Consider the following 112377-nt stretch of genomic DNA (forward strand, 5'->3'; position numbering starts at 1 on the left):
AGCCGGGCAAGATCGGCGGCCTGGCCTTTCATCTCGGCCCCTATGTGGTGGGCCCCTTCTCCGAGGGCGCCTATCACGTGGTGGTGCCCGCTCGCGACCTGGCGCCGTTGCTCACCCCCGCCTGGCGCAAGCGCTTCGGCGGCAATCCGGTCATGCCCTTCAGGGTCGAGGACCCCGCCGGCGGCATGGGCCACTTCGCCCTTCTCGACACCCCGGAGCCGGGCGCCAGCACCCGCTCCCCGCTGCAGCTGACAGGCGAGCTTCCCGATTACTTCTACCGCAATGGCAAAGTGGCCCTTGCCGTTCTCGGCGATGATGGTCGCGTCATCGCCAAGGGCGACGTCTCCGTTGACCGTCGCCGACGGCCCAGCGGCACGGCCTATGGCATGCTTCCCTTTCGCGGCAGCATCGCCCTGCCCGCCGGTGCCACGGGCAAGGTGACGGTCAGGCTCGGCACCCTGCCCAAGACCGCAATCTCCTTCCCGCTCATCGTCACCGGCTCCTGACGCTGGCCGCCGACGGCGCATCCTGGCGGATCCCTGAGGGGAACTCCGCCCGCGTGCCGGCGTTAGCTCAGCACCTGAACAGCATTTAAGGAGGCCCCATGGCGGCCACACAGAAGGAGGACCGTCGCGTCCTCGACGCCGCGGAGCTCGAACTCGTCGAGCAGACGCGCCGCACCGATATCGGCAATCTGGGGGATGACGACCTCGCCGGTCTGATCACGCAGCTTCGCGGCCGCCGCGACTGGGCGCGCTCGGTGTCGAGCCAGCGCCGGATCGAGTTCCGCACCAAGGGCCGCGGCAGCCAGGACAGTCACGGCGACGAGGAGAGCCGCCGCAAGCTATCGGCCTTCAGCCGGGCCCTCAGCCGCGCCAATCGCGAACGCAGCCGCCGCTCGGAACGCGCCGCCAAGCAGTCTGCGCCCGCCGCAGCCTCGACGGCAGCAGAGGCCAAGCCGCGTCCGGCCAAACGCACCCGGTCGGCCCCACGCGCCGCCGAAGCGGCCACCTGACGCCCGCGGTCAGTCGACCAGTCCCGCAAACTGCACCGCCCTTTGCAGGTCCTCGGGCCGGTTGACGTTGAAGAAGGGGTCGATCGGTGTCGTCTCCCAGTCTGCGACGACGTAATCGAAGCTCTGAAGCCAGTCCTGCACCCTGCGCAGACCCCGCTGCAGGACCGCTTCCCGCAAGTTCTCGCGCAGTGAGACATCCCACAGGCCGACGGTCGGATGCAGTCGCGCACCCGATCGTGCGATCGCCATGGGCGCTCCGGCGCTCTGCATTTGCTCGGCGAGCCTCGACACCAGATCCCGGGGAAGGAACGGGCAGTCCCCGGAAACACTGGCCACCTGAGGCATCTCCGGGTGATGCGCCGCTGCCCAGTCGAGCCCGGCCAGCAGCCCCGCCAGCGGTCCGGCAAATCCCGGCACGCTGTCGGCAGCGATCGGCAGCGCGAACGCGGAGAACCGCGCGGGGTCACCATTGGCATTCACAACGACCCCGGCACATTGCGGCGCGAGCCGCGCGATCACCCGTTCGAGCAGGCTCCGTCCGCCGATCGCGAGGAGCCCTTTGTCACCGCCGCCCATTCGCTGCGAGCGTCCCCCCGCCAGCACCACGCCGATCGTGTCTGCGCGCCCACCTGTCTTCATCGCCCGCCTGGCTTGACCCTGTCGCCGAAACTGTCCAGATACCATTTTTCGCGCGGGGTGGCATGCGGCTCATCGGATTGGCAGGCTGGAGTGGCGCCGGCAAGACGACCCTCATCGCCCGCATCATCCCGCATTTCCGCGCCCGGGGCCTGCGCATCTCCACCCTGAAGCATGCCCATCACGAGTTCGATCTCGACATCCCCGGCAAGGACAGCTGGCGCCATCGCCAAGCCGGTGCGACGGAGGTCATCATCTCCTCCGCCCGTCGCTGGGCTCAGATCCACGAGCTGCGCGATGCGCCCGAGCCCGCCCTGCCGGAACTTCTCGCACGCCTGTCGCCGGTGGATCTGGTGATCGTGGAGGGCTTCAAGTTTTCCGCCCACGCCAAGGTCGAGGTTCATCGGACTGCGAATGGTCGACCCTTCCTTTACCCCGACGATCCCCATATTCTGGGGCTGGTGACGGATGTCGTTCCCCAGGACGCGCCCCCCTGCGCCGCTCTCGATGATGTGGATGCGATCGCCGATCTCCTGCTCAAATCCGCTCAGCCTCTCGCCGCCTTGAAATCATGACCGAGTCAAAGCTCGACCTCATCGGCCTGAAATGCCCTCTCCCGGTCCTCAAGACCCGCAAGGCGCTCCGGGCCCTGCCCTCGGGATCGCGTCTTGAGGTCACCTGCACGGATCCTCTTGCCTCGATCGACATCCCCAATTTCGTCCGGGAAAGCGGCGATCATCTCCTCTCTTCCGAGAGGAACGGGGATCTTTGGGTCTTTCTCATCGAGCGGGGATGATGAACATGAGCGGAACGAACCCGGAAAGCCGCCGTTATTCACTCGCCCCCCGCGAACTCATGACTGGAGCGCGTCCATGAAGTCCCGGATCCTAACCTCCCTCTTTGCAGTCTTCATTCTCGCCACACCCGCCTCTGCCGATATGGACGACAAGGAGTTTGTTGCCCGCGCCATCGAGATCAATCTGGCGGAAATCTCCCTCGGCAAGCTGTCCCTGGAGAAATCCAAGGACGAGAAGGTGCGCGCCTATGGCGAAATGATGATCTCGGCGCACAGCGCGGCCAACAAGCAGGCCGAGAACTTCGCCAAGGTCCTCAGCCTGACGCCGCCCACGCAGCCCGCGGAGAAGGATCAGACGACCGCCGAGGCGCTCGCCGCCCTCACCGGCCATGAGTTCGACGCGAAGTTCCTTGAAGTGATGATTAAGGGCCACGAGGAGGCCATCGCACTTTATGCGGACCAGGCAGATGGCGGTGACGAGATCGCCAAATTCGCCAAGGACACGCTGCCCGAGCTTGAGGACCATCTGAAGCAGGCGCAGGCCATTCGCGGCTGACGCCGTCGAGTGAATTCAGTGGAGCGTCCGGACCGCTTCCGCCGCGGCCTCTCCATGCGCGAGCTCCTCGATGCCCCGCACATTGTCGCGCCCTGACGACTTGGCCGCATAGAGACAGCTGTCCGCGGCCATGTAGAGCTGCGGAAGATTCGGATTGCCGCTCCCCTGGGCGACGCCGATGCTGATGGTCACCGGCTGCCCCTCATAGCGCACCCGGGCAGCGATCGCGTGGCGGATCTTTTCCGCCACCTGCATGGCCTGGGCATAGGGCCTCGTGGTGAGGACCGCAAACTCGTCGCCGCCGACCCGGAACAGCTGCTCCGTGCGATCCGTCTCCTCGCGCATCACCTCCGCCACCAGCATCAAGACCTTGTCTCCCACGGCATGTCCGTACTGGTCGTTGATGCGCTTGAAATGGTCGATATCGATGATGAGCAGGCAGAGATGGGAGCGCCGCTTTTGCGCCGTAGCGGTGGCCTCGCGGCCCAGTTCCTCGAAGCGTCCCCTGTGCAGCAGCCCCGTGAGGCCGTCGACGGCCGATTTCAGCACCAGGGATTCATATCGCTCCCGGTAGGTCAGCATTTGAAACAGATCGTTGAGCGGCGGCTCTGCGGTCAGGGCCATGCGTTCGAAGCGATGGAGATAGGCGACGAGCAGGATGCTGAAGACCACGCTGGCGCCCATCTTCGCGACCCACCCTCCGAGGAAGACCTCGACGGGCGCTCCATACAGATAATGCAGCGCCAGATAGAATCCGGCTTGGTCGAAGGTCAGGACCAGGCTGGAGGCGATCATCACCCGCGGCAGCAGATGCTGGCCCAGCCATTGTCCGAGTTTTTCATAGAGCATGATGATGGCGATCGCGTCGATGAACAGGAGCATGGTGCCCCACACCATCAACAATCCGACCTCGTCGATGAACGCCATGTCCGGCAGGCGTCCGTCATTGACCGCGACCACCTCGTGCTGCCGGAGGATCATCACCAGCGCGACCAGCAGGAAATTGCCGACCAGAAGGCCATAGATCGGCTGGCGCACCGTGACGGCATCCTCCCTGATATAGAGCAGGAGCAGCATCACCAGCTTGCCCGAGAACAGGATGGTCGATCCCGGCGAGATCACTCCGAAGGGCAGCGCGATGTAGAAGACGCTGGCCAGATAATTCTCCAGGAAGTGCATCACCCCGAGCGCACAGACGAAGAGCCCGATGCCGGTGCGTCGCCGCAGGCGGAACAGGGCTGCCATGACCGCGAAATAAAGCAGCGCCTGCGCCAGCAGCAGGAAGCAATTCATCAACGTCAGTGACGAACTCATCTCCGAGGTCAGCCCCTTTCTCGAATGTCTTGATGATTCAGCCAGGCCGGGTGTGCACCGCGGCCGTCAAAGATGCTGCTTATAATCGAAGTCGCCGTCGCTCAGCAGCCAGAATTCGGAAATTTTGCCGTCCCTCAGGTGATAGAAATAGATCACCTCCGTCGAAAACCGCGTTTTCGTGGCCGAGAGCAGGCATTCGAAGACGAAGCGGATGGCGAACTTGTCCGCTTCCGCCACGATGTCGCGGATGTCGTAGCTGGATTCCAGGAAGTTCGGCACGTCCCATTGCAGCCGATTGCCTACATCCTCGAAGCTCAGGGTCTGCTGCCGATGATGGCCGATCATGTCGCGATGGTAGAACCGGTCCATCGCGGTGTGGTCGTAAGGGATCCACACCTCGCGCATCAATCGTTCGGCGAACTCCCGCGTCTGTTCCGCACCCATCCTAACCCCTCTCCCACAAACGGATCACAGGGACGGACCCTCGCCGTCCCTCACCATCTTCCCGGCCACAAGACAGCACAAGGCCGATGCCGGCCCGGGATCGTCTGACAGGCCTCCGCCCAGCCCGCTCGCTCCTGCCCCCGAGCGGGTTGATGGTCAGGCGCGGCTGATCTCCTCGAGATACCAGTTGATGTAGCGCAGCTCGTTCTGCTCCATGGGTGCGATCGGCCCGGGCGTGAAGTAATGCGAGCGCACGCCCCGGGCGGTGTGTTCGATGATCTTCTTGTCTTCCTCCGTCGTCACCTTCCACAGCCAGGTGAGCTTGTCGAGGTCGTAGTCCTCGCCCTCGACCGCATCGCCGCGCACGAGCCAGATCAGCTCCATTTCGCAGCTGTCCGTCGTCTTCGGGATGAAGCGATAGATCATGCCGTGATCGGGGTAGCAGACGAGGAAGCTCGTGCCGCCGAGATGAACGGAGGTGACCCCGCCGTCGAATTGCGTGAAGCGCCCCATCAGCGGCGCGACCGGTGAGCCGTCCTGGCTGCCGCTGGAGACGCCGTCATAGAGCGCATAGCGGAAGGTGTGGATGGCCTCGTGGCCGCCCACCGAATTGCGCCAATTGTCGCCGCTGATGATCTCGATCCCGAGGGCGCAGGTGCGCTGCTCCATCGCCTCGTTCAGCTTGGCGATCATCTCCAGCGGCTGCTCCAGGGCATGGGTCAGGGAATATTCCGGATGCGCCGGTCCGCAATGATAGCATTCGACGTAATTTTCGACCGCCAGCTTCCAATTGGCGTCGATCTTGTAGCTTTCCCGATGCGCCACCCGCGCCTCGCCCCAGCCATACTGGCCGCAGCTGGCCCGCAGGGCCTGGGCGATGGGTTCGAAATCGAGCGGCGTCTCGGCGAAGGACAGGAAGATGAGGCCTTCCGCCACCCGCACAGTCAGCATCTTCAGGCCATGCGCCGAGCGGTCGAAATCCTTCGGCATCAGCCGGGCGGCTTTCAGGCTGCCGTCATTGCCGTAGGTCCAGGCGTGATAGGGGCAGACGAAGGACCGCGCATTGCCTTTGGGCTTCGTGCAGACCTCGGCGCCGCGATGCCGGCAGACATTCAGCATCGCGCGGATGACGCCGTCCTGGCCGCGGCTCAGGATGATCGCTTCGTTCTCGATGTGGAACAGCTCGAAATCGCCGGGCTTGGGGATGATGGCCTCATGCCCGAGACAGTGCCAGTGCCGGCGGAACACCCGCTCCATGTCCCGCTCGAAGATCGCCGGATCCATGTAGAAGGCGCGTGCCAGCCCATGGCCGGGCCGATGGGCGCCGACCAAGAGATCGATGCCGTCGCCGGTCTCTGTCGTCTGGGGAAAGGCAACCACACTCATTGGGTCACTCCAGGCTTGCTCTGGTATGGAATAGAAGAACCCGAGCAGAATGTGCAAGGCGCGAAATCGCGCGGATGGCATCACGCTGCATCGACGGTCACGCTGCAATCTAGCGCGAAATCACCGGCACTTCCATCTCGCCTGGGCCCGGGTCCTTGCGACACGATCGCAAGGCCGATGCGGCCCTCTCTCCGCCCCTTTTTCTGCATGTGTGGCAAATGCCACCGCCGAGCCTCCTGGAACGTCCGACCGTGACCACCGGCACCTGTCACTTCGGAGGTCACCAATGTCGGGCATCAGCGGGTTTCTCGGCTACGGGCCGGCCCAGATCGTTGCGGCCTATCTCATCATCCTCATCGTCCCCGGTCCGATCATGATTGCCATCGGCTGCCTGGCCTCCCTCCACGGCTTCAGGGCCGCCCTGCCCTTCATCATCGGCATCAGCCTGGGGACCGTGAGCTTGGCGGTCTCTGTCGCTCTGTTCACCACCCACGCAGCCGCATGGGTGCCGGCCTATATGTTGTACTTCCTCGCCACCGCGGCCCTGCTGTGGACCGCCGTCCGGCTGCTGCGCTCCGCAGCGCCGGGGGATCTCGCCGAGTGCAGCGAGGGCTCGCCCCGGGCTCTCTTATCCGCCGGAATGGTGATCTCCATCTCCGATCCCCTGACCATCGCCTTCATGTCGGCGGCCTTTGTCGGCCCCTATGCAGGCCACGGCACCGACGGGACCAGCATCCTGGTCTTCGCCCTGCTGTTCGGCATTCCCGAAATCCTCTGGCATGTCACCGCGGCCCTGGGGCTCTCGCGGCCCTCCATCCGCCGGGTGGCGGTGCGGGCCCACGCTGCCCTGAAAGCCACGGCCGCCGGCATCCTCAGCCTCGCTGCCGTCTCCTGCGCCGCCCGCGGCCTGGGCTGGGCCTGACCATCATCATGTGGGTGCAACGGAACGACTCCACCACATCCTGCGTTGTCGCGGCATGATCAATGACCGAGATTGAGCATGAACCCGGAAAAGCCGATCCTCATCGTCGAGGACGAGATCTTCGTCGCCTTGGACATCGAGCGGATTCTCTGCGAACAGGGCTACAGCGTGGCAGCCATTGCCGCAGACCGCAATGAGGCCTTGGCCGCGGTGGATCATGCCGAGCTCGCCTTCGTTGACATCAATCTCCGCGACGGGATGACCGGGCCCGAGATCGCCGCCGATCTGGCGCGCAAGGGCGTCAAGGTCATCTATGTGACCGCCAATCCGGCCCAGATCGACCCACCCGCCGAGACGGCCATCGGCTTCATTCGCAAGCCCTTCTCGGACCAGAGCATTCTCGCCGCCGCGGCCCTCGGCTATGGCCGCATCGACCACGCCCGCGCGGCGGAAGCCGACGTCACGGTCTTCGGCCCCTAGGTCGCGTCGCCGATCACCCGGCGGCCGCGATCCGCAGCGATGTCTTGGGGATGGCAAGCGTCGCCTCCAGGCCGCTGGGCAGCCAGCTCCGCTCCAGTGACCCTCCAAGCTGGCTCTTCCCGCTGAGCTCCAGCAAACGGCTGCCGAAGCCGCGATAGTCGGGTGACACGGCAAGCTCCGGTCCCCCCAATTCGCGCCAGGTCAGGCGGACCGTGTCATCGTCATCCTCGACAGCGATCTCGATCGTCCCCTCGAGGCGGGACAATGCGCCATATTTGGCGGCATTGGTCGCCAATTCGTGGAAGAACAGGGCAAACGGCGTCGCCGACCGGTCGTCGATCTCGGGATCATAGCCGCGGATGGTGATCCTGGCCTTCTCTGTGTCCTGATAGGGCTGCAGGATCTGCTCCAGCAGCCGGTGCAGGCTGGTCTGCTGCGCCGCGGGCCGTGAGGCCGCGCTGTGTGGCCGCACGAAATCATGGGCGCGGCTGAGCGCCATGATCCGCAGCCTCAGATCATCCGCCACCGGTTTGATCGGCGGATGGGCCTGGGCTGTGAACGTGATGAGGCCGCTGATCACCGAGAAGATATTCTTGATCCTGTGGCTGAGCTCCTGGGAGATGATCTCCCTTTGCTCGAGCAGCAGCCGGTGCTCGTGGATGTCGGTGCAGGTCCCGAACCAGCGCGTGATGTCCCCGGTCGCATCCCGCATCGGCAGGGCCCGCCCCAGCACCCAGCGATAGACGCCGGAATGGTGGCGCAGGCGGTACTCGATCTCATAGGGCTCGCCCGTTTCCAGGGAACGCTTCCAGATGGTCCAGGCCCGGTCCTGGTCGTCGGCATGGAACATGCCGTTCCACCCTTCGCCATCGGTCGTCCCCTCCACCATGCCGGTGAACGCATACCAGCGGGCATTGTAGTAATCGTGATAGCCGTCCGGGAGCGTCGACCACACCATCTGCGGCATGGTGTCGGCAAGGATGCGAAACCGCTGCTCGCTCTCCGACAGGGCAAGCGCCACGTTCCGCTGCGCGCTGGTATGGCGCTTGGCCGTCCGCCGCGCATGCAGGCGCAGCATGACGTTCTCCGCCAGCAGGGTGAGCCCCTGGCGCTGCAGGGCGGTCAGTCCCTCCCGGGGCGATGTGTCGATGACGCAGAGCGATCCGAGCGGGATCCCCTCCTCCGAGACCAGAGGCACGCCGGCATAGAAGCGGATATGCGGGGCGCCGGTCACCAGGATGTTGTCGGTAAACCGCTCATCCCGCCGCGCATCGGGAATGACCATGATCTCCGGGCCGCTCATGGCGTGCACGCAGAAGGACACTTCCCGCGAGGTCTCCCGCGCCTCCAGCCCCAGCTTCCCCGGAAACACCTGCTGGTGCTCCTTGACCAGGGACACGAGCGAGATCGGCGTTCCGCACAGGGCTGCGGCATGGGCGGCGATGTCGTCGAGGCCGTCGTCCTCCGTCAAGCCCTCGACATCGTGTTCCGCAAGCGTGGCAAGACGATCCCGCTCGCAGACCCCGACAACCGCTCTCACCATGCATGGAAACTCACTGTTGCACGCAACGTCTGGGCGTTGAGCCCTATCGCGTGTTCGCCCGTACAGCAACAAACGTAGAACATGGGAATTCGCTCCCTCCGCCCCCACCGCCGACGGTGATTTCCTTGTGACCGCCGCGATCGCCGCGATCGGCTGCGTGCAATGACGAGGACGTGAAATCGACAATCCCACCGCCCTTTGGCATGGTGCGGGGCACGACTAAGTCGTCTGGGCTGCACCCTTGCCCGGTGCAGCGAGAAGGAAAACTGCCCATGATCCGTCGCGATCTCCTGTCGCTGGCCTTCGCTCTCTTGGCCGCGTTCTTGCCGGCGCCCGGCTTTGCGGCGGGACCCGATGACGCCGCCTGGCAGGCGTTGTCCGCTGATGGCATCGTCCTCTTTCGCCACGCCACCGCCCCCGGCATCGGCGATCCCCCGGGCATGTCCCTCGAGGACTGTTCGACCCAGCGCAATCTGAGCGAGGCGGGACGCGCCCAGGCCCGGCAGATCGGGGCGCGGTTTCGAGACCGCGGCGTCGCACCCGGCGCAGTCCTCACCTCCCGATGGTGCCGGGCCAGGGAGACGGCCGACCTCGCTTTCCCGGGACGGGCCAAGGTTGAGCCTGCCTTCGACTCCTTCTTTGGCAACCAGCAGTCCCGCGAGGCCCAGACCCGGGCGGCGCGCGCGCTGCTCTTGGCCTGGCGCGGCCCGGGCGTCTTGTTCGTCAGCACCCATCAGGTGAACATCACCGCCTTGACGGGTCGCGTCCCGTCCTCCGGCGAGGGGATCGTGCTCAAGCCCGAGGGCGACGAGCTCGTGATCCTCGGCAGCCTCAAGCCCTAGACCGGCTGCACGCCTGAGGCGCCTGTCCGGCACCGGCTCATGTCGGGACGGGTCGCGACGGCAGGAGAATGCTGAATGCGGCCAGGGTGATCAGGAACAGGCCCGCATAATCCATCGGCGTGGGGCGCTCGCCCAGGATCAGCATGGCGCTGGCGACGCCGATCGCCGGCACCAGCAGCGTTCCGAGGCTGGCCAGCCCGAGCGGCAGGCGCGGCAGGATCGTGAACCACAGCACATAGGCGAGGATGAGCGCCACCACGACGTGATAGGCCAGCGCCAGGAGGGTGCTCTCGGCAAGCGGGTGATAGACGGGAACGCCTTCGAACAGCAGCATGCCTCCAATGGCGAAGGCGGCGCCGGTGAGCAGCTGCCAGGTGGCGATGGTGAGCGGCGCCGCGGCGACGGCCCACTTCTTCGTCACGACGCTGCCCAGGGCCCAGGAGATGCCGGCACACAGCGCAAACAGGAGCCCGATGCTGAAGCCGCCCGAGGCGACGAGCGGCGAGGACAGTGCCGCCAGCCCCGCCACACCCAGCCCGACCCCGACCAGCCGCTGCCAGCTCAGGGGCTCGGCAAGAAAGATCCGGGCGAAGATGACCGCCCAGACCGGCATGGTGAAGGTGACGATCACGGCCCGCGACGTCGGCGCCAAGAGCTGGGCATAGGCGAGGAACAGGTTGAAGCCGGCGATGGTCAGCAGGCCCGCAAGCAGGAGCGGCGCGATCTCGCGGCGCGAGACGGAGAGCCTGTCGCCGCGGATGAGCGCCGTCACCGCCAGGGCGAGCCCCGCCAGGGTCAGGGCGATGGCGCGGAAGGTCCAGGGCGAGATCTCGTTGAGCACGATCTTCACCGCCGGCCAATTCAGCCCCCAGAAGACGGCCAGGATCAGCACGCCGGCCAGATGCAGGGGCCGGGCGGAAGGTGTGGACAGTTTCATGGTTGGAAGCGGGCTCCGATTTCGGCGGCTGCTTCCAGCATCGCCTTGAGGTGACGCGGCTCGCCATTCTCGATCGGCAGCCGCGGTGACAGCGTCGTGATGCTGATGCTGGCGATGAAGCGGCCACTCCGATCGAAGACCGGAACGCCGAGTCCGGCGAGACCCACGATATAATCGTCGACGGCGAGTTCCCAGCCGCGGTCGCGGATCACGCGGGCGTCGGCCTCCAGAATGGCCGGGTCGGTTCGGGAGAAGATCGTGTGCTTGGGCAAGACGCCGCGCAGGACCCTGCCCCGCTCCTCCTCGCTGAGATAGGCGAGGATGACCCGCGGGCCCCCCGCGCAGTTCGGCGCAATCAGGGTGCCGATCGCCGACCATTGGGCCTCGATCTGCAGGTCGCGTGCTTTGACCCGGTCGAGGCAGAGCGCCTGCCCGCCGAAGCAGGACCACAAGAAGGCGTTCGCGCCGGTGAGTTCGGTGAGTCGGGCGAGTACCGGCTCGGCGACGTCGCGCAGCTCGCGGCCGTAATCCACCGCCGGGACCAGCGTCAGCAGCGCCGGGGCCAGCGCATAAGTCTGCGTGATCTCATCATAATGGACGAACTGCAGGACGCAGAGCGTATGCAGCAGCCGGCGCGCCGTGCTCTTGTCGAGCTGCGTCTGGCGGGACAGGTCTGCGAGGGAAAGATGGGTCTGGCCGGGCGTAAAGGCCCGCAGGAGCCGGGCGGCGCGCTCCACTGAGCGGACGAGCGGCACGCCGGGCGGAGACGTCGTCCCCCTCTCGGACCGCGTTCCCATGTCGGTTCTGAATCTGTCGAGTGCCTGTGTCATTGCGTGATACAGAGTGCCACGTCTTGACACGCTGTAAAGAGCTTTCATAGGCTGGCCTCTGAGGGCTCACAGGGAGCTGTGCTGCAGGGACCGGTCGCGCACCCGAAAAGGTCGCCGCCGCAGGAGGGGAAGAGGGAATGGCGCTTGCTCCGGATCTGCGTCGCGCGATCATCGACTCCGTCGCACACGGATTTGCCGAACAGCTTTCCTTCACGCAGAAGCTGGTGTCTTTCCCCTCGGTCCGGGGCGCCGAGCACACGGTCCAGGATTTCACGTTCCGGGAGCTGCAAAGGCGCGGTTACGCCATGGACCGTTTCCCCATGGACCGCGCGGCGATCGAGCACCATCCCGGCGGATCGCCGTGGTCGGAGGAGCATTCGCGCGCGCCGATCGTCGTGGGCATTCACCATCCCCGGACGGAAACAGGCCGTTCGCTGATCCTCCAGTCGCACCTGGATGTGGTTCCGACCGGGCCGGAGGCCATGTGGCAGCATTCGCCCTATGGCGGCGAGATCGTCGGCGACTGGATGTTCGGCCGCGGCTCCGCCGACATGAAGGCCGGCGCGGCGGCGAACATCTTTGCCCTGGATGCGCTCCGCCGCATCGGGCTGCAGCCGGCCGCCACCCTTTATGTGCAGTCGGTGGTGGAGGAGGAATCGACCGGCAATGGCGCGCTCATGACCCATCTGCGCGGCTACAAGGCCGATGCGGTGCTGATCCCCGAGCCGGAGGATGAGAAGCTCGTCCGCGCCAATGCCGGCGTGATCTGGTTCCAGGTGGAGCTGCGCGGTCTGCCGGTGCATGTGCGCGAGATGGGCGCCGGCGCCAATGCCATTGATGCCGCCTATCGCGTCATCGGCGAATTGCGCAAGCTGGAGCAGGCATGGAACGACCGCAAGGTCGACCACGAGCACTTCCAAAACGATCCGCACCCCATCAATTTGAACATCGGCAAGATCGAGGGCGGCGACTGGGCCTCCTCGGTTCCCTGCTGGTGCCGCATCGATTGCCGCATCGCCATCTATCCGGGCGTGGATGCAGCTGCCGCGGCGCGCGAGATCAGCACGCGTGTTGCGGATTTCGCCCGGCACGATCCGTTCCTGTCCAACATGCCGCCCCAGGTCACCGTCAATGGTTTCCACACCGAGGGCTATGTGCTCGCGCCCGGCTCGGCGGCGGAACGGGTCTTGGGCGAGGCCCATGAGGCCGCCACGGGCACGCCGCTCGAGACCCTGGTCACGCCGGCCTATCTCGATACCCGCGTCTATGCGCTCTACGACCGAATTCCAGCCTTGTGTTACGGGCCGGTTTCCCGGAACATCCACGGATTCGATGAATGCGTGAGCATTTCGTCGGTGAAGCGGATCACGGCCGCCATGGCGCTGTTCATCGCCGAATGGTGTGGCACCGAGCCTCTGGCGGAGGCAGTGGCGGTAGACTGAAGCACCGATCGCCAAACTCAATTTTAAAATCAGAACAGGGGAGTTATTCGATGAGCCTCAGACGTCACCTGAAACGTTTCTCGGTTGCGGCGACGCTCTCCGCCGCGGCATTCGCATCGGCCGGCGCAGTCTCGGCCGCCGATCTGACCATTGGCGTTATCGGTCCGCTGAGCGGGCCCGCCGCCAATTCCGGCATTTCCATGCGCCAGGCCTATGAGGCGGCGGCAGCCCAGGCCAACAAGGACGGCGGCATCGAGGTCGATGGCGAAAAGCGCGAGGTCAAGCTGATCTTCGAGGACAGTGCATCGCGCCCGGAGGTGGGGGTAAGCGCCGCGCAGAAGCTTCTCACCCGCGACAATGTCGACGTCCTGGTCGGCGACACCATCGCCAGTTCCGTGACGCTGGCGATCATGGAGGTGGCCCCGAGCTTCGGCAAGTTCATGATGAGCGGCCAGCCGGTCTCGATCGAGATCGCCAAGAAGATTCAAGCCGACCAGGAGCGCTTTGCGAACTTCTGGAAGTCGAGCTTCAACAGCGATGCCTATGCCGCGACTCTGTATGGGACGGTGGATGATCTGATCAAGCAGGGCAGCTTCAAGCCCGCGGGCAAGAAGATCGCCTTCGTCGTCGAGGACACCGACTACGGCAAGTCCAATGTCGAATATACCGAGCCCCTGTTCAAGGAGGGCGGCTGGACGGTCTCATCGAGCGAAACGGTGCCGCTCGGCCACGCCGATTTCTATCCCCAGCTGTCGAAGCTGCGCGGCGACGAGCCCGACGTGCTGATTTCGATCTTCACCTCCGTCAATTCCGGGATCGCGCTCGTCAAGCAGATCAAGGAACAGGGGCTGAAGTCCTTGCACCTTGCGGTCTACTATCCGATCCGCCCCGAATTCTTGACGGGAGCCGGCGCTGCGGCCAACGGCCTTCTCTGGACGCCGCTCTTCTTCGATCCCAAGAACAACCCGAAGCACAAGGAGTTCGCGGCGACCTTCAAGGAATTGAGTGGGGTCAACGGCAATGGCGACCACGCTCAGGGCTATTGCCAGATGACCATGCTGCTCAACAACATCAAGACGGCGGGATCCATCGAGCCCGCGAAGATCTCCGAAGCCTTCGCCAAGACCGACTCCCCTTGCGTGATCGCCCGCTATGTCTATGACACGGCCAACCACACGCCCAAGGTCGGAGCCGAATTCCTGCCGGTGCCCATGGCCCAGATCCAGGACGGCGTCAGCTACGTGATCTGGCCTGAGTCCACCGCGACCGCCAAGTTCAAGCCGGTCGAATAGTCCGCTGCCGCGCGCCCGAGTTCCAGTGACCTCGGGCGCCTCTCGCGCCGTTCCCGGCTCGGGCGCCTCGCGCGCCTTTCCCGACGGTCTCTTCGCTCGATCGCCCATCGGAGCCTCGAACCCATGCCGAACGTTGCGCCCGATCCCCTCCTGAAGGTCGAAGGCATCACCATGTCCTTCGGCGGCATCGTGGCGATCGACGACCTCTCGCTGACCGTGGCGCCCGGGGAGATCCTCTCCCTGATGGGCCCGAACGGCGCGGGCAAGACCACGACCTTCCATGTGATCGCCGGAGTGCATGCGCCCGATGCCGGCAGGATCATCTTTGACGGCCAGGACATCACCCGGGTCAAGCCGGATGGTCGCTGCCGCGCCGGCCTGGCCCGCACCTTCCAGATCACGCAGCCCTTCCAGGAACTCACGGTGGAAGAGAACGTCATGGTCGGGGCGCTCGCCCATAACGGCTCCATGGCGGAGGCCCGGAAGGATGCCCGCCGCTATGTGGACATGGTGGGGCTTGCGGATCGGGCGGATGTTCTGGCCAAGGGGCTGAGCACCGGCCAGCGCAAGCGCCTCGAAATGGCGCGCGCCATGGCGACCCGGCCGAAGCTGCTGCTGCTGGACGAGGTGACCGGCGGAGTGGATCAGAAAAGCATTCCCGGCCTCATCGAGCTCGTGCAGCGTCTGCGCGGCGAGGGGCTGACCCTGGTCATCATCGAGCACAATATGCGGGTGATCAACGAACTGGCCGATCGCGCGATCTTCATGAATCGGGGCGTCCGCATGGCCGAGGGAACGCCTGCGGAGATCGCGCGCCATCCTGAGGTGATCGAGCTCTATCTCGGGGAGGCGACCGAGCATGGCTGAGGCCCCGATGCTTCAGGTCGAAGACCTGAACGTCCTCTATGGCGACTACCAGGTGCTCTGGGACGTGTCCCTCACCGCCGCGAAGGATGAGGTCGTCGCCATTCTCGGGCCGAACGGCTCCGGCAAGAGCACCGTGCTGAAGGCCATCATGGGGCTGTCGCCGATCCGCTCCGGCAGGGTGATCTTCGAGGGCCAGGATCTCACCAAGGTGCCGACCCACGAGATGGTTGGCTTCGGCATTTCCATGGTGCTGGAGCGCCGCCGGCTGTTCGGCGACATGACCGTGCGCGAGAACGTGCTGCTCGGCGCCTATCACCGCAGCGTCAACAAGGACACCCGCAGCCGGCTGGAATGGGTGGAGAGCCTGTTTCCGGTCCTGTCCGAGCGGCGCGATCAGATCGCGGGCAAGATGAGCGGCGGCGAGCAGCAGATGGTGGCGATCGCCCGCAGCCTCATGTCGCGCCCGCGCCTGCTTCTGATGGACGAGCCCTATCTCGGCCTGGCGCCGCGGATCGTGAAGCAGATCGCCGAGATCATGCGCCGCATCAATCAGGAGGGGATCGCCGTCGTCTTCAACGAGCAGAATGTGCAGCTCTCCTTCGGCGTCTCCCATCGCGGCTATCTGCTCGAGGGGGGCCGGGTGGTGCTGTCCGGCACCGGCGACGAGATGATCCATTCCGACGTGATCCGCCGTGTCTATCTCGGCGCCTGAGACCGTGAAACAAGGGAGAGACCAGTGAATTACGCGATCTTCCTTGAGCAGATCATCAATGGCCTGATCATCGGCTCGATGTATGCCCTGATCGGCAGCGGCATCGCCTTGATCTACGGTACCATGCGGGTCTTGAACCTCGCCCATGGCGAGTTCTACATGCTGGGCGGCTATTTCGTCTTCTTCCTGGTGGTGACCTATGGCGTGCCCTCCTATCTCGCCATCCCCATCGCGATCTTCGCGACCTTCATCCTGGGCGCGCTCATCCAGCGGCTGACCATTCACTACCTCCTGCCGCGGGAGGGATGGGCCTTCTCCACCATTGCCGCGACCCTGGGGCTCTCCATCTTCCTGCAGAACGCAGCGCTGCTCCTGTTCGGCGAACAGTTCCAAAGCGTGCCCTATTACCTCTCCGGCATCGTCGAATTCGCCGGCATCCGTCTGCCGGTGCAGCGTCTGCTCATCTTCGGCGTGGCGCTGCTGACCATTGCGATCATGACCTATGTGCTGAAGCGGACGCGGCTGGGCTGGGCCATTCGAGCGACGTCGCAGGACCGCGATGCCGCAGCGGTGGTGGGCATCCCGGCCCAGCGGATCTATCTGATCACCTTCGGGATCGCCGCCGCTCTCGGCGCCATCGCCGCCGCCATGCTGGCACCCATCTATGCGATCAACCCGTGGAGCGGCATGCCGATCCTGCTCAAGGGCTTCGTGGTCGTCATTCTCGGCGGCCTCGGCAGCTTTCCCGGCGCGATCGCGGGCGGCCTGATCCTTGGGGTGGTGGAAGCGGTTGGCGTACAGCTCACCTCGTCGGAATGGCGCGACGTGATCGCCTTCACCTTGATGATCGGCGTGATCTGGTGGCGGCCCTGGGGCCTGTTCGGAAAGAAACCCTCGTGATGGCCCGCATGTCCGCCCTGCCCCAGTCGCCTGACCGGAGACGCGCATGTTTCAACCGCTGAAGCCGCACCAATGGGCGCTCATGGCGGCCGTCATCCTGGTCATGATGGTGATCCCCATGATCACGCGCGACAGCTATCTGCTGCATGTGCTGATCCTGGCCATGATCTTCGGCATCTTCGCCTCGGCCTGGAACCTGGTCACCGGTTTTGCCGGCCTGAAGACCTTCGGGCACCATGCATTCTTCGGGATCGGCGCCTATGCCTCCGCCCTCATCAGCATCAATGCGGGGTTGAGCCCCTGGATCACCATCTGGATCGCAGCACTCGCCGCGACGATCGCGGGACTGTTCATCGGTCTGCCGATCCTGCGCATCAAATCCATGCCGCATGTGGCGATCGTCACCCTGGGCTTTGCCGAGATCGTGCGCATCGTCATCTCGAACCTGCAATCGATCACCCGCGGCGAACTCGGCCTGTGGGGCATCCCGGCATTCACGGACTTCACCCTGCCGGGCATCGGCAAGGTCGTGTTCACTCCCGCCGACAAGCTGCCCTATTATTATCTCGTGCTGGTGCTGCTGATCGCCTCCGTCGTGGTCGTCACCCTGCTGATGCGCTCGAAGACCGGCCTCTCCATGGTGGCCATGCGCGATGCCGAGGATGCGGCCGAGAGCCTGGGGGTCAATCTCACGAAGCAGAAGCTGCTCGTGTTCGGGGTCAGCGCCTTCCTGGTGGGTCTCGCCGGTGCCTTCTATGCCCATTACATCGGCATCCTCACCCCCTCGGCCGCCGTCGGCATCGACCTCATGATCCTCATCATCGCCATGGTGCTGGTGGGCGGTCTGGGCACCCTGAGCGGCCCCTTGATCGGCGCCCTGATCTTGACCGTGACCATCGAACTGCTGCGGGATCTCGATAATTACCGGCTGCTGGTCTATGGCGCGATCATCATCCTGATCGTGATGTTCCTCCCCAAGGGCCTCGCGACGCTGGGACCCCTGGTCGCCAAACGGTTCACCTCACGCTCACAGTGACTGCGAAAGGAGCAGGCATGCTCGATACGGATGTAACCAGGGCCATCACCGGCGCCGTCGATGCAGCCTTTGACGACCAGGTCCGCTTCACCCAGGACATGGTCCGCATCCCCTCGCTGCGGGGCCAGGAGCATACGATGCAGGATTTCATGGCCGATGCCATGGCCCGCCGCGGCTTTGCTGTGGACCAGTGGCGCATCGATGTGGAGGACATCAAGGACCTGCCGGGCTTTGCCCCGGTGGCCGTCTCCTATGAGAACGCCTTCAACGTGGTGGGCACCTACCGGCCGAAGACCCGAAAAGGCCGTTCCCTGATCTTCAACGGCCATGTCGACGTGGTGCCGACGGGCCCCTGGGCGCGGTGGACGACCCCGCCATTCGAGCCGCGCATCGACGGCAAGTGGATGTATGGCAGGGGGGCCGGCGACATGAAGGCCGGCCTTGCCGCCACCTTATTTGCCTATGATGCGGTGCGCAGCGCTGGCTTTATGCCCACGGCCCCGATTCATTTCCAGTCCGTGGTCGAGGAGGAGTGCACCGGCAACGGCACCTTGGCCTGCCTGCAACGCGGCTATCGCGCCGATTGCGCCTTCGTCCCCGAGCCGCTGGAGCCCAAGCTCATGCGGGCGGAGGTCGGGCTGATCTGGTTCCGCGTGCATGTGGATGGCGATCCCCAGCACGCCTCCGCCGGCTTCAGCACGGTCGGCGCCAGTGCGATCGAGAAGGCCCTGATGCTGTGGCCCCACATCAAGGCGCTCGAGGATGTCTGGAACGCCCGCAAGCTGGACCATCCCGTCTACAAGGACCATCCCCATCCGATCCGCGTCAATCTGGGCGAGATCTCCGGCGGCGAATGGACCTCCAGCGTGCCGGCGACGGCCACCTTGAACGTGCGCGTGGGCGTGTTGCCGGGCGTGAAGCTCGCCGATATCAGGGCCGAGATCGAGGCCTGCATCCGCAAGGCGGCCCTGAGCGATCCCTATCTGTCGAACACTCCGCCGCGCATCGACTATCACGGCCACATGGCGGAAGGCTATGTCTTGGCCAATGCCCAGCAGCCGGAGGCGGTGCTCGCCGACAGCCATTCGGCCGTGTTCAACGCGAAGCTGGAGGAGGTCGTGACCTCCGCGGCCACCGATGCCCGCTTCTTCGGCCTCTACCAGAACACGCCCGGCCTCGTTTACGGCCCGATCTGCGAGCGGCCGCACGGGATCGACGAGCGCGTCGACCTCGACTCGGTGCGGGCCGTCACCAAGACCATGGCGCTCTTCCTCGCCGACTGGTGCGGCGTGGAGAAGGCCTAGCCGTCACGGGGCCGTCCGGCTAAAGCCCGCGCGCACGATCGTCATCGAACACCACTACCTCGCCGCACCGATCATCAGCGGCGAATCCTGCAGACGGTGAGCGAGCTCCTCGGCGGCCGCTCTCAGGGTGTCGATCTGGTGGGCGGAAGGCAGTGCCGGGATCTCGTCGATGGACCCCAGCAGGCCGAGTGTCGCGACGATCTTGCGGTGTGACGTGAAGATTGGCATCGCCAGCGCGTTCAGCCCGCTCAGGGTCTCACTCGGCGCGACCGCCCAGCCGCGCTCGCGCACCCCCTCGATCTCGGCCCTGAGCTGCGCCGGATCGACGATCGTCCGCGCCCCGACCTTCTTCAGCGTTCCTTGTAGAACCCGCTCCAGCAACTCGGGCGGACCATAGGCCAGGGACAGTTTGCCCTGGGCGCTGTTATGGAGACCCAGCGGCATTCCCATCTGGGTGTTGAAGGTGATCATGGATGAGCCATTCACCTGTTGGACAGGGTAGATCTCCCCATCTTCGATGAAGGACATGACCACCGTCTGGCCGAGGGTGTCGCGCACCTGGCGCAGGATCGGCAGCGTCGCCTTCAACAGATCGAATCGGGCGGACAGGGCCGTCGCCAGCAGCGCCAGGCGGATGCCGACCCCATAGCGCTCGGTCTGCGGATCCTGGATGACATAGCCCAGGCCGATGAGCGTTCGCAGATAGCGAAACACCCGTGTCTTCGAGGTGCCCAGGGCCTGGGCCAGATCGGTCACGCGCAGCGGCTCGTCGCTATGGGCCAGCTTCTCGAAGATCTGCAAGGCCAGCGAGACCGCCATGATGCCGTCGGAAGACGTGGCCTGGGTCGTTTTGGGCATGGATCGTCTCCTCTGGTGACGCGCGCGTGCTTGACAGACACAGGAGCTCTGTCATGATACTATTATCGTAACACAGTTGCGGTAGTCGTAACAAAAAGAAATGCCATGGGACAGGAAACGTCACTGGCCGTCGACATCGGCGGCACGTTCACCGATGTCGTCCTGCGCCGCGGAGGCGAGGTCTTCGTCGACAAGGTGCTGACGACGCCGGCCAATCTGCTGGACGGATTCTTTGGCGGGATTGATTCCGTCCTGGCGCATTCCGGCGTCGCCGCTGCGGAAGTCGACGTGCTCGTCCACGCCACCACGGTCGTCACCAATGCTCTGATCGAGCGGCGCGGCGCCCGCACCGCCATGGTTTTCACCAAGGGCTTCGGCGACATCCTCGAGATCCGCGATGAGCGGCGCTACGACATGTATGATCCGCAGATCGAATTTCCGCGCCCCCTGGTCGGGCCGGCGGATGTGTTTACGATCGCTGAGCGGGTCAATGCGGATGGCGAGATCGAGCGGGAGATCGATGCGGACGAGGCGGCCCGCCTGGCCGACACTCTGCGCCAGAGAGGCGTCCAGTCGATCGGCATCTGCTTTCTGCATTCCTACAAGAATGCCGGCAATGAACGCCGGCTGGGCGCGCTGCTCCGGGACGCTTTGCCGGACCTCTATATCTCGCTGTCATCCGACGTGGCCCCTCAGATCCGCGAATTCCTGCGCGCTTCGACGACGGCCGCCAATGCCTATGCGGTGCCGATCACCCAGCCCTATCTGTCCGGAGTGGAAACGCGCCTCGTGGAACAGGGGTTTCCAAGCCGCGCCCTGATCATGTTGAGCTCGGGCGGCGTGGTCGGTCCCGGCACCGCGGGCCGCATGCCGATCCGGATGGTCGAGAGCGGACCGGCGGCCGGTGCCCTGGGCGCGGCCTTCATTGCTCAAGAGCTGGGGCTGCGCGACGTGCTCGCCTTCGACATGGGCGGCACCACGGCGAAAGTCTGTCTGATCCAGGATTACAAGCCGCTGGTCACCGGGCAGTTCGAGATCGACCGCATGTACCGGTTCAAGGAGGGCAGCGGATTGCCGGTGACCGTGCCCTGCATCGACCTGATCGAGATCGGCGCCGGTGGCGGATCCATCGCTCATGTCGACAGCATGGGTCTCCTGAAGGTCGGACCGCGCAGCGCAGGGTCCAATCCGGGTCCGGCCTGCTACGGCTTTGGCGGCCGCAACGCCACCGTGACCGATGCCGATCTGGTGCTGGGACTGCTCGATGCCCAGCACTTCCTCGGCGGCGACATGCCGTTGGACGAGGCGGCAGCCTTTTCCGCCGTGGGCCAGATTGCCGCCGATGTGGATCTCGGCACCATCGAGGCCGCCCGCGGCATCTACCAGGTGGTCTGCGAGGCCATGGCCGGCGCGGTCAGGACCCATGCGACCGAGCGCGGCGTGGATTATCGCGGCATTCCGCTGCTCGCCTTTGGCGGCGCGGGGCCGGTGCATGCCTGCGGCGTGGCCAGACTGTTGAACAGCCGGACCGTGATCTTTCCCCCGCTGGCGAGCGTGTTGTCGGCCTTCGGATCCCTGGCGACGCCGACCCGGCTCGACCTGGTTCGCTCCAGCCTCTCGGGCCTCGAGGCGATGGACTGGCCGCAGGTCGATGCCCTGTTCGACGAGATGGAGCGGGAGGGCCGCCAGGCGCTGCGCGAGGCCGGGGCGCCCGATGCTGCGGTGACCTTCGCCTATGCGGCCGACATGCGCTATCTCGGCCAGCATTACGAATTGTTGGTGAGCTTCGACCGTCGCCCGAGCGCAACCAACGCGCCCCAGACGCTGAGGGCGGCCTTCGAGGCGGAATACCTCAAGCGCTATTCTCTGATCCAGAGCGATGTGCCGGTGGAGGTCGTGACCTGGCGGATCGCCGCGATCGGCCCCGGCGCCACACCCCCGACATTCGAAACCGCATCGGGCAAGGCCGCAGCCCCTATCCGCCGGAAGGTCCATGCCTGGGCGAATGACCAGATGGTGCCGGTCATGCCCCGCGCCGCCCTGCAGAATGGAAAGGCCATGGCCGGCCCACTCATTATCGAGGAGCGCGAGACCACGCTGGTGATTCCGCCTGGCTGGACCGCGACACTCGGGCCCCTGGGCTGTGTGACGGCCACCTATAGCGATGAGTTGGATGCCTGAACCATGGATGGCGTAACCCTGGAACTCCTGTGGTCGAACCTGCGCAGCGTCGTGACCGAGCAGGCCAAGGCGATGCAGCGCACCGCCTTCAGTCCGGTCGTGCGCGAGGCAGGCGATCTCGCCTATGCGGTGTTCGACCCGCAAGGGCGGATGATCGCCCAGGCCGATACCGGCACGCCGGGGCACATCAACTGCCTGGCCTTCACCGGCGGCTATCTCACCGAGCTGTACAGGGACGACCTCAAGCCGGGTGACGTGCTGATCACCAATGACCCCTGGAAGGGCGCCGGGCATTTCTTCGACATCACGATCTATGCCCCCATCTTCTGGGACGAGCGGCTGATCGGCTATGTCGGCTCGACCAATCATCACACGGATATCGGCGGCCTCGGGGTCAGCGTCGGGGCGACCGACGTGCATGAGGAGGGTCTCTGGATCCCGCCGGCGAAACTCTATGAAGAGGGTCGTCCCAACAAGCTGCTCTTCGACATCATCCGGCGCAACGTGCGCACACCGGACTATATCTCCGGCGATCTGGCGGCCCAGGTGGCCAGTGCCAAGGGCGGTGGCGAGGCGATCATCGACATGTGCCGGCGCTATGGGATCGCGGATCTCGAAGCCCTGTCGGAGGAGATCATCACCCGCTCGGAAAAGGCCATGCGCGACAGCATCCGCGCCTGTCCGGGCGGCACATGGGTGGGAGAGACCCGCTTCGACATCACCGGCGGCATCGTCATCACCCTGAGAGCGACGCTGACCGTCGACAACCAGGCGGGCGAGGTGCTGATCGACTTTGCCGGCAGTTCGCCGCAGATCAACAAGGGCGTCAACGTGGTGCTGAACTACACCCACGCCTATTCGACCTTCGCGGTTCGCAGCTGCCTGGCGCCGGACCTGCCGAACAATCACGGAAGCCTGGCGCCGATCAAGGTCACGGCGCCGGAGGGGTCGATCGTCAATTGCAGCTATCCCGCCCCGGTGGCCGCCCGGCACGTGGTGGGCATGTATGTGCCGATGCCGATCCTCAAGGCCCTCTACAACGTGGTGCCGGAGAAGGTCTTGGCCGAGGGTCCGGGCGCCGTCTGGTCGGCCCAGATCATTGGCTCGGACGACCGCGGAAAGCCCTTCGTCTCCTCCCAGTTCAGCTTCGCCGGCGGCATGGGCGCGCGCTTCACGAAGCCCGGACCGAATGCGACCTGCTATCCCACCGGCATCGCCGCGACGCCCATCGAGATCCTGGAAGCGGAGACGCCGATCTCCTTCCGGCGCCGCGAGATCCGGCGCGGCTCGGGCGGCAATGGGGCAAGCCGCGGCGGCGACGGTCAGATCGTCGAATTTGCAGTCCGCACCACCCGGCCCTGGACGCTGAATGCGTCCCCGACAGGCGTGCAGTTCCCGCCCGAGGGCCTGGCCGGCGGCGACTCCGGCGCCCCGGGCCTGTTCACGGTCAATGGCGAGGTCCGCCAGCACCATGGCAAGACGATCATGGCGCCGGGCGACGTCATTCTCATGGAGACCCCCGGCGGTGCCGGCTTCGGGCCGGTCGCGACGCCGGACACAACGACGAAAACAGTCAAACGATTAAGGGAGAGCGCACATGACGGTTGAGCCCACGGCGCATGAATGGGACAAGATGCCAAGCATCGAGGTGCTTGGCGGCTATATGAAGCGGTCGGGATTCCGCAGCGACGGGACCCTGCTGACCTTCAATTCGATCCGCCCCGGCATGAAGCGCTGGGAGCCGCATCACCATCCCTTCGACCAGATCGTGCTGACCGTCGACGGGATCCAGATCCTCGAGGTCGAGGGCAAGGCGTTCGAATGTCCGCCGCGCTCGATCGTGCGCATCGCCGGCGACGACTTCCACACCGGCTGGCCCAAGGGCGACCGGCAGGTGCTGAACATCGACGTCTTCTCGCCCCCGCGCGCCGACTATCTGTTCCTCGCCGACTGGCAGGAGGGCTTTCCCGCCCGGGACAAGAGCCAGGACGTGCATGCCTATCACCAGACGCCGAATGCGAGCGAGTTCTCGGGCAATTGGCTGACCGACACGAAGGACATCGTCTATCTCTGGGACGACCTGCCGAGCGTGACCCTGGCCGGCGGCAAGCTTCGCCAGGCGGCCTTCCGCGGCGATGACAGCCTGCTGACCTTCAACTGGATGGCCAAGGACCTGCCGAAATCTGCACCCGTCAGCCATCCATCCGACGTCCTGATCCTGGTGGTCGACGGGACCCTCTCCATCGACATGGCGGGTCAGGTGGTCGAGGCGGGACCGCGGTCCATCACCCGGGTGCCGCCGAATACACCCTATGCGGTGGCCCCGGCGGGAGGCGCCGTCCTGGCGATCAACGTGTTCTCGCCCGTGCCGGCGGAACTCGTGAAGCACACGCTCTATCAGGCGGGGTTCGAAGTGGCATAACGGTGCGAGCCGGTTCTCGATGAAGCAAAGGCGCCCGAGAGAGGCGCAGGGCAGAATGGAAGGGAGAAACCAATGCGCGGGAGATGGACTGCAGCCTTCTTGACGGGCCTCGTCATGGCGGTCGGCATGCTGAGTGCCTCCGTCCAGGCGGAGACCAAATTCACGGTACAGACGGGCGCTGCGAGCCCCGGAATGTTCGTGCTCAATCAGTTCGTGGCGGACCAGGCCGGCTTCTTCAAGGAGGAAGGCCTCGACGTCTCGATCAACTATTCCCAGGGCGGCCCGCTGGCCACCCAGATCGTGGCGAGTGGCGGGGCCGACATCGGCGACGTCACCTTTGAAGGGCTGATGCTGGGCTACAGCAAGGGCCTGCGCGGCAAGTTCATCTATAGCCGCTATAACCAGCTGATCTATTTCATGGCGGTGGCGGAAGACAGCCCGATCAAGTCGGTCAAGGATTTCGCCGGCAAGAAGATCGGCGTCGCCAGCATGGGCAGCGCCTCCCTCATCATCGCGAAATCGATCCTGCGGGATGCGGGCGTCGAGGTGACGGCCGACATGTTCCTGCCGGTGGGGATCGGCGACAGCGCCGTGGCGGCCTTGAAGGCCGACCAGGTGCAGGCCCTGTCGCTGATCGACTTCGCCTATGCGGGTCTGGAGCGAAGCGGCCAGAAGTTCCGCTACTTCTTCCATCCCGCAATCGCGGAAGTGGGCAATGGCGGCTACCTGGTCACCGACGAGACCCTGGCCAACAGGAAGGACCTGCTGGTCAAATATCTGAAGTGCCTGGTCAAGGCGCATATCTTCATCCAGACCAATCCGGAAGCGGCGGTCCGCATGTACTGGAAGGCCAACCCTGCCGCCAAGCGCGGGGCGACCGAGGCAGAGGCGATGCAGAAGGGCCTCGAGGAGCTGAAGTTCCGCTCGGTCTTCTTCAGCGACCCTCCCGGCGGTAAGCTCGGTGCCTTCAACATCCCGGGCGTGGAGAAATATGTCTCGGTCCTGAAGCAGGAGGGCGTCATCGCCCAGGAAATCCCGGTGAAGGACTTCATCTGGGAGGGCCTCATCGACGAGGTGAACACGGTCGACCCCGCGCCGATCCAGGAACTGGCGCGGAACTGGAAATGACAGCGGCCGGTTTCGGACAGGGGGCGGAGTTCGACCACGCGGCATCCCGCGCCCTGCCCGCCCCGCGACAAGACGACAGGAGAGGCCACGTGAGGTTGGCAAGCGTCGGAGCAAGGCAGGAGCCGCTCATCGAGGTGAACGCGGTGAGCAAGACCTATGCGGCGGCCGACGGCAAGCCGATCACCGCCATCAGTTCGGTCTCCTGCTCGATCCAGCCTGGCGAGTTCGTGTCGATCCTCGGGCCCTCGGGCTGCGGCAAGAGCACCCTGCTGATGATGTTGGCGGGGCTCCTGCGGCCGACCGAGGGCACGATCCGCTTCCGCGGCACGCCGGTGACGGCGCCCCACCAGGACTTTGGCATCGTGTTCCAGGACGCCGTGCTCTTTCCCTGGCGCAGCGTTCAGGCCAATGTGGAACTGCCGGCGGAGATCGCCGGCATTCCCGCCCGGCAGAGGTCAGCACGGGCGGCAGAGATGCTGGCCCTGGTCGGCCTGGAGGGCTTCGGCACCAAATATCCCCATGAACTGTCGGGCGGCATGCAGCAGCGGGTGGCGATCGCCCGGGCCTTGTCGCTCAACCCCTCGCTGCTGCTCATGGACGAGCCCTTCGGCGCGCTGGATGCCATGACGCGCGAGCAGATGAATGTCGAACTCCAGCGGATCGGCCTGGCGTCGGGCGCGACCGTGGTCTTCGTGACCCATTCGATCCCCGAGGCGGCCTTTCTCGGCAATCGCGTGATGGTGATGTCGGGCAGGCCCTCGACGGTCCGCGACATCGTCGAGATCCCGTTGCCGCGGGACCGCCCCATCGGTCTCATGGCGACGGACCGCTTCGGCATCTTCGTCTCGAAACTGCGTCAGCTTCTCGATGTCTCGGGAGATGTCTCATGAGCCTGGCCCTGGAGAGCAAGCGCGTGACGCACAAACGTTTGGCGCGCGACGGAACCCTGGTGAGCAGCCTGCTCGTGGCGGCGACGACCGTCGCCCTGCTCGCTCTGTGGGAGGGGATCGTCATCCTCTTCGACATCCAGCCCTATATCCTCCCCACCCCGAGCGAGATCCTGCTGCGGGCCTGGGAAGACCTCAGCACCGGGGTCATCCTTCCCCATCTGAAGGTCACGTTCCTCGAGGTGATCGGCGGCTTCGCGCTGGCCGCGGTCCTGGGCGTGGGCCTGGGCACGATGATCGCCCTCGTCCCCTTCCTGGAGCGCACGATCTATCCCTTCGTGCTTGGTTTCCAGACCATCCCGAAGATCGCCATCGCGCCGCTGCTGCTGATCTGGTTCGGCTTCGGGATGCAGTCGAAGATCATCACCGCGGCGATCATCGCCTTCTTCCCCATCCTGGTGAACGTCGTCGCCGGATTGAAGACCGTCGACGGCCGGCGATTGCTGCTGATGCGGGCGCTGCGGGCCAATGCGCTCGAAACCTATCTCAAGGTGCGGCTGCCCAGCATGCTCCCCTATCTGTTCGCGGGCCTCGAGGTCGGCATCATCTTCGCCGTCATCGGCGCCATCGTCGGCGAGTTCATCGGATCGGCGGTGGGCCTCGGCAGCCTGATCATCCAGCGCCAGGCCGCAGTCGACGTCGCGGGCGTCTTCTCGGTGCTGCTCTATCTCTCGCTCATGGGCATCGGCATGAACCTGGTCCTGCGCACCATCGCCAAGCGCTACGCCTTCTGGTCCGCCACGGCCAACCCCGTGGGAGCGTGACACCGCGGACACCCAACTACGGGCCGGAAGCGCGGACCAGACCCGCGCGCGTCCGCCGCGGGCGTGTTCCGCCGGCACCCAGTCAGAACGCCACGGCTCAGACCGTCCCCTGCACGGTATGCGCGGTGATCGTGTAGCCAAACGGATCCTCGAAGGCAAAATAGCGCCCGAACGGCCCGTCTTTCGGCGGGAAGACAATCGGCACGTCTCGTGAGGCGAGATGGCCGTGCAAGGCGTCGGCGTCGTCGCAGCCGAACCAGATAGCGATACCATGTCCGAGCTTTTCGACGGCGTCGAGATCAACCACGGGCGTGCGTACGGCGAAGGGAATCGGCCTCGTGTCGAAAACCACGGCTCCGGGCGGTCCATTCGGGGTCGCGGTCAATCCGACGACCTCAGTATAGAACCTGCGGGCCGCATCGAGGTCGGCGACTTGGATGCCGATGAAGTCGGGTCCGATGAGGCGAGGCATTCCGGTTGTCCTTTCAGCTGGAAGCGATTAATATCAGGCGACTGATATAATATAAGCCCCCTGATATGACAAGCTCCAAGACGGCACCAACCACCCGAGACCACCCCTTCTTGCCGCATGAAACGCTCGGCTACGCGCTGAAGCGCGCGCAGCAGGCGATGCGCCTGCATATGGACCGGCAGTTGCAGGAGATCGGGTTGAACGCGCCACAATATAACGTGTTGGCGAGCCTCGAAGCCGAACCGGGCGCTTCGAACGCAAGGCTCGCACGTCGGGCGTTTGTGACCCCGCAGACCATGCAGGCCATGCTGGTGAAGCTGGAACAGGCAGGGCTGATCCAGCGCCGCCCTGACACAGAGCATGGACGCATTCAACGAACGGAGTTGACGGAGAGAGGGCGGTCGTCACTGGCGCAAGCACACCTCGCCGCTCAGAAATCGGAACGGCTGGCGCGTGAGGCTTCGAGTCCGGATGCCGTTGAGATGCTCACAAGGGTGGCGGAGGCCCTTGCGTAGCCGCGTCGAAAAAAAGAGAGACCGAGACTGGGGAGAGGCTTGATGTGACCTGAACAGCAGTTCGGTCGTGGCGCAAGCTCTGCTCCAGCAGGGATCCGACGGTCTCTGCCCCGACACCCGTCCCGCGCCCCCACCCCCACGGGGGAAGAGGTCACCCAACTCGTCGATATCCGGAAAAACTGATGGTCGGAGTGGGGTGATTCGAACACCCGACCCCCTCGTCCCGAACGAGGTGCGCTACCAGGCTGCGCTACACTCCGCCGATCAGTGGTCGCTATATAGCCGCGCCCGGGGGGCTTCGCAACCAGTCTGTCGCAGCGGATCGAAACCTGTGGGCGACGGATTGCTTCGCGCTGCAAGACTGATTATGGTCCCGCCACTTTTGGGGCGTCGCCAAGTGGTAAGGCAACGGTTTTTGGTACCGTCATTCCCAGGTTCGAATCCTGGCGCCCCAGCCATCCATCGTTCTTACCAGTGAACCCGCCTTTTCCTTGATGTTCCTGGGGTTTTCACCCCTAGTTGTTACGACAACCTGTTACGGGTTGGTGCAACGGGAAGGGGTCAAAATGGCGCTGCAGTCAAACATCGTCAGAAGGGGCGCCGTTTATTACGTTAGGGTAGCGATTCCCGTCGATCTCCAGGCTCCTGGCAAGCAAAAGGAGGTTTGGAAGAGTCTTCGGACCACGGATCAGCGCCAAGCCAAGGCTCTAGCAGCGACCGAATTAGCCTCGCTTTATGGGGCCTGGGAACGCAAGCGGGCGACCCTGCGCAGGCCAACAGACGCGGACTTGCAGCAGCACGCATCGGACCTCTATCGGCTACTTTTGACAGAAGATCATGATCGTCGAGCTAGCATGCCGACGAAGGAAGACATCGCGAAGGAGCGCTCGAAGTCGCTCTCAGCTGAGCGCATCGTCGAGCGGTACACTGCCGATCAGATCGCATTGCTGGACAATCTCACACCCACAGCAAACCAGCTCTTGGCGCTCGATCTCCAGCTCGAAGCAATAATCGCTGAGAACGCCCTCAAGGATGATATTCACAGTAGGACCGTTCTATACGGCACCTTGCGAGAGCATTTGGCGACTGGCGAAACCGCGCTGGTTAGCTCCCTGGCAGCTGCGACCATACCGGTCAATCGGCCAGGACACCGACAGCTGTGCATGGCGCTCCAGCGGGCATGGCTGGAAAGCCTGGAGCGCACCTTTGAACGCGACAAAGGCAATTGGGCAGGCAAACCCACTGATCCGATCGTCGACGCCCCTGCCCTCTCCGGATCAACCTCGGCAACAGGTCGAACGATCATGGAGCTATTCGAGGATTTCGCCCGTGAGAACCCTAGAGCTGTTAAGCCCGACAGTCTTGATCAGTCGAGGAAAGCGGTTCGCCACTTCGCATCGACTCTGCCGTCAGGATCTGGAGTCGATGCGATCACTAAGGCGAGCGTCTTTGCCTGGAAGCAGCTTCTCATGCAGACGCCAGTGAAAGCGGCTGAGATCGGCGAGTTCAAGGGGCTAACCCCGGCCCAGGTGGTGAAGAAGAACGAGAAGCTTGGAAAACCAAATATCACGCCGCGCACCGTGAACAAGCTCCTGACGATGACGTCGGGCTTCATCGGATGGCTAAAGAACAACGGCTTCGTTACGGACAATCCCGTGGCCGGCATGCTCCTGCCAAAGCAGAGGCGCCAAGTGCTTCGCAGCTATTCGATCGAGCAGCTTGGCGCCCTATTTGGCTCCCCTCTCTATCGAGGCTGCCTCGCCGAGAAGCGTTGGCACATTGCCGGTAATGTCACCTTCGATGATCATCGGAGATGGTTGCCGCTTCTGGCACTCTTCACGGGCGCCCGCATGGGTGAGTTGGCGCAGCTGGAGACAGAGAATATTCGCGAGCAACATGGCGTCTGGACGCTGTTCATTACAAACGAGACAACCGACGGTGATGAGAAGGCGGTCAAAAACCGCAGCTCCATCCGCACCGTTCCAATTCACGACGAGCTGATCAAGTGCGGCTTCATCAAGCAAGTCGAGGAACGGCGGGCTAAGGGTGAAGGACGACTCTTCCCCGACCTTGTTGCCAACACGCGAGACCAGATCGCCGGTGCTTACAGCCGAGAATTCGGAAAATTCCTAGAGAAGATCGGCATCAAATTGGATAGCCGGCTGAACTTTCACAGCCTCCGACATACTTTCGCCGATGGAATGCGGCGCGCAGGCTATCTGGATTATGAATTTGCACACCTGCTCGGCCATGTCGGACAGCTTCAAACATCTAGGTACGGCGACGTGCGTGAGGGGGAGTTAACCCGCAGCGCTATCATGATCAACGCGATCTCGTATCCAGGGCTAAACCTTCAGCCGCTCCACAAATAGCAGGCTCCTGTACATCCACTAATATGATGAATTAGAAATTTTACATCAATCTATCTGATATTTCTTGTTGCACCTCTGATTCGGCGCGCGTACAATATTGTCACGTTAAAATCGTGAGCGCCGAAGTTGAATATTGTAGAGACGATCAAGGTGCTGTTTAATCATGCCTCTGATCAAAGCATAGTCGAACAGAAGAGCGCTACACTTGCATACCCTGACGCAGGGTTGTTCGAGTTGTTCGGCTCCTCTCCCGCTATTTCAGGAATCTCAGTTACTCCAAAGACCGCGATGCAGTGCACCGCAGTTCGTTGCGCCGTGCAGGCAATCTCCGAGGCTATTGGACAGCTTCCGGTCCACGTCTATTCGCGTGCCGCAGACGGCTCCAAAGAGCGCGCTCCAGAACATCCAGCTTATAGGCTTATCCATGACGCCGCGAATGACTGGACAAGCGCCAGCGACTTCCGCGAACAGCTTCAGCGCGATGCCCTGTTACACGGCAATGGCGTCGCGTTCATCAATCGCGTCGGTGGGAAGCCCGTTGAGCTGCTTCGGCTCGATCCGTCATCGATTTCGATAGATCAGGACACCGCTACCGGCGAGCCAATCTATTCGCAGAACACCGGCAAGAGCCGGCAGCGCTTCGCACGGCAAGACATCTTTCACTTGAAGGCCCCAGGCTTCGATGGCGTCAAAGGCGTTGCGCCGATCTATCAAGCCCGTGAGGCAATTGGCTTGGCGCTCATTCTTGAGCGGCACGGCGCAAGTTTCTTCGGAGCCGGCGGGAAGCCTGACGGCCTGTTGACGACCGACAGTAAGCTCGGAGCCGATGCAGCTGCTCGCATGGGTGTGGCGTGGAAAGCTACGTTCGGAGGCGGCCGTTCTGGCGGTACGCCCGTACTTGAGGAGGGCCTAAAATATCAGCCGGTCACCTTCAACAGTACGGATAGTCAATATCTCGAAAATCGCATCTTCCAAATCCAAGAGATCGCACGCGCCTTCCGCGTCCCACCGATTTTTCTTATGGAGCTGGGCCGCAGTACGTGGGGCAACGGCGAGACCATGGGCCGCCAATTCGTTGATTACTGTCTCCGGCCTTGGGCTCTTCGGTGGGAGAGCGAGATCCGCCTTAAATTGATTCACGGAACAGATCATGAATCACACTTCGCCGAGTTTCTGTTTGATGACTTCCTGAAAGCCGACGCGGTGGCAAGGATGGACGCATACAGCCGCGCGATCTCTGCCCGAATACTCAATCCGAATGAAGTCAGGTCGATGGAGAACCGCGCCCCATACAAAGGCGGCGATGCGTTTGCCAATCCCAATACCAGCTCGGCTGCGACCTCCAGCTTAACGCAGGAGAAGCCGCAATGAGCACGAACTTCCGCACGTTCATCGGCGATGCTGAGCGCGATTTGACGCTCACTCCAATCATGGTTCTGGAGCTTGAACGCCTGACCGGCATGGGCATCGGCGCCCTTATGAGCCGCGTCACGCATCGGCAGTTTCACCATGCCGATCTGCTCCAGATCATACGCCTCGGCCTCATTGGCGGCGGCGAAGCTCCAGAGCGTGCAGCTCAGTTCGTCCAGATATACGTCGCACCGCGCCCAATTTCCGAGATCCTTCCGGGCGCGATCGGCGCCTTAGAGGCGCTTTGGTTCGGCAGCGCTCCCCAGGAGGAAAACCGCCAATGAACCGGCTTGAATTCAAGGCTGATCTCAGCACCGACGATGCAGGCGCCATCACCGGCCTTGCATGGCCATTTGGCTCCGCCGATCACATCGGCGACATGATCGAGAAGGGAGCTTTCACCGGCCCCGCTAAGATTCCCATGCTCTTCGGTCATGATCCCAAACAGCCGATCGGCGTTTGGGAAAGCGCCACCGAGACGAATACTGGCCTGGAGGTTCGCGGCCGTCTGCTTGTGGATGACGTAGCGCGCGCTCGTGAAGTTCACGCCTTGGTCAAGGCCGGCGCCCTGTCGGGCTTGTCGATTGGCTTCAGAACAAAGAAGGCCATCACCCGCAAGGGTGGCGGTCGCACAATCCAATTGCTGGAATTGGCCGAGATCAGTCTCGTGACCATCCCCATGCACCCCGGCGCCAAAGTTACGAGCGCCAAATCCGCCGAAGCAGCAATCGCGATCGCAGAGGCAATCAACCGGGCCGCGATGGCTCTTCGAGCATAAGGACACGACCATGACGATGATGATTAAGGGCATGCCGTACGGCGCGCCGATTGAGCTGAAGGGCGAAGAGCCCGACGCCGAGGGCATCGTGACCAAGGCCCTGGATGCCTTGACGGCCTCGGTTGACGAGCGTCTGAAGGCGATCGAGACAAAGTCGGGCGAGCGCATCGATCAGCTCGAAGCCAAGATCAACCGGCCTTCGATCATCACCGGCAAAGCCGATGACATGTCCGAAGAGCGCAAGGCGTTCGATGCTTATCTTCGGCATGGCAAGGAAGCTGGCGCGGAAGAGCTGAAAACGCTTATCGTCTCAAGCGATCCCCAGGGCGGCTATCTCGCGCCTGCTGAAATGTCGAGCGAGTTCATTCGCGAGCTGGTTGAGTTCAGCCCGATCAGGCCACTTGCCAGCGTACGCACCACTTCGGCGCCGTCTGTCACCTATCCACGCCGCACCGGCATCACCAACGCGAAGTGGAAGGGCGAGATTCAGGCGTCTGAAGCATCCGAGCCGGCTTTTGGGCAGGTCGAGGTGCCGATCCGCGAGGTGAACACGTACGTCGATGTGAGCAATCAATTGCTTGCAGACAGCGCCGGCACTGCCGAGGCAGAGGTTCGTCTTGCCCTGGCCGAAGACTTTGGAGCCAAGGAAGGACTCGCGTTCGTTTCTGGCGATGGACCGCTTCAGCCCGAAGGTCTGATGACTAACGCCGACGTGCTGAGCACGGCTACGGGAAACGCGGCAACGCTTGGCACCAATCCGGCCGATCTCCTGATCAGCCACATGTACCTGCTTCCGGCCTCTTATCGTACCCGTGGCACGTGGCTGATGAACGGCTCCACGCTCGCGGCCATCCGCAAGCTTAAGGACGCCAGCGGCCTCTATCTTTGGCAGCCTTCATATCAGGTAGGTGCGCCGGAGATGATCCTTGGACGCGCGGTGATCGAGATCCCTGACCTCGATGACGTAGGCGCCGGAACGGCTCCGATCCTGTTCGGTGACATAGCCACGGCTTACCGCATCGTGGATCGCGTCAGCCTCTCGATCCTCGTGAACCCGTACATCCTGGCGACGAACGGCATCACCCGTATTCATGCGACCCGCCGCACCGGCGCGGCCGTTGTGCAGCCGAAGGCGATCCGCAAGATCGTCTGCTCGGTTTAAGATAGGTCACCCCCGATGCGCGACAATTATCATTCTACAAAGGTGGCCGAGGCGATCGCCCCAGCCGTCCTGGCCGCCGACAACACTCCGGTGGCAATCGACCTTCTCGGCTTCAACAGCGCCACGCTGGCGCTGCATGTAGGCGTAGGTGGCATCACTTTCACCGGCACAAACAAGATCGAGTTCAAGCTGACGCATTCAGTCGATGGCGTCACCTATGACGCGGTTGAACGGAGCGACGTGCTTGGCGTCGATGCAGTAGGCGCCGGGGGCATTATCAAGGCCCTCATCGCTGCTCACCCTGCATCTGCCGTCTATCGCATCGGCTATGTCGGCTATCGCCGCTACATCAAGGTGCTTGCCGACTTCAGTGGCACCCATGGCACCGGCACGCCCATTGCCGCTACTGCGATTTTGGGCAACGCACAGCTTCGCCCGGTCGCGGCCTAACAAATTACGGCCGGGTTCTCCAGAGGGTGGCGCGATCCATCCTTATTGAAACGAAAGCGACCTGTCTTCCGGCCGCCGCGCGAGCGGAGCATTGAGGCTGAAGGTCGCAAAGCAAAGAGATCGCGAACACCGGTGCTCGACGGCGCCAAGGGTTCAAGCGGAACAGGCGCTACGGCGGACTGCTCCCGACATTCACAAAGGCAAGTTATGCGCTTAGCAGCAGACGAAATCACCCTAACGATCGCCGGCGAGACAGTGCGTCTCAGACCGACGCTGCGCGCAGCGACCCGCCTTGAGCGCCAGTTCTCCGGCTTTCATAAGCTGCTGCTTGCAGTGCACCAGGGGAGCGTCTCAGCCATCGCCGCTGTTATTAGAGAGTGTGCCGATCATGCCAGCGGAATCCCTCACAACCTTGAGATGCTCGCAGGTTATGTTCTCACGACTGGCATCGAGTATCTGATCGCCCCTATCAGTGATCATGTTCTCCGACTTGCGGGCGTGGATGACGAGCCCGAAGAGCCGGCGGCAGAGAACAAAACTTCCGCCACGCCTGTTTCCATCGCTGAGTATCATCGGACGCTCTTCGAGTTCGGCACAGGCTGGCTCGGTTGGACGCCTGAGACGACTTGGAACGCAACGGCGGCTGAGATCCTGGCCGCCTACGCGGGCAAAGCGTCCATGCTCAGGGCAATCTATGGCACCGCCGAGCCTGCCGAGACAAAGCCGAATTTTCACACCGAACACCAACGCGCCGAAGGCATCCTCACATTGAAAATGATGCAGGCCTTTGGCGCAAATAGGGCCGCGTGAGATGAGCCAGCACGTCATCCGTTCCCACGGTCAAACGACACTCGTCAGCAACGAGCAAGGCCCCATGGGGCCAGTCGGCCCGCGCGGCTTAAGCGGCGAAGTGAGCATCGGAGACTTGCCCGTTGTCATCACAGATCCCCAGGCCGGTCAATGGCTTCAGATCAACGCAACCGGCGACAGCTGGGCGAATGAAAACGTAATCGATGGCGGCAATTTCTGATGACTCAAACGGACCCTTTCGCAGATCTCGCGCGTGGATATGACAGCTTCGTTGATCGTCATTTCCTGATCGTCCCTTCCAACGATCTCGACCTCGAAATCAAGCCCCGGGCGATCTATTGCCATGTCCCCGGCACAGTCGTCGTTCGTGACGAGCACGGAACCGATCTGCCCTACGAGATGAATTGGTCTGGCGGTTTAATCTGTGTCCGCGCCGTTCGTGTCCTGGCGACCGGCACGACCGGCACCTATTACGGTTGGGTGTGATGCCACGCCGCGCCCCACGCCTCTGCAGTTGCGGAAAGATCGTTCCTGGAGGCGAGCTTTGCGCCTGTCAGGTTACCAGAAAGGCAGCCCATGACAGAATTCGCCCCAATGCAAGGCAACGTGGCTACACGACCAAGTGGGATCGGGCTCGCGCTGCATATCTTTCTGACCATCGTAAGTGCGTTTTCTGCGGCGATCCTGCCTCGGTAGTTGATCATAGGATTGCGCATAAAGGTGATCAAAAGCTGTTCTGGTCGAGGACCAATTGGCAGCCACTTTGCGGGCCTTGTCACAACAGCACTAAGCAGAGCTTGGAGCGCCGGCCATGAGCCTCACAATGCGCCCCAGCGGACTCAAGCTCGAAGCATGGCAGAGCTGCGATGCGCTGTTCTCGCTCGCCCACATCGATCTTTGCGGCGATGAGCAGCCGTTCACCGGCGAGGCCATCGAAGTCACTATATCGACCGCAGCCGACGCCAATCCCTTGCTGATCCTCGAAGGCACCATAGCCGACGATGGGATGAGCTTCAGCTTCCACATCCCTCGCGCTTCGCTGCCTGCTGGTAATCTCGTCTTTGGGGTTGTCGAGCTGGACGCCGGCTTTCGCAAGCCTGTGGCCACGGGCCAGCTGGAGGTTGCACGATGGTAGCCTTTAACTTCGACATTGCCGTGAAGCACGATACTGACTTCAGCCATCGCTTCGAATGGCGGACACGCAGCGGCCCCGTAGACTTATCCGGCGCCACCTTTGACATGCGGATCAAGCACACAGCTGCTGACGACGAGTCCGTGTTCCATCTTACTTCAAGCAATGGACGCATCACTCTAGAAGAGCCGAACAAATTCTCTTTGATCATTCCGAAGTACGCTCTTCAACCGGGACAATATTACTTCGGTCTGAAGTACATTATCGGACCTGTGCACCATCCTCTCGCAATGGGGCGGATCAATGCCAGAGCCTAAACTTTTGGAGCTAGACGGCATTGCGCAACCCGTCAGTGAGTGGGCTGCGGACTACGGCATCACCTCACGTCTCATAAGGCTTCGTCTGAGCTGGGGATGGAGTGTTCGACGGGCAATCCTCGAGCCAATGCGCTGCTACCCAGGAATGCGCCTGACTGAGCCAGACAGCAGACCGGGGGGTAGTCGCAGACTTTCCAGAGCAGGGAAAGGGACCGGCGGGGGTGGATCGCGCGATATCGGGCGCAAACAGGAATTGCAACCATGACGATCGTTTCAATCGAGCAGATGCAGGATCAATTAAACCTGCCGATATCGCAGGATGAGTACCTGATCGAGCAGAAGATCGGTGCGGCCGAAGCATGGATTGCGGCATATATCGGCGCCGACCTTATCGAGAAATACGAAACTCCCGACGCCGTCCCGGCCACAGTCGTGGAGGCAATCAAGCAGCTTGCTGGCCACTTTTATGAGCAACGGGAAGGCTCACCGACCATACCTAATGGCGTGACCGACCTCCTGCGTAGCGAGCGGGTCTGGTGCTTCTGATGGCCCGGAACAGCAGGCAGATAAAGAATTTCGAGAAGCGTTTAACGGCCATTCCCCGGGCTGTCCGCGAGGCTCTGACGCCAACACTTCTAAAGAGCGGTGAAGAGTTGGTGGCCTCCATGCGCCAGCTGGCAGAATCCTCACGTGATACAGGGGGTTTGATCAATAGCATTGCAGTCACCGGCCCCGGTCAGCAGACCCCTGCTTACTCACAGCCCGGCGGATCGCTGATCGTTGCGCCGCTTACTGTAGCCGTCACGGCAGGCAATAGCCAGGTGCGGTATGCGCACCTTGTCGAGCACGGTACCGCCGCCGCGACCGCTCAACCGTTCTTCTGGCCTGGCTATAGGCTCGGCCGCAAGCGCCTAGAAGGCCGTATCAAGCGCGCGATCTCGAAAGCCATTAAGGACGCCAAAAGATGAGCAGCTTTGCCGTTCAAAAATGGTCATACACGCGCCTGATCAATGATCTGGATGTGACCGATCTTGTCTGCGCCTCCAGCATCATCGATGCGCATGGACTGCCTGAGACGTTCCCCAGCATCATCATCGGCGAAGCTGACACGGTTCCACAGATCGAGAGCAGCGATCGCTTCAGCGCAGTTCATATGACGCTCCATTGCTGGCAGAGAGAGCTTGGCCTTGAAGGCGTGAAGGCGATCGCCGAGGCCGTGCGCCGCTGCCTTCGTTGCTCGGAGATTTGGACGATCGACGGCTACAAATGCTTGGACGTTCGGTTCACCGGCTCACGCGCCATGCGAGATCCCGACAAGATTTCCAGCCACGCGGTTGTCACGTTCAGTTTTGTTATCGAAGAAGTGACGGCATGATCAGCGCCGGCAAGCTCGATCGTGAAGTCAGTATCGGCATGATCCAGACCGCCATCGGCCCCGGCGGAACGCCGACGCTCGCCCTGTTCGAAACAATGTTTCTGCGCGCCCAGCTGGTCGAGGAAGCAATCGCCGAGCACCCGGCAGGCGCCGGCATTGCTACCACGCATAGCATCACCTTCCGGACCCGCTATGCAGCCATCAGTACGAAGCAGGTTCTTCAGTTTGCAAGCGACCTGTACGACATCACCGAAATTCGAGAGATCGGCCGCCGTCGCGGCCTAGAGATCCGTTGCGTTCGGAGGCCCTGCTAATGGCACGCGGCCGCAAGCCCGAGAATATCACTTCTGACCGTCAGGCGATCGACGCCGTGCCGAGTGCTCCGGCTTGGCTGAGCAAGGACGCGAAAGCTGTCTGGCGCCAAGTTGCTCCCCTTCTAGTCGAGCGCCGCATTCTTACGCAGGGCGATCTCGGCACTTTAGAGAGCTACGCGACCAGCACGGGCTTGGTTCGCGACATGCAAAGGGCGATCAACAAGGACGGAGCTATTGTTGCGACCGACAAAGGACCGAAGCGACATCCAGCCCTCGGCATACAAAACGCGGCCATGGTCACTGCCCGCCTTTGCGCTGGCGAGCTGGGCTTAACGCCGGTCAGCCGGTCTCGGCCCTCAATTCGCGATGATGATCAGGGCGACGACGACGATCCGTTGAACGTGTCCTGATGGCGGCGAACACGTATCCAGCCTGGATCTATGACGGCAGCCCGATTGACGATCCCCTTGGACACGGCGAGCGCGCGGTCAAATTTCTGCGCCTTCTGAAGCACCCGAAGAATCCCGCCAAGGGTCATCCGTTCCAGCTCGACGTATGGCAGGAGCGGATCGTCCGGCGCATCTATGGGCCTCGCCATGAGGACGGCACCCGCATCATCAAAACCGTTGTGCTGCTCCTGCCTCGTGGCAACCGCAAGACGGCCCTGGCTGCTGCCCTGGCGCTGCTTCATACGATCGGCCCTGAGAAGATTGCAGGCGGCGAGGTGCTATCCGCTGCCTCGGATCGCAAGCAGGCTCGGCTTGGATATGCCGAGGCCCTTGGCATCGTCCGCGCCGACCCTCGCATTGCCCGCGCCGTCAGCGTTCAAGACTACAGAAACCGGCTCACCCTGAAGAGCGCCGGCTCATTCTACGAAAGTATTAGCTCGGACGCCGGCACTCAGCACGGCCGCACCCCGGCCTTCGTGCTCGCGGATGAGCTTCACGCCTGGAAGAAACGCGACCTTTGGGACGTTGTTCGCAGCGGATTGCCCAAGACCAAGGGCAGCTTGCTTGTGATCGCCACAACAGCAGGACGCGGCCAGGACAATCTTGCGCATGACATCGTGAGCTATGCCCGCAAAGTCGCTCTTGGCGAGATCATCGATCCGAGCTGCCTGCCGGTCCTGTTTGAAACATCGGCCGATGCCGATTGGAAAGATGAGGCAGTCTGGCGCCGCGCCAATCCTGGCCTCGCCCATGGTTATCCTGACATCGAAGGTTTGCGCCAGCTGGCCCGCGAGGCCGAGCATCGCCCAAGCGATCGAGAGGCATTCCGGCAGCTGCACCTAAACGTCTGGCTTGATCATAGTAGCTCGCCATTCGTGGAGATGAGCGTCTATGACGAGGGCAACTGGCCGATCGACCTGGAGGCCCTGGTGGGACAGCCGTGCTGGATCGGTGTGGATCTGTCATCGAATAGCGACCTGACGGCCGTTGTCGCTGCCTTCCGCGATGATGATGATGTTTACACCGCCGTGCCAACGTTCTTCTGCCCTGCTGATAACTTGCGTGGCCGCACAGAGCAGTCCGGTCAGCCCTATTCGCGATGGGCGCAGGAAGGTCAGATCATTGCCACACCGGGCAACGTGGTCGACTTCCGCGCAGTCGAGGACACGATCCGCGACCTCTGCGCCAATTACGACGTTAGAGAGATAGCTTTCGATCCGCATCTCGGCCGCGTGATGATGAGCAACCTCGCCGATGATGGCTATCCCGCGATCGAGATGCGCCAGGGCTGGATCACCATGGCTCCGGCGATCAAGACGCTGGAGCGGGCAATCCTCGGTCGCAAGTTCCGGCATGGCGGTCACCCGGTGCTCCGCTGGAATTTCTCGAACATTGAAGTCGAGACCGACAAGGCAGGGAACAAGACGTTCCACAAGGGAAAATCGAAAGACAAGATCGACGGCGCCCAGGCCGCAGCGATGGCAGTTGGTCGCGCGTCTCAGGGCGAAAGCAATCGCAGCATCTATTCGGACACCGCAGCAAGGCCCCATGGCCTGCTTACTTTTTAAGGACAGATCATGGCCATTGATGACGGTGAACGGCTGGTGTTGCTTCTGGAGGCCAGGATCACCCAATTTGAAAAGAACCTTCAGAAGGCTAATCGCACCGCCGGCAGATCGTTCGGCGATATTGAGAAACGCGGTCAGCAAAGCGCCGCACGCCTCGAAACGTCTTTCACAAGAGCTGGCGCAGGAGTGCAGGCCGGCATCGGTCGATTGAACGGCGCCCTTGGCACCTTGGGTTTGGGCGCCGGCATTGGCGTTGCCGCCGCAATTGCCTCGATCAAAACCGCCGTGAATGACCTCGCCACAGTTGCGGCAGATGCCAAGATGGCCGGTTTAGATAACGGCACCTTTCAGGAGTTGTCGTTCGCCGCTGGTCAATCTCGGATCGGCATTGATGCCGTCACTGATGGACTAAAGGAGCTGCAGCTTCGCGGTGACGAGTTCGCCGTCACCGGCAAGGGCAGCGCGGCCGAAGCCTTCGCACGCATTGGAATGACGCCAGAGGAAGTGCAGACCCGGCTCAAAGATCCTGCTGATATGCTCGAAACGATCATGGGACGAATTCATGATCTTGATCGAGCAGCACAGATCCGCATCCTTGACGAGCTGCTTGGCGGGACCGCCGGTGAGCAGTTCATTCGGTTTCTCGCTCACGGCCAGGACGGCATCGCCAAACTTCGCCAGGAAGCTCGCGACACCGGCATGGTGCTTTCGGACGACGTTTTGGCCGAGGCCGAGAAGATCGATCGTGAGTTCTTAAAGATTAGCACGACGATCGACCGGAACATCAAAGGCTCCATCGTCTCCGTCATTGCCGCTACTCGTGAGTGGCTGGAGGAACTTCAGAAGGGATTGACGGAAATTGGCAGTTCCTCGATCTGGATGCGCATAGCCAATGCTCTGCCGCAAGATCCTTTCGCGCCTAAGCCGACCCTGATCAATGAGTGGAATGTTGCCGGCACCCAGTTGGCCGAGCTGATTCAAGATCAAGGGTCCTGGGAACTGCAGCTTGCCGACGCCCGCAAAGTTGCAGCTGAGACCGGCATCGATGTTGATCGCGACCGTGTGAAGGTGATCGAGGACCGGATTGCGGCTCTGAAGCGCGAGGAACAACAGCTCAGGGCTATGCCGGGCACGCCTAGCACGCCGTCGTATGGGCGGGCGAACGTCCAGAAATTTCCAGCCGAACCCAAGCCCTTTACTCCGGGGGAGACAGAGGCCGAGCGTAGGGCGCGAGAAGCGGCCGAAAAAGCCAGAGCAGACGCGGCAAGAGCTGCGCAGCGGGAGGCTGACGGAATTGCACGTGTGATCGATCAGCTTCGATTCGAGGAGGCTCAGCTTGGCCGCACGGAGGTTCAACAGCGGATCGCAAATGAGCTTCGCAACGCTGGCACTGCCACGACCAGTGCACAGCGCCAGGAGATAGAGCGGCTTGTAAACGCCACTTATGAGCAGGAACAGGCGGCAGCCGCCGCAGAGGAAGCACAGCGCAAGCTCACGGCCGCATGGGACGCTGCAGAAGGTATTGCAGCGAATGCACTAGGTGATGTGATCAGCGGCTTGAGGCAGGGAGAGAGCGCGGCGGATGCCCTGTCTGCTGCGCTTGATCGTGTGATCGACAAGCTGATTGACATGGCTACTCAGGAAGCCACAAGCGCCTTGTTCGACTTTGGCAAGACTGCGCTCGGATTCGGTGGTGCCGCATCCGGACCTACCTCGATCGTTCCGCCGGGGTTCGCCAAAGGTGCGGCATTCGACAGTGGCCGTATAACACCATTCGCGTCCGGTGGAGTGGTCAATCGGGCGACGCTCTTTCCCATGCGCAACGGGACAGGCTTAATGGGCGAGGCTGGACCAGAGGGCATCCTGCCTTTGCGCCGGTTGCCCGGCGGCGATCTTGGAGTGCAGAGCACGACTGGACGGGGCGGCGGCAATGTGCAGACGATTACGCTCGCGCCATCGGTCACGATCAATGCCAAGGGCGGCACTCAGGAGCAGAACAAGGATCTCGCCGATCAGGTCACGACGCAGATCGAGCGGTCGATGCGCGGTCTGATAGCAGTTGAACTTCGGCAACAGATGCGTCCGGGAGGTTTGCTGTACGCCTAGGTGTCGAGCGATCTACCGAGGAAAGTAGATCACTCTTCAAGAATTTTCAGCACCAGTGATCGAGCTAACTCGGTTGCATCCTGACTTAGTTGTGCCACGTCAAGACCGTCTAATCCTTCGTCACCATGAAGAATTTTACCCCTTTTGGAATATATTCTCGCAAATTCTCTTGACGCTTCTTTTGAAATGTATTTCCGAACGATGCGTTTACAAGCCGCAGTAGGACCCTCTTTTAGCTGCCAACCGATGATCTCCGATACCCGCTTCTTAGTTTCGATGGCCGCATCGGAATTATCAACTGCCGCCATCGCAATTTGAAGGAGATCACGTTCTGCGTCTGGCCGCGCTTCACTTATGGCCAACGCCTCAATAGCAGAAATAGCCAATATGAATTTAGCAACATGAGATTTTTCTATGTAAGCAGATGATAAAAACTCAACAGATCTTTTAACAACATCATTTACTATCATTTTGTCGCCAAAATACTGGCACATCGTTTCTATAAATATCTCCGGAGAACCGGTGACTGTACCAGTGGCTTCAAATTTCATGTATATAGTAGGAATTTTCTCGCTGTACACAGATAGGCCAAGCACATTGTCAGCGAGCCTATGACCAAACTTTCTAAAAATATCGTCTTTGACTGTTTGCCCCCACCCTGAAGTCGGGAGGTCTTTTCCGAGGTTTACCCCTGATCTGGTGGAAACAGACGTTACCAGAAGAGCTCTCTTGACACGTTCACCGAAATCACGAGCGGTGGATTCTGACTCTAGCCCTTCAGCTTTCAAAACCAGCTCAGTAACCTTCTTCAGCGGTTCTTCTGATCGTGACAGAAGGGAAACCGGTACTCCCGCAAGTGAAAAATCGAGTCTCGGCTCGTCACTGGTCACCGACCTTCCAGTGAAGAACCGCAGACGCATTGTGTACGTCTCTGGTGAATCCGCCATTTTGTGTCCCGACACTTAGGGTGTGAACGCCTTCCAGATTCCGTCGGCCTCTAGGGCTCTAATAACGTCTACTCCACGACGCACCTTGAATCGGTTGATATCCTTCCACCGGGGGAGTTCTCGCATGCGACTGGCGATTGTCTCTAAGGTCGCGCCTGCGCCCCGTTCCATGCGCTCTTTGACTTCAGCAAACCAAAGCTCAGCGTAAAATTGCTCTCGGCCTTTAATCTTTCTAAGGCGTGGGGATAGAGGCGAAGTCGACGTTGCAGCGAGCAGCTTCACCCGCCGCTCCAAACACTCTGCTTTTAGGCGCTCGTGAAAGGCCGAGGCTTTAGCGCGGGCCGCGTCCAGCTTCTGGTTTTCCTCTGCTTTGCGACTGGCCGCGTTGCGCGCGCGCGTGATCCGGCGCTTCGCTGACGCAGCAATCGCATAAACCTGTGAGAATATTGCCTGTAATCAGCCCTGAGCTTCTCGTTCTTTTCCTTCCACTCAGGGATGTTCTCTAGGAGCCGCCTAGCTTCCTCATCCTCGTCCTTGGCATCTTCCTCATCAACTTCCGGCTCAACAGGTCCACGGGACCATTCATAACCCAACGGCTGACCGGGCTGAGACAGTTTTTTCCCGCCGGATGCCTCGGTACCATCATCTTCAGTGTCACCGTTCGACATCGCCAGCCTCTACAATGTGTCGCCCAAGCGCCAGCAGCTGGCATCTATTACGCGGCCCGCTCTGCCGCGAGGCGGATCTGATGGGCGAATTCCTGTGCAATCGAAACCGGCATTACGCGCTTGGCGGCTGTCTCAGTCAGGTCGTCATGAATAGCTAGCCGAACCGCTGAGCCGACGCGATCGACTTCCATCTTATCGCTGGTACTCTTGAATGAAACCGACGCCCTGCCAGCTTTGTGCGAGATCTGATCGATAGCATTTGCCAGTCCAATCGCCTCGCTTACGTTCAATCCAGCGGTGGTGATGTTCTCAACCGTGATCGCGATCCGAAGTCCGACGTTGGTTTTAACAACTTCGGCGCCCAGACCGGGCATGTCTCGACTGAGACCTTCCTTCTCCAGCTCCTGAGCGATTAAGCTACCAAGGACCTCCGTCATGGGCTTGCCATGGTGCCTGGACAGCCGCTTCAACTGCGAAGCCCGTTCATCTGGAATTTTAAGCATGGCCATCTGAGGCTCCCTTATTACAAGCTATACTTATAATACCAGTTATATCACTTGTGAGCAATAATCTCGAAAGTTACTGGTTATCCGGTGACTATGGCTTCCTTCTATCTAGCACAGGGTGTGTCCTCTTGCGCTTATGTTGGACACACCCTGTGCTAGACAGAAGGGCTTGAAATGCATTTTTCGTTGAAAAAACTTGTGCTAGACAGACTAGATACAAATTGGCTGATTTCGGCCGTTTTCTTCAGTATTTGTCTAGCACAGGAAATGTCCCTATTATTAGTCTTGGAAGTGTAGAGGTACACTAAAGACAAGTATCTAATCTTTCGATGAGCCCCGGGCTCGCTCCGCTCGCAAGAAAGAGCTCCGCTTGCGCTCCGCGAGATCGGCGCCTCCGGCCCGCTCCGCGGGACCGTCGTCCGATCTCCAGAAAGCATTTCCCCCTACCGAAGATATCAGATCCTCCGGTATGGGGTCCGGTTCGCAAGGCGTCTTCAATCTCCAAACACCCTCCGGTTCCCAGCACCGCCTCCAGGCCTGCAGCCGCAACGTCCGGCGAAAACCTCAGCGTGCCGCGCGGAACAAGTAAATTCACTATAAAACAACTACTCCCGGTACATTTCACAACAAAAATAAGTAAGTACTGACTTACTGAATTATCTTAGGAAATAAATAGAGTTTTAATTTGCGTTTTACCGCAAGACATGCGAATCAGTTCAATGCCCGGTGTCGGCGGGTGCTTTGATTTAGGGGAGCCGCAGAGTGAAAAATGTTTACATAGATAATCAGTTATACCGAACGTTGGTAGTTACTCTTGAGAACCGCCAGCTTTGTCCCGCTTCCGGGGAAACTGAGGACGTGGCGATGCTGTTAGGGCATGCCGGCGTCTGGCCTAAGTGGATTAAAGATGACGTAAGGCGCAGCGAAGCTCATGAACAAGCTAGATAGCCCCTGGGATCGCCTGCGAGGGGTGCTGGAGAACCAAGATCGCTTTTGATCTGTGGGAATTATGCGCCGATAACTTCCACCGGCTTGCCCGCAGAGCGCAACTCGACTCTTAGTACGCCGTTCTGGCGCGCCAGTGTCTGTCCGGGCTTTCGCATATTCGCCTCGTAATCGGGGCGAGCAAGCAGGCTGCCAATCTGGCGGCCGACGAGAGTGAAATCTATATGTTGCCATCTCGCCTGGCATTGCTGCGAAAACTGAATTACGAGCGATGTACCTCCAGCGGACATGGGCATCCAAAAAGCATTACCGTTGGGGATTGGCATATACGGAGGTAGAAACTGAACAGTGCTGTCAGGGGCAATGAGACCAGCTTCCGCCAACCGTTTCCACCTGGCGAACCATTCCCCGCGTTGAAACTCAATGCTGTAATCGACAGCGTTGCCGACACTCTTAGCCCAGACCAGGGTGAAATCTTGTGCGACTGCCTGATCCAATTCGGAAACTGCTCGAAGGGTTCTCAACGCGAATGATCCCGGTCGAGTAACCTCGCCCACCAAAATACCCGCAAACAAGTGTTGTAATTGCTCGGATGACGCGTCTTCTGCGAAGCGCATGAATGAGTTCATCCAATCGTCCCCTGGAGGAGCCGCCTTACTGTCGTCGCCAACGGCCGAAGCCTCATCAGCCAGATGCTCCGTCGCTCGCTGTGCGACCTGCATCCTGTTCATTACCTTGCGGACCGTAGTTGGCAAATAAATCTCGGCTGCAGCTTGCATAACAGTGGGGTCGTTCAGTCCCATCTCGGCAACACCCTTGGCTAGCGTTGCTGCCACGTAGGACCTTGCCGCCGTGATATCCTCTACCGACTGAGCCGGCCTTTTCATTAATGCTGCGGGAATCGCAGTAACTCCGCCCAGCAAATTGCTAAGAGCTTTTAGAAAACTCGTCTTAACTGGGGCAGGTAAGTTGGCGGCTCCCTCCATTATGGTCGCGACGGTGGTTATTTCTTCTTTGTCCATTGGCCGTCCAATTCACATAAATAAGCGTGGGCCCTTCCCAACCAGTGATCTTAACGTCATTTATTGTGCTCGCAAACTCACCTGTCTCACTGGCTTACGTCGCCTCTAGCCGGTCCATGCGGTTACCAAGGTGACTGCGAACTTAGATAAGACAATCACGCCATTCTGCATCAAGCAGGTGTTACGGGCAGAACCACAGCTATAAATATTAATCTATTTAATTCAAATACTTATGGGAATTTGTGGCCATCCTGGCGCCCCAGCCATCCACCCCATCCCTCCGCCCCATGGCGGCCCGGCCCCGTCCTGACGGCGGCGCAGGCCCCCTGTCGCTGACCCCCGTGCGGCGCGGCACGCCGCACGCCCCTGATCGCCCCGCCCCGCAGCCGCCTCCTAAAGAGGCCCGTTGCGCACCCGGAAGGTCTCGAGATCGGCCGCGAAATGGCTGATCGTCTCGTCCCGGGAGACGGCGATATGCTCGCGCATCAGGCGCGAGGCCAGTTTTCTATTGTCGGCGATCAGGGCCTCGAGAATCGCCACATGCTCGCCGATGGAGCCCCGGATGCGCTCCAGCCGGACATAGCTGATATATTCGCATAGCCGCCGCAACCGGTTTTGCCGGCTGATGATGTCGAGGACGAGGCTGTTCTTCGATCCTTTCGCCAGGCTCTCGTGGAACAGGGCATCGAGGGCGAAGAGCTCTTCCCAGGCCATGTCGCTGGACAGCGCGTCCCGCTGGCGCAGATGGTCGTGCTTCAGGCTGTCCAGCTGGCGCAGCGACAGGCCGAAACTGTCGTCCAGCAGCAGGGCCGGCTCCAAGAGGAGGCGGAGCTGATAGCTCATGGCCACCTGCTCCTGGGTGAGTTCGATGATGCTCCAGCCGCGCCCGGGCAGCGGCTCGGCCAGCCCCTCCCGGGTCAGCCGCCGCAGGGTTCTGCGGACCTCGCCGCGTCCGAGATCATAGCGCCGCATCAGAGCGCTCTCGGTGGCGGGCGTCGGCAGGGTGTTCAGGATGATGTCCCGCAGCATCAGCGCATAGGGACGCGACGCGCTGCCGCCGGCGGTCTCGGTCGCGGGCGCCGCGGGGCCGGCGGCGATGATCTGGTATCCGCCATGGGGCCGGGCCGCCACCAGCCCGTCGACCACCAGCTCCGCCAAAGCGGCGCGCACCGGCGAGCGCGACACGCCGAGGTCGCGGGCGAGCACGCTCTCCCGGATCACCGTGCCGATGGCCGGCTGGGTGCTGCGGATCCACTCCCTTATATGGGAGGAGAGCTCCGACTGCAGATCGGTCGTCGACAAAAGCCTTGCGCCAGAACTTGTCATCGGAATATTGTACTTAGGTGGGGATAAAAGACAATCCGTGAAAGCGCTCGGGTGAGGGAGGCGCGACAGATGAAGGCCGACGCCACCGGCGCGACCCGGGATCTTCTGACGATCGCTGGTGCCACGAAACTTTACGACGCGCCCGAAGGCGGCGCCGTCCGCGCCCTTGACGGCGTCTCGATCGCGGTGCGCGGCAACGAGTTCCTGACCCTGCTCGGGCCCTCCGGCTGCGGCAAGACCACCCTCCTGAAATGCATCGCCGGCTTCGAGGATCTCGATGACGGCGACATCGTCTTCGAGGGCCGGTCCATGAATGGCGTGCCGGCCCATCGCCGCCCTTTCAACACGGTGTTCCAGAGCTACGCCTTGTTCCCGCATCTGAGCGTCGCCGACAATATCGGCTATGGCCTCGACGTCGCCGGCGTCGCGCGGGCCGAACGCAAGGCGCGGGTCGGCGAGGCGCTCACTTTGGTGGGCCTGTCGGACTACGCCTCCCGCATGCCGCGCCAGCTCTCCGGCGGCCAGCAGCAGCGCGTCGCGCTGGCCCGGGCGCTGATCCTGCGGCCGCGCCTGTTGCTTCTCGACGAGCCCTTATCCGCTCTGGATCGCAAGCTGCGCCAGTCCATGCAGCTGGAATTGAAGCGCCTCCAGAATTCCGTCGGCGTCACCTTCATCTTCGTGACCCACGACCAGGAGGAAGCGCTCGCCATGTCGGACCGCATCGTGGTCATGGATCATGGCCGCGTCCTGCAGATCGGCACGCCGACGGAGATCTATGACCGCCCCGTCGACCGCTTCGTGGCGAGCTTCATCGGGACCAGCAATATTTTTCGCGGCACGGTGGTCGAGGCCTCCGCGAACCGCACCGTGATCGAGAGCACCGGCGGCCTGCGCCTGTCGAGCCCGGAGCGCGGCTTCGCGGTCGGCGCCGCCGTCGACCTCATGGTGCGGCCCGAACATCTCGTCCCCGCGGCGACCGGTGCTGCGACCACCGCTGCGACGGCTGCGGCGACGGCTGCAGCGACCGCCGCGGCGACCGCCGCCGAGAACAAGCTGTCCGCCGTGGTCGAGCAGGTGGTTTTCGTGGGCGCCGACCTCCACATTCATGCGCAACTGGCCGACGGCACCAGCGTGACGGCGCTCCGGCGCCATTCCCCCCATGACCGGCCCCCGCCCGAGGCCGGCACCACGATCGACCTGGTCTATGCCGCCGAGGCCGCCCACCTCATGCCCCGGGGGGATGCGTGATGGCGGGCTGGGCGCGCGCGATCCGCAAGGCCTCGGCGCCAGCCGCTTTGCTGATGCCGATCACCCTCCTGCTCGGCGTCTTCTTCCTGGTCCCCCTCGGCATCATGGTGGTCTACAGCTTCCTCGAGGCGGGGATGTATGGCGGGGTCACCTGGACCTTCTACCCCTATAATTACGGCCGCATCCTGGGCTGGCCGATCGGTGGCGGCGAGGAATTCGACCCCGTCTATCTGTGGATCTTCCTCAATTCCGTCCGCTTCGCCCTGATGACGGTCGTCGTCACCTTGTTGATCTGCTACCCGGCCGCCTTCTGGGTCGCCGGCATGCCGGCCAACCGCAAGACCCTGATCCTGTTCCTGATCACCCTGCCCTTCTTCGCCAATCTGCTGATCCGGATCTATGCCTGGCTTCTGCTGCTGCGGCCGACCGGTTTCATCAACACGATCCTGCAGGCCCTGGGCGTGATCGCCGAGCCGTTGAACATGATCTTCACCGAATTCGCGGTGGTCGTGGGTCTCGTCTACACGCTCGTGCCCTTCATGTTCCTGCCGATCTACGCCAATGTCGAGCGGCTGGACGGCGCCCTGCTCCAGGCCTCCCAGGATCTCGGCGCGACCCCTCTGCAGACCTTCCGGCGCGTGATTCTGCCCTTGACCCTGCCCGGCATCGCCGGCGGCTCGATCATCGTGTTTATCCCCGCTCTGGGCAATTTCATCATTCCTGCCTTTCTCGGCGGCTCGAAGGTGCAGATGACGGGCAACGTCATCGAGCGCCAGTTCCTGCAGGCGCGGAACTGGCCCTTCGGCGCCAGCCTCACCATGTTGATCATGGCCGTCGTGATGACCTTGCTGCTGATCTACACGGTCAAGATCATGCGCCGCGGCGACGACAGACAGGCGGCCGGCTGATGGGCGCCCAGCGCAAGCGACGCTCCGTGCTCAGAGGCGCACTCAATGCCTATGGCGCGCTGTTCCTGGTCTTTCTCTATGCGCCGCTGGTGCTGATCTTCGTCTATTCCTTCAATGCCAATCCGATCAACATGGCGATCTGGAGCGGCTTCACCACCGATTGGTACAAATTCCTGTTCGGCATGCAGCCTGCGGGCGCCGCCTTCGACAGCGCCTTTGCGGAATCCCCCGACAAGATCATGGCCGCGGTCCGCAACAGCCTGATCGTCGCCCTGTCCGCCAGCACCCTCTCGACCATCATCGGCACCGCCACCGCATTGGCCATCGCCCGCTACCACTTCTTCGGCAAGCGCGCCTATCAGGGCCTTCTGCTGCTGCCCATGCTGATGCCCGACATCGTGCTCGGCCTGGCCCTCCTCATCTTCTTCGTCGGCCTCGGCATGAAGCTCGGCCTGTTCACCATCGTCATCGGCCACTGCACGTTTCTGTCGAGCTACGTCTTCATCGTGGTGAGTGCGCGTCTGGCCGGCATGGATCAGAGCCTGGAGCGGGCCTCAGCCGATCTCGGCGCCGGCCCCTGGACGACCTTCCGCCGGATCACCCTGCCGCAGATCATGCCGGGCGTCCTCGGCGGCTTCCTGCTCGCCTTCATCATCTCCCTCGATGACGTGGTCATCACCTATTTCATCGCCGGCGTCGATTCCCAGACCCTGCCCCTGTTTATCCTGGCGATGATGCGCCGTGGCGTGCGCCCGCAGGTCAATGCGCTGGCCGTTCTGCTGATTCTCTTCACCTTCGTGATCGCCTCGATCGGGCTCTATCTGCGATCGCGACGAACCTGACCGAAACCGGCCCTCAGGGCCCCCGGCCTTCGGGCCAAGACAACGGAGTGTAACACCATGAAGCGATTAAGAGCGTTGACCGCCTCCCTCGTCGGGGTCGCGGCCGTCATCGGCTTCGGCGCCGCAAGCCCGGTTCACGCTGCGGGTGAGTTGCACCTCTATAATTGGGGCGATTACATCAACCCGGAAGTGATCGACAAGTTCAGCAAGGAGTTCGACGTCAAGGTCACCCTCGACACCTACAGCACGAACGAGGAGATGCTGGCCAAGATCCAGGCCGGCGCCACGGGCTACGATCTCGTCTGGCCGTCGGTGCACATGCACGACATCATGCAGCAGCTCGAGCTTCTGGAGAAGACCGACGTCAATACGCTGCCCGGCTTCGAGAACATCGACAAGGCGGCCCTGCGCTCCAAGCAGGATCCCAAGGCTGAATATTGCCTGCCTTACGCCTGGGGTGTCGTCGGCATCTTCTACAACAAGACCCTCGTGCCGGAGATCAAGAGCTGGAAGGACTTCTTCGCCTATGCCGAGAAGAACCCCGGCAAGGTGACCTTGCTCGACGATCTGCGCGAGACGCTCGGCATCGGCCTGATCGTCGACGGCAAGTCGGTGAATTCCCGCGACCCGGCCGAGATCAAGGCCGCCGAGGAGTACATCCTGAAGCAGAAGCCGAACATCGCCGCCTTCCGCTACGACGTGCTGCCGCTGGTGACCTCCGGCGACATCGCCGCCTCGCATTATTATGTCGGCGCCGTCTTGAACGTCCTCGAAAACCCGAAGGATCTGGCCTTCGTGGTGCCTGAGGAGGGTGCCACCATGTATCAGGAAGATCTCTGCATGCTGAAGACGGCGCCGAACAAGGAGAATGCGCTGAAATTCATGGAGTTCATGATGCGCCCCGACGTGTCGGTCCTGAACACCACCATGTTGACCAACGGCTCGGTCAATACTGCAGCGATCCCGCTCCTGCCCGACAATCTGAAAAATCACCCGGCGACCAACCCGCCGGCGGATGTTCGCGCCAAGCTGCAGATCTTCGAGGATCTCGGGCCCGATCTGAAGCTCTATGACCGCGCCTGGTCGCGGGTGAAATCCAACTGATCAGACGCGTGTCCGAGGCTGGGCGCCCCTGCCCGGCCTCGTTGTATAAATCCGGAGTGAAACGCATGCCCGCCCCGATCAAGAACAATGTCAGCGCGTTCCTGCACCCGTTCTCCCACATGCCGACCCTGGCCGAGAGCGGCCCCGTGGTGATCGACCACGGTCGCGGCATCTATGTCTTCGATGAGCAGGGACGGAAATATCTCGAAGGCAATTCCGGCCTCTGGAATGTCGTCCTCGGCTTCGACAACCCGGCTTTGGTCGCCGCCGCCCGCGAGGCCTATGCGAAGCTGCCGGCCTATCACGCCTTCTTCGGCCGCGTCGCCCGCGCCGGCCTCGACCTCGCCCAGCGCCTCGTCGACATGGCCCCGATGCCGGCCGACCGCGTCTTCTTCGCCAATTCCGGCTCCGAGGCCAATGACAGCGTCGTCAAGATGCTGTGGCTCATGGCCGAAGCCGAAGGCCAGCCGCAGCGCAAGACCATTCTGACGCGCTGGAACTCCTATCACGGCACCACCGTCATGACCGCGAGCCTCACCGGCAAAGCCTATAACCAGGCCTTCGGACTGCCGCTTGCCCAGGTCAAATATGTCATGAACCCGCATCATTGGCGCGAAGGCCGGCCCGGCGAATCCGAGCTCGAATTCTCCGCCCGGTGTGCCGCCGATCTGGAGGCGCGGATCACCGAGCTCGGCGCCGACACCATCGCCGGCTTCTTCGCCGAACCCGTCATGGGCGCGGGCGGCGTCGTTCCGCCGCCGGAGGGATATTTCCAGGCCATCCAGCCGGTCTTGCGCCGCCATGGGATCCCTCTCGTCGCCGACGAGGTGATCTGCGGCTTCGGGCGGACCGGGGAGCGTTGGGGGTCCATCACCTATGGCATGACGCCCGACATTGTCGTTGCCTCGAAGGTCATCACCGCGGGTTTCTTCCCCATGGGCGCGGTGATCCTGAGCCCCGAGATCACCGCGAGGGTCGAGGCCGCCTCCGCCAAATATGACGAATTCCCGCATGGCTTCACCACCGGCGCTCATCCCGTGGGCTGCGCCATCGCCATGGCCGTCCTCGACCAGATCGAGCAGGGCGGCATCCTCAAGCACATCCAGGCGGTCTCGCCCCTGTTCCAGCGTCGCCTCAAGGCCCTGGCCGACCATCCCATGGTGGGCGAGGCCCGCGGCATCGGCCTCATGGGCGCCCTCGAGATCGTCGCCGACAAGCCCACCAAGCAAGCCTTCCCCGGGCAATGGGACGTCAGTGAGAAGATCGCAGGGGTGGCACTCAAGCATGGCCTGATCGTGCGGCCGCTGGGGAGTGCCGTGGTCCTGGCTCCGCCCTTCATCATCACCGAGGCGGAGATCGACGAGCTCTTTTCGATCCTCGAGCGCACCCTCGACGAGGTCCATGCCTCGGTCATGAAACTGGCGGCCTGACGCATCATGGCGCGCTACCGGATCACGCCCGAGGATGAGGCCTTCGTCGCCGAATTCCTGAGCCGGCCCTTCGGCTACAAGAGCCCCGGCCTGCAGCGCGTCCTCAACCTCATGCGGGGTCAGGGCCCGGAGGGCAAATATGTGCTGATCGTCCGCGAGCCCTATCGGCGCTGGGGGCTCGGGCGGCTGCCGGCGCGGCGCGGCGATCCCATCGCCGAGATCGCCGGCATCGAGTATCTGAGCCTTGCGGAAGGCGAGCGTGACGTCTTCCTGCGCCGCTGGCGCGACCTCACCGGGAGCGATGCGCCCGCCAGCACCGGGGAGGCCTGACGCCGTGCTGTCCCTGATCGCCTACCCCTCGCGCCTGAGCGTCGCCCCGGGCGAGAGCATCGACATCATGGTCGGCGCCTATGGCGCCAGCCGCTATCGCGCCGACCTGCGCCGGATCATCCAGGGCGACATCAATCCCGAGGGCCCCGGCTACAAGGACGAGCCCATCGATTTCGATCTGGGCGGCGACCGGCCGGCGCGCCATCAACCGCTCACGCCCGGCTCCTATATCCGCATTCCCGGTCGCGGGATCCTCAGCGATCTGGCGAGCCTCACCATCGCGACGGTGATCTGGCCGACGCGGCTCGCCCAGCGGCGCCAGGCCATCATCTCCCTCGGCCCGCATCTCGAGCTTTCCATCGGAAGTGACGGGGTGCCGGTCTTCGAGATGGCCGGCGCGGGATCGCTCTCCCTCTCCTCACCCCTCGTCGAGAAGCGCTGGTGCGTCCTGGTCGCCTCTTATGACGCCACGACCGGCAGTGCCACCCTGGCGGCTCTCTCCCCCGAGACCGGCAGGGCCTGGGAAACGCGCACCGGCCCGTTTTCCTCCGGCTGGACGGGTCTTGGCATCGACGAGGCCATCATCGGCGCGGGGGCCACCGCTCAGGGCGGCATCGAGAACCATTTCGACGGCAAGATCGACAGTCCCGCTTTGTTCGCCGCAGACCTGTCGCCCGACGAGGCCCTCCGCTGTCTCAGCGATCCGGACGCTCTGCCGCGCAATCCTCACCTGCTTGCCGCCTGGGCCTTTGGCCGCGACATGGACGGCGTGACGATCCGCGATGCCTCGCCCCATCATCTCGACGGCGTCACCGTGAACTGCCCTGCCCGGGCCATGACCGGCTGGCGCTGGCACGGCCAGTCCCTCTGCTGGTCCGAGCGCCCCGATCTCTACAGCGCCATCCACTTCCACGCCGACGACATGGGCGATGCCGGTTGGGAGCCAGATCTTTCCTTCACCATCCCTGAGGATCTGCGCAGCGGCATCTATGCCGTGCGCCTGGTCCCCGACGACGACGAGGCCGCAGCCTTCTACTGCATCTTCGCTGTCCGCCCCCCGCGCGACCGCATCACCGGGAACACCGTCGCCTTCCTCATGCCGACGGCGAGCTATCTGGCCTATGCCAATCACCGCCTCGGCCTCGATGTGCCCGGCACCGAGACGGGCATGGGGCGCCTGGTCGAAATCGATGCCCATCACGACTTCCTGCAGCGCCATCCGGAACTCGGCTTTTCCTTCTACGAGGTCCATGACGACGGCAGCGGCGTCTTCTACTCCTCGCGCCTGCGTCCCATCGTCGACCTGCAACCCAAGGTGAAGGGCTTTCTCGGCGGCGTCGGCTCCAATCTCTGGGCCTTCAACGCCGACACCCACATCACCGGCTGGCTCGACCATATCGGCCAGGAATTCGACGTCCTCACCGACGAGGACCTGCACGAGGACGGCCTGGCCCTGCTGCGCCGCTACCGGGTGGTGATCACCGGCACCCATCCCGAATATCATTCGACGCCCATGCTCGACGCCCTGCAGGGCTTCGTCGACCGGGGCGGGCGGCTGATCTATCTCGGCGGCAACGGCTTTTATTGGCGCATCTCCTACAGCGACAAGCAGCCCGGGATCATCGAATGCCGCCGCTCCGAGGCCGGCATCCGGCCCTGGGAGCCGGGACAGGGCCAGTTCTTCCACGCCTTCACCGGCGAATATGGCGGCCTGTGGCGCCGCAACCAGCGCCCGCCGAACCTCTTATGCGGGGTCGGCATGACGGCCCAGGGCTTCGACGTCTCCGAGCCCTATCACCGCCTGCCGGCGAGCGAGGACCCCCGCGCGGACTTCGTGCTTGCCGGGATCGCCGAGGGTCCCATCGGCGCCTTCGGTCTGTCGGGCGGAGGTGCGGCGGGTCTCGAGATCGATCGCGCCGATCCGGCCCAGGGCACCCCGCCCCACGCCCTCGTGCTGGCGACCTCGACCCGGCACACCGACATCTATCTGATGACGCCGGAGGACCTTCTCGACCCGACCCCGGACTGGACCGGCACCCAGTCCGAGCTGATCCGGGCCGACATGACCTTCTTCGAGACCCGCGGCGGCGGGGCCGTCTTCTCCACCGGCTCCGTCGCCTGGGCGGGCGCCATGGCCTGGAACGGCTATGCCAACGACGTCGCCCGGATCACGGCCAATGTGCTCCGCCGCTTCGATGACCCGGCACCCTTCGATTGCCCAGCCGACACCTGAGCCGTCGAAGGGCCGCCTGGGGATATGATAGGGTCCCGGGGAATGTCTCGGCCCGTGCTCGCGGCACGGCCGCTGGGGGACGGATCTTCGCGAGGGTGCCATGAGTGACGATGCCTTTGATGTTGTCGTGATCGGGGCCGGTGTCTTCGGCCTCGCCACGAGCCTCGAACTCGCCAAGCGGGGGCACCGTGTCGCTGTCATCGACCGCTGGGGCATCGGCCATCCCGTCACCTCCTCGACCGGTGCCTCCCGCAGCATCCGCGTGTCCTATGATCACCCGGTCTATGTCGGGCTCGCTCTGCAAGCGATCGAGGCCTGGCGCGCGCTGGAGGCGGAAACCGGCCGCACCATCCTTCATCTGACCGGTCAGATCGACCTCGGTCCTGCCGACAAGCTGGCGGCGTTGGCGTCAACCGTTGCGGCGGCTGGCCTCCCCATGCGGGACATCGGCGCGAACGAAACCCGCGCTCTGTTTCCGGAGCTCCGCCTGAAGCCGGGCGAGAGGGCCCTGTTTCACGAGCAGGCGGGAACCGTCCTGGCGGAAGCGGGTCTGGCGGCCCTGCTCCAGGCGGCCGTGAGCCGCGGCGTGGTCGTTCGCGCCCCGGAGCGGGTCACGCGCATCCGCGGCGAGGCACCCCTGGTGATCGACACCGACCGCGGCTCGTTGAGCGCCGGGCGAATCGTCATCGCGGCGGGCCCCTGGACCGGCGAACTCCTCGCCATGCTGGGGCTTGGCCTCCCCCTCTCCCCGGCCATCGCCCAGGTGACGTTTCTCTCCGCACCCGAGCTTGTCGATCGGCCTGGCCTCGTCGAGTGGCAGGCCTTCGGCGCCACCGGCATCTACGCCCATCCCGTCCCCGGCATCGGCTACAAGATCGCCCTCGATGCCGGCAGTGAGGGGTGGGACCCCGACACCGAAGAATGGGGCCCCGTCCTTGCCGAGGAACGCCAGGTCCTCGACTGGCTCTCCAGCCGCTTGACGCTGGCCGCCGTCACGGTCCAGCGGACGCAGCGCCATCCCTGGACCATGACGCCGGATGCCGATTTCGTGATTGGCGCATCCCTCAAGGGCGCGGTGACCCTGGCCTGCGGCTGTTCCGGCCATGCCTTCAAATTCGGCCCGGCCCTCGGCCCCCTGGTCGCCGACGCCCTCGAGGGGCGCGCCATCCCCGAGCTCTTCTCACCCGCCCGTCCCGGCCTCCGGGCTGCAGCCCCGTCACCCGCGGCCCCCATCACCCGCTGAAGCTTGCCGGCGCTGCCGGATCCGTGCGGGCCACCTCGCGACGGCGAGCCTCGCGACGGAGAGCCTTGCGGCGGAGAGCCTTAGGACGGCGAGCCGCGCAGCATGTCGGCCGGCTCCGGCGGCCCCTCCAGCACCTCTTCGCAGCCGTCGAGTTGAATCCGCGCCGGCGCAAAAACCGATCGAACGATTGTTAGAAATCGCTTGCCTTTCGAGCCTCCCCCGTGTTCATCTTGCCCAATAAGAAAAACATTGCCGGGAGGAGCTATGGAGACCCTCAACGAGGTCCTGACACGTTCGGCGCGCATCTTGGCCGACCGGCCGTTCATCGTGAGCGACGCGGAGACCCTGACCTATGGCGAGTTCGCCGCGCAGACCGCGCGCGCCGCCAATGTGCTCTCCGATCTGGGCATCGGCAAGGGCGATCCTGTCGGCCTCTATCTGCCGAGCTGTCCGGTCCTGGCTGTGGGCTACTTCGCCTGTCAGCGCCTCGGCGCCATCCCGACGCCCATGAGCGCCATGTATCGCGAGACCGAAGTCGGCAACATCTCGGCGCGCACCGAGATGAAGGCGATGCTCACCACTCCCCAGGGCCTGGACGTCGTGACTGCGGTGCGCGCGGCCACCGGCTTTCCGCGCCACATCCTGGTGGTCGGCGGCACCGGTGACGGTCCGGGCGTCATCCCGTTTGAGCCGGCCATGGCGGCCGCGCCTGCGACCTTTAACAATGTGGTCTGCGGCCCTGCCGACAGCGCGGCCCTCTTCTTCACCTCGGGCACGACGGGAGCGCCGAAGGGCGCGCTGCACACCCAGCTCAGCCAATATTCGACCCTGAAGGACATGATGACCTACAACCGGTTCCGCTTCGGGACCGAGGTCTTCCTGGACGTCCTGCCGATTTTCAATAATTTCGGCGCCACCTGCAAGATGAACCTGGCCCTGTTTTCCGGCGCCACCATGATCATGCAGGAACGCTGGGACACCCAGCGCGTGCTGAAGACCATTCGCGACCACAAGGTCACCTTCATGGCCGGCACTCCGACCATGTTTCTCTACATGATCAACGAGTTCGATCCCGCCGTCGATGATCTCTCCTCCCTGCGTCTGGCGGTGACCGGTGGCGCACCGGTCGCACCGGCGATCATGGAGCAGTTCGAGGCGAAATTCGGTGTCCGCCTGGTCCAGGCCTATGGCTCGACCGAGGTCACCGGCTACATCACCGGCGAGCCGCTGATCGGTCCCCGTCGCTTCGGCTCCGCTGGCCTGCCCTTCGGCAGCGCCGAGATCACGATCGTCGATGACGACGGCAATTCCCTCCCCGCGAACGAAATCGGCGAGATCCGCGTCGGCGGCGACACGGTCGGCGGCGGCTACTGGCTCGATCCCGAGACCACCGCCAAGATCTTCACCGACAAGGGCTGGTTGAGCGGCGATCTCGGCTATCTCGATGCCGACGGCTTCCTCTTCATCGTCGACCGCAAGAAGGATGTGATCATTTCTGGCGGCTACAACATCTATCCCCTCGAGGTCGAGGACCTGATCTACGGCTATCCTGATGTCGGGGTCTGCGCCCTTGTCGGCGTCAGCGATCCCGTGAAGGGCGAGATTCCCGCAGCCGTCATCGTCGTCCGGCCGGGAACGACGGTCAGCCCCGATGGCCTGATCGACTTCTGCCGCAGCAAGGTCGCCGCCTACAAGGTGCCGCGCCAGGTCTATTTCATCGACGAGATGCCGCTCGGCCCCAATGGCAAGATCCTCAAACGGCAGCTGCGCGACTGGATTGCCGCAGGCCGCATCACCCCGGCGGAGACCGCAGCGGCGCCCCGAAAGGCCATGTCATGACCCTCGAAGGAAGAACGGCCTTCGTCTCCGGCGCCGGCGGTCCCATGGGTGCTGCCATCGCCCGGCGCTATGCCGGGGCGGGCGCGGATCTGATGGTCACCGACATTTCCGCCAACCGTCTCAACGCCGCTGCCGACGCGTTGCGGCGCGATTTTCCCGAGCGTCGCATCGTCTCGCACCGCGCCAATGGCTTGATCGAGGCGGAGGCCAACGAGACGGCCCAGATCGCCCTCGATCAGCTCGGCCGCGTCGACATCCTGGTGAATGTCGTCGGCGGCATCAAGAGTGCCGACCTCGTCATGCCCGTGCTGACCATGACCGAGGAGCGCTGGGATACGACCTTCGCCTTCAATCTGAAGGGCCTGTTTTTTCTCGTCCGGGCGCTCGGTCCCCAGATGGTGGCCAACCAATACGGCCGCATCGTGAACATTTCCTCCGTCACCTTCGCCGGCGACGACAAGCAGCCCGAATACGGGGCCGCCAAGGCCGCCGTGGCCTCGATCTCGCGGTCGCTGTCCATGGAGCTGGCCCCCTATGTCACCGTGAACTGCATTGCGCCCGGCATGATCCAGACCTCGGTGCTCGAGCGCGCCGATCCGGCACTCGTCGAGGCCTATCGCAGCCGCACCGTGCTCAAGCGCCTGGGAACGCCCGAGGACATCGCCGGCGCCGCTTTGTTCCTGGCCAGTGACGATGCCGCCTACATCACCGGCGTGATCCTGCCGGTGTCGGGAGGGATCTGGCCGGCCCTTTGACCCTGAGACCACCACCAAAGAAAACATATGGGAGGACGCTATGACGTATAAATGGACCCGCAGAGGCTTCGGACTCATCGCTATGGCAGCACTGAGCACGACGGCCCTTTCGATCCCCGCAGCCTTTGCCGATGAGGTGATCACCATCGGCATCTCGGCTCCCATGTCCGGGGCCGCCGCCACCTGGGGCCTCGGCATGGAATACACCGCCAAGGAAGCCGCCAAGGCGATCAACGATGCCGGCGGCATCACCGTCGACGGCAAGAAATATACATTCAACGTCATTGCCTATGACAACAAGTACAACGCCGCCGAGGGCTCCAAGGTCGCCCAGACCCTGCTCAGCCGCGACAACGCGCAATTCGTGATCGGCGTCGGCACCGCGCCCGTAAAGGCCCTGCAGTCTTTGACCGAGCGCAAGGGCGTGCTGTTGTTCTCGACCGCCTGGGGCCGCGACATCAAGGGACCGAAATTTCCCCTGACCTTCACCCAGATCAACACCCCCAACGAGGTGCTGGTGCTGCTCTACCCTCTCGTGAAGGGGCAGAACCCGAACATCAAGACCGTCGCTTTGCTCAATCCCAATGACGCCACCGGCAAGGAAGTCACCCAGGCCGCCAAGGAGAACTGGGAGAAGCTGGGCGTCGAGATCGTCAGCACCGACTGGTATGAGCGCGGGGCCACCGAGTTTCAGCCGATTGCCGCCAAGATCGCAGCCTTGAAGCCCGACGTGGTCGACCTCGGCGCCTCCCCGGCCGCCGAAGGGGGCCTAGTCCTGAAGGAACTCGACGTGATCGGCTGGAAGGGCGTCAAGGTCATCGGCGCCGGCACCAGCGGCGAAGCCGTTGTCAAGGTGGCCGGTCCTGCTGCGGAGCAGACCTATATGGGACTGGCCGCCGACTATGACGGCCCCGAGGCGACCGAGGTCCAGCATGCCCTGAACAAGGGTGCCCGCGATGTCATCCGCGAGCCTCTGAACGTCGTGCAGATGGGTGGATACGACGCCATCATGGCGCTGAAGGCCGGCATCGAGAAGGCCAACAGTGTCGATCCGAAGAAGGTCGCCGAGGCTCTTCCCACGGCCATCATCGACACCTCCTATGGCAAGTCGGTCTTCGGCGGCATGGAGATCTACGGATCGCCCCAGCAGCTTCAGCTGCCGGTCATCGTCACTCAGGTGAAGGACGGCAAAGCGGTTGAGCTCAAGCGGGTGATCCCCGCCGAGCTGCAGAAGCGTCTCAGTTCCAACTGATCGCCTCGCTGGCCGGCGGCGGGGCATGCTCCGCCGCCATTCCTGTCCCCAATCGCCCCTCATGAGCTGAGCCCGATGAGCGTCTCTGCCCAGTTGTTGCTGAACAGTCTCCAGATCGGTGCCGTCTACGTCCTCTTCGCCATGGGCCTGACGATCATCTTCGGCGTCATGCGGATCGTGAATTTTGCCCATGGCGAGTTCTTCACGCTCTGTGCGCTGATCATCGCCGTGTCCATGCCCTGGCTCGTGGAGGGAGGCCTGCCTCTCTGGGCGGCCTATGGCCTGTCCTTCGTCTTCGGCCTCGGCGCCGTCACCCTTCTCAGCCTCGTCATCTTCCGCTTCGGCTTCATGAAGTTCCAGCGCGACATGATCGGCTCCTTCATCTTGTCCATCGGCCTTGTCCTCCTGCTCCAGGGCGTCTATCTCGACGTCTTCGGCGGCATCCCCCGGGTCGTGCCGCCGGTGGTCGAGGGCACCTATTCGATCATGGGCGCGGCCATCACCGCCCAGCGCCTGCTGCTCTGCGCCATCGCCCTGGTCATCACCATCGCCCTCTATTGGATGCTGACCCACACGAAGCTGGGCAAGGGGCTCCGCGCCATCGCCGAGGACCACGAGGCCGCCATGCTGCAGGGCATCCCCTACCGTCGCATCACGCTCTACGGCTTCCTCATCGGCTCGCTGCTGGCGGCCATCGCCGGCGGTCTCATCGCCCCGGTCTCGGTGCCCTCCCCGGTCATCGGCGCCGACTATCTGATCAAGGGCTTCATCGCTGTGATCATCGGCGGCCTCGGCAGCATTTCCGGCGCCATCCTCGGCAGTGCCCTGATCGCCGTCATCGACAGCGTCGGCGGCTATTATTTCGATCCGTCGACCGCGACCATCGCCATGTTCGTGCTGGTCATGCTGGTCCTGATCGTTCGACCGAGAGGGATCCTCGGACATGCCTAAGCTCAATGTCGCAACCCTTGCCCTCGCAGCCGCTGCGGTCGCCACCATGGCCGTCCTGCTGACGACGAATGACGGCTATACGGCAAAGCTCATCGGCTGGATTGCGATTAGCGCCCTCCTGGCCGCCAGCCTGCGCTTCGTGCTGCTCATCGGCGAGCTCAACTTTGCGATTGCCGGCTTCTTCGGCATCGGCGCCTACACCTCGGGCATGGCGACGGCGGTCTATGAAGTGTCGTTCCCCCTGGCGCTTCTGATCGGTGCGGTCGCAGCCGGCCTGGCCAGCTTTCTCTTCGGCTTCGTCACGCTCCGGGTGAAGGGTCCCTATTTCCTGCTGATCGGCTTTGCCTTCACGGAAGTGCTGCGCCTGATCTATACACAGACCGACTATATCGGCGGCAGCTCCGGCCTCATCGGCATCTTTCCGCCCATCGATCTTGAGCCGATCTTTCCCGCTGTCGTCGTGGCCCTGGTCATCCTCGTGCTCATCGCCCTCTATCTCGTGGAGCGCTCCGATCTCGGCAAGGTCTTTGGCGGAATCCGCAACAATGATGCGGTCGTGCGCACCACCGGCGTCAACGTCCACATGACGAAAGTCCTCTGCGTCGTCATCGCTTCCGTGGCCGCGGGCCTGGGTGGGGGGCTGCAGGCCCACTCCAACAACGTGATCTCGCCCGGCGATTTCAGCTTCGTCCTTTCCACCTTCGCTTTGGCCTTCGTGAAGGTGGGCGGCGAGGAGCACATCATGGGGGCCGTCCTCGGTGCCATCATCATGACCCTCATCGCCCAATATGCGCTCGGTCTCGAGGCCATGGAACACATCGTCTTCGGCGCCGCCATCGTGGCCGTCACCCTGCTCCTGCCCCACGGCCTGTTCGGCGTGCTCAAGCGCTTCTGGGCGCGGATCGCGCCGGGCGCGAAGCCGGCGGCGCTGGCGTCGGCGGAGGCAAAGGAGAGCCGATGACCGAGGCATCCTCACCCGCACCCCGCACCGACGGCAAGCCGCTTCTGCGCACCGAGGGCCTGTCGCGCCGCTATGGCGGGCTGGTCGCGGTCTCTGAGCTGACCTTCGCGCTCCATCCCGGCGAGATCCTGGGCCTCATCGGCCCCAACGGCGCCGGCAAGAGCACAACCTTCAACCTGATCAGCGGCTTCGTGAAACCCTCCGCCGGCCGGCTCTTCTTCGGCGCGACCGACGTGACGGGGGACTCTGCCACCCGGATCAGTCGCCGCGGCCTCGTCCGCACCTTTCAGCATGGCAGCCTGCTGCGCGAGATGACGGTTCGCGACAACATCCTCGTCGGCACCTTCCATGCGCTGAAGAAGACCGAGCGCGCCGCCCGGATCCAGGAGACGGCATCCCTGTTGGGCTTGACCGAGGTGCTGGACGAAGCGGCAGGCCGGCTGCCCCACGGCACCCAGCGCATGATCTCCATAGCCATCGCTTTGGCCTCCCGACCCACCATCCTGTGCCTGGATGAGCCCCTGACCGGCCTCAACCAGACCGAGGTCGCCGGAGCCTTGGATGCGATCCGCCGCATCCGCGACGAGCACGGCACCGCCATCCTTTTCGTCGAGCACAACATGCGCGCCGTCATGAAGCTGTGCGACCGCCTCATCGTTCTCAATCACGGCGAGCTGCTCTGCGAAGGCACGCCCGAGGAGGTCACCAAGGATGACCGCGTGATCAGCGCCTATCTGGGACGCCGCAAATGAGTGACATCGTATTGCAGGTCTCGGGCCTGAGCGTGGCCTATGGCGTCGTCGAGGCCGTCCACGAGATCGACATCGAAATCGAGCGCGGCAGGATCACCACCATTGTCGGCTCCAACGGCGCCGGCAAGTCCACGATCATGAAGGCGCTGATCGGCCTGATCAAGGCCTCGAAGGGCAGCGTCAAGCTGTTCGGCGAGGAGATCCTGGGCCGCGAGATCTATGAGAATGTCGATCGTGGCCTGTCGCTGGTCCCCGAGGGCCGGCGCCTGCTGCCCTCCATGACGGTCCTGGAGAACCTCGAGATCGGCGCCTATCGCCGGACCGATGCCGCCGCCGTCAAGCGCGACATGGAGCGGGTCCTCACCTATTTCCCGATCCTGCGCGAAAAGCTCCCGGCCCGCGCCTCCAGCCTCAGCGGCGGCCAGCAGCAGATGGTCGCCGTGGCGCGCGCGCTGATGAACGCGCCGAAGCTGTTGATGCTGGATGAACCCTCCATCGGCCTCGCCCCGTCGGTGGTCGACCTGATCGGCGACATCATCCAGGAGATCAGCAAGACCGGCACCGACATCCTGCTCGTCGAGCAGAACGCGGAAATGGCGCTCGGCATCGCCGATCACGCCTATATCATTGAGAATGGCCGGATCACCATGAGCGGCCCCGCCGCCGATCTCGCCCGCAGCGACGAGGTGCGCCAGGCCTATCTCGGCATGTGACGCGCCGCGAGGCGAGCCGTGCGGGATGTGACACCCGGCCGGGATTACCCGTGCATCGACAGCCCGCCGGACACCGAGATCGTCTGTCCGGTGATGTAATCGGCATCGCTGCTGACCAGCAGCGCCACGATGCCGGGATAATCCTCGGGCTGCGCCACCCGGCGCAAGGGAATGGCCATCTCCAGCCGCTCGATGAGCTTGGAGGCCGAGGGCGTGGAGGCCGCGAGATCGTCGAGCAGCGGCGTCTGCGTCGGCCCCGGACAGACGGTGTTCACGCGGATGCCGGACTTGGCATGTTCCCGTGCGATCGTCTTCGTGAACGCGATCATGCCGCCCTTGCAGGCGGAATAGACCGCTTCCCCGCTGGAGCCCACCCGGCCCGCATCGGAGGCGATGTTGACGATCTTGCCGGCCTTTCGGCTCGCCATCCGCGGCAGCACCGCATGATGCATGTTGAGATGCCCGACGAGGTTGATGGCGATCACCTTTTCCCACAGCGCCGGATCGGAATCGACGAAGTTGATCATCCGGTCCCAGCCCGCATTGTTGACCAGGATGGCGATGGGTCCGAGCTCGTCCTCGACCCGGGCCACCACGGCCGCGACCGCGCCATGATCGGTGATATCAACCGTGAAGGCTGCGGCCTGTCCGCCGTCAGCGACGATCAGCTCGGCGGTGTCCTTGGCGCCGGCTTCGTTCATGTCGAGAATGGCGACTTTGCAGCCCTCCTCCCCCAGCCGCCGGCAGATGGCGCGGCCGATGCCGCTGCCGCCGCCGGTCACCACCGCAACCTGATCCGTCAAGCCACGCAGTCCCATGGAATTCTCCTTCTTGGCGCTTTGCACCTTACTTCGCAAATTGCGGCGCACGCCTGTCTTCGAACGCGCGGATCCCTTCGCCGACATCATCGCCCATGACCAGCGTCAGGGCAGCCTTGATCTCGCTCTCCAGGCCGTCCGTCAGCGTGCCCTCGGCGCCGGTGCGGGAGACCCGCTTCATGGCAGCGATGGCCGACCGGCTGCGGTGGCTGAAGCCGGCGCAATAGGCCATCGCCTCCGCCTGCAGCTTGTCCGCATCGGTCACGTGATTGACCAGCCCCCAGCTCTCGGCCTTGCGCGCATCGAGCCGGCCCGCCGTGAACATGAGGTCGAGGGCCCGCCGCATGCCGATCAGTCGCGGCAGCCGCTGGGTGGCACCCCACCCCGGAAACAGTCCATATTGGGCATGCTGGTCGCCGAAACTCGCCGTCTCGGCTGCGAACACGACGTCGCTGGCGAGCACCAGTTCGAGCCCGCCGGCGAGACAGGCCCCCTGCACGGCGGCGACCACCGGCAGGTCCGAGGCTTCGAACCGGCAGAGCAGCTCATGGCCCCGCCGGAAGAAGGCCTCCAGCGCGACGGGATCCTGCCGCAGCCCCTTCACCTCTTCGAGATCGGCTCCGGCGCAGAAATGCTTGCCCTGGGCGCAGATGAGGATCGCCCGCACCGCAGGCTCCGCCTCGAACCTGTCGAGGGCCGCCGCCAATCCTTCGAGCATGGCCGATGAGAGGCAGTTCAGCTTGTCCGGCCGCGCCAGGGTGATGAGCCCGACGCCGTCCGTCACCTCCGCGGTGAGCGGTGCAGGGCTCATGCCTGGCGCCTCGTCTGGTGTTGAGCTGCGATCGATCCGATGCGCCGCCGCGCCACGATCATCTTCATGATCTGCGCCGTCCCGTCGCCGATCTCCAGGCCCATCACGTCGCGCAGCCGCTGCTGATGCGCCATGTCCATGGTGTAGCCGTAATGGCCATGGGTCAGCAGGCATTGGTGGATCACGTCGACGGCGGTCTTCGGTCCCAGCCATTTGCACATGGCCGCCTCCGCCGTGTGCTCCTTGCCGAGGTCGCGGAGCCTGAGCGTGTGGTAGCAGAGCTGGCGGCAGGCCATCAGCATCGTGTCCGCCTCGGCCAGCGGGAATGTCACGCCTTGATAGCGCGCCAGCGGGGATCCGAACGCCTCGCGCTCCTGGATATAGGTCCAGCTCTCGTCCACCGAGGCCTGGGCGGCCCCCATGCATTGCAGCCCGATCAGCGCCCGGCTGTAGTCGAAGCCCTGCATGATCTGGACAAAGCCGCCGCCCTCGCTGCCCAGCAGGTGGTTGGCGGGGATGCGAACGCTGTCGAAGAAGACCGAGCCGCGCCCGACGCATTTGGTGCCGACGTCGCGGAACCGGGTGCGCTTGATGCCCGGCAGGTCGAGCGGCACCATGAAGCCGCTGACGCCGCGCGCGCCGTCATCGGCCTTTCCGGTGCGGGCGAAGACCACCGCCCCGTCCGCCTGGTCGGAGAACGACATGGAGGTCTTCTCGCCGTCCAGGATGTACTCGTCGCCCACCCGCTGTGCGCGCAGGATCAGGTTTGCCGCATCCGACCCGCCGCGTGGCTCCGTCAGCCCGAGGCCGACCACCGCTTCGCCGGCGATGATCTTCGGCAGCCACTGTGCCGAGACCTCCGGATGGGCGAATTTGGCGATGACCTTGCCCATGAGCGAGCCCACGAGCTGCAGATAGCCCACATTGATGTCGGCATGGGCGATCGCCTCGAACAGCAATCCATTCGTGAACCCGTCGAGCCCCAGGCCGCCGAACTCCTCCGGCAGGTCGGAGCCGATCAGCCCAAGGGCTCCCATCTCGCGGATGATGCCGGGATCCAGCATTTCGCTGGCATCGCGCTCCTGGTAGCCGGGCGCCAGCCGCTCGGCGGCGAAACGCTCGGCGACCTCTTGGTAGGAACGCTGTTCATCGGTCAGGATTTGCTCAAAGGCATTCGGCATTTACACGTCCTTCAGCGAGGCGGCCATCTCGCGCAGCTTGAATTTCTGGATCTTGCCGCTGGGCGTGCGCGGGAAGGCCGGCAGCACCTCGACCCGCTCCGGCAGGTAGTTGCGCGACAATTTCTGCTCCTGCAGGAACGCCACCACATCGGCCAGCGTCATCGGCTTGGCCTCCTTCGTCACCACGAAGGCGCAGGCGCGCTCCCCCAGCCGCTCGTCGGGCATGCCGACGATCGCCACCTCCTGCACGTCGGGATGCTTGAACAGCAGGTTCTCCACCTCCACCACCGGCACGTTTTCGCCGCCGCGGATGATGATGTCCTTCGAGCGTCCAGTGATGCGCACATAGCCATCCGCATCCAGCCGGGCGAGATCGCCGGTCTCGAACCAATTATCCTCATCGATGCCGTTGAGATGGGCGCGCTTGTAATAGCCTGCGAACATGCTGCAGGCCTGGGCCTGGAGGCGGCCCTCCTCGCCTGTCGGCAGGACGTTGCCCTCGGCATCCAGGATCCGCAGCGTGACGCCTGACAGCGGCAGCCCGTCGGTCTCGAACACCTTTTCCTCCGGGGCGTCCAGCGGCGTGACCGTCACGGCGCCATTCTCGGTCATGCCCCAGCCGGACAGCACCTTCGCGCCCAGCTTTTCGATCGAGCGCCGCACCAGGGCGCGCGGGATCGGGGCGCCCCCGGCCACGAAGACGCGCAGGCTCTTCATCGCCTCCGGCCGCTTCTCCGCCATGTCGGTCAGATCCGCCAGGAACGGCGTCGAGCCCATGGTGAAATTGACGCCCTCCGCCTCGATCAGATCCGCCGCCAGGGCTGGGTTCCACACATCCTGATAGACCGTCGTGGCACCCAGATAGATCCCCATCATGAAGCCGTAGAGGAAGCCCGTCTGATGCGCCATGGGCGAGGCCATGAACAGCACGTCGTCTCCCGTGAGGCCGGCCCGTTCCGCATAGGCCACGATATTGCTGAACATGACGTTGGACGTCTGCATCGCGCCCTTAGGCTCGCCCGTCGTGCCGGAGGTATAGACCAGCTCGACGATATCGTCGGGCCCAGGCTTGTTTGCGGCAAACAGCGCATCCGCATCGCCCGGCATGGCCGGATCCAGCAGCGCGGCCTCGAAGGATGAGGCCCCCTCCCCGCCGACCACGAGCACATGCTCGAGGCTGGGCAGCGCGCGCTGCAGATCGGCCGCCATGGCCGGAAAGTCGAAGCCCCTGAAGATCCGGGGCACCACGAAGACTTTCGCTTCCGCCAGGCCGAGCATGAATTTCAGCTCATGCTCGCGGAAGATCGGCATCAGCGGATTGGTCACCGCACCGATGCGCAGGCAGGCGAGATGCAGCGCTGCGAATTCCCACCAATTCGGCAGCTGATAGGAGACGACGTCGCCGCGCCGCACGCCGAGGCGATGCAGTCCCAGCGCGACGAGGCGCACCCGGTCTGCGAGCTCCGCGAAGGTGAGCGTCGTCTGCTGTTCGGTCATGCTGTTGACGTCGCGGATCGCGACCTTGTCCGGATGCTTTGCCACCGCGCGGTCGAGGCATTCCGTGAGCGTCAGGTCCGGCCAGTGGCCGCCCGCCCGCATCCGGTCTCTATAGTCTTGTGAAAAGAAGGGCTGCAAGTCCATGTGTACCTCCCTGAACGCATCGCCGGCTTGTTGTTCTGGTGCGACGCGACCCGTTGTCTAAAGCTTGAAATAATCCGGACGTCCGGTGCCCCATGGATCGCCCCACAGCTGCTGGCCGCCATCGACGTTGATCACCTCGCCGGTGATGAACTTGCCCGATCCGCCGGCCAGATAGGCGCAGGCCTCCGCGATGTCCTGGACGTCGCCCGGCCGCTTCATGGGATTGGCCTCGTAATAGGAGGCGGTGCCTTCCGGCGGATAAAGGCCGAAGGCCGGCGTCTCGACGCAGCCCGGCGCCACGCAGTTCACGCGGATATGGTGGGGCGACCATTCGACGGCCACGGATTTCGACAGGTAGATCACCCCGGCCCGCGCCGCGCAGGAATGCGCAAGTCCCGGCAATCCCCGCCAGACGTCGGCGACGATATTGATGATCGAGCCGGGCTTTTCCTCCGCCACCCAGCGCCGTGCGGCGGCCTGCATCATGTACCAGGTGCCGTTGAGATTGGTGTCGATGACGGCGTTCCAGCCCTTGACCTTGAAGTCGAGGGCGGCTTGCGGAAACTGCCCGCCGGCATTGTTGACCACCACGTCCAAAGCCCCGAACCGGTCCCAGGCCTTGTCGATGAGGGCATTCACCTGCTCGGGATCGCGAATGTTCATGGACTGCACCAGAACCTCGCCGCCCAGCCCCCGCATCAGCTCTCCGGCGCTCTCGATCTTCGCTTCGTCGCGGCCGCAGATCACCAGGCTGCCGCCCAGGCGCGCGAACAGGATGGCGATGGCCTTGCCCAGGCCGCTGCCGGCGCCGGAGACCAGCATCACCTGGCCGGCGAAGAGATCCTCCTTGAACACCGTCGGCAAGGTCAGCAATTGCTCGTCGGTGAAGCCGAAGGAGTCGTTGTAGACGCGGGTTGCAGCCATCTGGTCAGGCCCTTCCGTGGAGCATGTCATTCATGCGCAGCGCGAGACAGTGAAGCGGCGACCGGCTCCCGGTCGCGCGCCGCGTCCTCAGCGGTGATATTTGCGGAATTCCGGCTTGCGCTTTTCGAGGAAGGCCTTCACGCCCTCCCGGGATTCATCCGTATTGTAGTAATAGGACAGCGTCTGCATCCCCATCCAGCTGATGCCGCGGATGCTTTCGGTGTCGGCATTGAACGACCGCTTGGCGATGGCGATGGCCGAGGGGCTGCGCTCCATGATTTCGGCGCACCATTTGGCGACCTCCGCATCGAGCTGGTCATCCGGCACCACCCGGTTGATGAGCCCCATTTCGAGGGCCTCCTTGGCGGAATAGCGGCGGCACAGATACCAGATCTCGCGCGCCTTCTTCTCGCCCACCACCCGCGCCAGATAGGCGGTTCCAAATCCCGGATCGACCGACCCCACTTTCGGTCCGACCTGGCCGAAGATGGCACTTTCGCTGGCGATGGTGAGATCGCAGATCGTCGCCAGCACGTTGCCGCCGCCGATGGCATAGCCCTGCACTTTCGCGATGACCGGCTTGGGCACGTCGCGGATGAGCGACTGGAGCGTCTCGATCGGCAGCCCGATCGTGCCTCTCCCGGAATATTGGCCGTCGTGGGAGCTCTGGTCGCCGCCGGTGCAGAAGGCCTTGCCCGCACCCGCCAGCACGATCACGCCCACCGACTTGTCCCATCCGGCTTGCTCGATGGCCACGATGAGCTCGTCCACGGTCTCCGCGCGCATCGCGTTCATGACCTTCGGACGGTTGATCGTGACGGTCACGACGCCGTCTTCGCTGGTGACGATGATGTCCTGGTATGTCTCTGCCATTGCGCTTCCCTTTGATGCTGATCCTTAATTCGGACTGCAGCATTATTATGCCTAACATTTGTTCGGAAATGCCTTCCCCTGTCAAGGCGCGTTCGGTGTCATTCAAGCGTCTTTGATACTGCTGCGCACGGTGTTAGTGTCCGGAACTTGCGGTCCTGCGACGGCCGGTCTCGATGCTGCATCTGGCGTCGAAGCCGGCGCGGCAAGGGTCCGCCGGGCCTCCTGGACCTTCCGCGTTCAGGAATGTGCAGCCTCAGATGTTCGAGCTGGATGTGCAGACAGAAACCAAGAAGATCGCCGTCAAGCTGGGCAAGGCCGAAGTCACGCGCGAGCGCATCATGAAGGTCGCGGCGCGCTCCTTCCGTGACAAGGGCTACACCGGCACCACCATGCGCGACATCGCCCGCCGCTGCCGCATGAAGGCCGGCAGCATCTATTATCATTTCTCCTCCAAGGAGATGCTGGTCGATTCCATTCTCGACATCGGTCTCAAGGACGTGCGTGCAACCGTCATTGGAGCGGTGGACGCCCTGCCGCCCTCGGCCACCAGCCTCGACCGCATCACCACGGCGATGCATGCGCAGTTGCAGGCCATGATCGCCATCGGCGATTATGCCATCGCCAGCCGTCATGTCTTCTCCCAGATCCCCGCCAAGGTCCGCAACAAGCATATCAGGCTGCGCGAGGAATTCGCCGGCTATTGGCAGTCCATGTTCATCGAGGCGCAGAAGGACGGTTTCATCGATCCGACGATCGATGTCAGCCTCTGCCGCGTCTATGTCGTGGGCGCGATCAATTGGTCGATCGAATGGTTCGATCCCAAGAAGAAGCCCATCGACTATGTCGCCGATCACTTCGTGCGCATGGCTTTGGGCGGCTTTCTCCAGGGCGGGGCGTTTCCGCGGGAACTGCCGGCCGAACGGGAGCCGGTGCGCCTCGCCGCCCCCACCCGCCAGCGCAAGCGCGTCCCCAGCTGAGAACGCCTCTGTCGTCCCGGGCCTGACCCGGCACCTCTCGCTGTGCCCTAGACCGTCCCGTTCCGCCGCAGCTCCGCGACGTCCTCCGGCGAGAATCCCAGCTCCTCCAGGATCACCTCCGTATGGGCCCCCAAGATCGGGGCGCCCGTCGCGACGACCCCCGGGGTTCGCGATAGCCGCACCGGCGTCCCGACGATGACTGTCTCCTCCGCCACGCCGGGATAATCCGCCGCCTGCAGCAGGCCATTGGCCCGCACATGGGGATCGTCCAGGGCCTCGCGCGGCGAGTTCACCGGCCCGGCCGGAATGTTCACCGCATCCAGCAGCCCCAAGGCCTCGTCGCGGGTCCGCCCGCTGCACCATTCGCCCATGATCGCGCTCAGCACGGCGCCATTGTCGCCCCGCAGCTCGTCCGTCGCAAAGCGCGGGTCGGCGAGCAGCTCCTCGCGGCCCATCAGCCGCGTCCAGCGCTTGAACAGCTGCGGCCCGATGACCTGCACGATGATCCAGCCGTCCAAGGTCTTGAACACATCCGACGGCCCGCAGAACGGATTGCGGTTGGCGGTCGCCTGCCGGTCGAGCTGCAGGGCCGACTGCTCCACCAGCATGGTGCTGAGAAACGTATACGCCGTCCCCACCAGCGAGCCTTCGACCACCTGGCCCTTGCCGGTCTTCTGCCGTTCGATGAGGGCCGCGAGCGTGCCGCAGGCGCAGGCCAGCGCCGTGCCGAAATCCACATAGGAGACATTCGGCTTCAACGGATCGCCCGGCCGGCCGGACATGGAGATGGCACCGCTCACCGCCTGCGCGATGCCATCGAAGCCGATGCGCTCGGCCTTGGGCCCGCCCGATCCGAAGACCGACGCCGTGGTCAGGATGATGTCCGGCTTGATGGCCGACAGCGTCGCATAATCGAGCCCCAGATTGGCCAGTGCCCGGGCCGGCAGATTGGCCACCACCACATCCGCCGTCTCGACCAGGCGCCTTGTGACGTCCCGCCCGGCCGCGGTCGTCGGATCGAGGGTCATCGATCGCTTGTTGCGGTTGACCTGCAGATACATGCTGCCCGAGCCGTCCTCGGCCACCGGCATGACGAAGCGGTCCTCGCTGCCGCCGATCTTGTCGATGCGGATCACCTCGGCGCCGAAATCGCCCAGCAGCGCCGCGCAATAGGGCCCGGCGAGATACCGACCGAAATCCAGGACCCGGATGCCGTCGAGGATGCCTGCCACGGTCAGCCTTTCGTGTCGCGTTGCCGGCCGAGCAGATGGTCGGAGATGATCCTCAGCTGGATCTCGGAGGTTCCCTCGAAGATCTTGGTGAGGCGCGCGTCGCGCCAGTAGCGCTCGACCGCATTCAGCGTGGTATAGCCCGCCCCGCCGAACACCTGCAGCGCCTCGCTGCACACCCGCTCCGACATTTCGCTGGCGAACAGCTTCACCATGGCCGCCTCCTTGTCGCAGCGCCGATGTCCGTCGATCTCGCTGCAGACATAATAGAGCAATTGCCGCGCCGCCTCGATTTCCGTGGCCATGGTCGCGAGCTTGAAGCGGATCGCCTGGAATTCGCCGATCGCCTTGCCGAACTGGCGCCGCTCCTGGGCATAGGCGGTCGCATCCTCCAGGGCGCCCTGGGCAAGCCCGATGGAGCGCGCCGCCGTATGCGCGCGCGCCTTTTCGAGGCCGTGGGAGAGCATGTAGAAGGCCTTGCCCTCCTCCCCGATCATGTTCGCAGCCGGCACCCGGCAGCCGTCAAAGGCAAGCTCCCAGGTCTTCCAGCCGTGATAGCCGATCTTGGGGATGGTGGCGCCCGAGACGTTCTCCGGCAGCTCGCCCCGCGGCTTCTCCACCATGAAGGCGCTGATCCCCTGGTGGCGCTTATTGTCCGGCACCGTCTGGTCGGTCCGCGCCATGACCAGGATGAAATCCGCCCCATCGGCGAAGGTGCACCAGTATTTGTTCCCCGTCAGCAGCCAGTCGTCGCCATCCTTTTCGGCGCGGCAGGAGAGGCTCGAGACGTCCGAGCCGGTATCGGGCTCCGACAGCGAAAAAGCGCCGAGACATTCCCCCGCCGCCATCTTGGGCAGGATGCGCTTGCGCTGCTCGGGCGTCATGGCGGTGTCCATGCTGAGCAGGCCGTTGCCCCGGGCGATCAGACTGGCGACGCTCATCCAGCCCCGCGCCAGCTCCTCTGCCACCAGGCAATATTCGAAGCAGCCGAGACCGAGCCCGCCATCCTCTTCCGGGATGAGAATGCCGAAATAGCCCATCTCCGACATCTTGTCGCGCAAGTCCATGGGGATCTCGCCGCGCTCCGGATCGAGGCGGTTCGCCACCGGCAGCACCTCGGCCATGGTGAACTGGCGAGCCGCCTCCTTGATCATGCGGCGTTCTTCGGTCATCAGGCTCACGGTCTATGTTCCTTGGAGACGGGGGCCGGGGGCGCAGAGCGCCACCAGGGCGTTGAGATCGGGCAGACAGTCGAGATCATCGACCGCCGCCGCCAGGGCCTGGGCGCGCTCCGCCCCCAGGATCGGCACGGCGAGGCCCATGAACTTGGCGTTGAGTTTGCGGTCCTGCGCATCGAGGTCGCGCTCGGGCAGGCCGGAATCAGATTCGGCGGAGACGACGCGCCCATCCTGCAGCGTGACCGACATCTCCGCATGGGTGGTCGGCCTGCCCTGCGAAAAGCCGACGCTCACCCGGTCGCGCAGGCGGCACAGGGCGGCGGCGGTGGCGACCTCGTCGCTGAAACTGTCGAGTGCTGCCGTGTCGCGTCCCGCCAGTCCCATGGCGGCGGCGAGCCTGAGGCTGAACTTCGCCTCGAGGCCGGTTGCCGGTTCGGCGATGTTGCAGACCTTGTCACAGGCCGGATGCACGGTGACGGTCACCGCCTGAATCTGGTCGAGGGCGAGGCCATGCCTCTCCCGCAGCGCCGTCGCGGCCTCGATCGTCGAATGGGTCAGGTAGCAGGCTGCGTGGAACTTGAAGAGCGTGTCCAGGATGAAGGCGCCCGATGCGGGCTCGCGCCATGCGGCGGCGGGATCGAAGCGCGCACTATGGGTCGCAGCGAACCCTTGCGCGCATTCGATCGCCTGTTCATTGCTGGTGAAGCCCGCCTCGGCCAGCTGTGCGGCGAGCACCGCGGCCTGTGCGGCGCGGCCTGCATGCAGGGGCTTGCACATGGTCCCGAACATGGATTTAAGCCCCGCCGCAGTGGTGGCGGCGATCCCCAGCGCGCGGACGGTCGCCGATCCGTCGAGATCGAGGAGCCGGCAGGCCGCAGCCGCTCCCCCGAACACACCCAGGGTCGCCGTCGCATGGAAGCCCCCTTCGTAATGGTCGGGCATGACGGTTTGGCCCACCCGGCAGGCGGTGTCGTAGCCGGCGACGAAGGCGGTCATCACATGCGCGCCCGACAGGCGGCGCTCCTGCGCCAGTGCGATCAGCCCCGGCAGGATGGCGACCGTCGGATGGCCCAGGATCGCGAGGTTGACGTCGTCATAATCGAGCGCATGGGACGCGCTGCCATTGATCAGCGCCGCCTGTCCGGCCGTGGCGCTGAGCGGATGTCCGATTAGCCCGGCCGGGCCCCCCTGCGGCCGTTCCGCCGCGATCACCATCGTGACCAGCGGATCGGCGGCGGCGGCCAGGGTCACGCCCAGCCAGTCCAGCACGCAGTGCTTCGCCAGGCGGCGGACATCCGCGCTGAGATCCTCGAACCGCCAGGCCGCTGCGCGCTCCGCCAGCGCCCTTGTCAGGTCGGTGCGGCCCTCATACGCCGTGCTGTCCAGGGCGGGGTTCATGCGGCTCAGAAGTCCACATCGCCCGCGAGCAGCCGTTGCGCGATGGTGCGCCGCTGGATCTCGCCGGTTCCGTCCGGGATCCGCATCACCCGGGCGAACCGGTATCCAGCTTCGAGGCGCAGTTCGTTGGTCAGGCCCATGGCCCCATGCACCTGGATGCAGCGGTCCATCACCCGGTTCAGCATCTCGGTTGAGAACGCCTTCACCATGGAGATTTCCTTCACCGCCCGTTTGCCCGTGGCGACCTGCCAGGCGCAGTTCTGCACCATGCTGCGGGCGGCATAGATGTCCATGGCGCAGTCTGCGAGATGCAGCTGGATCGCCTGATGCTCCGCGATCGGCTTGCCGAAGGTCTTCCGCGTCTTGGCATAGTCGAGGGCTGCCTCCAGCGCCCAGCGGGCGAGCCCGACGCAGGACCCGGCCATGCCCAGCCGGCCGGTGTTCACGCCCGACATGGCGACCTTCAGCCCCTCGCCCACAGCACCCATCCGATGGCTGTCGGCGACCCGCACGCCCTCCAGGGCGATGATCCCGATCTCGGCGCCGAGATGGCCCATCACCGGGATTGTGCTCGGCACCGAGAACCCGGCTTGGTCCGTGCGCAGGAAGAACCCGGTGATGCCGCCCTTCCGCGCCGCCGCGGCATCCGGATCGGTCACGGCAAAGACCATGGCGTAATCCGCGTACGGCGCATTCGTGATCCACTGCTTGGTGCCGGTGAGCACCCAGTCGTCGCCGTCCCGCACGGCCCGCGACCGCATCCCAAAGACATCCGATCCGGCATCCGGCTCGCTCAGGCCGAAGCACAGGGTCTTCTCGCCGCTGGCGATCCCGTCGCGATAGAGGTCGAGCGTCTCCGGCTGGAGCCATTGCAGCAGCGGCGTCAGGCCGTTGGTGAAGGGCGAAGGGATGACGAAGGTCTGGATCAGCGGCCGGTCCGGGCCGTAGCGCGCATTAATCAATTCTTGCAGATAGACCGCCTCGATCGGCCCCAATCCGCCGCCGCCGAGCGCCTCGGAGCCGAACATCGTATAGAAGCCCTCCTCAGCCGACCGCATCCGCACGGTCTTCCGCAGGGCCAGGACCTCCGGCGCGAACCGGCCATCTTCGGTGAACAGTCGCCGCTCATTGCCGAGCAGGTCGCGATGGGCCTCTTCCAGGGGCACGACCTCCCGGTCGATGAACTTGATCAGGCTCTCCCCGATCGCGACCGCTTCTTCCGGCAGGGTGAAGTCCATGGGCGATCCGTCCTAACGTGCCAGGGGCGTGAACTTGGGCAACGTGATCTCCTCGGTCACCGCTTCGAAGGCGACCTCCACCGGATCGCCGATCCGAACCGCCTCGACATCGTCGGTCACGATGTTCGTCATCATCCGCGGCCCCTCCGCCAGATCGATAAGCGCCACCACATAGGGCGCATCCGCCTTGAAGGCGGGCCCGGCCGGCCGGCGCGCGATCGTATAGCTGTAGATCACCCCCTTGCCGCTGGCCTCGATCCAGTCGAGATCGTCGGAAAAGCAATGCGGGCACAGCTCGCGCGGATAGAAATGCGCCTGGTTGCAGGCCCGGCAATGCTTGAGCATCAGCTTATTGTCGCGCAGGGCCGACCAATAGGGTTCGGTTCCGGGATCGACGACGGGCAGCGGCTTTTCATACATCGTCAGCTCCTCGATAAGATGCAGGTGGCCCCGCTCGACAGCGTACCGCCGGTGCCATGCACCAGGGCGGTCGCGGCATCGGCCACTTGGCGGTCGCAGCATTCTCCCCGGAGCTGCCGCACCGCCTCGATCAGCAGGAAGATCCCGTACATGCCGGGATGGGCATAGGAGAGCCCGCCGCCATTGGTGTTCATGGGGAACGCACCCCCCGGCGCGATCCGCCCGTCCGAGACGAAGGCCCCGCCCTCGCCGCGCTTGCAGAAGCCCAGGGCCTCCAGCGTCATCAGCACGGTGATGGTGAAGCTGTCATAGACCTCCACCACATCGATCTGGTCATGGGTCATCCCCGCCATCTCCAGGGCATTGCGCCCGGCCATGGCGGCGGCGGTCAGATGCGTGAGGTCCGGCATGGCGCCGATCGTCCAATGGGTATGCGCCTCGCCGAAGCCGCGCACATGGATGGGAGTCCGGCCCAGATGGCGCGCATGCTCGGCCGTCGTCATCACCACGGCACCGCCGCCATCGGTGACGAGGCAGCAATCCAGGATGCCGAGCGGATCCGACACCCGCGGACTGGCCAGGACGTCGGCGACCGTGAGGGGATCGCGCGCGGTCGCCGCCGGGTTCATCTGCGCCCAGCCGCGGGCGGCCACGGCGATCTCCGCGAGCTGTTCGCGCGTGGTGCCGAATTCGTGGAAATGGCGCATGGCGGCCAGTGCATAGCCGCCCACCGGCGTCGGCAGGCCCCAGGGCACTTCGAACTGCATGGTCAGGCTCGCGGGCCGCCCGGCGAGCGAACGGCTGCGCTCGCTGCGCTGGGTGCTGCCATAGGTGATCAGCGCCACCTCGCAGACCCCGCGCTCGATCGCCATCGCCGCGTGCCCCACATGGGATTCGAAGGCCGACCCCCCGATATTCGTGGAATCCGTGAACCTTGGTGCGATCCCGAAATATTCGCTGAGCGTCACCGTCGGCAGCTGCCCCGCACCGGGGATACCCCACAGGCCGGCGGTGAGCAGCCCGTCCACGTCGCCCATGCTGAGGCCGGCATCGTCGAGGGCAGCCTTCGCCGCCCGCGCCTGCACCTGCAGCACAGAGGCGCCCCCGGGAACGACCCCCTTTTCCAGGGGCGTGTCGGCGACCCCGACGATGACGGCTTCGCGTCGGCTCATGAGGCAGTCTCCAGCTCGGTTTTTGTCTCTGCGGCCAGCAGGCGGGCCTTGCCCCCCAGCACGGCCCGTTCGCCGACGCGGCACTCCACCTCCCACGCGGCGATGACGGCATCGTCCGCGGCGATGGCGGCCGCATCGTCCGCGGCGATGCTGCGGCAGGTCACCAGCACCTCGTCGCCCGGAAACACCGGCCCGAGAAAGGCCACATCGAGATCCCCTCCCTGCAGCCAGGCCTCGCCGATCTCGGCGCCCAGCACCTGGGAGAGAAAGGCCAATGTCATCATCCCATGGGCGATGGTCCGCCCGAAAGGCGTGGTCGCTGCGAAATCGGGATCGAGATGCAGCGGATTGCGGTCGCCCGAGGCCTCGGCATAGCGATCGATATCGGCCTGCAAGACCGCAAAGCGCCGGCTTGGCAGGTCCTGCTTCAGGTCCGGGAGGGTCATTCCTGCCCCCAGATGCTCGTGATCCGGCCGCGCGTCACCAGTGTGCCCTGCTGGTTGCGCGTGACGGTCTCGGAGACCAGATAGCGCCGGCCCTTCTTCTCATATTTGTCGACCACTTCGAGCTGCGTCTCCAGGACGTCGCCTGCCTTCACCGGCTGCAGAAAGCGGAAGCTCTGCTTGGCATGGACGCCGCCGGGCGGGCCCTTCAGCGCGTTTTGCGCCGGCCGCCCATAGACCGCCGCCAGCAAGGCGGGCGCGAACTCGCTTTGGGCGGAATCCTGCGTCGCCACCCGGAACGCCGCGATCGCCTCCGGGGTCACCGCATACCGGGCCGGCGTCTCGGGAAACCGGTCTCCTATGGCGACCTCGTCATAGCGTCGGTAGCCCGAGCTCATGGAGCATCCCAGCAGAACACGTCCGCCGACACGTCCAGCGGCACGAAGCTCGGCCGCAGAGCCGGCAGCATGTGTTCGGCGAGGCTCTTGGGCGTCCAGCCCTCGGAGCGGTGAATGGAGCGCATGGGCCGCGGCTGGCTCATGAGGAAGACCTCGTTGCCGCGCACCGTGAAGATCTGTCCGGTCACGTCGCGGGCTGCATCGCTGCCCAGGAAGATGGCGAGCGGGGCGACCTTTTCCGGCGTCAGCTCGCGCGCCCGGGCGATGCGCTGCTCCTGTTCCGGCGTGTTCGGGATCGATCCGATCATCCGGCTCCAGGCGAAGGGCGAGATGCAATTGGAGCGCACGTTGAAGCGCTTCAGGTCCAGCGCCATGGACTTCGACAGGGCGACGATCCCGAGCTTGGCGGCGGAGTAGTTCGCTTGGCCGAAATTCCCCACCAGCCCGGAATTCGAGGTCATGCTGACGATGGCGCCGCTCTCTTGCTCCTTGAAGTGGTCGGCTGCGGCCCGGCTGACATTGAAGGCGCCGTAGAGATGCACCTTGATGACCGCGTCCCAGTCTTCGGGCGTCATCTTGAAGAAGATCTTGTCGCGCAGGATGCCGGCATTGTTGACGACGCAGTCGATGCGTCCGAAGGCCTTGATGGCGGTGTCGATGATATTGTGGGCGGCATCCCACTCCGCCACCGTGTCGAAATTGGCGACCGCCTCCCCGCCCGCGGCCTTGATCTCGGCCACGACCTCGTCGGCCGGATTGTCGCCTTCCGCATCGCCTCGCAGCGAGACGCCGAAGTCGTTGACCACCACGGCGGCGCCATGCTGCGCCATCATGAGCGAGATCGCCCGCCCGAGTCCTCGGCCGCCGCCGGTCACGACCACGACCTTGCCGTCCATACTGCGCTCTTGGGTCATTGCCGTCCCTGGATGATTTCTGATTTTTAAACGCGATATTGTTCTAACGATAGTTCGTTTTTTCGCGACGATCCAGAGCTATCTGGACCCCTCCGCAGCGGAGATTTGTTCGGCCCGGTCGATGGTTCTCTGCAGCAGCCGGACGGTTGCCGCGTCCACCATGCGGCCTTCGACCTGCACCGCGCCGAGCCCCTGCCGCTTGGCCTCTTCATAGGCTTCCCGGCCCTCATAAGCGCGCTTCACATCGGCCGGATCGGGGGAGAAGATGCTGCGGGCGATCTCGACCTGGGAGGGATGGATCGCCCATTTGCCGACGCAGCCCAGCTTCAGGGCGCGCTCGCATTCCAGGCGGAAATAGTCGCTGTCGCGGAAATTCGGGAACGGCCCGTCCACGGCCTGGATGCCGTTGGCGCGCGCAGCGACCACGATCTTGTTGCGGGCATAATGCCAAATGTCGCCGGGATAGCCGCTGTCGCCGAACAGGGCCGCCTCGTCGATCCCCTGCGAGGCGGAGTAATCGCCCATCCCGAAGATCATGGCCTCCAGCCGGGGCGAGCTTGCGGCGATCTCGTCCACCCGCATCAGCGCCTCCGCCTCCTCGATCAGCACCTCGATGCCGATCTTCTTCGTCAGGCCGAGCTTGCGCTCGATCTGGCTCAGCAGGATATCGACCCAGGCGACGTCGCGGCCGTTTTTGACTTTCGGCACCATGATCGTGTCGAGATGCTCATGCGCACCTTCCACGACGGAGATCACGTCCTCATAGGCATATTGCGTCTCGAGGTCGTTGATCCGCACGCAGCGCGTCGTCCGCCCCCAGTTGTGGGTCGACAGGGCCTCGATGATGCTGCCCCGCGCCGCCACCTTGGCATTGGGGGCGACGGCGTCTTCGAGGTCCAGGAACACGTGGTCGACCCCGAGGCCTGCGGCTTTCGCCATCATTTTCGGATTGCTGCCGGGGACGGCGAGCTGGCAGCGGCGCAGGCGCATGGGTCTCATGGGTGATCTTCCTTGTCTTAGGGTCTCAGGCGATCGCGCAGGCCGCGCGAAGTGTTTCGATGTCCGAGGGTTTATATCCGGCCTCCGCCAGCACGGCATCGGTATGTTCGCCCGTCAGCGGCGAGCGCGTCTGGACCCCGGAAAAGGTTTTCGACATCCGGATCGGCGAATTGGCGATGCTGTAGCGGTGCGCCGAACCGGGATGGTCGACCTCCGCCACCATGCTGCGGGCGGCCACATGCGGATCGGCGAGAATGTCGGCGACGGTGTTGACCGGCCCGAAGGGCACGCGCCCGCCGAGCAGGGACTGGATCTCGGCCTTGCTGCGGCGCGCGCTCCACTCTGAGACCAGGGCGACGACCTCGCCCTTCCGGGCGGTGCGTGCTTCGTTCGAGCCGTAGCGGGGATCGCGCCCGAGCTCGGGCTGGCCCATGATCTCCGTCAGCAGCAGCCAGAAATTCTCCCGCGGGCACGCGATGGTCACCCATCCGTCGCTGGCCGGGAACAGCCCGAAGGGGCACAGCAGCGGATGCCCGTTGCCCTCCGGCCCCGGCACCTGGCCGGCATAGGAATGCTGGTAGATGATCCGCTCGCACAAAGCGAGCATGCTGTCATACATGGCGAGGTCCACGAACTGGCCCTCCCCCGTCTTGTCCGCATGCCGCACCGCCGCCAGGATCGCGAAGGCGCTCATCATGGCCGGCACCAGGTCGCCGACCCCCGGTCCGATCTTGAGCGGCGTGTCCGCGTCGGGCCCGGTGATGCCGATGATCCCGCCCATGGCCTGGGCGACCACGTCGAAGGCGGGCCAGTCCACATAGGGGCTCGCGCCGCTGCGCGGATCGCCGAACCCGCGAAGGGCGGCATAGACGAGTTTGCGATTCGTGGCGGCGAGCGTCTCGTAGCCGATCCCCAGCCGGTCCATGACGCCGGCGCGGAAATTCTCGACGACCACATCCGCCTCCTGGACCAGCCGCAGGAAGACCTCCCGCCCCTGCGCATGCTTCAGGTCGAGCGCCACGCTGAGCTTGTTGCGGTTGACGCTCTGGAAATAGCCGCCGAAGGACTTCAGCTGATCATCAGCCGCAAAGGGTCCGAACAGCCGTGTCGGCTCTCCGTCCAGGGGCTCGATCTTGATGACCGTGGCACCTTGGTCGCCCAGCATCATGGTGCAGAACGGCCCGGCGAGCATCTGCGTCAGGTCGATGACCTTCAGCCCGGTGAGAGCACCGGGTGCGCGCTGCAATGTGTCGGTCATGTCACCCTGTTGCATTGAGCCTGATCTCGTCGCTCCCGTCTCCTTCTATAGCGGAAGTTCGGGCGCGATATCCATCCCTGGCGGTGTCCTTATTTGTCTAACATATGTTCGAATTTCGGATGCCTCGCAAGGTTGCTTTTGCCGAGCCTGCGGTGTTTTTTGCATCGAGCATGCGCTGCCGGCGGTCTCTGGCGCCGGCAGCGGGCCCGGCCCCCTCGGCCGAAAACCCTTCCGCGTGGCCCTCGCAGGACACGATAGCGCAGTGACGCAGCCCCTGGCCCTGCGCGATCATGGCCCGATCGGCCCTCGCCGTGCTCATCCCAGATCCGTTCTTGCGGATCCCCGATCCATTCTTGCGCCGCTTGTAACGCGCATGACCAATGGGTGATTGCATTTGGCCGTGGCTTGAGCATGGATGTCGGCGGACGTGGCGGATGAGGGACGGATGGTGACGCAGCATACGGAGATCGCCATCATTGGCGGGGGTGTGATCGGCTCGGCGGTAGCGTTTTTCCTGCGCGAACTGGGCTATGACGGCACCGTCACCGTCTTCGAGAAGGACCCCTCCTACCAATTCGCCTCCACGGCGCGCTCGGCAGCCTCCATTCGCCAGCAATTCACCACCACCGTCAGCACCCAGATGTCGCAATTCTCCTACGGCTTCCTGGAGAGCCTTCCCGAGCGCTTCGGCGATGACGGCGACATCGGCATGTTCCGCGGCGGCTATCTGCTCGTCGCCGACGCCGCCCGCGCCGACGCCCTGCGCGCCTGTCACAAGACCTTCGTCAGCCTCGGCTCCGACATCGCCTGGCTCGACGCTCCCGATCTCGCCCAGCGCTTTCCCTGGCTCAACACCGAGGACCTGGTCGGCGCCACGCTGGGCCTGTCCGGCGAGGGCTGGTTCGACGCCTATATGCTGCTCCGCATCCTGCGCCGCGAGGCCCGCAAGCTGGGGGTCGTTTATTGTGATCAGGAGGTCACCGGCATCGATGTCGCCGGCGATCGCGTGACGGCGGTCCGCACCGCCTCCGGCGCCGTCTGGTCCTGCGCGATGGCGGTGAACGCCGCAGGCCCCGCCGGCGGCCAGGTCGCCGCCCTCGCCGGCTGCGAGTTGCCCGTCGAGCCGCGCAAGCGCACCATGTTCGTCATCCAGGCGCCCTTGAGCAACAAGGGCATGCCCTTCATCTTCGATTCGACCGGCGTGGCGATCCGCCCGGAAGGCGACCGCTTCATCTGCAGCGCACCGCCCGATCCCGAGAACGACCCGCATCCCGGCGATGATTTCGAGCCCGATTTCAACCTCTTCGAGGACAAGGTCTGGCCGGCCCTGGCCCATCGCATCCCCGCTCTGGAGGAATTGCGCATGGTGAGCGCCTGGGCGGGCCATTATGAGATGAACCTCCTCGACCACAATGGCGTCGTCGGCCCGCATCCCGACCTCGCCAACTTCCTCTTCGCCACCGGCTTTTCCGGCCACGGCGTCATGCATTCTCCCGCCACCGGTCGCGGCATCGCCGAATGGATCCTCAACGGCCGCTACACCTCCCTCGACCTGAGCCCCCTCGGCTATGACCGCATCCGCACCGGCACGCCCATCCGGGAAGCCCTCGTCTACTGAACCCCACCGCTGGCTCCGCAGAAAGAGATCGCAGGCATGAACCGGCCTCTCGCTTACGACCGTCCGCTGATCACGCCCGCCGAGGATCCCCGCTCCATCGGCCGCCTGGAGGATGAGCGCTTCGTCACCGGGCACGGGCGCTATGTGGACGACGTCCCAGCCGACGGCCATCTCTTCGCAGCCTTCCTCCGCTCGCCCCATGCCCATGCCGAGATCGTCTCGATCGACGTGGCCCAGGCCCTGGCCATGCCCGGCATCCGCGCCGTCTTCACCGGCGACGACCTTCTCGCCGACGGTCTCGGCCCGCTCCCCTGCTCGGTGGTGTTGCAGCCGCCGACGCCGCTGACGGTGCCGGACCGCCATACCTTGGCGAAGGGTCGCGTCCGCCATGTCGGCGAGCCCGTGGCCATGATCCTCGCCGACAGCCGCGCCGCGGCCCAGGACGCGCTTGAGACTGTCGAGGTCGACTATGAGAGCCTGCCCGCAATCGTCGACCTGCGCCGTGCCCGCAGCCCCGACGCACCGCAGATCTGGTCCGAGGCCGCCCTGAACACCGCCTATTGCTACCGCCGCGGCGACCACGAGAAGACGGAAGCAGCCTTCGCCGAGGCAGCCCATGTGGTCGAGCTCGATCTCGTCAACAACCGCGTCGCCGCCGCGGCCATGGAGCCGCGCACCGCCATCGGCTATTGGATCGAGGCCGAACAGCGCTACGAGCTGCATTTCAGCGGCTCCTTCGTCCACCTCATCCGCCGCGAGCTCGCCGACGGGGTCTTCCACGTCCCCCATGACCGGCTCGACCTCGTCACCCCCGATGTCGGCGGCGGCTTCGGCATGAAGAACGTGAACTATCCCGAATATGCGGCGGTCCTCTGGGCCGCGCGCCGCATGGGCCAGCCGGTGCGCTGGGCAGCCGAGCGCATGGAGGAGTTCCTGGGCGGTGTCCATGGCCGCGACAACCTCACCCGCGCCCGCCTGGCCCTCGATGCGGAGGGCAATTTCACTGGCCTGTGGGTCGAGACCACGGCCAATCTCGGCGCCTATGTCTCCTCCGGCGGCCCCGGCAGCTCCACCATGGCGTCCGCCTCCGCCATGGGCGGCCTCTATGCCATCCCGGCGATTGCCATGGAGGTCCACGGCGTCTTCACCAACACGACGCCCGTCGATGCCTATCGCGGCGCCGGCAAGCCCGAAGCCAATTACATCATCGAGCGGATCATCGACGTGGCGGCCCATCGCCTCGGCCTCGACCGCATCGAGCTGCGTCGCCGCAACGTCATGCGCGACTTTCCCTATCGCAACGGCACCGGCCTCACCGTCGACAGCGGCGCCTTCGCCGAGACCATCGACCGCGGCCTCCTCCATGCCGACCTGGACGGCCTTGCCGCGCGCCGGGCGGAGGCGCAGGCCCGCGGCAAGCTCTACGGCGCCGGCATCGGCTGTTTCATGGAGACCTCCCGCGGCCAGCCCAACGAGGAGGCCTGGCTGCGCTTCCTGGAGGACGACCGCATCGAGTTGATCGTCGGCACCCAGTCCAATGGCCAGGGCCACGAGACGAGCTTCGTCCAATTGGTCGCCGCCCGCCTGGGCATGCCGCTTGGGGCCTTCCACTTCATCCAGGGCGACACGCGGCGCATCGCCACCGGCGGCGCCCATGGCGGGGCGCGCTCCCTGCATATGGGCAGCGCGGCCCTCCTCCTGGCCATCGACGATCTGCTTGCCAAGGCCAAGCCCGCAGCGGCCCGCCTGCTCCAGGCGCTGCCGGAGGAGGTCTCCTTCTCCGCCGCCACCGGCACCTTCCTGTGCACCGGCGATCCCGCACCGCAGCCGCGCGCCATCGGCCTCGCCGAAGTCGCCCGGCATCTGCGCCAGTCGCCCGACGAGGCGCCGTTGCACGGCCATGGCATGAACATCTGCGATCTCTTCAACTATCCCGGCGGCTGCCATGTGGCCGAGGTCGAGATCGACCCCGAGACCGGCAGCGTCACCCTCGCCCGCTATGCCGCCGTCGACGACTACGGCACCCTCATCAATCCGCTGCTCGCCGAGAACCAGGTCCAGGGCGGCATCGTCCAGGGCATCGGCCAGGCGCTCATGGAGGAGTCGGTCTATGATCCCGACACCGGCCAGCTGATCAGCGCGAGCTTCACCGATTACGCCATGCCCCGCGGCGAGGATATTCCGAGCCTCGACCTCCGCTTCATCGAAGCGCCGACCAAGGCCAATCCCATCGGCGTCAAGGGCTCCGGCCAGGCCGGCGCCATCGCCTCGCCCCAGGCCGTCATCAACGCCGTGGTCGACGCCTTGCGCCTCTTCGGCATCGAGCATATCGACATGCCCGCCACGCCTCACCGCATCTGGCAGGCGCTGCAGCAGGCGAGGCCGTCGGGAGCGACCCCATGACCAGGATCCTCGTCATCGGCGGCGGGATTGTCGGCACCACGATCTCCCATGAACTGGCCGATCAGGGCCATGACGTGGCCGTCGTCGACCTCCCCGACAATGACCGCCGTCCCTCCAACGGCAATGCCGGCTGGATCGGGCACCAGGACATCATGCCCCTGAACTCCGCCCGGGTCTGGCGCAACCTGCCCGGCTGGCTCATCGATCCCGACGGCCCCCTGACCGTCCGCCCCGCCCACGCCCTCCGCCTGGTGCCCTGGCTCGTCCGTTTTGCGCAAGCCAGCCGCCCCTCCCGGGTCGCCGCCAACAGCGCGGTCATGAGCGCGCTCAACCGGGCGGGCCTCCCCTCCTGGGAACGCCGCCTCCAGGGCCTCCGCCTGAGCGAGCATCTGCGCCGCGCGGGAGCTTTGTCCGTTCACCGCAAGCTCGACACCTATGAGGCGGCGGCCAAGATCATCGCCCGGCAGCGCGAATTCGGCATCGAGGTCGAGCGCGTGGCGGCCGGTGGCCTGCGCGAGATCGAGCCGGCCCTCACCGAAGGCCTGGCGGGCGGCGCCTATTATCCCAAGGCCTGCCAGGTGAGCGATCCGAAATGGCTGCTCCATGCTTTGACCGAGCGCGCCGCCGAACGCGGCATCGAGCGCATCGCCGGTCGGGTCCTGGCCGTGACGCCGATGGCGGCCGGCGGCCGCGTGATCCTGGAGGGCGGCCGCGAGCTCGAAGGCCAGAAAGTGATCCTCTCCGCCGGCATCTGGTCGAAGCCGCTGGCTGCTTCCCTGGGCGATTCCGTGCCCTTGGAGGCCGAGCGCGGTTATAACTGGACCTTCGCGCCCGGCAGCTTCGGGGCCACCCACCCCCTGGTCCTGGAGAATGACGGCCTCACCACCACCCCCCTGGCGACTGGCGACCGCATCGGCGGCATGGTCGAGTTCGGCGGCATAGATGCCGGTCCTCGTCCCCGTCGCTTCGAGGCGATCCTGCGTCAGCTCCACCGCTATCTGCCCCGGGCCCGCACCGAGGACGGCCGCTCCTGGATGGGCCTGCGCCCCTCGACGCCCGACAGCCTTGCGGTCCTCGGTCCGTCGCGGCGCTCTCCCGACATCCTCTATGCCTTCGGCCATGGCCATTACGGCCTCACCCAGGCCTCGATCACCGCCGAGATCATCGCCGCCCTCATCGCTCAGCGGCCGACGCCGGTGGATGTCTCCATGCTGACGCCGCGCCGTTTCGGTGGCGGCTGATGCCCCGTCCCCCAGACGCGGCATCGCCTGCATCTCGCCACGATCTTCGCTAGTCTCGCTCCCTCCGCCCTGCCACTGAACCGAGCCCCGCAATGACCTTCCTCTCCCAGACCGTCGCCCGCACCAAGCAGGCCGCCACCCTCGCCATGAGCCAGAAGGCGCGCGAGCTCGCCGCCCAAGGCCGCGACGTCATCGCGCTCAGCGCCGGCGAGCCCGATTTCGACACCCCCGACAACATCAAGCAGGCCGCCTGGGAGGCCATGCAGCAGGGCCGCACCAAATACACCCCCGTCTCCGGCATCCCCGAATTGCGCCAGGCCATCGTGGACAAGTTCAGGACCGAGAACGGCCTCCTCTACACGCCCTCGCAGACCATCGTCTGCAATGGCGGCAAGCAGGTCATCGCCAACGCCATGATCGCCACCCTTGATCCCGGCGACGAGGTGGTGATCCCGGCCCCTTACTGGGTCTCCTATCCCGAGACGGTCGCCATGTGCCAGGGCCAGCCGGTCTTCGTGCCCACCATGGCCGAAACCGGGTTCAAGATGACGCCGGAGGCCCTCGATGCCGCCATCACGCCGCGCACGAAATGGCTGATCATGAACTCTCCCTCGAACCCCTCGGGGGCCGCCTACACCGAAGCAGAACTTAAGGATCTGGCCGAGGTCCTGCGCCACCACCCCCATGTCTGGATCTTCGCCGACGACATCTACGAGCATCTCGTCTATGGCGATTTCCGCTTCACGACCATGGCCCAAGTGGCCCCTGAGCTCATGGACCGGACCCTCACCACGAACGGCGTCTCCAAGGCCTATGCCATGACCGGCTGGCGCATCGGCTATGGCGCCGGCCCCGAAATGCTCATCCGCGCCATGGACAAGATCCAGGGCCAGATGACCTCCGGCGCCTGTTCGATCGCTCAATGGGCCGCCCGCGAGGCGCTGTCCGGCCCGCAGGATTTCATCGCCACCTCCCGTGCCGTCTTCGAGCAGCGTCGCGACCTTGTCGTCTCCATGCTCAACCAGGCCAAGGGCCTCGAATGCCATACCCCGGAAGGCGCCTTCTATGTCTATCCGTCCATGGCGCGGCTGATCGGCAAGAAGGCTCCCAGCGGCCGCAGGATCGAAACGGATGAGGATTTCGTGCTGGAATTGCTGCAGGCCGAGGCGGTCGCCCTGGTCCATGGCACAGCCTTCGGTCTCGGACCCAATTTCCGCATCTCTTACGCAGCGGCCACCGACAAGCTCGAGGAATCCTGCCTCCGCATCCAGCGCTTCTGCGGCAATCTCACGGACTGACACGGGGGCGGCTCTCTGGGGCCACACATCCCCTCAGGCGCCCGCGCCCGCCTCCGTCAGCAGCGACACGCCGAGCCGCGCCCGCCGCTTCAGCCACGGGCTCGGCCGGTAGCGGGGATCGCCGTAGAAATCCTGGCAGCCTTCGAGGATCCTCAGGATCACGGCGGGCCCCACCCGGTCGCCCAGGGTCAGCGGGCCGTAGGGATAGCCCAGTCCCAGCCGCACGGCATCGTCGATATCGGCAGGCGTTGCGATCTTCTGCTGGGCGATGTCGCAGGCGATGTTGACGATCATGGCGACGATGCGCTGGGCGATGAATCCGGCGCTGTCCTCGATCAGGCTGACGGGCAGGCTCGTCCGCTGCAGGGCGGCCACGGCCGAGTGGCGCGCGCTCGCCGTCGTCACCGGCGTCGGCATCACGGTGAGCCGCAGCGCCGCCTCGAACAGCATGTCGACCGCCAGCACCCGGGCCGGATCGAGCCCTTGGGCGAGCGCCGTCGTGGTGGCATCGGTACCGACCGGTGTGACCAGGCAGATGCTGTCGGGTCCGGGCGTGGTCTCCAAATCCAGCGCAGCTCCCGTGATCCCCAGCAGCGTCTCCAGCCGTGCCGCCAGCAGGGGTTCCGACGGGCTCACCCAGATCGGCGCGACGGCTGCGTCCTCGACCAGGGGCAGTTCGGGCGGCTCCTGCTTGGCCGTGCCCTCATAGACATACCAGCCGCGCCCGCTCTTGCGGCCGAACAGGCCCGCCGCCAGCCTTTGCGCCACCAGCGGCGAGGGCCGGAAGCGCGGCTCCTGGTGAAACTGGCTGTAGATCAGCTCCATCACCGGCCGCGACACGTCGAGTCCGGTCAGGTCCATCAGCTCGAAGGGCCCCATCCGGAACCCCGCCACCTCCCGCATCACCCGGTCGATGGTCGCAGGCGCAGCGATCCCCTCCTGCAGGATCCGCAAACCCTCCGTCGACAGGCCCCGGCCCGCGTGATTGACCAGGAAGCCCGGCGTATCCTCGGTGCGCACCGGCCGATGCCCGCAGGCCTGGGCGAGCCGGTCCAGCCGGTCGAGGACCGATGCCTGAGTCTGCAACCCGCGCACCACTTCGACCACCTTCATCAGCGGCACGGGATTGAAGAAATGGAAGCCCGCCACCCGCTGCGGCAGCCGGCAGGCGCTGGCGATCGCGGTCACCGAGAGCGAGGAGGTGTTCGTCGCCAGGATCGCGTCCTCTGCGACCACTTGCTCCAGCGCCGAAAACAGGGCCTGCTTGGCGTCCAGCCGCTCGACGATCGCCTCGATCACCACCGCCGCAGCGGCGAGCCCGTCGAGGTCGCCGGCGACCGAGAGCAGACCGGTAGCCTGCTCCGCCGCCTCCGCGCTGATCTTGCCGCGGCCTGCGAGGGTGGCCAGCGTGTCGGCGACGGCCTGTCGCGCCGCCTCGGCGGCCTCGCGGCTCACATCATGCAGTGTGACCGGGAACCCCGCCTGCACGCAGATCTGGGCGATGCCGCGACCCATGGCCCCGGCACCGACCACGCCCACGACGCAGCGGTCGCCCCCGTTCAGGTCTGCAGCCAAAGGATCCTCACCAGGCCAGATAGGGCAGTGCTTTGGCCTTGGTCGCGATCTCGGCCTTCGCCGACAGCAGCATCGACATCGGGTCCCAGCTGCCGTCGCTGAACTGCTTGCGCGGTCCCTCGCCGATGGTGACGGGGAAGGACCGGTTGCCGCTGCGGATCACCCGCTCCTCGAGATCGAGCGTGTATTCCCGGTGCGGATCGCCCTCGCCCACTTCGCGCAGCGCGCTCATCGTCTCGGCGCTGACCGTCACGCAGGGCATGCCCACGGAGATGCAGTTGCCGGCGAAGATCTCCCCGAAGGACTCCCCCACCACCGCCTGCACCCCGGCACGGTTGAGCGCCTGGGGGGCGTGTTCGCGCGACGAGCCGCAGCCGAAATTCCGGTCCACGAAGAGGATGCGCGCGGTCTTGAACCGCGGATCCTCGAAGGGATGCACCTCCCCCTTCGCCCGCAGCTGCGCCCGGTCGTCTTCGAACACATGGAAGCCGAGATGCTCGAAGGTCAGGTGCTTCATGAACCGCGCCGGGATGATCCGGTCGGTATCGATGTCGTTGCCGCGCACGCTGATCGCCCGGCCGGTGATCTTGGTCTTGGTCATATCGTTCATGGGACGTCTCTCGGATCTGTTCAGGAGGCCAGGTCGAACTGGCGTGCATCGATCACCGCGCCGTTGATCGCGGCCGCCGCGACCATGGCCGGCGACATGAGCAGCGTTCGGCCCACGGGGCTGCCTTGGCGTCCCTTGAAGTTGCGGTTCGAGGAGGAGGCGCAGATTTCCCGGTCGTTGAGCTTGTCCGGGTTCATGGCCAGGCACATGGAGCAGCCGGCCTCGCGGAAGTCGAATCCGGCCTCGATGAACACCTTGTCGAGCCCCTGCGCGATCATCTCGTCGCGCACCTTCTGCGATCCCGGCACCACCAAAGCGCGCACATGCGGCGCCACCTTCCGGCCCTTGATCACGGCGGCGGCGGTCACGAAATCCGACATCCGCCCATTGGTGCACGAGCCGATGAAGGCGACATCGATGCGGGTGCCCGCGATCGGCGTGCCCGACGCCATGCCCATGAACTCGATGGCCTCTTTGGCCGAGCCCGCCTCGTCTGCGGTGAGCCCCTCGAGCGCCGGAATGGCCTGGCCCACGGAGATGGACTGTCCGGGATTGATCCCCCAGGTCACCATGGGCTCGATCTCTTCGCCGCGATAGACGACCACGTCGTCATAGGCTGCATCCTGGTCCGATGCGATGCTCTTCCAATAGGTGAGCGCTTTCGTCCAAGCCTCGCCCTTGGGCGTGAATTCCCGTCCCTCGAGATAGTCGTATGTCTTCTGGTCCGGATTGACATAGCCGCAGCGTGCGCCGCCCTCGATCGACATGTTGCAGAGCGTCATCCGCTCTTCCATGCTCATGGCATCGACCACGTCGCCGGCGAATTCATAGGCATAGCCCACCCCGCCCTGCACACCCAGGCGGTTGATCACGAACAGGGCCACGTCCTTGGCATAGACGCCCGGCATCAGATGCCCGTTGATCTCGATGCGACGGACCTTCAGCTTGCTCATGGCCAGCGTCTGCGTCGCCAGCACGTCGCGCACCTGGGACGTCCCGATGCCGAAGGCGATGGAGCCGAAGGCGCCATGGGTGGAGGTGTGGCTGTCGCCGCAGGCGATGGTGAGGCCCGGCTGGCTCAGCCCGTATTCCGGCCCGATCACATGCACGATGCCGTGTTCCCCGCGTGCCGGCGAGAAATACCGGACGCCGAAATGCTGGGTATTCTGGTCGAGCGCCTCGACCATCGCCTCCGAGAGCCCATCCTTGTAGGGCCGGGCGACGCTGTCGGTGGGGATCACGTGGTCGGCAGTCGCGAAGGTGCGCTCCGGATAGGCGACGCTGAGGCCGCGCTCGCGCAGCATGGCGAAGGCCTGCGGACTGGTCGCCTCGTGAATGAGATGGAGCCCGATGAACAGCTGATACTGGCCCGCCGCCAGCTCGCGCACCGTATGCAGGTCGAATACCTTTTCGTAGAGTGTCTTGCCCATCACGATCTTCCTGGATTCCAACTCATTGCTCGTTTGTCTCATAGCGAGGTGTCGGCTGCCCTGCGCCGCTCGCGCAGGAACTCCGAGCGATAGGCCCTGATATATTGCGGTGGATAGCTGACGTCACCAGAAACTGTCGCCGCAGCAAACCACGGCCAATGCGGATCGTGCAGCATGCCGCGTGCCAAAGCAACGAAATCGGCATGCCCGCTGGCGATAATGGCCTCGGCATGGTGCGGATCCTGGATCATGCCCACCGCCATGGTGGGCAGCCCGCTGGCATGTCGCAGGCGGGTTGCGAACGCCACCTGATGGCCTTCCCCCACCGGGATCACCTGTGCCGGCGACGTGCCGCCCGAGGAGGCCGTCAGATAGTCGCAGCCCTCCGCTGCGAGCGCCTGCGCGAAGCGGTCGCTGTCCTCCGGCGTCCAGCCGCCCTCGACCCAGTCGGTGGTGGTGAGCCTGACGCCCATGGGCCGCTCCGCCGGCCAGGCTGCGCGCATGGCGCGGAACACCGCAAGCGGCACCCGCATGCGATTGTCCAGCGATCCGCCATAGCGGTCGCGTCTCTGGTTCGTCAGCGGCGACAGGAAGCTGTGCAGCAGATAGCCATGGGCGATATGCACCTCGATCAGGTCGATGCCGAGCCGCACCGCCCGCCGCACCGCCTGCACATGGGCCTCCGTGACCTCGGCGATCCCCGCTTCGTCCAGTTCCAGGGGCTCAGGCCAGCCGGCGTCATAGGCGATCGCCGACGGCGCCACGTTCTGCCAGCCCCCGGCCTCCGGCGACAGCGGCCGGCCGCGATTCTCCCAAGGCAGGCAGGCCGAGCCCTTGCGCCCCGAATGCGACAGCTGCATGCCGATCCTGCCTGTGCCGTGCTGACGGCAGAACGCGAGCACCCGGGCAAGTGCGGCTTCGTTCTCGTCGGAATAGAGTCCGAGGCAGCCATGGGTGATCCGGCCGCGCGCTTCCACATGCGTCGCCTCCAGGATCACCAGCCCGGCCCCGGCCAAGGCGAATTTGCCGTAATGCATCAAATGCCAGTCGGTGGCGCTGCCGTCGACGGCGCTGTACTGGCACATGGGCGACACCGCGATCCGGTTCGCAACGGTCATGCCGCGCAGCGTGAAAGGGCTGAACAGGGCAGCGGTCAAAGCCGTCTCCTATGCCGCATGCGGGCGGCGCATCACGAGCCCGCTCAGCGCCGACACGCTGTCGGCTCCGCCGAGCGCCCAGATGCCCGCCTCCAGCCGGTCCATGTCGAAGTCTCGATCGACGGGCGCGATCAATCCCTGTCCCTTGGCCTTGATGTCCGGCCTCGACATGGGTCGCGCCGGGGTCCCGATACTGTCCAGGACCGTGGCCGAGCGGGTCCGCCCGTCCTTCAGGGTGAGATCGACGCCGGTCCCGAAATGCTCCGGATAATGCGCCTCGATCTCCGCATCGGCCGAGGCCTCCACCAGATCCGCAAGGCCGAGGATGCTCGCCGCCGACAGGTTCTCCTCGCGATAGGCATCATAGCGGCGCGGTCCGAAGGCGAGCGTCGCCCCCACCACGAAGGGCAGGCTGTATTGCGCCGCCATGACCGAGCTCGGCCGCCGCAGCATATGCTGGTCGGGAATGGCCTTCGGCCCGCGCACATGGATCTTGGCGATCTGGCCGAGATCGGTCGTGTAGTTGTCGGTGACCTCGCCCAGCCCGTCGATCAGCGAATGGAACAGCCGGCAGCAGGAATAGGGTTTCAGGCTGATCTTGTGGATCTCCCAGGCCCCGCCCGACCCCGCCAGCCGCTCCGGCTTGGGATGCTTGCCGTACAGTGCGAGGAAGCCGTATTTCCCGTCGATCGCCCGTTGCGGGGCCGAGATCCCGGCTTCCGCCAGCTCGGCCGCCAGGATGCCGTTCTGGGCGCCGAAGCCCGCATGGCAGCGTTTGACCATGGTGCCGGCCGGCTCGTCGGAGAATTGCATCGAGCCGCCGGTCAGCGACAGCATGTGCCCCCAGGCCGTGAGCAGCTGGCTCGTGTCGAGCCCCATGAGCTTGGCCGCCGCGGTGGCCGCACCGAAGCCGCCGAGGATGGCGGTCGGATGATGCCCGAACTCCATTCCCTCCGGCGCGTTCGCCGCCATACCGATGCGCGCCATGGCCTCGTAGCCCGCCGTGATCGCAGCCATGACCGCCGGCCCGCTCGCACCCCGGTCTTCGGCGACCGCCATGGCCGCCGTGATCACCACCCCGCCGGGATGGCTGGTCGAGGCGTCATGGGTATCGTCGAGTTCATAGCCATGGGCGGTCGCCCCGTTGACCAGCCCTGCCACATGTGGCGCCACCCGGATCGGCGAGCCCAGGAGCCCGGCCTGGCCGGTGCCCGCGAACCGGTCCGCCCATTTGCGTAAGTTCACGGCCCAGGGCAGGTTCACCCCGCCATAGGCCACGCCGAAATAATCCAGCATCAGCCGCTTGACCTGGTCGACATCGGCCTCGGAGAGGGCCTCGAAGCGCAATTCCATGAGCTCCCGGGCCAGCGACTGCGAATGGTCCATCATCATCTCCCTAGGCGAGTTTTTGTGGCGAATGGCTGCGATTGTGCTGACGCCGCGCTGCCGCCGCCATCATGGCGCAGAGGCAGCCCAGCACCGCGAACAGCGCGATCAGTCCGGTCGTATGGGTGTAGAGCCCGAGCCAGCCATGCACGACGGCGAAGCTCGACGGCCCGATGAGAGCCCCCGCAAAGGTGAAGGCGAAGGCACCGCCAATGGCGCGCGCCGCGGATTCCGGCGGTGCCAGCGTGACGATTTCCGACACGAACACCCCGTTCCACGCCGCCCCCGACGCGCCCAGCACCGCCAGACAGACATAGATGAGGGCGATCGACCATTGGGCGGTCATGAAGATCAGCGGCAGGATCGCCAGCAGCGACATGCAGAAGGCAGCAAGCAGGACATTGAGGCTCGACCGCGTGACCCCCGCCAGGAACCCCCAGCTGAGCCGGCCGATGACCGCCGAGAACTGGAAGATCGAAAAGCCCACGCCCGCCGCCACCAGGCCCATGCGGACGTCTTCCACGAGCAGCGTCACCAGATAGGTCGTCAGGGTGAACTGCACGGCCGCAAAGCAGAATCCCGAAAGGGTGATCCAGCGCAGCACCCCGGTGGACCAGACCAGGGCGATGTCGCGGAAGGGATTGTCCCTGAGCCGCACCGAACGGTCGGCCTCGCTGGCGAAGCGGCTGCTGAAGGCTTGCATGATGACGATCGCGGCGATCGACAGCCCGGCGCTCACCCACAGCGCCGCCATCCAACCGAACCGCAGCGCCACCGGCGGTCCGACCAGACCGGCCAGGATCCCGCCGAGCGGCACCGCCGTCTGCTTGACCGAGAACAGCAGGCTGCGCTGTTTCGGGCTGGACACCCGGTTGAGCAGGTCGCCCGAGGGCGGATTGATCAACCCGTAGCCGAGCCCGATGATGAAGGAGGCCAGGATCAGCCCCGGCAGCCAGGCGAGTGTCGCCAGCGCCAGCCCGGCCACCCCGAGGGCGAGGCTGACCTGGCTTGCCCGGATCGGCCCCCACAGCGTCGACAGCGATCCCGCCATCACCGACATCAGCATGGCGCCGAGATAGACCAGGCTCACCTGGAACCCGACCAGGGACGTCGGAACCCCCACAGCCTCGGCGATCCGGGGGGCGATGGTCGGGATCATGAACAGGCTGTTGGCGGCCAGGGCCTGCATCGCCGTGGTCGCCGCCAGCACGGAAATCACCACCCATCGTGACGCGCCGGCGCTCATGCCTGCGGCCTGGCCAGGGCGGCCAGCAGATCATCGGCGCGGTCGAGGGCCTCGATCCGGTCCACCAGCTCGGCCGCCCGCTGCGCGCGCTCGATCCCCATGACCGGACCCGCAAGCCCGAGATATTTCTCCTTCAGCGCCTCATCCGACAAAGGATGCCGGGCCGATCCGCTGGGCTCGTCGATGAACCGGAAGGCCTGTCGGCCGTCGCGCAGCGTCACCGTGACCTTGGCCGAGCGCAGCGAGGGATAGCTCGCCTGGCACTCTTCGTCGATCGTGACCGCGACCTTCTCGCAGTAGCTCTGGGTCACCTCATCGCTGCGGCTGGCATCGTCGAACCGCCGGATCGAGAGTTCGCCATGGCGCATAGCGGTCGCCACGCAGAACTGATAGCTCAACTGCGCCGTCGCCATGTCGCGCCAATCGCCATGGGCATGTTTCTCGGCGATGGCATAGGTAGCCGATTGGACCGTGGCGATCTCATCGCCCGAGGCTCCCTCCGCGTCCATGATGGCAAGCACCGCATCGATCGCCGGGTGGATATGGCGGCAGCAGGCATAGGGTTTCACATAACAGCGCGTGATGTTGAGCGGCCGTCCGCCGGCGCGCGGCCACAGCCCCTCCACCAGCCTGTCGCCTGCCTCCATGCCGCTATAGGCCTGGAAATAGCCGTCTTCGACTTCCAGCACGCCCCGCGGCCCGGTCATGCCCTTCTGCGCCAGCACCGCCGCCAGCAAACCTTCGCGGGCGGCGAACCCCGCATGGAGCCGCTTGATCTCGCCGCCGCCATGGAGGAAGGCGAACAGCCCCGCAGCCGAGCTCGCCGCGATCCCCAGCGCCATCTCCATCGCCGCCGGCGGCAGCCGGTACAGCGATCCGACGGCAGCCGCAGCCGCCATCACGCCCACCACCGGGGTATTGTGAAAGCCGCGGTTGCGCGAGGCCGGATGCATCGCCTCCGCCAGCCGGGTCGAGAGCTCGTAGCCCACCGCGATCGCCGTGATCAGCCGTCGGCCGTCGACCCCCTTCCCCGCTGCAGCCGAGAGGACCGCCGGGATCACCACCGCGCCCGGATGTACGGAGCCTGCCCGGTAGCCGTCATCGACCTCGAGGCCATGCGCGCTCACCCCGCCCAGCCACGCGGCGGTCAGCGGATCGAACCGTCCCGCAAATCCCGGCACGGGAACCGCGCCGCCTTTGCCCATCTCCGCCATGGCATCCCGGGCCAGCGCCGTCACATGCCCTGTCGCCCCGGCGATGCAGGCGCCCAGTGTATCCAGGAGGTGTCGGCCGGCGGCATGGCGCTCCTCCCCGCTCAGATCCTCAGAGCGGAGCCCGGCGGCGAAGGCGGCCAGTGTGGCGGTGGGTCCGTGTTCGGTGGGTCTTGGCCCGATGGTCATCTATGCTCCCCGGTGACGGCGATGAAGGCATCGAGCGCGACCACGCCGCGCCCTTCCGCGCGGATCAGTACCGGATTGATCTCCGCTTCCGCAATCCTTGGCGCCTCGACCAGGGCCAGCTGCGACACGGCAGCGATCGTCGCCGCCAGCCCCTCCACGTCACCCTTGGGCAGCGCGCGATAGCCGCCGATGATGGCGAGCCCCTTGATCTCCGCGATCATCTCCCGCGCCGTCGCCATGTCCACCGGCGCCGGTCGCAGGGTGAAATCCCGATAGATTTCGGCCAGGACCCCGCCCATGCCCACCGTGACCACGGGGCCCACCAGCGGATCGTCCATATAGCCCACCAGGGCTTCCGCCAGCCCCTGCTCCTGGGCCTGCACCTGGATGCCGTCGAGGCGTGCTGTCGGCGCCCGCTCGGCGACGGTCGCCAGCATGGTGCCGATGGCCTCTGCCAGGGCCGCGGCCGAACCGATCCCGAGGATGACGCCGCCCGCCTCGGTCTTATGCACGATGTCGGCGGACAGGATTTTGGCGACCACCGGATAGGACAGGTCCGTCGGCAGATCCTGTGCCGCCAGGGGTGCGGCCGGCAGGATCACCTCCCGCGGCTGCGCGATTCCGAGCCGGGCGAAGACCCGCCCCGCCTGCCTCGGCTGCAGGGGCCCCGACGCCCCCTGCAGCAGCGCCTCGACCGCCGAAATGTCAGGGCCGCGGCCCGGCCGTGCCCGCGGCGACCGCCAGTCCAGCAGGCCATGCACCGCATCCGCGCAGCTTTCCGGCGTCCGGAAACTGGCGATGCCGGCCGCTCCCAGCAGCGCATGCGATCGCTCGGCCTGCGGGGTCAGGAACACGGCCAGCGGCTTTCCGTTGGATTGGGCCGCCCCGAGGATCGGCTGCACCGCCCGGTCCGGCCGGAACTCCGCCGACGAGCCGACCACCGCCACCACGCAATCGCAATGGGAGGAGGCAAGCAGGCTCTCCAGCACCGTGCCATAGACATCGGCCCGGGTGCCCGCGAGCGTCAGGTCGATCAGCGGCGAGCGGCCGATGGTGATGCCCTTGGCCGCCAGGGTCGAGACCAGGTCGTCGTCGGGAGCGACCACATCGATGCCGCGCGCCGACAGGCTGTCGACGATCAACCCGCCACCGCCGCCTGTGGTGCTCATCACGGCGACGCGCTTGCCCTTCGCCGGCTTGCGGCCCACGACCAGGGGCGCCATTTCGATCAGCGTCTCGAGCTGCGTCACCGAGACGACGCCGATATCGGCGAGAAATGCATCGACCGCCGCACCATTGGCGCTGAGCGCGCCCGTATGCGACATGGCCAGTTGCTCGCCCAGCGGGCTGCGGCCCAGGCGGAAGGCGATCACCGGCTTTCCCACCTCATGGGCCCGCGCCGCCATGGCGCGCAAGGCGTCCGGCTTGCGGATCGTCTCCAGGAACAGCAGGATCGCGTCCGTGTCGGGATCGTCCACCAGCATCGCGCCGATTTCGCCGGCCCCGAGATCGGCCTCGTTGCCGACCGAGACCATTTTCGAAAACCCGATCCCGCGGCCCATCCCGCGCGAGATCAACGCCCCGAGCAGGCTGCCGCTTTGCGAGATCAGCGCGTTGCGCCCCACCGGCAGCGTCGGCAGCGACAGCACCTCATTGGCCGTCAGCACGATCCCGGCGGGCAGATTGACCATACCGAGGCTGTTCGGCCCCACCAGCCGGAGATTGCCCTCTTGCGCGGTCTCGACGATCCGCTCCTGCAAGCGCCGGCCCGTCTCGCCCACCTCGCTGAACCCGGCGCTCAGCAATGTGGCGCAGCGCACTCCGGCCCGCACGCAATCCTCCACCACCTCCGGCACCTGCCCGGCCGCCACCATGATGAAGGCCTGGTCGATCGGCTGGCCCACATCGAGCACGCTGGCGAAGGCCGGCACCCCCATGATCTCGCTGCGCCGCGGATTGATCGGGAACACCGCACCCTGGTAGCCGTGCTGCATGAGGTAGCGCTGCGGCAGCGAGGTATGCTTGTTCGCATCCGCCGAAGCCCCGATGAGCGCCACGCTGCGCGGGGAAAACAACGCCCGCGCGAGACTCGTCTCCATGATCAAGGCCTCGCCTCCGCCCGGATTGGCCGCTGCGAGAAGCTCTTCTCGAACACATGCTCAGCGATTCGGTTGAGCAGGATTTCGATCGTGCCCCCCGCGATCATCCAGCCCCGGGTCCGCCGGAAGCAATATTCCACGAGGGACTCCTCGCTATAGCCCAGGCCTCCCATGATCTGCATGGCTTCGTTGGCGGCATCGAAGCCGGCGCGATTGCAGGCTGCTTTGGCAATTGCCGTCTCCTCCGGCGAGGGCAGCCCGCGATCGGCATTGGCGGCCGCCCTGTAGAGCAGCAGCTGGGCCCCTTCGAGCTGGATCTTCATGTTCGCGAATTTCCACTGCAGCCCCTGGAAGTCGCAGAGCGGCCGGTCGAACTGGACCCGGTTCATGGCGTGTTCGCGCGCCAGCATGAAGGCATGGCGCCCCAGGGCGAGCGACCGCGAGCTGTTGCCAAGCCGCTCCACATTGAAGGCCGAGATCTGCTTCTTGAACCCGCCGGGGCCGAGCAGCACCGCGTCCTTCGGCACATGCACATTGTCGAAATAGAGCGTGTTCCAGTCCTCGCCCGAGAGGAAGCGCGACCGCTGGCCGAAGCTGAAGCCCTCCGTCTCGCGCGGGATCAGCACCGATCCGATGCCGCCCACCCCCGGCCCGAAGCGCACATAGACCAGGAACATGGTCGCATGCACCCCGTGGGTCGTGAACACCTTGCTGCCATTGATCCGATAGCCGTCCCCGTCGGGCGTGGCGGTCGTCGCCAGGTCGGTGACGGCCGATCCCGCCCCCGGCTCGGTCATGGCCACGGAGATGATCCCCTCGCCCTTGAGCAGCGGCTTCAGGTATCTCTCCTTCTGCGCCGGCGAGCCGAACTGGGCGAGGACCCGGATCGCACCGAAATTCCCGGCCTGCACCACGTCCGCGCTGCGGGGGCAGACGCTGGCCACCTGTTCGATCGCCAGCACCGCATCCATCAGCTTGCCGCCGACGCCGCCATCGGCCTCGTCGACCGTGATGCCGATGAGGCCGTTCTCCGCCATGAGCCGCGCCACATCCCAGGGATAGTCGCCGCTATGGGCGCGCTCCAGAGCCCCCTCCGCCAGATGCCGCGCCGCCAGCGCCCGGACCGAGTCGGTGAAGATCCGCTGGTCCTCGTCGAGATTGAAATCCATCATTCCTCCAAATCAGAGCGCGGGCGCATCACACGACCTTGGCGCGGTGCAGGGCGAGGCGTTCGGCCTCGCCATAGCCAAGGCGCTCCAGCACGCGGTCGGTATCGCCGCCCAGGGCCGGTGCGGGCGCCCGCCGGGTCCGGGCGAGCCCCGCCGCCTGCAGCGGATTGGCGAGTTCGGGGATCTCGCCCTCGACCGGATGCGGCACCGCGCGCACCATGCCGCGGGCTTGCGCATGATCGCCCGCCAGGGCCTCGTCGGCCGAATGGACGCCGATGATCGGCAAACTGTGTTCGGCCATGATCCGCACGATCTCGTCGCGGTCATGGGTGGCGCAGAAGGCGCTCACCGCCTCCTGATACTGGCGCCCGAGATCGCCATGGTCGGAATGCCGGTCGGCGGGTCCTTCCGCGTCCGAGATGAGGTCGGGACGCCCGATCGCTGCGCAGAACTGCCGCCACAGCCGCGCCTCCAGCAGGCACACGGCCACGGTCTTGCCGTCGCGGGTCGGATAGATCGCATAGCGCGGATTGGCGCCCCACACCTGGAGCGCCGGCATGCCGCTGCCGTTTCCCGCCCGCGACAGCGCCGGCGCCAGGGCGATGTTGCCCATGGCCATCAGGCTGTCGAACATGGCGACATCGAGATTGGCGCCGACCCCGGTGCGGTCGCGCCGCCGGATCGCCGACAGGATGCCGATCGTCGCCACGCTGGCGGCCGCATAGTCGCCTGCCTGGAAGCAGGGCATCCGGTCCGGTGCGGCCTGCAGATTGCCCGCCGCCGCCTGGATCACCAGATCATGGCCCGGCACCGTGGACAGCGGTCCGCTCTGGCCGAAGCCCGAGATCGAGCAATAGATGAGCGACGGCTTCAGGGCGCGCAGGCTGTCATAGTCGATGCCGAGCCGTTTCGCGGTCCCGACGCTGAAGCTCTCCACCACCACGTCGGCCCAGTCCACCAGCCGCGCCAGCACCTCCTGCGCGCCTTTCGCCCGCAGATCGAGGGTGAGCGAGGTCTTGTTGCCGTTCACGCTGTTGAAATAGGCGCTCGTCTCGCTGTAGAGCGGCGGATTGTGACGGCTCGGATCACCGCTCTCGGGGCTCTCGACCTTGATGACCTCCGCCCCCAGATCGCCCAGGAACTGCGTGCACCAGGGCCCGGGCAGCAGGCGGCTGAAATCGAGGATCTTGATGTCGGCGAGCGGCAGGTCGGACGCATTCGGCTCCATGGATCAGCGGCCCTTGAACTGCGCCTGGCGCTTTTCCAGGAAGGCGCCGATGCCTTCCATCCGGTCCTCGGTCCCATAGATCGTGGTCACCAGGAAGGTCTCGAACTCGATGGCCGAGGCGAGATCCATCTGCATGCCGCGATGCACGACCCGCTTGACGAAGGCGAGGCTGAGCGGCGCGCGCTGCTCATAGACCTTGACCATGGCCTTGGCCTCCGCCAGCGCTCCGCCTTTCGGCGTCAGCCGGTTGATCAGGCCGATCCGATGGGCTTCGGCTGCATCGATGGGCTCGGCTGCGAACAGGATCTCCAGCGCCTTGGCCGGCCCCACCACCCGCGGCAGGCGCTGGGTTCCGCCGGCGCCCGCCACCGTTCCGATCTTGGAGCTGGTGATGGCGAAGGAGGCCCCCTCTGCCGCCACCCGCAGGTCGCAGGCCAGCGCCAATTCGCACCCGCCGGTCATGCAGAAGCCCTCGATCGCGGCGATGACCGGCTTGTCCAGCGTCTCGAGACTCGCATTGAGCCGGTGCCAGGCGTTGAAATACTCGATGCCCTGTTTCGGGCCCTTGATGGCGCGGGCCTCGTTGAGATCGGCCCCCGCCGAGAAATACTCCATGCCCCCGGTGATGATGACGGCGCGCACGGCCTCGTCCGACGCGGCCTCGGCGCAGGCCGCCATGATCTCGTCCATGCATTTCAGGCTCACCGCATTGCGCCGGTCCGGCCGGTTCAGGGTGATGACGAAGGAGGATCCGTCGCGGTCGGTCAGGATCGTCTCATAGCTCATGCGGCAGTCTCCTCGGAGTGGAATGAGAGCAGGAGGGCATTGACGGCATCGGCCGCCTCGAACTGGGTCCAGTGCCCCGCCTGCGGAATGATATGCGTGATGAGGTCCGGCCGCGCCGCCCGGCAGATGTCGGCGCGAACTGCGATCGAGGGATGGGCGAGCGGATCATCCGCGCCCCAGAGGATCTGCACTTGGCAGCGAGCCCGGGCAAGATCGTCCGCCAGGCTGTCGCGCAGCGACACCGTGCGGCTGTCGAAGCGGGCGCCCCGGACATTGTTCCATTGGATGTCGACCACCGGATCCTCGGGCGCCGGCGTCCGGTGCAGCATCCACTGCCCCAGATTATGCGCGATCACCTCCCGGCGCTCCTGGTCGCTGGCCTCGCGCCCCGGCATGCGCCGCAATTGGATCGATCGTCCCACCGGAATGCCGAAACCGCCCGGCCCCACCAGCGTCATCCGCCGCACGCCCTCGCCCAGCCGCGCCGCCGTCGCCGCCGCCACGACCCCGCCGAAGCTGAAGCCGGCAAGCTCGACCGGCGCCTCGAGCCGGGAGACCTCCTCGGCCACCCAGTCGAGATACTCGTCGGGACCGGTCCCCGTCGGCACGTCGGGGGACTCCCCGAAACCGGGAAGGTCGAAGCCATGGACGGTGAACCGTGTTGCCAGCACCGGGATGTTGCGGCTCCAATGGGTCCGCGATCCCATGCCCCCGTGGAACAGGACCAGAGCCGGTCCCTGCCCCTCCACGGAGCGTGCCAAGGCAGGCCGGGCCGCCGGCAGGGTGTGCCGCTCAGGCCGCATGTTCGGTCTCGTCCTCATCCAGCGGTTGCCCGAGATAGGATTCGACAACCGCGGGCATCTTGATGACCTCGCTTGGCAGGCCGTCGGCGATCTTCTGGCCGAAATTCAGCACCATGACCCGTTGCGACAGCTGCAGGATCACATGCACCAGATGCTCGATCATGCAGATCGTGATTCCGTCCTCATGGACCCGTTTCAGGGTGACGATGAGTTCGTCCACCTCCCCGCGCGCCAGGCCGGCCATGACCTCGTCCAGCAGCAGCAGCTTGGGGCCCGTGGCCAGCGCCCGGGCGAGTTCCAGCCGCTTCTTGTTGCCGATGGTCAGCGCCGAGGCCGGGAGGTCGCGCATGTCCCACAGGCCGGTGAGCTCCAGCGGCCGCTGGGCGAGCTTGCGGCCTTCCGCCACGCTGCGGCCCTCGGTGGAGGCAAACAGCGCCCCCGTCGCCACATTGTCGAGCACGGTCATTTCCGGGAACGGACGCACCACCTGGAAGGTCCGCCCGACGCCCAGGCGGCAGACCTTGTAGGGCGCGACCCCGTTGATGTCCTGGCCTTCGAACCGGATCATGCCGCTGGTCGGCCGCATATAGCCGGTGATCAGGTTCAACAGCGTGGTCTTGCCCGCGCCATTCGGTCCGATGATCCCGAGGAACTCGTTGCGCTGCACCGTCTGGCTGAGCTCCGAGATCGCGAGCAGGCCGCCGAAGCGCTTCGATACCTTGCGCAGCTCAAGCATGGGCCGTCTCCTTGTCGCTGCCGATGAAGGCCTCCTGCACCATGGCCGACGTCTTGAGCTCCCTGGCGGACGCCGAATAGACGATGCTGCCGCTGGAGATCACATAGCCGCGATGGGCCACGCTGAGGGCGGCCCGGGTGTTCTGTTCCACCAGCAGGATCGTGGTGTTGGATCTGGCGATCTGGCGGATGGCTGCGAACACGACCTGCACGATTTTCGGCGCCAGGCCGAGGGACGGCTCGTCCAGCAGCAGCAGTCGCGGATTGGCCATGAGGGCGCGTCCGATCGCCAGCATCTGTTGCTCGCCCCCGGACATCAGTCCGGCCTTCTGCTCGCGCCGCTCGACCAGTTTCGGAAACAGCGCGAACACCTCCTCAAGCTTCTCCTTGCGGCCCTTGCGCGCCCGGCTGTTATAGGAGCCGAGGATCAGGTTCTCGTGCACCGTGAGGTTCGGGAAAACCTTGCGCCCCTCCGGTGAGAGCGCAAGACCCGCGGCGACCCGGTCGTGGCTCGGCATCGCCAGCAGGTCCCGGCCGTCGAACTCGATCTGCCCCGCCATGGTTCCGATCAGCCCCGTCAGCACCGCCATGGTCGTCGTCTTGCCGGCGCCATTGGCTCCGAGGAGGCACACGACCTCGCCCTCATTGACGTCGATGGAGATGTCCTCCAGGGCAATGGCCCCGGCATAGCCTGCCTTCACGTTGCGCATCGACAGGAGCGGGCTCATGGCTTCACCTCCGCCTGCACCTTGGAGGGTGCGGCCGTCACCGGTTTGGCGGGTCGCGAGAACCAGCCTCCGCCTGCGACCAGCGCGCCCCAGATGCCGCGTGGCATGAACAGGATTCCGATCACCAGAACGAGCCCGTAGATCAGCTGGCTGAAGCCTTCGTTCTGCCCGAAGAAGATCCGTGTGCCCTCCGAGATGGCGACGATCGCGAAGGATCCGATCGCCGGTCCGGCCAGCGTATGGATCCCGCCCAGGATGGGTGCGATCTGGGACAGGATGGTGAAATGCAGGCTGAAGCCCACTTCCGGATCGAGATAGCCGCCATACCAGGCATTGATGCCGCCGGCGCAGGAGGCGATGGCGCCGGAAATGGCGAGCAGGCCGAGCCGGTAGCGATAGGGATTGACGCCCAGCATCTGGGCGGCGCCCTCATTGTTGCGCATGGCCCGGCAGGCGAAATGGAAGCGCGAGATCGAGATGATATAGGAGATGACGACGGTGGCCACCGCGCCCAGCGCGCCGATCACATAGAGCATGGTGGTGCTGGGCCGCAGGGCCTGGTCGAGGAACAGCCCGACCGCGCCGCCCGTGAAGTCCGGCGTCATGAAGGCGGTGATCCGCAGGCCTTCGGAGAGCGCCAGCGTCGAGATGGCGAAGAAGATCCCGCGCAGCCGCCCGGTGGTCACCGCCAGGAACAGGCCCAGCAGCGCCCCGAAGAGGATGGACACCACGAGGCTGGCCAGGATCGGCAATCCGAAGGCGTTGGCGCTGAGCAGTGCGGCATAGCTCCCGACGCCCCAGAACGCCGAATGGCCCAGCGAGATCAGGCCGGCATTGGCCATCAGGTTCCAGCTCACCGCCAGCATGATCAGGGTCGAGACCCGGAACAGCCAGTCGCTGATCTGCGGCGAGCCCACGAAGGGCGAGGCGATGAAGGCGATGGCGAAGAGGATCGGCACCACGGTGCGGAGGTCGCGCGGCATGGGCAGCTCCTATTCTTCGACGGCTTGGCCGAGCAGGCCGCGCGGTCGGATGATGAGGATGAGGAACAGGAGGGCGAAGGCCACGCCTTCGGACCATCCGGCGCCGCCGGGCACGTAATAGGCGACCCAGGTCTCGGCGAAGGCCAGCACGAAGGCCCCCACCACCGAGCCGACGATGCTGCCGAGTCCGCCCAGGATGATGATGGCGAAGCCCTTGACCAGCATGTGGAAGCCCATGAAGGGCGAGATGGCGCCGATGAAGCTCAGCAGCACGCCCGTGGCGGCCCCCAGCGCGGCGCTGATGCCGAACACGATGCCGTACATCTGCGTGACGTTGATGCCCATCAGGATCGCGGCATCGCCGTTTTCCGCCAGCGCCCGGCTGGCGCGCCCGAGTTCCGTCCGCCGCAGCCACAGGAACAGGCCCACCACCAGGATCGTCGCCACCGCGAAGGCGATCACCCGCGCGGTCGAGATGCTGATATCGCCGATCATCATGGAATCGAACGCATAGGGCGGGTTCACGGAGCGCTCATCCGCGCTCCACGAGATCAGCGCCAGGTTCTGCAGGATGAGCCCGATGCCGAAGGTGAGCAGGATCTGGTTGATATGCGGTGCCGTCAGCACCCGCTTGATGCTGATCTTGTAGATGGCCATGCCGACGATCATGCCCGCGACCATGATCAGCGGCAGCGCCACCAGGGGATCGAGGCCGAGGATGGTCAGCGCCCAGTACGAGCCGTAGGCGCCCAGCATGATGGCCTCGCCATGGGCGAAGTTGATGATGCGGATGATCCCGAAGCTGAGCGACAGGCCGATCACCATCAGCGTGTAGATGCCGCCGAGCAGCATCGCATCCACGAAGAATTGTCCAAAGAAATCCATGCCGGCTCCTGGGAGACGTGCTGTGGTTTCAGATGAGGGCGGCGCGGTGGCCGCCCTCGCGAGCGAAAGTCGGCGGCGTCAGCGCTTGACGGCAGCGATCTCGCCATTGGCGGCCTCCAGCGGCCACAGCACGACATTCTTGCCGCCCTGACGCTGGAAGACGATCATGTCCGTGAACGCCTGTTGCTTGGTGCCGAAGCCGGTCGGCTTGAACTCGCCGCGGCCATTGACGGTCTCGACATTCATCTTCCGCAGCTCTTCGGCCGCCTTCACCTTGTCGCCGCCGGCTTTGTCGAGGGCGATCAGGAGCATGCCGGTTGCCGCATAATGGCCGATATCGAGGAAGTCGGGCTCGGCATTATACTTCTTCTTGAAGGCCTCGACCCATTCCGTCGTGCTCGGGAACAGCTTCGGATAATCCTTGTTGGCGGCGTGCTCGACGCCGGGCAGATAGGTCGTGACGCCCATCCAGCCTTCCTGGGCGTCGCCCACGGCCTTTTGCCATTCTTCGAGCTGCGTATACGCGGTTCCCACCAGATAGGGCACGTCCAGCTTGCGCGTCTGGACCTGCTTGGCCATGGTGATCGCATCCGTGGTCTGCACCAGGCCGACGAGGATGTCGGGCTTGGCGCGCGCGATCTTGGTCAGCGCCGGGTTCATGTCCGTGGCATTCGCCCGGACCATTTCCTCGGCCACGATTTCATAGCCGATATCGCCGTAGAACTGCTTCACGTAAGGAAGATGCGTGCGGCCGTAGCTGTCGTCGGAATAGATGACCGCCACCTTCTTGCCTTCGCCGAGATAATGCTTCAGGGCGGCGGCTTCGCTGGTGTGGTAATGATAGGCGTAAGGATAGGTGTGGAAGAAATTGTCTTCCTTGCCAACAACCTCCTCCAGCTTCGTGCTCGACGAGCCATTGACGATCCAGACCGGCTTGCCTTGCTGCCAGGGCGGAATGGCGGCGGCGACGATCGGGCTGCCCACGGGGCCGATCATGAAGTCGACCTTCTCCACATTGACGAGCTCGTTGACGGTCGAGACGGTGGACTGCGCCTCCGACTGCACGTCGCGATAGATGAACTCGACCTTCTTGCCGCCCACGGTATTGCCGAAGGCCTCGGCAGCCATTTCGACCCCGCGCTTGCCCGGGCCGCCATAGGCGACGAACCGCCCGCTCAGCTCCATCGGCACGCCGATCTTGATGGTTTCTTCTGCAGAGGCCGCAAATGATCCTGCAGAAATTCCGGTCGCGACAAGAAGAGCCAGAACGAATCGGCGATTCAGTCCCGAAGTGTTCAGCATTGAGTCTCCTCCCACAATTTGTTTGATCGGCGATGATTCTTTTGATCAAGCCGCAGTCGAGGCGATTGCTTGCAGGGCCGGAATGATGATCTTGCGTTCCTTGACATCTTTCCGGCCCAGGACTTTTGGCGCGCAAACGGCTCAGCCCTGCCAAAGCAGTGCATGACCGAAAGCCTATATTTTGGAACCGGATCCGTCTAGTGAAATTTTGTCGATGACAAACCGCTTGGGCTGGTTATAGGTTGGGGCATTCTCCGGGGCCTCCTGGTCCCGCCCAGCAAGGTTAGACCGCCGGCAAAACGGCTGCAGTCAGGGAGCTAAGCATTTGTCCTACGAGGATATTCTCTACGAGAGCGGCGACGGGATCGCGACCATCACCATCAATCGGCCCGAGGTCCGCAACGCCGTCCGTCCCAAGACCTATGAGGAGCTGACGGCCGCCTTCAAGGTCGCCGCCGAGGACGCGACGGTGGGCGTCGTGGTCATCACTGGCGCGGGCGACAAGGCCTTCTGCTCCGGCGGCGACGTGCGCGACCAGTCGAGCCGCACCCCCCATGTCGGCCGCATGCACATGCGCCGCCTGTACGCGCTCTCCTCCATGATGCGCATGATGGACAAGCCGATCATCGCCAAGGTGCGCGGCTTCTGCGTCGGCGGCGGCAATGAGATCAATCTCTTCTGCGACCTGACGGTGGCGAGCGAGGATGCGAAATTCGGCCAGGTCGGCCCGCGGGTCGGCTCCATCCCCATCTGGGGCGCCTGTCAGCTGCTCGCCCGCTATGTCGGCGAGCGCAAGGCCCGCGAGATGCTCTACACCTGCAAGCTCTATACGGCGCAACAATCCCTCGACATGGGGCTCATCAACGAGGTCTGCCCCGCCGAGGATCTCGATCGCGTCGTTCACGAGCTGTGCCAGTCGATCCTCGACAAGAGCCCGCAAAGCATCCGCATCGCGAAGATCGCCTTGAATGCCGGGTCGGACCAGGAGTTCTACGGCTCCTTCTTCCCCACCTCCGAGCTCCTGGCCGGCATCTATGGCAATGAGGAGAACATGGAAGGCATCACCGCCTTCCTCGAGAAGCGCCCGAGCGATTTCCGCAAATATCGCCGTCCGTAGGAAGACCAGAGGAGACGAGAACGTGCAGATGGGTTTGGAGGGCAAGATCGCCCTGATCACCGGCGGCGCCCGCGGCATCGGCTTTGCCGCCGCGCAGATCCTGGCCGCCGAAGGGGTGAAGCTCGCTTTGGTCGACATTAATGGTGACGCCGCCGCGGCCGCCGCGCAATCCCTGACCGGCACCGAGGCGATCGGCATCCGGGCCGACATCTCGAGCGAGGCCGACGTCGCCGCCATGGTCGCCGCCGCCACCGAGAGGTTCGGCCGCATCGACATCTTCGTCAACAGCGCCGCCGTCCTCGACGATAAGCTGTTCCTCGACTCAGGACCCGCCGATTGGAGCCGCATGCTGAATGTCTGCCTGCTCGGCCCCATGCTCTGCCTGCGCCACATCCTCCCCGGCATGGTCGAGCGCGGTCATGGCCGGGTCATCTGCCTGGCCTCCGACTCCGCCCGTGTGGGCCAGGCGCGTCTCTCTTACTACGCCGCCGCCAAGGCCGGCGTGATCGCTTTGGTGAAGTCCGTGGCCCAGGAGGTCGGCAAGGGCGGCGTCACCCTCAACGTCGTCTCCCCCGGCGCCACCAACACGCCCTTGCGCATCGAGCGCGAGGACGGACTGCGCGCGCAGATGGGCGAGGAGAAATATGCCCGCCGCGTGAACAGCGTCCTGAAGATGTATCCCGCCGGACGCATCGGCGAGCCTGACGACATCGGCTCCGCCATCGTCTTCCTCGCCAGCGACCGTGCATCGTGGATCACCGGACAGGTGCTCAGCGTCAACGGCGGCTTCGTGATGCCCTGAAGGATCACCCCATGGATTTCTCCCTTACCGAAGAACAGACGATCCTCCAGGACTCGGCCCGCCGCATGGTCGAGCAGGAGATCATGCCGATCCTGAAGGCCAATGATCCCGACCGGCCGCTTCCCAAATCCGCCATGCTCCAGGTCTATGCCGTCTTTGCCCGCGAGGGCCTGACCGCTCCCCGCCTGCCCCAGGAGGATGGTGGCAGCGGCATGAAGATGCTCGATTACGGCCTCGTCTTCGAGCAGCTGCCTCCTGCCATGGCGATTTCGCTTCTGTCGCATGAATGCACCATCGCCCGCATCCATGCCGACAGCAGCGAGGCCCAGAAGGCGAAATTCCTCCCCGACCTGCTCGCCGGCCGCAAGATCTGCTGCACCGGCACCACCGAGCCCGACACCGGCTCGGATCCGCGCGGCGTGCGCGCCCGCGTCGTCGAAAAAGACGATGCCCTCGTCATCAATGGCCGCAAGATGTGGATCACCAACGGCACGGCGAGCGACATCATGATCGCCACCTGTTCCGCCGGCGAGGGCCCCAAGGGCAACATCATGCGCCGCGTCGTGGTCGAGCGTGACGTCTCGCCTTACGAGGCGCTCGAGATTTCCTCCCTCGGATTGCGCCAGGGCCATCTCTCCGAGATCCTGTTCAACGACTGCCGCGTGCCCAAGGAGAACGCCCTGGGCCAAGGCGGCGACGCAGCCCGCATCCTGACCCTCACCTGGAACGGCAACCGCCCTCTCGTCGGCCTCGCCGCCGTCCATCTCGGCCAGAAGTCCCTGGACGCGGCGATCGAATATTCCAAAGTCCGCAAGCAGTTCGGCGGCTATATCGGGGCCAAGCAGCTGATCCAGGAGCGGATCGCCGACATTGCGGCCGACGTCATGGCAAGCCGCCTGCTCTGCTATCACGCCCTCGACACCATCGACAAAGGCGGCCGCGCCAACGGCACCTCCGCCATGGCCAAGCGCTTCGCGACCACCGCCTGCGAACGTGCCGTATCCCTCGCCATGCATGTCCACGGCGCCATGGGCATCAGCCGCGAAGCCGGCCTCGAGCAGCTCTATCGCGACGTCCGCATGCTCCCCATCCCCGATGGCACCAACGAGGTTCTGACCCTGATCACCGGCCGCGACCTGATCGGCCTGGACGCGATCCGGGCCTGAGGCCGCGCCATGACCCAGAGCTCCTCCGCCCTCCTTGTCCCCGCCAAGAGTCTCAGGTGCATTTTGCTGCGCCCTGTGCTGTATCCCCGGACGGTGGCCGCCCGTGGGGATGCGGCCGCGTCCATGACCGGGAGGGGATGACGATGATCCGTGCAGTGAGCAGGGCTCTGGCGATTTTCGATGCCTTTGACGACCAGCACCTTGCCTTGACGCTGCAGGAAATCGGCGAGCGCATCGCCATGCCGAAGGCCACCACCTTCCGCCTCGTGAACAGTCTTGAGCGGGGGGGCTTTCTCGTCCGCCTCGACAATCAGCAATATTGCCTGTCGCTGAAGCTCGTCCGCCTCGCCGGCCTGGTGAAGAGCACCATCGGCATTCGCGAGGTAAGCCGCCCGGTCATGCTGGCCGTCTCCAAGCAGACCGGCGAGACCGTCACCGTGAACGCTTTGTCCGGCCACCAGCGCGTCTGCATCGACGTCATCGACACGCCCTCGCCTCTGATGACCATCGTCCGCCCCGGCGAACACCTGCTCCTTCTCCACGGCGCCACCGGCAAGGCCCTCCTCGCCCATCGCACCC

At 64.7% G+C, this 112377-nt stretch carries 111 protein-coding genes, 2 tRNA genes and 1 pseudogene (2 of these 114 running past the window's edge); 66 read left to right on the forward strand and 48 right to left on the reverse strand.

Annotated features, from left to right (window positions below; all coding sequences use genetic code 11):
• Positions 1-506: the 3' portion of a DUF3298 and DUF4163 domain-containing protein gene (locus FKM97_RS08805; protein ID WP_144292028.1), read on the forward strand. Its footprint begins 607 nt before the window's first position; only the last 506 of its 1113 coding nucleotides appear in the window; the start codon falls outside the window, past its left edge; the stop codon is at positions 504-506.
• A gap of 98 nt (positions 507-604) precedes the next feature.
• The gene (locus tag FKM97_RS08810) at positions 605-1015 is read left to right on the forward strand and encodes a hypothetical protein (protein WP_144292029.1); all 411 of its coding nucleotides are present in this window, start codon (positions 605-607) and stop codon (positions 1013-1015) included.
• A gap of 9 nt (positions 1016-1024) precedes the next feature.
• Here the strand turns inward: FKM97_RS08810 and mobA are convergent, their stop codons facing one another.
• Positions 1025-1654, reverse strand: coding sequence for a molybdenum cofactor guanylyltransferase MobA (gene mobA, locus FKM97_RS08815; RefSeq protein WP_144292030.1), 630 nt, complete (start codon positions 1652-1654; stop codon positions 1025-1027).
• A gap of 62 nt (positions 1655-1716) precedes the next feature.
• On the opposite strand from mobA, the gene mobB reads away from it, so the two are divergent.
• From mobB to FKM97_RS08830, 3 genes are all read left to right on the forward strand, one after another.
• Positions 1717-2226: a molybdopterin-guanine dinucleotide biosynthesis protein B gene (mobB, locus tag FKM97_RS08820; RefSeq protein ID WP_144292031.1), complete on the forward strand. Its 510-nt coding sequence runs from the start codon at positions 1717-1719 to the stop codon at positions 2224-2226.
• Complete coding sequence (locus FKM97_RS08825) at positions 2223-2447, forward strand: sulfurtransferase TusA family protein (RefSeq protein ID WP_144292032.1); 225 nt, start codon at positions 2223-2225, stop codon at positions 2445-2447. The genes mobB and FKM97_RS08825 overlap by 4 nt, the downstream gene beginning before the upstream one ends.
• A gap of 76 nt (positions 2448-2523) precedes the next feature.
• Positions 2524-3003: a DUF4142 domain-containing protein gene (locus tag FKM97_RS08830; RefSeq protein ID WP_144292033.1), complete on the forward strand. Its 480-nt coding sequence runs from the start codon at positions 2524-2526 to the stop codon at positions 3001-3003.
• 15 nt (positions 3004-3018) lie between these two features.
• Here the strand turns inward: FKM97_RS08830 and FKM97_RS08835 are convergent, their stop codons facing one another.
• From FKM97_RS08835 to FKM97_RS08845, 3 genes are all read right to left on the reverse strand, one after another.
• A complete protein-coding gene (locus FKM97_RS08835) occupies positions 3019-4317 on the reverse strand; it encodes a GGDEF domain-containing protein (protein ID WP_144292034.1) in 1299 nt (432 codons plus the stop codon).
• A gap of 66 nt (positions 4318-4383) precedes the next feature.
• Entirely contained in the window at positions 4384-4761 is a 378-nt protein-coding gene (locus FKM97_RS08840; protein WP_144292035.1) for an ester cyclase, read from the reverse strand.
• 156 nt (positions 4762-4917) lie between these two features.
• The gene (locus FKM97_RS08845) at positions 4918-6147 is read right to left on the reverse strand and encodes an aromatic ring-hydroxylating oxygenase subunit alpha (RefSeq protein WP_144292036.1); all 1230 of its coding nucleotides are present in this window, start codon (positions 6145-6147) and stop codon (positions 4918-4920) included.
• Positions 6148-6433: 286 nt separating this feature from the next.
• Between FKM97_RS08845 and FKM97_RS08850 the strand changes: the two genes are divergently transcribed.
• Both FKM97_RS08850 and FKM97_RS08855 read left to right on the forward strand, forming a co-directional pair.
• Positions 6434-7069 carry a LysE family translocator gene (locus tag FKM97_RS08850; RefSeq protein WP_170240824.1) on the forward strand — a complete coding sequence of 212 codons (636 nt, stop codon included), beginning with the start codon at positions 6434-6436 and terminating at the stop codon, positions 7067-7069.
• Positions 7070-7147: 78 nt separating this feature from the next.
• Positions 7148-7549 carry a response regulator gene (locus FKM97_RS08855; protein WP_144292038.1) on the forward strand — a complete coding sequence of 134 codons (402 nt, stop codon included), beginning with the start codon at positions 7148-7150 and terminating at the stop codon, positions 7547-7549.
• Positions 7550-7562: 13 nt separating this feature from the next.
• Here the strand turns inward: FKM97_RS08855 and FKM97_RS08860 are convergent, their stop codons facing one another.
• The gene (locus FKM97_RS08860; RefSeq protein WP_144292039.1) at positions 7563-9092 is read right to left on the reverse strand and encodes a PAS domain-containing protein; all 1530 of its coding nucleotides are present in this window, start codon (positions 9090-9092) and stop codon (positions 7563-7565) included.
• 272 nt (positions 9093-9364) lie between these two features.
• Between FKM97_RS08860 and FKM97_RS08865 the strand changes: the two genes are divergently transcribed.
• On the forward strand, positions 9365-9934 hold the full coding sequence (locus tag FKM97_RS08865; RefSeq protein ID WP_144292040.1) for a histidine phosphatase family protein: 570 nt from the start codon (positions 9365-9367) through the stop codon (positions 9932-9934).
• A 37-nt stretch (positions 9935-9971) separates the two neighbouring features.
• On the opposite strand, the gene FKM97_RS08870 is transcribed toward FKM97_RS08865, so the two are convergent.
• A complete protein-coding gene (locus FKM97_RS08870; protein WP_144292041.1) occupies positions 9972-10871 on the reverse strand; it encodes a DMT family transporter in 900 nt (299 codons plus the stop codon).
• On the reverse strand, positions 10868-11668 hold the full coding sequence (locus tag FKM97_RS08875; RefSeq protein ID WP_170240825.1) for an IclR family transcriptional regulator: 801 nt from the start codon (positions 11666-11668) through the stop codon (positions 10868-10870). The genes FKM97_RS08870 and FKM97_RS08875 overlap by 4 nt, the downstream gene beginning before the upstream one ends.
• 170 nt (positions 11669-11838) lie before the next feature.
• On the opposite strand from FKM97_RS08875, the gene FKM97_RS08880 reads away from it, so the two are divergent.
• The 7 genes from FKM97_RS08880 (at position 11839) to FKM97_RS08910 (ending at position 19254) form a co-directional block, all read left to right on the forward strand.
• Complete coding sequence (locus FKM97_RS08880) at positions 11839-13143, forward strand: ArgE/DapE family deacylase (RefSeq protein WP_144292043.1); 1305 nt, start codon at positions 11839-11841, stop codon at positions 13141-13143.
• A gap of 50 nt (positions 13144-13193) precedes the next feature.
• Complete coding sequence (locus tag FKM97_RS08885; protein WP_170240826.1) at positions 13194-14435, forward strand: ABC transporter substrate-binding protein; 1242 nt, start codon at positions 13194-13196, stop codon at positions 14433-14435.
• A 123-nt stretch (positions 14436-14558) separates the two neighbouring features.
• Entirely contained in the window at positions 14559-15302 is a 744-nt protein-coding gene (locus tag FKM97_RS08890) for an ABC transporter ATP-binding protein (protein ID WP_144292045.1), read from the forward strand.
• Entirely contained in the window at positions 15295-16014 is a 720-nt protein-coding gene (locus FKM97_RS08895) for an ABC transporter ATP-binding protein (RefSeq protein WP_144292046.1), read from the forward strand. Before FKM97_RS08890 ends, FKM97_RS08895 begins: the two co-directional genes overlap by 8 nt.
• A 24-nt stretch (positions 16015-16038) precedes the next feature.
• A complete protein-coding gene (locus FKM97_RS08900; RefSeq protein ID WP_144292047.1) occupies positions 16039-16914 on the forward strand; it encodes a branched-chain amino acid ABC transporter permease in 876 nt (291 codons plus the stop codon).
• A gap of 46 nt (positions 16915-16960) precedes the next feature.
• Positions 16961-17950, forward strand: coding sequence for a branched-chain amino acid ABC transporter permease (locus FKM97_RS08905; protein WP_144292048.1), 990 nt, complete (start codon positions 16961-16963; stop codon positions 17948-17950).
• Positions 17951-17967: 17 nt separating this feature from the next.
• Positions 17968-19254: an ArgE/DapE family deacylase gene (locus tag FKM97_RS08910; protein ID WP_144292049.1), complete on the forward strand. Its 1287-nt coding sequence runs from the start codon at positions 17968-17970 to the stop codon at positions 19252-19254.
• A 54-nt stretch (positions 19255-19308) separates the two neighbouring features.
• On the opposite strand, the gene FKM97_RS08915 is transcribed toward FKM97_RS08910, so the two are convergent.
• A complete protein-coding gene (locus FKM97_RS08915) occupies positions 19309-20112 on the reverse strand; it encodes an IclR family transcriptional regulator (protein ID WP_144292050.1) in 804 nt (267 codons plus the stop codon).
• 105 nt (positions 20113-20217) lie between these two features.
• On the opposite strand from FKM97_RS08915, the gene FKM97_RS08920 reads away from it, so the two are divergent.
• The 6 genes from FKM97_RS08920 to FKM97_RS08945 all read left to right on the forward strand — a co-directional run bounded on the left by FKM97_RS08920 (position 20218) and on the right by FKM97_RS08945 (position 27554).
• Complete coding sequence (locus FKM97_RS08920) at positions 20218-22293, forward strand: hydantoinase/oxoprolinase family protein (RefSeq protein WP_144292051.1); 2076 nt, start codon at positions 20218-20220, stop codon at positions 22291-22293.
• Between the two features lie 3 nt (positions 22294-22296).
• Entirely contained in the window at positions 22297-23901 is a 1605-nt protein-coding gene (locus FKM97_RS08925; RefSeq protein WP_144292052.1) for a hydantoinase B/oxoprolinase family protein, read from the forward strand.
• A complete protein-coding gene (locus FKM97_RS08930; protein WP_144292053.1) occupies positions 23891-24715 on the forward strand; it encodes an AraC family ligand binding domain-containing protein in 825 nt (274 codons plus the stop codon). The genes FKM97_RS08925 and FKM97_RS08930 overlap by 11 nt, the downstream gene beginning before the upstream one ends.
• Positions 24716-24787: 72 nt before the next feature.
• Complete coding sequence (locus FKM97_RS08935; RefSeq protein WP_144292054.1) at positions 24788-25843, forward strand: ABC transporter substrate-binding protein; 1056 nt, start codon at positions 24788-24790, stop codon at positions 25841-25843.
• Positions 25840-26733, forward strand: coding sequence for an ABC transporter ATP-binding protein (locus FKM97_RS08940; protein ID WP_144292055.1), 894 nt, complete (start codon positions 25840-25842; stop codon positions 26731-26733). The genes FKM97_RS08935 and FKM97_RS08940 overlap by 4 nt, the downstream gene beginning before the upstream one ends.
• Positions 26730-27554, forward strand: a complete 825-nt coding sequence (locus FKM97_RS08945; RefSeq protein ID WP_144292056.1) for an ABC transporter permease — start codon at positions 26730-26732, stop codon at positions 27552-27554. The genes FKM97_RS08940 and FKM97_RS08945 overlap by 4 nt, the downstream gene beginning before the upstream one ends.
• Positions 27555-27651: 97 nt before the next feature.
• Here the strand turns inward: FKM97_RS08945 and FKM97_RS08950 are convergent, their stop codons facing one another.
• Positions 27652-28026: a VOC family protein gene (locus FKM97_RS08950; protein WP_144292057.1), complete on the reverse strand. Its 375-nt coding sequence runs from the start codon at positions 28024-28026 to the stop codon at positions 27652-27654.
• 65 nt (positions 28027-28091) lie between these two features.
• On the opposite strand from FKM97_RS08950, the gene FKM97_RS08955 reads away from it, so the two are divergent.
• A complete protein-coding gene (locus FKM97_RS08955) occupies positions 28092-28541 on the forward strand; it encodes a MarR family winged helix-turn-helix transcriptional regulator (RefSeq protein WP_144292058.1) in 450 nt (149 codons plus the stop codon).
• 183 nt (positions 28542-28724) lie between these two features.
• Here FKM97_RS08955 and FKM97_RS08960 read toward each other — a convergent pair.
• A tRNA-Pro gene (locus FKM97_RS08960) sits at positions 28725-28801 on the reverse strand.
• A 123-nt stretch (positions 28802-28924) separates the two neighbouring features.
• Here FKM97_RS08960 and FKM97_RS08965 point away from each other — a divergent pair.
• The 20 genes and pseudogenes from FKM97_RS08965 to FKM97_RS09060 all read left to right on the forward strand — a co-directional run bounded on the left by FKM97_RS08965 (position 28925) and on the right by FKM97_RS09060 (position 42784).
• Positions 28925-28999: transfer RNA gene (locus FKM97_RS08965), tRNA-Gln, on the forward strand.
• Between the two features lie 108 nt (positions 29000-29107).
• Positions 29108-29287, forward strand: a pseudogene (locus tag FKM97_RS27185) (DUF6538 domain-containing protein); the annotation flags it as partial.
• A gap of 108 nt (positions 29288-29395) precedes the next feature.
• Positions 29396-30913 carry a site-specific integrase gene (locus FKM97_RS08970; RefSeq protein WP_170240827.1) on the forward strand — a complete coding sequence of 506 codons (1518 nt, stop codon included), beginning with the start codon at positions 29396-29398 and terminating at the stop codon, positions 30911-30913.
• A gap of 126 nt (positions 30914-31039) precedes the next feature.
• Positions 31040-32284 carry a phage portal protein gene (locus tag FKM97_RS08975; protein WP_144292060.1) on the forward strand — a complete coding sequence of 415 codons (1245 nt, stop codon included), beginning with the start codon at positions 31040-31042 and terminating at the stop codon, positions 32282-32284.
• Positions 32281-32607 (forward strand): gene transfer agent family protein, encoded by a 327-nt coding sequence (locus FKM97_RS08980; RefSeq protein ID WP_144292061.1) that lies wholly within the window; start codon positions 32281-32283, stop codon positions 32605-32607. The genes FKM97_RS08975 and FKM97_RS08980 overlap by 4 nt, the downstream gene beginning before the upstream one ends.
• Positions 32604-33101 carry an HK97 family phage prohead protease gene (locus FKM97_RS08985; RefSeq protein WP_144292062.1) on the forward strand — a complete coding sequence of 166 codons (498 nt, stop codon included), beginning with the start codon at positions 32604-32606 and terminating at the stop codon, positions 33099-33101. Before FKM97_RS08980 ends, FKM97_RS08985 begins: the two co-directional genes overlap by 4 nt.
• 10 nt (positions 33102-33111) lie before the next feature.
• Positions 33112-34263 carry a phage major capsid protein gene (locus tag FKM97_RS08990; RefSeq protein WP_144292063.1) on the forward strand — a complete coding sequence of 384 codons (1152 nt, stop codon included), beginning with the start codon at positions 33112-33114 and terminating at the stop codon, positions 34261-34263.
• A 15-nt stretch (positions 34264-34278) separates the two neighbouring features.
• Positions 34279-34713 (forward strand): hypothetical protein, encoded by a 435-nt coding sequence (locus tag FKM97_RS08995; RefSeq protein WP_144292064.1) that lies wholly within the window; start codon positions 34279-34281, stop codon positions 34711-34713.
• A gap of 207 nt (positions 34714-34920) precedes the next feature.
• Positions 34921-35523, forward strand: coding sequence for a hypothetical protein (locus tag FKM97_RS09000; RefSeq protein WP_144292065.1), 603 nt, complete (start codon positions 34921-34923; stop codon positions 35521-35523).
• A gap of 1 nt (position 35524) precedes the next feature.
• Entirely contained in the window at positions 35525-35743 is a 219-nt protein-coding gene (locus FKM97_RS09005) for a hypothetical protein (protein ID WP_144292066.1), read from the forward strand.
• Positions 35743-36009, forward strand: coding sequence for a spike base protein, RCAP_Rcc01079 family (locus FKM97_RS09010; RefSeq protein ID WP_144292067.1), 267 nt, complete (start codon positions 35743-35745; stop codon positions 36007-36009). Before FKM97_RS09005 ends, FKM97_RS09010 begins: the two co-directional genes overlap by 1 nt.
• Before the next feature lie 325 nt (positions 36010-36334).
• Complete coding sequence (locus FKM97_RS09020) at positions 36335-36658, forward strand: hypothetical protein (protein WP_144292069.1); 324 nt, start codon at positions 36335-36337, stop codon at positions 36656-36658.
• Positions 36652-36972: a hypothetical protein gene (locus FKM97_RS09025; protein ID WP_144292070.1), complete on the forward strand. Its 321-nt coding sequence runs from the start codon at positions 36652-36654 to the stop codon at positions 36970-36972. Before FKM97_RS09020 ends, FKM97_RS09025 begins: the two co-directional genes overlap by 7 nt.
• 261 nt (positions 36973-37233) lie before the next feature.
• Positions 37234-37518, forward strand: coding sequence for a head-tail connector protein (locus FKM97_RS09030; protein WP_144292071.1), 285 nt, complete (start codon positions 37234-37236; stop codon positions 37516-37518).
• Positions 37518-37940, forward strand: a complete 423-nt coding sequence (locus FKM97_RS09035; RefSeq protein ID WP_144292177.1) for an HK97 gp10 family phage protein — start codon at positions 37518-37520, stop codon at positions 37938-37940. The genes FKM97_RS09030 and FKM97_RS09035 overlap by 1 nt, the downstream gene beginning before the upstream one ends.
• Entirely contained in the window at positions 37937-38347 is a 411-nt protein-coding gene (locus FKM97_RS09040; RefSeq protein ID WP_144292072.1) for a DUF3168 domain-containing protein, read from the forward strand. The genes FKM97_RS09035 and FKM97_RS09040 overlap by 4 nt, the downstream gene beginning before the upstream one ends.
• Positions 38344-38661 (forward strand): phage head completion protein, encoded by a 318-nt coding sequence (locus tag FKM97_RS09045; RefSeq protein ID WP_170240828.1) that lies wholly within the window; start codon positions 38344-38346, stop codon positions 38659-38661. Before FKM97_RS09040 ends, FKM97_RS09045 begins: the two co-directional genes overlap by 4 nt.
• A complete protein-coding gene (locus FKM97_RS09050) occupies positions 38661-39071 on the forward strand; it encodes a phage terminase small subunit P27 family (RefSeq protein ID WP_144292074.1) in 411 nt (136 codons plus the stop codon). Before FKM97_RS09045 ends, FKM97_RS09050 begins: the two co-directional genes overlap by 1 nt.
• Positions 39071-40678 (forward strand): terminase large subunit, encoded by a 1608-nt coding sequence (locus FKM97_RS09055; RefSeq protein WP_144292075.1) that lies wholly within the window; start codon positions 39071-39073, stop codon positions 40676-40678. The genes FKM97_RS09050 and FKM97_RS09055 overlap by 1 nt, the downstream gene beginning before the upstream one ends.
• A gap of 9 nt (positions 40679-40687) precedes the next feature.
• Positions 40688-42784, forward strand: coding sequence for a hypothetical protein (locus tag FKM97_RS09060; protein ID WP_144292076.1), 2097 nt, complete (start codon positions 40688-40690; stop codon positions 42782-42784).
• A 29-nt stretch (positions 42785-42813) separates the two neighbouring features.
• Here FKM97_RS09060 and FKM97_RS09065 read toward each other — a convergent pair whose 3' ends face one another.
• The 4 genes from FKM97_RS09065 to FKM97_RS09080 form a co-directional block, all read right to left on the reverse strand.
• Positions 42814-43674 carry a hypothetical protein gene (locus FKM97_RS09065; RefSeq protein ID WP_144292077.1) on the reverse strand — a complete coding sequence of 287 codons (861 nt, stop codon included), beginning with the start codon at positions 43672-43674 and terminating at the stop codon, positions 42814-42816.
• A gap of 772 nt (positions 43675-44446) precedes the next feature.
• Entirely contained in the window at positions 44447-44908 is a 462-nt protein-coding gene (locus tag FKM97_RS09070) for a hypothetical protein (RefSeq protein WP_144292078.1), read from the reverse strand.
• Between the two features lie 1004 nt (positions 44909-45912).
• Positions 45913-46872 carry a DUF2806 domain-containing protein gene (locus tag FKM97_RS09075; protein ID WP_144292079.1) on the reverse strand — a complete coding sequence of 320 codons (960 nt, stop codon included), beginning with the start codon at positions 46870-46872 and terminating at the stop codon, positions 45913-45915.
• Positions 46873-47265: 393 nt separating this feature from the next.
• Positions 47266-48198, reverse strand: coding sequence for a GntR family transcriptional regulator (locus FKM97_RS09080; protein WP_144292080.1), 933 nt, complete (start codon positions 48196-48198; stop codon positions 47266-47268).
• A gap of 69 nt (positions 48199-48267) precedes the next feature.
• Between FKM97_RS09080 and FKM97_RS09085 the strand changes: the two genes are divergently transcribed.
• From FKM97_RS09085 to FKM97_RS09155, 15 genes are all read left to right on the forward strand, one after another.
• Entirely contained in the window at positions 48268-49446 is a 1179-nt protein-coding gene (locus FKM97_RS09085) for an ABC transporter ATP-binding protein (RefSeq protein ID WP_144292081.1), read from the forward strand.
• Positions 49446-50354, forward strand: a complete 909-nt coding sequence (locus tag FKM97_RS09090; RefSeq protein ID WP_144292082.1) for an ABC transporter permease — start codon at positions 49446-49448, stop codon at positions 50352-50354. The genes FKM97_RS09085 and FKM97_RS09090 overlap by 1 nt, the downstream gene beginning before the upstream one ends.
• A complete protein-coding gene (locus tag FKM97_RS09095; protein ID WP_144292083.1) occupies positions 50354-51196 on the forward strand; it encodes an ABC transporter permease in 843 nt (280 codons plus the stop codon). The genes FKM97_RS09090 and FKM97_RS09095 overlap by 1 nt, the downstream gene beginning before the upstream one ends.
• Positions 51197-51253: 57 nt before the next feature.
• Positions 51254-52300 carry an ABC transporter substrate-binding protein gene (locus FKM97_RS09100; RefSeq protein WP_144292084.1) on the forward strand — a complete coding sequence of 349 codons (1047 nt, stop codon included), beginning with the start codon at positions 51254-51256 and terminating at the stop codon, positions 52298-52300.
• Between the two features lie 65 nt (positions 52301-52365).
• Entirely contained in the window at positions 52366-53730 is a 1365-nt protein-coding gene (locus tag FKM97_RS09105) for an aminotransferase (protein WP_144292085.1), read from the forward strand.
• 6 nt (positions 53731-53736) lie between these two features.
• On the forward strand, positions 53737-54060 hold the full coding sequence (locus FKM97_RS09110; protein ID WP_144292086.1) for a N,N-dimethylformamidase alpha subunit family protein: 324 nt from the start codon (positions 53737-53739) through the stop codon (positions 54058-54060).
• Between the two features lie 4 nt (positions 54061-54064).
• Positions 54065-56293, forward strand: a complete 2229-nt coding sequence (locus FKM97_RS09115) for a N,N-dimethylformamidase beta subunit family domain-containing protein (protein WP_144292087.1) — start codon at positions 54065-54067, stop codon at positions 56291-56293.
• 100 nt (positions 56294-56393) lie between these two features.
• Positions 56394-57536 (forward strand): FAD-dependent oxidoreductase, encoded by a 1143-nt coding sequence (locus FKM97_RS09120; RefSeq protein ID WP_144292088.1) that lies wholly within the window; start codon positions 56394-56396, stop codon positions 57534-57536.
• Positions 57537-57800: 264 nt separating this feature from the next.
• The gene (locus FKM97_RS09125) at positions 57801-59375 is read left to right on the forward strand and encodes a class I adenylate-forming enzyme family protein (protein WP_144292089.1); all 1575 of its coding nucleotides are present in this window, start codon (positions 57801-57803) and stop codon (positions 59373-59375) included.
• A complete protein-coding gene (locus FKM97_RS09130) occupies positions 59372-60130 on the forward strand; it encodes an SDR family NAD(P)-dependent oxidoreductase (protein WP_144292090.1) in 759 nt (252 codons plus the stop codon). The genes FKM97_RS09125 and FKM97_RS09130 overlap by 4 nt, the downstream gene beginning before the upstream one ends.
• 40 nt (positions 60131-60170) lie before the next feature.
• Positions 60171-61382, forward strand: a complete 1212-nt coding sequence (locus FKM97_RS09135) for an ABC transporter substrate-binding protein (protein ID WP_144292091.1) — start codon at positions 60171-60173, stop codon at positions 61380-61382.
• A 75-nt stretch (positions 61383-61457) separates the two neighbouring features.
• Positions 61458-62333: a branched-chain amino acid ABC transporter permease gene (locus tag FKM97_RS09140; protein WP_144292092.1), complete on the forward strand. Its 876-nt coding sequence runs from the start codon at positions 61458-61460 to the stop codon at positions 62331-62333.
• Positions 62326-63294, forward strand: coding sequence for a branched-chain amino acid ABC transporter permease (locus FKM97_RS09145; protein WP_144292093.1), 969 nt, complete (start codon positions 62326-62328; stop codon positions 63292-63294). Before FKM97_RS09140 ends, FKM97_RS09145 begins: the two co-directional genes overlap by 8 nt.
• Positions 63291-64046 carry an ABC transporter ATP-binding protein gene (locus tag FKM97_RS09150; RefSeq protein WP_144292094.1) on the forward strand — a complete coding sequence of 252 codons (756 nt, stop codon included), beginning with the start codon at positions 63291-63293 and terminating at the stop codon, positions 64044-64046. Before FKM97_RS09145 ends, FKM97_RS09150 begins: the two co-directional genes overlap by 4 nt.
• Entirely contained in the window at positions 64043-64759 is a 717-nt protein-coding gene (locus tag FKM97_RS09155) for an ABC transporter ATP-binding protein (protein WP_144292095.1), read from the forward strand. The genes FKM97_RS09150 and FKM97_RS09155 overlap by 4 nt, the downstream gene beginning before the upstream one ends.
• A 44-nt stretch (positions 64760-64803) precedes the next feature.
• Here FKM97_RS09155 and FKM97_RS09160 read toward each other — a convergent pair whose 3' ends face one another.
• The 6 genes from FKM97_RS09160 to FKM97_RS09185 all read right to left on the reverse strand — a co-directional run bounded on the left by FKM97_RS09160 (position 64804) and on the right by FKM97_RS09185 (position 71007).
• Positions 64804-65577: an SDR family oxidoreductase gene (locus FKM97_RS09160; RefSeq protein ID WP_246104996.1), complete on the reverse strand. Its 774-nt coding sequence runs from the start codon at positions 65575-65577 to the stop codon at positions 64804-64806.
• Between the two features lie 28 nt (positions 65578-65605).
• Positions 65606-66388, reverse strand: coding sequence for an enoyl-CoA hydratase/isomerase family protein (locus tag FKM97_RS09165; RefSeq protein WP_144292096.1), 783 nt, complete (start codon positions 66386-66388; stop codon positions 65606-65608).
• Positions 66385-67569, reverse strand: coding sequence for an acyl-CoA dehydrogenase family protein (locus FKM97_RS09170; protein WP_144292097.1), 1185 nt, complete (start codon positions 67567-67569; stop codon positions 66385-66387). Before FKM97_RS09170 ends, FKM97_RS09165 begins: the two co-directional genes overlap by 4 nt.
• The gene (locus tag FKM97_RS09175; protein WP_144292098.1) at positions 67570-69210 is read right to left on the reverse strand and encodes a cyclohexanecarboxylate-CoA ligase; all 1641 of its coding nucleotides are present in this window, start codon (positions 69208-69210) and stop codon (positions 67570-67572) included.
• Positions 69211-69267: 57 nt separating this feature from the next.
• Positions 69268-70134, reverse strand: coding sequence for an SDR family oxidoreductase (locus tag FKM97_RS09180; RefSeq protein ID WP_144292099.1), 867 nt, complete (start codon positions 70132-70134; stop codon positions 69268-69270).
• Between the two features lie 87 nt (positions 70135-70221).
• On the reverse strand, positions 70222-71007 hold the full coding sequence (locus tag FKM97_RS09185; RefSeq protein ID WP_144292100.1) for an enoyl-CoA hydratase-related protein: 786 nt from the start codon (positions 71005-71007) through the stop codon (positions 70222-70224).
• 257 nt (positions 71008-71264) lie between these two features.
• Here FKM97_RS09185 and FKM97_RS09190 point away from each other — a divergent pair, with 257 nt between their 5' ends.
• The gene (locus FKM97_RS09190) at positions 71265-71984 is read left to right on the forward strand and encodes a TetR/AcrR family transcriptional regulator (protein ID WP_170240829.1); all 720 of its coding nucleotides are present in this window, start codon (positions 71265-71267) and stop codon (positions 71982-71984) included.
• A 47-nt stretch (positions 71985-72031) separates the two neighbouring features.
• On the opposite strand, the gene FKM97_RS09195 is transcribed toward FKM97_RS09190, so the two are convergent.
• The 11 genes from FKM97_RS09195 to FKM97_RS09245 all read right to left on the reverse strand — a co-directional run bounded on the left by FKM97_RS09195 (position 72032) and on the right by FKM97_RS09245 (position 82631).
• Entirely contained in the window at positions 72032-73216 is a 1185-nt protein-coding gene (locus tag FKM97_RS09195) for a CaiB/BaiF CoA transferase family protein (protein ID WP_144292102.1), read from the reverse strand.
• Between the two features lie 2 nt (positions 73217-73218).
• Positions 73219-74385: an acyl-CoA dehydrogenase family protein gene (locus FKM97_RS09200; RefSeq protein ID WP_205014864.1), complete on the reverse strand. Its 1167-nt coding sequence runs from the start codon at positions 74383-74385 to the stop codon at positions 73219-73221.
• Between the two features lie 12 nt (positions 74386-74397).
• Entirely contained in the window at positions 74398-75789 is a 1392-nt protein-coding gene (locus tag FKM97_RS09205; RefSeq protein ID WP_144292104.1) for an MmgE/PrpD family protein, read from the reverse strand.
• Between the two features lie 5 nt (positions 75790-75794).
• Positions 75795-77027, reverse strand: a complete 1233-nt coding sequence (locus FKM97_RS09210; protein WP_144292105.1) for an acyl-CoA dehydrogenase family protein — start codon at positions 77025-77027, stop codon at positions 75795-75797.
• 12 nt (positions 77028-77039) lie between these two features.
• Positions 77040-77447, reverse strand: coding sequence for a Zn-ribbon domain-containing OB-fold protein (locus FKM97_RS09215; RefSeq protein WP_144292106.1), 408 nt, complete (start codon positions 77445-77447; stop codon positions 77040-77042).
• 2 nt (positions 77448-77449) lie between these two features.
• Complete coding sequence (locus tag FKM97_RS09220; RefSeq protein ID WP_144292107.1) at positions 77450-78619, reverse strand: acetyl-CoA acetyltransferase; 1170 nt, start codon at positions 78617-78619, stop codon at positions 77450-77452.
• Complete coding sequence (locus FKM97_RS09225) at positions 78616-79065, reverse strand: MaoC family dehydratase (RefSeq protein ID WP_144292108.1); 450 nt, start codon at positions 79063-79065, stop codon at positions 78616-78618. Before FKM97_RS09225 ends, FKM97_RS09220 begins: the two co-directional genes overlap by 4 nt.
• Positions 79062-79460, reverse strand: coding sequence for a MaoC family dehydratase (locus FKM97_RS09230; protein ID WP_144292109.1), 399 nt, complete (start codon positions 79458-79460; stop codon positions 79062-79064). Before FKM97_RS09230 ends, FKM97_RS09225 begins: the two co-directional genes overlap by 4 nt.
• Positions 79457-80374, reverse strand: a complete 918-nt coding sequence (locus tag FKM97_RS09235) for an SDR family NAD(P)-dependent oxidoreductase (protein ID WP_144292110.1) — start codon at positions 80372-80374, stop codon at positions 79457-79459. The genes FKM97_RS09230 and FKM97_RS09235 overlap by 4 nt, the downstream gene beginning before the upstream one ends.
• Before the next feature lie 78 nt (positions 80375-80452).
• Positions 80453-81373, reverse strand: coding sequence for an HpcH/HpaI aldolase/citrate lyase family protein (locus FKM97_RS09240; RefSeq protein WP_205014843.1), 921 nt, complete (start codon positions 81371-81373; stop codon positions 80453-80455).
• A gap of 25 nt (positions 81374-81398) precedes the next feature.
• A complete protein-coding gene (locus FKM97_RS09245; protein WP_144292111.1) occupies positions 81399-82631 on the reverse strand; it encodes a CaiB/BaiF CoA transferase family protein in 1233 nt (410 codons plus the stop codon).
• A gap of 415 nt (positions 82632-83046) precedes the next feature.
• Between FKM97_RS09245 and FKM97_RS09250 the strand changes: the two genes are divergently transcribed.
• The 4 genes from FKM97_RS09250 (at position 83047) to FKM97_RS09265 (ending at position 89191) form a co-directional block, all read left to right on the forward strand.
• Complete coding sequence (locus FKM97_RS09250) at positions 83047-84249, forward strand: NAD(P)/FAD-dependent oxidoreductase (protein ID WP_246104997.1); 1203 nt, start codon at positions 83047-83049, stop codon at positions 84247-84249.
• A 36-nt stretch (positions 84250-84285) separates the two neighbouring features.
• Entirely contained in the window at positions 84286-86652 is a 2367-nt protein-coding gene (locus FKM97_RS09255; RefSeq protein ID WP_144292112.1) for a xanthine dehydrogenase family protein molybdopterin-binding subunit, read from the forward strand.
• Positions 86649-87893 carry an NAD(P)/FAD-dependent oxidoreductase gene (locus FKM97_RS09260; protein ID WP_144292113.1) on the forward strand — a complete coding sequence of 415 codons (1245 nt, stop codon included), beginning with the start codon at positions 86649-86651 and terminating at the stop codon, positions 87891-87893. Before FKM97_RS09255 ends, FKM97_RS09260 begins: the two co-directional genes overlap by 4 nt.
• Positions 87894-87985: 92 nt before the next feature.
• The gene (locus FKM97_RS09265; protein WP_144292114.1) at positions 87986-89191 is read left to right on the forward strand and encodes a pyridoxal phosphate-dependent aminotransferase; all 1206 of its coding nucleotides are present in this window, start codon (positions 87986-87988) and stop codon (positions 89189-89191) included.
• 33 nt (positions 89192-89224) lie between these two features.
• Here FKM97_RS09265 and FKM97_RS09270 read toward each other — a convergent pair whose 3' ends face one another.
• The 17 genes from FKM97_RS09270 to FKM97_RS09350 all read right to left on the reverse strand — a co-directional run bounded on the left by FKM97_RS09270 (position 89225) and on the right by FKM97_RS09350 (position 108713).
• A complete protein-coding gene (locus tag FKM97_RS09270; protein WP_246104998.1) occupies positions 89225-90766 on the reverse strand; it encodes a 3-hydroxyacyl-CoA dehydrogenase in 1542 nt (513 codons plus the stop codon).
• Positions 90767-90773: 7 nt separating this feature from the next.
• Positions 90774-91376, reverse strand: coding sequence for a 3-isopropylmalate dehydratase small subunit (locus FKM97_RS09275; protein WP_144292115.1), 603 nt, complete (start codon positions 91374-91376; stop codon positions 90774-90776).
• A 20-nt stretch (positions 91377-91396) separates the two neighbouring features.
• Positions 91397-92806, reverse strand: coding sequence for a 3-isopropylmalate dehydratase large subunit (gene leuC, locus FKM97_RS09280; RefSeq protein WP_144292116.1), 1410 nt, complete (start codon positions 92804-92806; stop codon positions 91397-91399).
• Positions 92807-92844: 38 nt separating this feature from the next.
• Positions 92845-93963, reverse strand: coding sequence for an NADH:flavin oxidoreductase/NADH oxidase (locus FKM97_RS09285; protein ID WP_144292117.1), 1119 nt, complete (start codon positions 93961-93963; stop codon positions 92845-92847).
• A gap of 9 nt (positions 93964-93972) precedes the next feature.
• Positions 93973-95349, reverse strand: coding sequence for an MmgE/PrpD family protein (locus tag FKM97_RS09290; protein WP_170240830.1), 1377 nt, complete (start codon positions 95347-95349; stop codon positions 93973-93975).
• A 10-nt stretch (positions 95350-95359) separates the two neighbouring features.
• The gene (locus tag FKM97_RS09295) at positions 95360-96595 is read right to left on the reverse strand and encodes an MFS transporter (protein WP_144292119.1); all 1236 of its coding nucleotides are present in this window, start codon (positions 96593-96595) and stop codon (positions 95360-95362) included.
• On the reverse strand, positions 96592-97995 hold the full coding sequence (locus FKM97_RS09300; RefSeq protein ID WP_144292120.1) for an MmgE/PrpD family protein: 1404 nt from the start codon (positions 97993-97995) through the stop codon (positions 96592-96594). Before FKM97_RS09300 ends, FKM97_RS09295 begins: the two co-directional genes overlap by 4 nt.
• Entirely contained in the window at positions 97992-100094 is a 2103-nt protein-coding gene (locus FKM97_RS09305; protein WP_144292182.1) for an acetate--CoA ligase family protein, read from the reverse strand. The genes FKM97_RS09300 and FKM97_RS09305 overlap by 4 nt, the downstream gene beginning before the upstream one ends.
• A 2-nt stretch (positions 100095-100096) precedes the next feature.
• Positions 100097-101266: an acyl-CoA dehydrogenase family protein gene (locus FKM97_RS09310; protein WP_246104999.1), complete on the reverse strand. Its 1170-nt coding sequence runs from the start codon at positions 101264-101266 to the stop codon at positions 100097-100099.
• A gap of 25 nt (positions 101267-101291) precedes the next feature.
• Positions 101292-102491, reverse strand: a complete 1200-nt coding sequence (locus FKM97_RS09315) for a CaiB/BaiF CoA transferase family protein (RefSeq protein ID WP_144292121.1) — start codon at positions 102489-102491, stop codon at positions 101292-101294.
• A gap of 3 nt (positions 102492-102494) precedes the next feature.
• Positions 102495-103277 (reverse strand): enoyl-CoA hydratase/isomerase family protein, encoded by a 783-nt coding sequence (locus FKM97_RS09320; RefSeq protein WP_144292122.1) that lies wholly within the window; start codon positions 103275-103277, stop codon positions 102495-102497.
• Positions 103274-104080: an alpha/beta fold hydrolase gene (locus tag FKM97_RS09325; RefSeq protein WP_170240831.1), complete on the reverse strand. Its 807-nt coding sequence runs from the start codon at positions 104078-104080 to the stop codon at positions 103274-103276. Before FKM97_RS09325 ends, FKM97_RS09320 begins: the two co-directional genes overlap by 4 nt.
• The gene (locus FKM97_RS09330; RefSeq protein ID WP_144292124.1) at positions 104070-104816 is read right to left on the reverse strand and encodes an ABC transporter ATP-binding protein; all 747 of its coding nucleotides are present in this window, start codon (positions 104814-104816) and stop codon (positions 104070-104072) included. The genes FKM97_RS09325 and FKM97_RS09330 overlap by 11 nt, the downstream gene beginning before the upstream one ends.
• Positions 104809-105543, reverse strand: a complete 735-nt coding sequence (locus FKM97_RS09335) for an ABC transporter ATP-binding protein (RefSeq protein ID WP_205014847.1) — start codon at positions 105541-105543, stop codon at positions 104809-104811. The genes FKM97_RS09330 and FKM97_RS09335 overlap by 8 nt, the downstream gene beginning before the upstream one ends.
• A complete protein-coding gene (locus FKM97_RS09340) occupies positions 105540-106526 on the reverse strand; it encodes a branched-chain amino acid ABC transporter permease (RefSeq protein WP_144292125.1) in 987 nt (328 codons plus the stop codon). The genes FKM97_RS09335 and FKM97_RS09340 overlap by 4 nt, the downstream gene beginning before the upstream one ends.
• Positions 106527-106535: 9 nt before the next feature.
• Complete coding sequence (locus tag FKM97_RS09345) at positions 106536-107411, reverse strand: branched-chain amino acid ABC transporter permease (RefSeq protein WP_144292126.1); 876 nt, start codon at positions 107409-107411, stop codon at positions 106536-106538.
• A 78-nt stretch (positions 107412-107489) separates the two neighbouring features.
• Positions 107490-108713, reverse strand: coding sequence for an ABC transporter substrate-binding protein (locus FKM97_RS09350; protein WP_144292127.1), 1224 nt, complete (start codon positions 108711-108713; stop codon positions 107490-107492).
• A 325-nt stretch (positions 108714-109038) separates the two neighbouring features.
• On the opposite strand from FKM97_RS09350, the gene FKM97_RS09355 reads away from it, so the two are divergent.
• From FKM97_RS09355 to FKM97_RS09370, 4 genes are all read left to right on the forward strand, one after another.
• Complete coding sequence (locus tag FKM97_RS09355; protein ID WP_144292128.1) at positions 109039-109830, forward strand: enoyl-CoA hydratase-related protein; 792 nt, start codon at positions 109039-109041, stop codon at positions 109828-109830.
• A 28-nt stretch (positions 109831-109858) separates the two neighbouring features.
• A complete protein-coding gene (locus FKM97_RS09360; protein WP_246105009.1) occupies positions 109859-110632 on the forward strand; it encodes an SDR family NAD(P)-dependent oxidoreductase in 774 nt (257 codons plus the stop codon).
• Between the two features lie 11 nt (positions 110633-110643).
• Positions 110644-111798 carry an acyl-CoA dehydrogenase family protein gene (locus FKM97_RS09365; RefSeq protein ID WP_144292130.1) on the forward strand — a complete coding sequence of 385 codons (1155 nt, stop codon included), beginning with the start codon at positions 110644-110646 and terminating at the stop codon, positions 111796-111798.
• Positions 111799-111935: 137 nt separating this feature from the next.
• On the forward strand, positions 111936-112377 hold the 5' portion of the coding sequence (locus tag FKM97_RS09370) for an IclR family transcriptional regulator (protein WP_144292131.1). Its footprint extends 320 nt past the window's final position; the window shows 442 of its 762 coding nt (coding positions 1-442); it begins with the start codon at positions 111936-111938; its stop codon lies beyond the right edge, outside the window.

The sequence above is a fragment of the Rhodoligotrophos appendicifer genome (genome assembly GCF_007474605.1).
GTDB lineage: Bacteria > Pseudomonadota > Alphaproteobacteria > Rhizobiales > Im1 > Rhodoligotrophos > Rhodoligotrophos appendicifer.

Excerpts from the sequence above, each read along its gene's own strand:
- FKM97_RS09135 (WP_144292091.1), top strand. The coding sequence starts at position 60,171 with ATGACGTATAAATGGACCCGCAGAGGCTTCGGACTCATCGCTATGGCA.
- FKM97_RS09125 (WP_144292089.1), top strand. The coding sequence starts at position 57,801 with ATGGAGACCCTCAACGAGGTCCTGACACGTTCGGCGCGCATCTTGGCC.
- FKM97_RS08985 (WP_144292062.1), top strand. The coding sequence starts at position 32,604 with ATGAACCGGCTTGAATTCAAGGCTGATCTCAGCACCGACGATGCAGGC.
- FKM97_RS09365 (WP_144292130.1), top strand. The coding sequence starts at position 110,644 with ATGGATTTCTCCCTTACCGAAGAACAGACGATCCTCCAGGACTCGGCC.
- FKM97_RS08995 (WP_144292064.1), top strand. The coding sequence starts at position 34,279 with ATGCGCGACAATTATCATTCTACAAAGGTGGCCGAGGCGATCGCCCCA.
- FKM97_RS08835 (WP_144292034.1), bottom strand. The coding sequence starts at position 4,317 with ATGAGTTCGTCACTGACGTTGATGAATTGCTTCCTGCTGCTGGCGCAG.
- FKM97_RS09310 (WP_246104999.1), bottom strand. The coding sequence starts at position 101,266 with ATGATGGATTTCAATCTCGACGAGGACCAGCGGATCTTCACCGACTCG.
- FKM97_RS09230 (WP_144292109.1), bottom strand. The coding sequence starts at position 79,460 with ATGAGCTCGGGCTACCGACGCTATGACGAGGTCGCCATAGGAGACCGG.
- FKM97_RS08870 (WP_144292041.1), bottom strand. The coding sequence starts at position 10,871 with ATGAAACTGTCCACACCTTCCGCCCGGCCCCTGCATCTGGCCGGCGTG.
- FKM97_RS08930 (WP_144292053.1), top strand. The coding sequence starts at position 23,891 with ATGACGGTTGAGCCCACGGCGCATGAATGGGACAAGATGCCAAGCATC.
- FKM97_RS08890 (WP_144292045.1), top strand. The coding sequence starts at position 14,559 with ATGCCGAACGTTGCGCCCGATCCCCTCCTGAAGGTCGAAGGCATCACC.
- FKM97_RS08860 (WP_144292039.1), bottom strand. The coding sequence starts at position 9,092 with ATGGTGAGAGCGGTTGTCGGGGTCTGCGAGCGGGATCGTCTTGCCACG.
- FKM97_RS09035 (WP_144292177.1), top strand. The coding sequence starts at position 37,518 with ATGGCCCGGAACAGCAGGCAGATAAAGAATTTCGAGAAGCGTTTAACG.
- FKM97_RS09175 (WP_144292098.1), bottom strand. The coding sequence starts at position 69,210 with ATGGACTTGCAGCCCTTCTTTTCACAAGACTATAGAGACCGGATGCGG.
- FKM97_RS09300 (WP_144292120.1), bottom strand. The coding sequence starts at position 97,995 with ATGACCATCGGGCCAAGACCCACCGAACACGGACCCACCGCCACACTG.
- FKM97_RS09160 (WP_246104996.1), bottom strand. The coding sequence starts at position 65,577 with ATGGGACTGCGTGGCTTGACGGATCAGGTTGCGGTGGTGACCGGCGGC.
- FKM97_RS09200 (WP_205014864.1), bottom strand. The coding sequence starts at position 74,385 with ATGACCGAAGAACGCCGCATGATCAAGGAGGCGGCTCGCCAGTTCACC.
- mobA (WP_144292030.1), bottom strand. The coding sequence starts at position 1,654 with ATGAAGACAGGTGGGCGCGCAGACACGATCGGCGTGGTGCTGGCGGGG.
- FKM97_RS08905 (WP_144292048.1), top strand. The coding sequence starts at position 16,961 with ATGTTTCAACCGCTGAAGCCGCACCAATGGGCGCTCATGGCGGCCGTC.
- FKM97_RS08855 (WP_144292038.1), top strand. The coding sequence starts at position 7,148 with ATGAACCCGGAAAAGCCGATCCTCATCGTCGAGGACGAGATCTTCGTC.
- FKM97_RS09165 (WP_144292096.1), bottom strand. The coding sequence starts at position 66,388 with ATGAGCCCTGCACCGCTCACCGCGGAGGTGACGGACGGCGTCGGGCTC.
- FKM97_RS09325 (WP_170240831.1), bottom strand. The coding sequence starts at position 104,080 with ATGCGGCCTGAGCGGCACACCCTGCCGGCGGCCCGGCCTGCCTTGGCA.
- FKM97_RS09080 (WP_144292080.1), bottom strand. The coding sequence starts at position 48,198 with ATGACAAGTTCTGGCGCAAGGCTTTTGTCGACGACCGATCTGCAGTCG.
- FKM97_RS09295 (WP_144292119.1), bottom strand. The coding sequence starts at position 96,595 with ATGAGCGCCGGCGCGTCACGATGGGTGGTGATTTCCGTGCTGGCGGCG.
- FKM97_RS09240 (WP_205014843.1), bottom strand. The coding sequence starts at position 81,373 with ATGAGACCCATGCGCCTGCGCCGCTGCCAGCTCGCCGTCCCCGGCAGC.
- FKM97_RS09350 (WP_144292127.1), bottom strand. The coding sequence starts at position 108,713 with ATGCTGAACACTTCGGGACTGAATCGCCGATTCGTTCTGGCTCTTCTT.
- FKM97_RS09055 (WP_144292075.1), top strand. The coding sequence starts at position 39,071 with ATGGCGGCGAACACGTATCCAGCCTGGATCTATGACGGCAGCCCGATT.
- FKM97_RS09220 (WP_144292107.1), bottom strand. The coding sequence starts at position 78,619 with ATGAGCCGACGCGAAGCCGTCATCGTCGGGGTCGCCGACACGCCCCTG.
- FKM97_RS09210 (WP_144292105.1), bottom strand. The coding sequence starts at position 77,027 with ATGGACTTCACCCTGCCGGAAGAAGCGGTCGCGATCGGGGAGAGCCTG.
- FKM97_RS09155 (WP_144292095.1), top strand. The coding sequence starts at position 64,043 with ATGAGTGACATCGTATTGCAGGTCTCGGGCCTGAGCGTGGCCTATGGC.
- FKM97_RS09050 (WP_144292074.1), top strand. The coding sequence starts at position 38,661 with ATGGCACGCGGCCGCAAGCCCGAGAATATCACTTCTGACCGTCAGGCG.
- FKM97_RS09185 (WP_144292100.1), bottom strand. The coding sequence starts at position 71,007 with ATGGCAGAGACATACCAGGACATCATCGTCACCAGCGAAGACGGCGTC.
- FKM97_RS08910 (WP_144292049.1), top strand. The coding sequence starts at position 17,968 with ATGCTCGATACGGATGTAACCAGGGCCATCACCGGCGCCGTCGATGCA.
- FKM97_RS08845 (WP_144292036.1), bottom strand. The coding sequence starts at position 6,147 with ATGAGTGTGGTTGCCTTTCCCCAGACGACAGAGACCGGCGACGGCATC.
- FKM97_RS09045 (WP_170240828.1), top strand. The coding sequence starts at position 38,344 with ATGATCAGCGCCGGCAAGCTCGATCGTGAAGTCAGTATCGGCATGATC.
- FKM97_RS09275 (WP_144292115.1), bottom strand. The coding sequence starts at position 91,376 with ATGAACGATATGACCAAGACCAAGATCACCGGCCGGGCGATCAGCGTG.
- FKM97_RS08950 (WP_144292057.1), bottom strand. The coding sequence starts at position 28,026 with ATGCCTCGCCTCATCGGACCCGACTTCATCGGCATCCAAGTCGCCGAC.
- FKM97_RS08865 (WP_144292040.1), top strand. The coding sequence starts at position 9,365 with ATGATCCGTCGCGATCTCCTGTCGCTGGCCTTCGCTCTCTTGGCCGCG.
- FKM97_RS09040 (WP_144292072.1), top strand. The coding sequence starts at position 37,937 with ATGAGCAGCTTTGCCGTTCAAAAATGGTCATACACGCGCCTGATCAAT.
- FKM97_RS09110 (WP_144292086.1), top strand. The coding sequence starts at position 53,737 with ATGGCGCGCTACCGGATCACGCCCGAGGATGAGGCCTTCGTCGCCGAA.
- FKM97_RS09005 (WP_144292066.1), top strand. The coding sequence starts at position 35,525 with ATGAGCCAGCACGTCATCCGTTCCCACGGTCAAACGACACTCGTCAGC.
- FKM97_RS08920 (WP_144292051.1), top strand. The coding sequence starts at position 20,218 with ATGGGACAGGAAACGTCACTGGCCGTCGACATCGGCGGCACGTTCACC.
- FKM97_RS08940 (WP_144292055.1), top strand. The coding sequence starts at position 25,840 with ATGACAGCGGCCGGTTTCGGACAGGGGGCGGAGTTCGACCACGCGGCA.
- FKM97_RS09315 (WP_144292121.1), bottom strand. The coding sequence starts at position 102,491 with ATGGAGCCGAATGCGTCCGACCTGCCGCTCGCCGACATCAAGATCCTC.
- FKM97_RS08880 (WP_144292043.1), top strand. The coding sequence starts at position 11,839 with ATGGCGCTTGCTCCGGATCTGCGTCGCGCGATCATCGACTCCGTCGCA.
- FKM97_RS09205 (WP_144292104.1), bottom strand. The coding sequence starts at position 75,789 with ATGAACCCCGCCCTGGACAGCACGGCGTATGAGGGCCGCACCGACCTG.
- FKM97_RS09010 (WP_144292067.1), top strand. The coding sequence starts at position 35,743 with ATGACTCAAACGGACCCTTTCGCAGATCTCGCGCGTGGATATGACAGC.
- FKM97_RS09070 (WP_144292078.1), bottom strand. The coding sequence starts at position 44,908 with ATGGCCATGCTTAAAATTCCAGATGAACGGGCTTCGCAGTTGAAGCGG.
- FKM97_RS09345 (WP_144292126.1), bottom strand. The coding sequence starts at position 107,411 with ATGGATTTCTTTGGACAATTCTTCGTGGATGCGATGCTGCTCGGCGGC.
- FKM97_RS09090 (WP_144292082.1), top strand. The coding sequence starts at position 49,446 with ATGGCGGGCTGGGCGCGCGCGATCCGCAAGGCCTCGGCGCCAGCCGCT.
- FKM97_RS08895 (WP_144292046.1), top strand. The coding sequence starts at position 15,295 with ATGGCTGAGGCCCCGATGCTTCAGGTCGAAGACCTGAACGTCCTCTAT.
- FKM97_RS09030 (WP_144292071.1), top strand. The coding sequence starts at position 37,234 with ATGACGATCGTTTCAATCGAGCAGATGCAGGATCAATTAAACCTGCCG.
- FKM97_RS08840 (WP_144292035.1), bottom strand. The coding sequence starts at position 4,761 with ATGGGTGCGGAACAGACGCGGGAGTTCGCCGAACGATTGATGCGCGAG.
- FKM97_RS09320 (WP_144292122.1), bottom strand. The coding sequence starts at position 103,277 with ATGAGCTATGAGACGATCCTGACCGACCGCGACGGATCCTCCTTCGTC.
- FKM97_RS09105 (WP_144292085.1), top strand. The coding sequence starts at position 52,366 with ATGCCCGCCCCGATCAAGAACAATGTCAGCGCGTTCCTGCACCCGTTC.
- FKM97_RS09150 (WP_144292094.1), top strand. The coding sequence starts at position 63,291 with ATGACCGAGGCATCCTCACCCGCACCCCGCACCGACGGCAAGCCGCTT.
- FKM97_RS09215 (WP_144292106.1), bottom strand. The coding sequence starts at position 77,447 with ATGTATGAAAAGCCGCTGCCCGTCGTCGATCCCGGAACCGAACCCTAT.
- mobB (WP_144292031.1), top strand. The coding sequence starts at position 1,717 with ATGCGGCTCATCGGATTGGCAGGCTGGAGTGGCGCCGGCAAGACGACC.
- FKM97_RS09340 (WP_144292125.1), bottom strand. The coding sequence starts at position 106,526 with ATGCCGCGCGACCTCCGCACCGTGGTGCCGATCCTCTTCGCCATCGCC.
- FKM97_RS08825 (WP_144292032.1), top strand. The coding sequence starts at position 2,223 with ATGACCGAGTCAAAGCTCGACCTCATCGGCCTGAAATGCCCTCTCCCG.
- FKM97_RS08925 (WP_144292052.1), top strand. The coding sequence starts at position 22,297 with ATGGATGGCGTAACCCTGGAACTCCTGTGGTCGAACCTGCGCAGCGTC.
- FKM97_RS09330 (WP_144292124.1), bottom strand. The coding sequence starts at position 104,816 with ATGCTTGAGCTGCGCAAGGTATCGAAGCGCTTCGGCGGCCTGCTCGCG.
- FKM97_RS09095 (WP_144292083.1), top strand. The coding sequence starts at position 50,354 with ATGGGCGCCCAGCGCAAGCGACGCTCCGTGCTCAGAGGCGCACTCAAT.
- FKM97_RS08885 (WP_170240826.1), top strand. The coding sequence starts at position 13,194 with ATGAGCCTCAGACGTCACCTGAAACGTTTCTCGGTTGCGGCGACGCTC.
- FKM97_RS09140 (WP_144292092.1), top strand. The coding sequence starts at position 61,458 with ATGAGCGTCTCTGCCCAGTTGTTGCTGAACAGTCTCCAGATCGGTGCC.
- FKM97_RS09235 (WP_144292110.1), bottom strand. The coding sequence starts at position 80,374 with ATGACCCAAGAGCGCAGTATGGACGGCAAGGTCGTGGTCGTGACCGGC.
- FKM97_RS09170 (WP_144292097.1), bottom strand. The coding sequence starts at position 67,569 with ATGCCGAATGCCTTTGAGCAAATCCTGACCGATGAACAGCGTTCCTAC.
- FKM97_RS09265 (WP_144292114.1), top strand. The coding sequence starts at position 87,986 with ATGACCTTCCTCTCCCAGACCGTCGCCCGCACCAAGCAGGCCGCCACC.
- FKM97_RS08945 (WP_144292056.1), top strand. The coding sequence starts at position 26,730 with ATGAGCCTGGCCCTGGAGAGCAAGCGCGTGACGCACAAACGTTTGGCG.
- FKM97_RS09120 (WP_144292088.1), top strand. The coding sequence starts at position 56,394 with ATGAGTGACGATGCCTTTGATGTTGTCGTGATCGGGGCCGGTGTCTTC.
- FKM97_RS09190 (WP_170240829.1), top strand. The coding sequence starts at position 71,265 with ATGTTCGAGCTGGATGTGCAGACAGAAACCAAGAAGATCGCCGTCAAG.
- FKM97_RS08955 (WP_144292058.1), top strand. The coding sequence starts at position 28,092 with ATGACAAGCTCCAAGACGGCACCAACCACCCGAGACCACCCCTTCTTG.
- FKM97_RS09000 (WP_144292065.1), top strand. The coding sequence starts at position 34,921 with ATGCGCTTAGCAGCAGACGAAATCACCCTAACGATCGCCGGCGAGACA.
- FKM97_RS08875 (WP_170240825.1), bottom strand. The coding sequence starts at position 11,668 with ATGGGAACGCGGTCCGAGAGGGGGACGACGTCTCCGCCCGGCGTGCCG.
- FKM97_RS09245 (WP_144292111.1), bottom strand. The coding sequence starts at position 82,631 with ATGACCGACACATTGCAGCGCGCACCCGGTGCTCTCACCGGGCTGAAG.
- FKM97_RS09060 (WP_144292076.1), top strand. The coding sequence starts at position 40,688 with ATGGCCATTGATGACGGTGAACGGCTGGTGTTGCTTCTGGAGGCCAGG.
- FKM97_RS09305 (WP_144292182.1), bottom strand. The coding sequence starts at position 100,094 with ATGGAGACGAGTCTCGCGCGGGCGTTGTTTTCCCCGCGCAGCGTGGCG.
- FKM97_RS09180 (WP_144292099.1), bottom strand. The coding sequence starts at position 70,134 with ATGGCTGCAACCCGCGTCTACAACGACTCCTTCGGCTTCACCGACGAG.
- FKM97_RS09360 (WP_246105009.1), top strand. The coding sequence starts at position 109,859 with ATGGGTTTGGAGGGCAAGATCGCCCTGATCACCGGCGGCGCCCGCGGC.
- FKM97_RS08915 (WP_144292050.1), bottom strand. The coding sequence starts at position 20,112 with ATGCCCAAAACGACCCAGGCCACGTCTTCCGACGGCATCATGGCGGTC.
- FKM97_RS09130 (WP_144292090.1), top strand. The coding sequence starts at position 59,372 with ATGACCCTCGAAGGAAGAACGGCCTTCGTCTCCGGCGCCGGCGGTCCC.
- FKM97_RS09085 (WP_144292081.1), top strand. The coding sequence starts at position 48,268 with ATGAAGGCCGACGCCACCGGCGCGACCCGGGATCTTCTGACGATCGCT.
- FKM97_RS09260 (WP_144292113.1), top strand. The coding sequence starts at position 86,649 with ATGACCAGGATCCTCGTCATCGGCGGCGGGATTGTCGGCACCACGATC.
- FKM97_RS09250 (WP_246104997.1), top strand. The coding sequence starts at position 83,047 with ATGTCGGCGGACGTGGCGGATGAGGGACGGATGGTGACGCAGCATACG.
- FKM97_RS08810 (WP_144292029.1), top strand. The coding sequence starts at position 605 with ATGGCGGCCACACAGAAGGAGGACCGTCGCGTCCTCGACGCCGCGGAG.
- FKM97_RS09255 (WP_144292112.1), top strand. The coding sequence starts at position 84,286 with ATGAACCGGCCTCTCGCTTACGACCGTCCGCTGATCACGCCCGCCGAG.
- FKM97_RS08970 (WP_170240827.1), top strand. The coding sequence starts at position 29,396 with ATGCCGACGAAGGAAGACATCGCGAAGGAGCGCTCGAAGTCGCTCTCA.
- FKM97_RS09025 (WP_144292070.1), top strand. The coding sequence starts at position 36,652 with ATGGTAGCCTTTAACTTCGACATTGCCGTGAAGCACGATACTGACTTC.
- FKM97_RS08980 (WP_144292061.1), top strand. The coding sequence starts at position 32,281 with ATGAGCACGAACTTCCGCACGTTCATCGGCGATGCTGAGCGCGATTTG.
- FKM97_RS08990 (WP_144292063.1), top strand. The coding sequence starts at position 33,112 with ATGACGATGATGATTAAGGGCATGCCGTACGGCGCGCCGATTGAGCTG.
- FKM97_RS09020 (WP_144292069.1), top strand. The coding sequence starts at position 36,335 with ATGAGCCTCACAATGCGCCCCAGCGGACTCAAGCTCGAAGCATGGCAG.
- FKM97_RS09335 (WP_205014847.1), bottom strand. The coding sequence starts at position 105,543 with ATGAGCCCGCTCCTGTCGATGCGCAACGTGAAGGCAGGCTATGCCGGG.
- FKM97_RS08830 (WP_144292033.1), top strand. The coding sequence starts at position 2,524 with ATGAAGTCCCGGATCCTAACCTCCCTCTTTGCAGTCTTCATTCTCGCC.
- FKM97_RS09145 (WP_144292093.1), top strand. The coding sequence starts at position 62,326 with ATGCCTAAGCTCAATGTCGCAACCCTTGCCCTCGCAGCCGCTGCGGTC.
- FKM97_RS09225 (WP_144292108.1), bottom strand. The coding sequence starts at position 79,065 with ATGACCCTCCCGGACCTGAAGCAGGACCTGCCAAGCCGGCGCTTTGCG.
- FKM97_RS08850 (WP_170240824.1), top strand. The coding sequence starts at position 6,434 with ATGTCGGGCATCAGCGGGTTTCTCGGCTACGGGCCGGCCCAGATCGTT.
- FKM97_RS09290 (WP_170240830.1), bottom strand. The coding sequence starts at position 95,349 with ATGGACCATTCGCAGTCGCTGGCCCGGGAGCTCATGGAATTGCGCTTC.
- leuC (WP_144292116.1), bottom strand. The coding sequence starts at position 92,806 with ATGGGCAAGACACTCTACGAAAAGGTATTCGACCTGCATACGGTGCGC.
- FKM97_RS08935 (WP_144292054.1), top strand. The coding sequence starts at position 24,788 with ATGCGCGGGAGATGGACTGCAGCCTTCTTGACGGGCCTCGTCATGGCG.
- FKM97_RS09100 (WP_144292084.1), top strand. The coding sequence starts at position 51,254 with ATGAAGCGATTAAGAGCGTTGACCGCCTCCCTCGTCGGGGTCGCGGCC.
- FKM97_RS09075 (WP_144292079.1), bottom strand. The coding sequence starts at position 46,872 with ATGGACAAAGAAGAAATAACCACCGTCGCGACCATAATGGAGGGAGCC.